Genomic DNA, 110,539 nt, shown 5'->3' with positions numbered 1-110,539 from the left:
GCCGGGGCGCGGGCGTCGCGGCGGCCGCGGCCGCCGGGGGCGCGCCCCCCCCCCGGGGGGGGGGGGGCCCCCCGACCCCGCGGACGCCGAACGGCGACCTGCGCCGAGGTCACCAAGCCCATCTTCCGGAAGGACCCCGCAATGAGTTCCACCGTCGGCGCGGTGCCGCCATCGGCTGCCGCCTCCCCGCCCTCGTCCGTCCCGCAACACCGGCGCCCGTCGTACCGATTCGGCCGGTGGGACATCAAGTACTCCCCGTACCTCTACATCGCTCCGTTCTTCGTCCTCTTCGGGGTCTTCGGCCTCTTCCCGGTCCTCTACACCGTCTACGTCTCGCTCTTCGACTACGAGCTGCTCAGCGGCACCAAGGAGTTCGCGGGACTGGAGAACTACCGCGTCCTGATGGCGGACGCCCAGTTCTGGAACGCGGCCTACAACACCGTCGGCATCTTCGTCCTCAGCACCGTGCCGCAGCTCGTCGTGGCGTTGCTCCTCGCCAACCTGCTGAACCGGCAGATGCGGGCCCGCACCGTGCTGCGGATGGGCATCCTCATCCCCAACATCACCTCGGTGGCGGCGGTCGGGATCATCTTCGCGCTGATCTTCGCCGACCGGTACGGCCTGATCAACTGGCTGCTCGGCACCGTGGGCTTCGACCCGATCGCCTGGCGGGACAACCGCTACGCCTCCTGGTTCGCGATCTCGTTCATGGTCGACTGGCGGTGGACCGGCTACAACGCGCTGATCTACCTCGGCGCCATGCAGGCCATCCCGAAGGACCTGTACGAGTCGGCCGCGCTGGACGGCGCCTCGGCCTGGCGGCAGTTCTGGACGATCACCGTGCCGCTGATCCGGCCGACGATCCTCTTCACGGTCGTCATCTCCACCATCGGTGGCTTCCAGATCTTCACCGAGCCCCTGATGTACGGGTTCGGTCTGGTCCGCGGTGGCGCCGACCACCAGTTCCAGACCCTGGCCATGTACATCTACGAGCAGACCTTCACCGGCAACGCCGAGTACGGGTACGGCTCGGCGATGTCCTGGCTGCTCTTCATGATGATCATCATCTTCGCGCTGATCAACTTCGCGCTGGTACGCCGTTCGGTGAAGGGGGAGAAGAAGTGACCACCGCGCAGACCCTTCCCCGGTCGGTGGCCCCGCCCACACCGGCCCCGCCGCGCCGCCGGCGCGGCCGGGTGCCCGGCGCTCAGCTCTGGCAGGCCAGCCCGCTGACCTACCTCGCGCTGATCATGGGCTCGGTGCTCTCGGTCTTCCCGATCATCTGGTCGTTCATCATCGCCTCGCGGGACAACAGCGCGGTCTACGAGATGCCGCCGGTCCCGGGTGACCAGCTGTTCACCAACATCGACCGGATGCTGGCCAACGAGGACGCCGCGTTCGTCTACGGTCTGGTCAACTCGGCGGTGGTGTCGAGCGTGGTCACCATCTCGGTGATCTTCTTCTCCAGCCTGGCGGGCTTCGCCTTCGCCAAGCTCAAGTTCCGGGGCAGCAACGCGCTGCTGCTGGTCATCATCCTGACCATGATGGTGCCGACCCAGCTCGGCGTCATCCCGCTCTACATGATGATGGTCGAGCTGGAGTGGACCGGCACCCTGCAGGCGGTCATCGTGCCGTTCCTGGTGCAGGGCTTCGGGGTGTTCATGATGCGCCAGTACGCGATGTCCGCGATCAGCGACGAGTTGATCGAGGCGGCCCGGCTCGACGGCTGTTCCACCTGGCGGATCTACTGGAACGTGGTGCTGCCCGGGCTGCGGCCGGCGGCGGCGGTGCTCGGACTGCTGACCTTCATGCAGACCTGGAACGAGTTCCTCTGGCCGTTCATCGTGCTCACCCCGGACACCCCGACGGTGCAGTACTCCCTGAAGATCCTCTCGTCCGGGCCGTACCAGACGGACTACGTGGCCCTGTTCGCCGGCACCGCGCTGGCTACCCTGCCGCTGCTGATCGTGTTCATCATCTTCGGCCGCCAGATCATCGGCGGCATCATGGAAGGCGCCGTCAAGTCGTGAGCAACCCCGCCACCCCACCCGCCCTCGGCGTGCTCGACGAGCGCCCGCCGCTGACCTTCCCGCCCGGCTTCCTCTGGGGCGCCGCCACCGCGGCGTACCAGATCGAGGGCGCGGCGGCCGAGGGCGGCCGGACCCCGTCGATCTGGGACACCTTCAGCCACACGCCGGGGCGGGTGGTCGCCGGGCACACCGGTGACGTGGCCTGCGACCACTACCACCGGCTCGACGCCGACATCGCGCTGATGGCCGAGCTGGGGCTGAAGTCGTACCGGTTCTCGGTCTCCTGGTCGCGGGTGCAGCCCGGCGGGTCCGGCCCGGCCAACGCCGAGGGGCTGGACTTCTACCAGCGGCTGGTCGACCGGCTGCTGGCGCACGGCATCGAGCCGTGGCTCACCCTCTACCACTGGGACCTGCCGCAGCCGCTGGAGGACGCCGGCGGCTGGCCGGCCCGGGACACCGCGGGCCGGTTCGCCGACTACACCCGACTGGTCGCCGACGCCCTCGGCGACCGGGTGCGCTACTGGACCACGCTGAACGAGCCGTGGTGCTCGGCGTTCCTCGGCTACGGCTCCGGCGTGCACGCCCCGGGCCGCTCCAACGGGGCGGACGCGGTCCGGGCCGGGCACCACCTGATGCTCGGCCACGGCCTCGCCGTGCAGGCGCTGCGCGCGGCCCGGCCGTCGGCCGAGGTGGGGGTGACCGTCAACCTCTACCCGGTCACCCCGGCCAGCGACTCGCCCGCCGACGCCGACGCCGCGCGGCGGATCGACGGGTTGGCCAACCGGTTCTTCCTGGACCCGCTGCTGCGCGGGTCGTACCCGGCCGACCTCCTCGCCGACCTGTCCACGGTCACCGACTTCGGGCACGTGCGTGACGGCGACCTGGCGGTGATCTCCAGCCCGCTCGACCTGGTCGGGGTCAACTACTACAGCCGGCACGTGGTGGCCGCGCCGGTCGACGGGGTGGCGCCGGAGAAGTACTGGCGGTCGCCGTCCTGCTGGCCGGGGAGCGAGGACGTCCGGTTCGTCACCCGGGGTGTGCCGGTGACCGACATGGACTGGGAGATCGACGCGCCAGGCCTGGTGGAGACGCTGCGCCGGGTGCACGAGGAGTACACCGACCTGCCGCTCTACGTCACCGAGAACGGCTCGGCGTTCGTCGACGCGGTGGTCGACGGGCGGGTCGACGACACCGAGCGGCTCGCCTACTTCGACGCCCACCTGCGCGCCGCGCACGAGGCGATCAGCGCCGGGGTGCCCCTGCGCGGCTACTTCGCCTGGTCGCTGATGGATAATTTCGAGTGGGCCTGGGGCTACACCAAGCGGTTCGGCATGATCTACGTCGACTACGACAGCCAGGCCCGCATCCCCAAGTCCAGCGCCAGGTGGTACGCCGAGGTGATCCGACGCAACGGTCTGGCCGCACAATAGCGAGGACCAGCCAGCACCGGGCGGTCCCGGCGCCACCTCCCGCGAGGTGCGCCGGGTCCGCCCGACGTCGGAGGAGCAGACCATGACAACGCAGCGCACCCGGTCGCTCGGCCGCCCGACCCTCGACGCCGTCGCCGCCCGCGCCGGCGTCGGCCGCGGGACGGTGTCCCGCGTGGTCAACGGCTCGCCCCAGGTCAGCCCGGAGGCCCGGGCCGCGGTGCAGCAGGCCATCGCCGAGCTGGGGTACGTGCCGAACCGGGCCGCCCGCGCCCTGGTCACCCAGCGCACCGACTCGGTCGCGCTGGTGGTCTCCGAGTCCGGTGACCGGGTCTTCACCGAGCCGTTCTTCGCCGGCATCGTCCGTGGCATCAGCTCCGCGCTGCTGGAGACGCCGATGCAGCTCTGGCTGGCCATGGCGCAGTCCCCGGTGGAGCGGGAGCGGGTCGAGCACCACCTGACCAACCAGCACGTCGACGGGGTGCTGCTGCTGTCGCTGCACGACGCCGACCCGTTGCCCACCCTGCTGGAGGAGCGCGACCTGCCCACCGTGCTGGGCGGCCGCCCGGCCCGGATGCTGCAACCGGGCGCCCAGCCCGCCTGGTACGTCGACGTGGACAACGTCGGCGGCGCCCGCCGGGCCGTGGAGTACCTCGCCGGCAGGGGGCGGCGGCGGATCGCCACCATCGCCGGCCCACAGGACATGGGCGCCGGCCTGGCCCGGTTGACCGGCTACACGGAGGCGGTCCGGGCCGCCGGGGGCGGGGTCAACCCGGACCTGGTGGCGTACGGGGACTTCAGCGAGGAGAGCGGGGCGGCCGGCATGCGGCGGCTGCTGGAGGTCTGCCCCGAGCTGGACGCGGTCTTCGTCGCCTCCGACCTGATGGCGTTCGGCGCGCTGCGGACGCTGCGCGAGGCGGGCCGGCGGGTGCCCGAGGACGTGGCGGTGGTGGGCTTCGACGACGCGCCGGTGGCCCGGCAGGCCGACCCGCCGCTGACCACGGTCTTCCAGCCGGTGGAGGAGATGGGCCGGCAGATGGCCCAGCTGCTGGTCGCCCGGATCCGCGGCGACGAGATCCCCGCCCCCCACATCCTCCTCGACACCCAACTCGTCGAACGCGCCTCCGCCTGACCCTCCGCCCTGCTCCCCGGTGACCATGAAGTTGTTGGCGTGACACGCCGGTGTCGGGCGCAACAACTTCATGATCACCGGCTTGAGGGCCGGGGAGGGGGTTAGGCAGGGGGTGGGGTGTGGCGGCGGAGTTCGCGGCGGGCCAGGGAGGCGCGGTGGACCTCGTCGGGGCCGTCGGCGAGGCGCAGCGTGCGGGCCTGGGCCCAGAGCGCGGCCAGCGGGGTGTCCTGGCTGACGCCGGCGCCGCCGTGCGCCTGGATCGCCTTGTCGATCACCCACTCGGCCATCGCCGGCGTGGCGATCTTGATGGCCTGGATCTCGGTGTGCGCGCCCTTGTTGCCGACCGTGTCCATCAGCCAGGCGGTCTTGAGCACCAGCAGCCGGGCCTGCTCGATGCGCACCCGGGACTCGGCGATCCACTCCCGCACCACGCCCTGCTCGGCCAGCGGCCGGCCGAACGCGACCCGCTCGCCGGCCCGCCGGCAGAGCAGTTCCAGGGCCCGTTCGGCCATCCCGACCAGCCGCATGCAGTGGTGGATGCGGCCGGGGCCGAGCCGGGCCTGGGCGATGGCGAACCCGGCCCCCTCCGCCCCGATCAGGTTCTCCGCCGGCACCCGTACGTCGACGAAGTCGATCTCGGCGTGCCCGCCGTGCGGGGCGTCGCTGTAGCCGAAGACGGTCATGCCCCGGCGGACCGTGACCCCCGGGGTGTCCCGGGGGACCAGCACCATGCTCTGCTGCCGGTGGCGGTCCGCGCCCGGGTCGGTCTTGCCCATCACGATGAAGACCTCGCAGCGCGGGTCCATCGCCCCGGACGACCACCACTTGCGACCGTTGATCACGTAGTGGTCGCCGTCGCGGGTGATCCGGGTGGCGATGTTGGTGGCGTCGGAGGAGGCCACCTCCGGCTCGGTCATGCAGAACGCCGACCGGATCTCGCCCTCGAGCAGCGGCTCCAGCCAGCGCTTGCGCTGCGCCTCCGAGCCGAACTCGGCGAGCAGCTCCATGTTGCCGGTGTCCGGCGCGGCGCAGTTGACCGCCTCCGGCGCCAGGTGCGGGCTGCGCCCGGTCAGCTCGGCGAGCGGGGCGTACTGGAGATTGGTCAGCCCGGCGCCGTAGCGCGGGTCGGGCAGGAAGAGGTTCCACAGGCCGCGCTTGCGCGCCTCGGCCTTCAGCTCGGCCATCACCGGTGGCCGGGCCCACGGGTCGCCGGCGGCGGCCACCTGCTCGGCGTGCACCGGCTCGGCCGGGTAGACGTGCTCGGTCAGGAACGCGGTCAGCTCGCCGCGCAGCTGTTCGGTGCGGGCGTCGTACGCGAAGTCCATCAGCGCTCCCTGGCGGCGGTCAGCCCGTGCGCGACCAGCGGTGCCACCATCTCGCCGATCCGGTCGAAGCCCTCGCCGAGGGTCTGCCCCAGCGTGTGCCGGTAGTGGATGCCCTCGCAGATCACCGCGAGCTTGAAGCAACCGAGCGCGAGGTGCCAGTGCAGCGGGCCGACGTCGACGTCGCCGCGGCCGGCGTAGCGCTCGATCAGCTCGTCGCCGGTGGGGAAGCCGGCGCGCGGGCCGAGCCCGTCGGCAACCGGGTTGCCGGCTGCCGTCTCGCTGCCGCCGAGCACGTCCCAGTAGGTCAGCAGCAGCCCGAGGTCGGCCAGCGGGTCGCCGAGGGTGGCCATCTCCCAGTCCAGCACCGCCCGGACGGCCACCGGGTCGACGGTGGCGAGGAGGTTGTCCAGCCGGTAGTCGCCGTGCACGATCCGGCCCGCGTTGGCGCCCTCGGGAGCGGTGGCGGCGAGCAGGTCGCGCAGCTCCTCGATGCCCGGCAGCGGCCGGCTGCGGGAGCGTTCCAGCTGCCCCGCCCAGCGGCGCACCTGCCGGGCGAGGTAGCCCTCCGGCCGGCCGAAGTCGGCCAGCCCGACCGAGGCGGGCTCGACGGCGTGCAGCGCGGCGAGGGTGTCCATCATCGCCATCGCCAGCTCCCGCCGCTGGTCGGAGGTGAGCGGGTCGGTCTGGGCGCGGGTGCGGAACACCTCGCCGGGCACCCGTTCCATCAGGTAGAACGGCGCGCCGATGACGTCCGGATCCGGGCAGTGCAGCAGGGCCGCGGGCACCGGCACGTCGGTGGGGGCGAGCGCGGAGATCACCCGGAACTCGCGGCCCATGTCGTGCGCGGTGGCCAGCACGTGCCCGAGCGGCGGGCGGCGCAGCACGACCTCGCGCTCCCCGGCGCGCAGCAGGTAGGTCAGGTTGGACTTGCCGCCGGCGATCAGCCGGGCCCGCAGCGGGCCGGTGGCCAGCTCCGGCCGGTGCTCGGCGAGGTAGCCGGCGAGCCGGTCGAGGTCCAGGCCGGCGGGGGACGAGGTGGGGGTGGAACCCCGCTCCGGCGGGGTGGCCGGGGCGGTCCCCGGCCGGAGCGCGTCGACGGCCGGATCGGTCATCCGACTAGTTGATGGCAGCCCGACCGGGTTGTCAAGGTCGGATTTTGCCCCCGGGACATGCCGCGGCAACAGGGACGAAATGGGCACCGGCCAGGCTGGTGCCCAGCCTGCCGGCCGCGCCGCCGGCCCCGCGAGCGGAGGGGTACCCAGATGTTGCTGCGAGTTCGGGTCACGCTGCCGGACCGTCCGGGCACGCTCGGCCAGGTGGCCCGCACCATGGGCGTCTCCGGCGCGGACATCGTCCAGGTGGTGGTGCTGGAACGGCTCGGCGGGCGGGCGGTGGACGACTTCACGGTGGTCTGGCCGGGGGCGGCCCGGGTGGAGCGGCTGCTGGCCGGCCTGGCCGCGATCCCCGGGGTACGGGTGGACGGCGTGTGGCGGGCGATCGGCGCGCCCACCACCACCGGCCAGGACGCCGAGCTGCTGGCCCAGGTGGCGGCGAACCCGGCCGACGGGGTGGCCACCCTGGTCGACGCGGTGCCCGGGCTGCTCGCCGCCGACTGGGCGGTCGCCGCGGTGGTGCCGCTGGACTGGGCCACCCGCGCCGGCGGCGGGGAGCCGACCGTCGGGCACGCCAGTTGGCGGGCGCCGGTCCCGCCGCGGCTGCCCGAGGTGACCCCGCTGCGCGCCCGGGCGGTCAGCGCACCCGACGGCGGTCACTTCGCGGTCGCCCCGTTCGGCCGGGCCGGGCTGGTGCTGGTGGTGGCCCGGGAACGCACCGACCCGCTGGCCGCGCCGGCGTTCCACGGCACCGAGGTGGACCGGTTGGCGCAGCTGGTCCGGGCCGGCGCGGTGATCCTCGGCGACCGGCTGGACCTGGTCGGCGTGCCGCCGGTGGTCGCCGGCCCCTGACCCGGGCCGCCGGGGCCGGGTGTGGCGCAGGTCGCGTACCCGGTTCCGCGGCCGTCACCCCGGGGCAACCGGCCGGCAACAGCCACCCGCGAGGGTCGTACCCGGGGAAGGGAGGCACCCATGACGTTGTGGCGGATCCGAGCCACCGTGGACGACCGGCCGGGCTACCTGTCGGTGCTCACGGCCAGCCTCGCGTTGCGCGGGGTCAACATCCTCACCGTGCAGGTGCACACCACCGAGCGGGGCGCGGTCGACGACTTCCTGGTCGACGCGCCGGACTCACTCGGCGAGGCCGACCTCGTGGCCGCCGTCGAGCGGGGACGGGGCCGGGACTGCTGGGTCGCCCGCAGCGAGGCGCGTGGCCTGGCCGACCAGCCGACCCGGGTGCTCGGGCTGGCCAACCGCCTGGTGCGCGACCCGGACGCGACCGGCGAGGCGCTGCGCTCGCTGCTCGGCGCGGACACGGTCAGCTGGCGGCCGGCGCCGGCCGGCGTCCGCAGCGGCATCACCGCACGCACCATGCTGCTGGCCGACTCGGGCGGCGGGTCGTTCGAGCTGCGCCGGGCCGCCCCGGACTTCACCCCGGCCGAGTACGCCCGGGCGCAGGCCCTGCTCGAGCTGGCCGCGACCGTCGCGCGCCGGGCCGCCGAGCAGGTCACCCTGGTGCTGCCGGACGGCGCCGAGGTGGGCGTACGCCCGGCCGGCGCGGACGACCTGGCCGGCGTGGTCGAGTTGCACGAGGCGTGCTCGGCGCGCAGCCGGTACCGGCGCTACCTGGGTGGGGCGGCGGCCCCGTCGCCGGCCCGGCTGCGCCGGCTGCTGGAACCGGCGCGCGGGCTGACCCTGCTCGCCGCCGCGCCCGCCCGCCCCGGCGCGGGGGAGCCGGTGGTGGCGATGGCGAACCTGCTCGCCGAGGGCGACGAGGCCGAGGCGGCCTTGCTGGTGCGCGACGACTGGCAGCGTCGCGGGCTCGGCTCGGCGCTGCTGCGGCGGCTGGTCGGGCACGCCGAGCGGGCCGGCTACGCGGCGCTGGTGCTGCACGTCCAGGCGGAGAACGCCCCGATGCTGCGCACCCTCCGCCGCCTGCACCGCCCGACCCCCACCGACCGCGACGGCGCCCTGCTCACCCTCACCGTCCCCCTCACCACCCCCGCCCCCGCCCGCCCCCGCTGACCGCCCCGCGCGATCTTGCACTTTCGGCCCCGGCGAACCGGGCACATGCCGCGTTTCACGGGCCGAAAGTGCAAGATCGCGGGATGGGGAGGGGGATGGGGAGGGGAGTGGGGGGTGGGGTCAGGTGGCGGGGTAGCTGCTGTAGTCGGGGAAGTTGCCGTAGAGGCGGGTGTCGCCGCCCTGGGTGACGGCCTGGACCAGGAGGTCGCCGCCGACGAAGGCGCCCTTCCAGGAGGCGCCCCGGCCGCCGAACGGCTCGTCCCGGTCGCCCCGGGAGCGGGGCTTGTTGATGCCCACCTTGAACGCCTGGAGGTCCACCGCGAGCTTGCCGGCCAACTCCTCGTCGTCGCAGGCGAGCGAGGCGACCAGCGCGCCGTTGGAGGCGTTCATCTGGGCCAGCAGCTCGTCGGTGGTGTCCACTACGACGATGGTGTCGACCGGCCCGAACGGCTCGGCGTGCATCAGCCGGGACCGGCCGGGCGGGGCGAGCAGCACCGCCGGCGCCACGTACGCGGAGGTGTCCTGCCCGTCCAGGAACGGCGCGCCGTCCAGCTTGCCCCGGTGCAGCGGCACCGCGCCGCCGCGTACCGCCTCGTCGACCTTGCGGCGCAGCTCGTCGGCCTTGGCGGCGCTGATCAGCGGGCCGAAGTCCAGCTCCGGCAGCGGGTCGCCGGCCCGCCAGGTCTCGTCCACCGCGAGTGGATGCCCGAACCGGACCGAGCGCACCACCGGCAGGTACATGTCGAGGAACTCGTCGACCAGGTCCCGCTGGACCACGAACCGGGGGTACGCGGTGCAGCGCTGCTTGCCGTACTCGAAGCCCTTCTTCAGGTGCCCGGCGAGCAGGTCCCACTGGGAGAAGTTCCAGACGCCCCAGGCGTTGAGCCCCTCCTGCTCGATGAAGTGCCGCTTGTCGGAGTCGAGCAGCGCGGCGGCCACCTTGCCGCCGTTGGACCGGCCGCCGACGAACGCCACCGCGCCGATCTCCGGCGCCCGGACCAGCACCTCGGAGAGCTCCTCGCCGCTGCCGGAGACGAGCGTGGCGGGCAGCCCGGCCCGGCGCATCAGCGCGTGCGCCACGGTGAGGCAGACCGCGCCGCCCTGCGACGGCGTCTTGGCGATGACCGCGTTGCCGGCCAGCAGCTGCACCAGCTCCGCGTGCACCAGCACGCTCATCGGGTAGTTCCAGGACGCGATGTTGCTGACCGGGCCGGGCAGCGGCTCCCGGCCGTCGGCGAGCATCCGGTCGATCTCGTCGACGTACCAGCGCACGCCGTCCAGCGCGCGGTCCACGTCGGCGCAGGCCAACCGCCACGGCTTGCCGATCTCCCAGACCAGCAGCAGGGCGAGCAGGTCGCGGTGCGCGGTGAGCGCGTCGAGCGCGTCGGTGACCCGGGCCTTCCGGTCGGCCAGCGGGGTCGCGGCCCAGCCGCGGTGCGCGGCGGCGGCGTGCGCCACGGCGGCCCGGGCGGTCTCCGCGTCCAACCGGGGCAGGTTGACCAGGACGGTGTTGTCCACCGGGGTGCGGACCGGGGTGGGCGCCCCGACCGCGCGCCAGTCGCCCTCCACGAGGTTGTGCAGGGTGATGACGCCGTCGGCCGGCGCGCCGAACGCCTCCGGGGCGGCGGCCACCGCGCGGGCCAGGGTGTCCGACCAGGCGGTGCCGTCGGCGAGTCGTAGAGCCATCGCGATCTCCTCAGGGGTCGTCCGGAGAGCGGCGGCGTCGATGGCACCGCTTGGTGTCGCGTACTGTCGCGCGCCGCGCGGCGGCCGGGCAACAGTACGTTCGTATGCCGGAACGCGACGCCCGCGCCGCGCCGGCCCCGACCGCAGGTCGCGGCCGGTCCCGATTGGCCTGACCTGGGCGTACGCGGTCAGCGCATCCAGATCTATCGATAATGTGAGCTATCTCCGGGCGCCGTCGACCGGGTTACCCGTCGGTACGGATCTCGGCCCGAGGGGGATCAATTCCGGACCGGATGGACGGCGGCCGGATCGGCCGGGCGACGGCGACGGCCGCGCCGCCGAGTGCGCCGCGGCCGGCGGTGCGAGGCGGACATGCGAACGGCCGCCGGACGGGTGTCCGGCGGCCGTTCGGTGTGCTGCGTCAGATCAGCTGGTGAAGGTGACGTTGTCCCGGCGGCGGCGCAGCACCAGCAGGGTGCCGGCGCCGATCAGGGCCAGGCCGCCCAGCGCGATGCTGGTGGTCGCGACACCGGTCAGCGGCAGGCCGCCGCCGTTGTCGCCGCCGCCGCCCCCGGCGCCGGTGCTCTCCGACGGCGTGACCGAGGTCGACGGCGTGGCCGAGTCCGACGGGGTGACCGACGTGGACGGCGTGACCGACCCGGACGGCGAGGCCGGCGTGGTGGGCGTCGCGGGCGTGGTCGGCGTGGCCGGGGTCGTCGGGGTGGTCGGCGTCGACGGGGTCGGCGTGACCGGGGTGCCGGCGCAGGTGTGGCTCAGGTTGAACCGGTCGGCGTCGCCGTCGACCGTGGCGCTGCCGTCGACCAGCGTCCACCCGGCCGGGGTGAAGACGTAGGCGTGCTTGACCTGCGGGTTCTTGCCGCCCGTCGAGTCGAGGAAGTCGGTGTAGGGGTCCGTGGGGTCGGGCACCTTCACCGTCACCGTGCCGGTGCCGTTCGAGAAGGTCAGCGTGAGGCTCTCGAAGTCGGCGCCCCCGGTGGGCAGCACGAAGTGCCAGCCGTCGTAGCCGTCCGGCAGGTTGTCGAACTTCTCGTCTCCGCACTCCTGCTGGAACTTCGCCGCCGTCGAGCCCTTGTGCGGCTCGTGCAGCGGGATGGTGATGCTGGACGCCCAGGCGGGGGTAGCGATGGCGAGAAGGGCCGTGGCGGCGGCCGTGGAGACGGCCGCGCGCGCCACGCGCCGACGCTGTGGCATGAGGATTCCTCCGGAGTGGATCGAGGGGACAGCACATGATCGCACGGACGGTGACGGCCGTCGACATCAGGTGATCGGTCTGACCTGCGCGGACGTGCCGACGGAAGCGACCCGTTCGGGCAAATCCGCTACTCTCCGCAGGCGTGTCGCTGTAACGGAAAAGCGCGATGTGACGCTGCAGCCAGCTCCGGCCGGTGCGGGCGCGCGTCGGTGCGGGCCGGTCTTCCCAAACCGGCACGGGCGAGATTACATTGCTGATTGTCCATGGGAGCGCTCCCGGACCCGTGGCCCACCCCCCACCACCGCCGCCCGCAGCCCACGCCGGACCCGACGACGTCCCGCCCGGCGGCGTCACCGACAGGAGCACGCCATGTCCCACCCGAGACGGCCCGGACCGGCCGACCAACCCTGGCCGCGCCGCCTGCTGGCCGCCTGCGCCGCCCTCGCCACCGGGCTCGCCCTCGCGGTCGGCGTACCGGCCGCGCCCGCCTCCGCCGCGCCCGCTTTCAACTACGCGGAGGCGTTGCAGAAGTCGCTCCTCTTCTACGAGGCGCAGCAGTCCGGTCGGCTGCCGGACTGGAACCGGGTCTCCTGGCGCGGCGACTCGGCGCTGACCGACGGCGCCGACGCGGGCCTCGACCTCACCGGCGGCTGGTACGACGCCGGCGACCACGTGAAGTTCGGCTTCCCGATGGCGTTCAGCGCCACCATGCTCGCCTGGGGCGCGGTGGAGTACCGGGCCGGCTACGCCGCCACCGGTCAACTGCCGCACCTGCTCAACAACCTGCGCTTCGTCAACGACTACTTCGTCAGGGCGCACCCGGCGCCGAACGTCCTCTACGGACAGGTCGGCAAGGGCGACGACGACCACAAGTGGTGGGGACCGGCCGAGGTGCTGCCGATGGCGCGACCCGCGTACAAGATCGATGCCAGCTGTGGCGGCGCGGACCTGGCCGGCGAGACGGCCGCCGCGATGGCCGCCTCCTCGATGGTGTTCCGCCCCACCGACCCCGCCTACGCCGACACGCTGCTCGGCCACGCCCGGCAGCTCTACACCTTCGCCGACACGGTGCGGAAGAGCTACCACGAGTGCATCACCGACGCGACGAACTTCTACCGCTCCTGGAGCGGCTGGCAGGACGAGCTGGTCTGGGCCGCGATCTGGCTGCACCGGGCCACCGGCGAGGCCGCCTACCTGGCCAAGGCGGAGAGCGAGTACGACCGGCTCGGCACCGAGAACCAGACCACCACCCGGTCCTACAAGTGGACCATCGCCTGGGACAACAAGCAGTTCGGCGCGTACGTGCTGCTGGCCAACCTGACCGGGAAGCAGAAGTACGTCGACGACGCCAACCGGTGGCTCGACTACTGGACCGTGGGCGTCAACGGGCAGCGGGTGCCGTACTCGCCCGGCGGGATGGCGGTGCTCGACTCCTGGGGCGCGCTGCGCTACGCCGCGAACACCTCCTTCGCCGCCCTCGTCTACAGCGACAAGACCACCGACGCCACCCGCAAGGCCCGCTACAAGGACTTCGCCGTCCGGCAGATCAACTACGCGCTCGGCGACAACCCGCGCAACTCCAGCTACGTGATCGGCTTCGGGGCCAACCCGCCGCGCAACCCGCACCACCGCACCGCGCACGGCTCCTGGTGGGACAGCCAGACAGTGCCCACCGAGACCCGGCACACCCTCTACGGCGCGCTGGTCGGCGGCCCCTCCGCGGCCAACGACGCCTACACCGACAACCGCTCCGACTACGTGATGAACGAGGTGGCCACCGACTACAACGCCGGCTTCACCTCGGCGCTGGCCCGGCTCGCCCAGGAGTACGGCGGCACCCCGCTGGCGAACTTCCCCACCCCGGAGACGCCGGACCTGGACGAACTCACCGTGGAGACCACGGTGATGCAGGCCGAGCCGCGGGCCACCGGGCTGAAGGCGATCGTCTACAACCGGTCCGGCTTCCCGGCCCGGGCGCTCACCGACGGCCGGTTCCGGTACTACTTCCGCCCGGACGGCCCCGGCCCGGTGCAGGTCACCCCCGGCTACACCCAGGGCTGCCCGGCGCCGAACGCCGCCCGGCAGCACTCCGGCGACATCTGGTACGTCGAGGTGGACTGCACCGGGCACACCATCGCGCCGGCCGGCCAGTCGCAGCACCGGATGGAGGTGCAGTTCAAGGTCGGCGTGCCGGAGGGCGGTACCTGGGACCCGAGCAACGACCCGTCGTACCAGACCGCCGCCGGCCCGAACCGGAAGGTGCCGCTCTACTCCGGCAGCGCCCGGGTCTGGGGTGAGGAGCCCGGCCCCGCCACGCCGGACACCACCGCGCCGACCGTGCCCGGCACCCCGGTCGCCTCGGCGGTGACGCCGACCGGCCTCACCCTGACCTGGCCCGCCGCCACCGACGCCGGCGGCAGCGGGCTGGCCGGCTACGAGGTCACCCAGGAGCAGGTCGGCAGCGACGCGCTGGTCCTGCTGAACGCCACCACCAACGCCCTCGCGGTGACCGGCCTGACGCCGGAGCGGACGTACCGGTTCTCGGTGCGGGCCCGCGACGGCGCCGGCAACCGCTCCGCCGCCTCCCCGGTGCTGGAGGTGACCACGCCGGTCACCCCGACGCCGACCGCCGGCTGCCGGGTCGGGTACGTCACGAGCGACTGGAGCACCGGGTTCACCGCCAACATCAGCATCACGAACACCGGCACCACCGCCCTGAACGGGTGGAGCCTCGCCTTCACCTTCCCGAGCACCGGGCAGCGGGTCGGGCAGGGCTGGTCGGCGACGTACAGCCAGACCGGGACGGCGGTGACCGCGACGAACGTCTCCTACAACGGCGTGCTGGCGCCGGGGGCGTCCACCAGCTTCGGCTTCAACGGCACCCACACCGGCAGCAACCCGAAACCCACCGCCTTCACCCTCAACGGCGCCCCCTGCACCCTGGCCTGACCACCGCTCCGTCGAGATCTTGGACAGTTACCGTTCCCCGCGAGCGGTAACTGTCCAAGATCTACTGTCTCTAGTGCGAGTGGCGTGGGCCCGCTGTCTGGTCGGCGGTCGTGACCCAGACTCCGGCGCGTGCCGCGGCGAGTGCGGCTTCGGCGGCGCCGCGGGCGTCGGCCTCCGTGAGCGGGGCACCCGTGTTGAGGAGTGCGTAGTACAGGGGGGCGGAGACGGCGCCGATGACGCGATGGGCATCGGTGCCGACAGGGAGTTCGCCGCGATCGATGGCGTCGGTGACACAGCCCGCCCACTCCTCGATGCGCGTGAGGTAGAAGCGGTGGAGTGCCTCGGCCGCCTGCTCGTTGCAGAGTGACGCGGCGATCAGGGCCTTGAACAGCCGTCCCTGCCGCGGGTCGGTGAGCGTCTCGACCACCAGGCGGGCGTTGGCGCGCAGGTCGTCCTCGATGGATCCGGTGTCGGCGCGACGCAGGGACTGGGCCGCCATGTCGTCGAGCAGGTCGGCGGCGAGCGCGCTCGGGGTCCCCCAGCGGCGATAGACGGTGGTCCTGCCCACCCCGGCTCGACGGGCGACCTCGGCCAGGTCCAGGGCCTCGAAGCCCGCCTCGGCCAGGACGTCGGCAGCCGTCCGGAGGACGGTCTCGCGGACGCGAGCGGTGCGGCCACCAGGCCGGACGGTGCCGGGAACAGGGGTGTCAGCCACGGATGGATCTCCTTCGTGCGGAGCTTCACGATGCCACAGGACATGTTATCGGGACGACAGTTCCATTACGGCGTTCCGGGTGGTAGCGTCTGCCGCGTAACGGTACTGCGATCCCGTTAACGATTCCTGGTGTGTCCGGGTCCTGCCACCTCGTCCCCCCGCTCGTTCCGGGTGGACTCGAACGAAACGAAGGTCATGTCCACAACCACTGCCGCGCCGCAGCCCACCGCTCCGCTCGCCGCCACCGCCCCGCACCCGCATCGGCTGACCGGCCGACTCCGGCTGGTCCTCGCCGTCCTGCTGGTCACCCAGTTCATGCTGGCCGTCGACTTCTCGATCCTCAACGTCGCGCTGCCGGCGATCGGCGAGGGTCTCGGCTTCTCCCTGTCCAACCTCCAGTGGATCGCCACCTCGTTCGCGCTGAGCGCGGCCGGGTTCACCCTCCTCTTCGGCCGCATCGGTGACCTGGTCGGCCGTAAGAGGATCTTCCTCGGCAGTCTGGGCCTGCTCGGGGTGGCCTCCCTCGTGGGCGGTCTCACCACCAGCCCCGAGATCCTGATCCTGGCCCGGGTCGCCCAGGGTCTGGCCACCGCGGCCGCCACTCCCGCCGGGCTCTCCCTGCTGACCACCTCCTTCCCCGAAGGGCCGCTGCGGCAGCGGGCCCTGGGCCTCAGCGGCGCGTTGATGTCCGCCGGATTCACCACCGGCGCCATCCTCGGGGGCGTCCTCACGGATCTGCTGTCCTGGCGCTGGGCCTTCTTCATCAACGTGCCCGTCGCCGCCGCCGTCCTGCTGATCGCTCCCTCGGTCATCCAGGAGTCGAGGCCTGCCGGCCGTCCCCACCTGGATCTGCCCGGCGCCCTGTCCGTGACCTTCGGCCTGCTGGGGCTCGTCTACGGCCTGACCCAGGCCGGCGAGCACGGCTGGACCAGCCCGCACGCCGTGACCGGGCTGACCGCCGGTGCCCTGTTGCTGGTGGTGTTCTACCTCGTCGAGCGGAAGGTGGCCCAGCCGCTGGTCCCGCTGGGGGTGCTGCGTCGCCGGAACGTGGCCTGGGGCAACGCGCTGGGCCTGCTCGCCTTCGTCACGGAGACCTCGCTGGTGTACCTGCTCACCCTCTACATGCAGAAGACCCTCGGCTTCTCCGCCCTGGTCGCCGGGATCTCGTTCGGCGTCCTGGGCCTCGGCACGGTGGTCGGCGGCCTGCTGGCCCCGAAGGTGATCGCCCGGACCTCCACGCTGACCGCGCTGGTCGCCGGCGGTCTGATCCAGGCCGTCTTCACCGCCGCCCTGTTCTTCCTGGGCACGGGCACCGCCTCCTCGATGGCGCTGTTGCTGCCCGCCACCTTCCTCGGTGGCGCCGGGAACATGCTGGTCATCGTCGGTTTCATGGTCACCGCCACCAACGGACTGCCCGACCGGGAACAGGGCCTGGCCACCGGCCTGGCCACCATGTCCCAGCAGGTCGGCATCACCATGGGCACCCCGATCATGTCCGCGATCGTGACCGCTGCCGCCGCGGGCGCCGCCACGGCCACGGCAATCCTGGACGGCGTCACCATCGCGATCGCCGTCAACGCCGCCCTGGTGGTGCTCGGTGTCCTGATCGCCGCCGTCTTCCTGCGGGCCAAACCCGCCTGACGCAACCAACCCCCGCGGGCACACCCGGTGCGGAGCGCCGACGTCCACGCTGCGACCCCGGTCGAGATCCCGCCACCGCTGCCAGCAGCTCGTCCGGTACGGGCGATGCCGGTTGGCCCGGCATCCGAGGGGCGGACGACGCCCGCCGCATCCGTCCCTCGGATCCTCCACCACCCGGAAGGAAAGACCATGGATCGTCAGCTCACCGGCACGGTCGTCCTCGTCACCGGTGCCGCCGGCGGCACCGGCCAGGCCACCGCCCACCTGTCGGCGGCCGTAGCCGCAGCACGGCCCGCTGGCTGGCCGGCGGTACGGGTCCCGGCGCGATGGATATCGCCACCCGCGCTCCGGCCACCGGGTGGCGGAGGCGAACCGCCCGACGCCCCGCGGCCAGGGGAGGCGTCAGCCGCCGGGCACGGTGAATGTCCGGGATCCGGGGCAGGATGGGGTGGTGCAGCGGGCGCTGGTGACCGTCGGGCACGGGCCGGCCGACCGGGCCCGGCTCGAAGAGCTGCTGGCCGGGGCGGGGATCGAGCTGGTCGTGGACGTGCGGCGGTTCCCGGCCAGCCGCACCAACCCCGACGTCCGCCGGGAGGAGCTGGAACGCTGGCTGCCGCGGGCCGGGATCGGCTACCGCTGGGAGCCGCGGCTGGGCGGTCGGCGGCACACCCCGGCCGGCACGCCGGAGCCGGACACCTGGTGGACGGTGGCGGCCTTCCGGGCGTACGCGGCGTACACCCGTACCGCCGACTTCCGGGCGGCGCTGGAGGCGGTGCTCGCCGAGGCGGCGGCCCGGACCACGGCGGTGATGTGCAGCGAGAGCGTCTGGTGGCGCTGCCACCGGCGGCTGATCGCCGACGTCGCGGTGCTCGGCCACGACGTGCCGGTGCGCCACCTGATGCCGGACGGCCGGCTCGCCCCGCACCGGCCGGCCGCCGGCGCCCGCCGCGACGGCGACCGCGATCTCGTCTGGGACGGCTGACCGCCGCCCTCCGCGCGGGTGTCGGGACAATCCGCTCCCGTCAGTCGACCAGTTCGTCGGCGAGCAGGTCCATCAGCAACCCGTCGTGCCAGCGCCCGTCCTCGCCGCGCTCGTAGCGGCGCAGCACGCCGACCGGCCGGAAGCCGACCTTGGCGTAGCTGCGGATCGCCGGGGTGTTCGCCGCCGCCGGGTCGATGGTGAACCGGTGGTGCCCGTGCGCCTCGACCAGGTGCCGGACCAGGGTGCGGATGGCGTCCGGGCCGAGGCCCCGACCGTGCACCGACGGGTCGAGGAAGATGTCCAGGCTGGCGTGCCGGTAGTCGGGGTCGTCCTCGGCGTACCACTGGATCGCGCCGACCACCCGGCCGTCGTGCAGCACCGCGTACACCGTCAGGTCGGGGTCGGCCAGGTCGGCCGCGACGGCGGCGGTGAGGTCGTCACCGCCCCGCCACCAGTGGCGCACCTGCGGATCGGCCCGGATCGCGGCGAGCGCCGGCACGTCGGCCGCGCCGGCCGGCCGCAGCGTCACCGCCCGCCCGCGCAGTTCCCCGGTCACCGGCGCCACCGGGACCGGGGCGGCGCGAGCGGCCCGCGGGCGACGAGGGAACCGGGCGTCACGGGGGCCTCAGCCGCGGATCTCGCCGTGCTCGACGCAGACCGCCGCCCAGCCCACCGGCAGCACCTGCACCTTCATCCGGCGCCGGCAGCGCGCGCAGAACCGGGGCGGCTCCAGGGCGCGCGCCGCCACGCACGCCTCGTGCGACCCGGCCGCCGCGGCTTCGCCGCAGCGGTCGCACCAGAGCGGCGCCGTTGTGTTCGGCGCCGCCAGCGGAGCAGCGTCCGTCACCGTCAACCCCTCACAGCGTCGCGGAAAGCGCCTTGACCGGCATCTTCAGGTCGTCCAGCAGGGCCAGGTCCTCGGTGGCCGGCCGGCCCAGGGTGGTCAGGTAGTTGCCGACGATCACCGCGTTGATGCCGCCGAGCAGGCCGTCGCGGGTGCCCAGGTCGCCCAGGGTGATCTCCCGGCCGCCCGCGTACCGCAGGATGGTGCGCGGCATGGCCAGCCGGAACGCGGCGATGGCCCGCAGCGCGTCCTTGCCCTCGACCACCGGCCGGTCGCCGAGCGGGGTGCCCGGACGCGGGTTGAGGAAGTTCAGCGGCACCTCGTGCGGGTCCAGCTCGGCGAGCTGCGCGGCGAACTCGGCCCGCTGCTCCACCGTCTCGCCGAGGCCGAGGATGCCGCCGCAGCAGACCTCCATGCCCGACTCGCGGACCATCCGCAGCGTCTCCCAGCGCTCCTCCCAGGAGTGGGTGGTGACCACGTTCGGGAAGTAGGAGCGGCAGGTCTCCAGGTTGTGGTTGTAGCGGTGCACGCCCATGTCGACCAGCTCGTCGACCTGCTCCTGGGTGAGCATGCCCAGCGAGGCGGCCACCTGGATGTCGACCTCCGCCTTGATGGCGGCGACGCCCTCGCGCATCTGCTTCATCAGCCGGGCGTCCGGGCCGCGGACGGCGGCCACGATGCAGAACTCCGTCGCCCCGGTCGCGGCGGTCTGCTTCGCCGCCTCGACCAGGGACGGGATGTCCAGCCAGACCGAGCGCACCGGCGAGGTGAACAGGCCGGACTGGGAGCAGAAGTGGCAGTCCTCGGGGCAGCCGCCGGTCTTCAGCGAGACGATCCCCTCGACCTCCACCTCCGGGCCGCACCAGCGCATCCGCACCTCGTGGGCGAGCTGGAGGGCGGCGGGCAGGTGCTCGTCGGGCAGGTTCAGCACGGCGAGGACGCCGGCCTCGTCGAGACCGACGCCGTTCTCCAGCACCTGGGTACGGGCCTGGTCGAGGATCTCTGGCATGGCTCGTACCCTACAAGCCCGCCCGATCGACAGGAACGGCCGCGCGGCCCGCGGTGACCGGGCGCCGCCGGCCGGGGTGGAAGCGCCGGGCCGCGGGTCACGGATGGTAATTTCGCCCGGCGGCCGCGCTCGGCGACGGCGGCCGCGACGGCGGTGTGGGGGTGACGGTGGCGGACTGGCTGGCGGCGCTGCACCGCCGCGCCGAGCTGCGGGCGAAGGCGGGGTTGACCCGCCGGCTGCGACCGCGCGCGGCCGGCGACGCCGTGGTCGACCTGGCCGGCAACGACTACCTCGGCCTGGCGACCGACCCCGAGGTCACCGCCGCGGCCGGCCGGGCACTGGCGGCGTACGGGCTGGGGGCCACCGGGTCGCGGCTGGTGCGCGGCTCCACCGACGCCCACCACGCGCTGGAGGACGACCTGGCCGACTGGCTCGGCACCGACCGGGCACTGGTCTTCTCCTCCGGCTACCTGGCCAACCTCGGCGCGGTCCGGGCGCTCGTGCAGCCCCGTACGCTGCTCGTCTCCGACGCGCACAACCACGCCTCGCTGATCGACGGCTGCCGGATCTCGGGCGCGGAGACCATGGTGACCCCGCACAACGACGTGGCCGCGGTGGCCGCCGCGCTGGCCGCCGCGCCCGGCCGGCCGGCGGTGGTGGTCACCGAGTCGGTCTTCTCCGTCGACGGCGACCTCGCTCCGCTGGCCGAGCTGCACGCGGTCGCCCGCCGGCACGGCGCGCTGCTGCTGGTCGACGACGCGCACGCGCTCGGCGTCATCGGCCCGGCCGGGGCCGGCGGGGTGGCCGCCGCCGGGCTCTCCGGCGCGCCGGACGTGGTGGTCACCGCCACCCTGTCCAAGGCCCTCGGCGGCGCCGGCGGGGTGGTCGCCGGACCGGCCGAGTTCGTCCGGCACCTGGTGGAGACCGGGCGCACCTTCATCTTCGACACCGCGCTGCCCCCGGCGGTCGCCGCCGGGGTGCACGCCGCCGTCGTGCTGGCCCGGGCCGGCGACGGGCCGCGCGCCGAGATCGCCGAGCGGGCCGCGCTCGCGGTGCGCCGGCTGCGCGCCGCCGGACTGCACGTCTCCGAGCCCGACGCGGCGGTGGTCTCGGTGACCGCGCCCGGCCCGGAGGCCGCGACGGCCTGGGCGGCGGACTGCCGCGACCGCGGCGTCGCGGTCGGCTGCTTCCGACCGCCGTCGACCCCGGACAGCCGCTCCCGGCTGCGGCTCACCATCGGCGCCGGGGTGCCCCGGGCGGACTTCGAGCGGGCCCTGGAGGTCATCGTGGAGTGTGCGCCGTGAGCGCGAGGAGTGAGCCGGGTTTGCGAGCCCCGCGGTCGCGAACCGAGGTGGGCACATGACCGAGCCGTGGCGGGGGCCGGTGCTGGTGACCGGCACCGACACCGAGGTCGGTAAGACGGTGGTGACCGCGGCGATCGCGGCCGCCGCCCAGGCGGCCGGCCTGCGGGTCGCGGTGGTCAAACCCGGCCAGACCGGTACGGCCACCGGCGAGCCCGGCGACGTGGACCACGTGACCCGGCTGGCGGCCCCGTTGACCGGCCGCACCCTGGCCAGCTTCCCCGACCCGCTGGCCCCGCTGGCCGCGGCCCGGGTGGCCGAGCTGGAGCCGCTGGAGCTGTACACCGCCGTCGACGCGGTCCGCGAGGAGGCCGACAAGCACGACCTGGTGCTGGTCGAGGGCGCGGGCGGGCTGCTGGTGCCGATGGGGCTGCGCCCGTCGGGCGAGCCGTGGACGGTGGCCGACCTGGCCGTCTCGCTGGGCGCGCCGGCGGTGGTGGTGGCCCGGGCCGGGCTGGGCACGCTCAACCACACGGCGCTCACCCTGGAGGCGCTGGACCGGCGGGCGGTGCCGGCGGGCGTGGTCATCGGCGCCTGGCCGGCCGAGCCGGAGCTGGTGCACTGGTCCAACCTGACCGACCTGGTGCCGAACCTGCTCGGCGCGGTGCCCGCCGGTGCCGGCGCGATGGACCCGGGGGTGTTCCGCCGGTCCGCGCCGGGCTGGCTCACCCCGGCGCTCTACGGGGTGCTCGACGACTGGCGGGCCTGGGCCGAGGAGATCAGCTGAACACCTGACTTTCGTCGGTGCCCGCCCAGGTCGGACGTGGGTAGCCTGGCCGCCGTGGAGAGCTGGTGGGCGTCCCGGGTGGCCCGGGTGGCAGGCGGCCGGTGGTCCGGGGCCGACCGGCGACGGTGGGCCGGTGACGCCGCCCTGTGGCTGGTGACCGCCGCTCCGATCGGGTACGCCGGGGTGACCCCGCCGCACTCCGGGCGGGCCACCGTGCTGACGGTCTGCGCGCTGCTCGTGCTCACCGCCGCGGTCGGGGTCAGCCGGCGCTGGCCGGTGGCCGCCCTGGTCATGGCGGTGCTCGGGTCGCTGCTGAACGGCAACTTCCTCTTCGCGATCCCGGTGTTCAGCTACCTGGCCGGGCGGCGCAGCGGCACCGCCGTGCCCGCCGCGGTCGCCTTCGCCGGGCTCGCGGCCGGCGGCACCGTGCTCAACCTGGGGTTGCTCGGCACCGGCGCGGCCACCTGGTTCCTGCTCGCCTCGGTGCTGCTCTTCGCCGGCGTGTTCCCGTGGCTGGTCGGCCGGTACCGGCGCCAGCAGCACGAGCTGGTCGAGGCGGGCCGCTGGCACGCCGAGGCGTTGGTGCGGGAGGAGCGCGGTGCCGCGGAGCGGATCCGGCTGCGGGAGCGGGCCCGGATCGCCCAGGAGATGCACGACTCGCTCGGTCACGACCTCAGCCTGATCGCGTTGCGCGCCGCCGCCCTGGAGGTCGCCGCCGATCTCGAGCCGCGGCACCGGGCCGCCGCCGGGGAGTTGCGGGCCAGCGTCGCCACCGCGACCGAGCGGCTGCACGAGATCATCGGGCTGCTCCGCGAGGAGGGCGGCGCCAGCTCCACCCGGCCGGCCGAGGAGAGCGTGGCGGAACTGGTCGACGGCGCCCGGGAGGCGGGCATGGCGGTACGGCTGGCGGCGACCCCCGACACGGCGGAGTTGCCGGCGCGGGTCCGGCACGCCGCGCACCGGGTGGTGCGCGAGGCGCTGACCAACGCCGCCCGGTACGCCCCCGGCGCCGCTGTCGACGTGCGCCTCACCCGAACCGGCGGCCGGATCGAGGTGGCCGTGGTCAACGCGCCGCCGCCGGCCGGCCCGCTGCCGGGCCCGCCCTCGCACGGCAGCGGGCTGCTCGCGCTCGCCGAGCGGGTACGCCTCGCCGGCGGGTCCCTCGCCGCCGGCCCGCGGCCCGACGGCGGCTTTGCCGTGCGCGCCGGGCTGCCGGTCACCGGTCCCGTCGGGAGCGACGTGACCGGCCCGGCGGACGAACCGGCACGGGTGATCCCGGCGCACGGGTCGCCGGCCGCGGCGTCGCCCGGCGGCGACCGGAGCGGCCCGGCACAGTGGCCGGCCGAGGCGGAGCGGCGGCTGCGCGACGCCCGCCGGCGGGTCCGGCGCAGCCTGCTCGCCGCGCTCGGCGCGCCGGCCGGCCTCGCCCTGGTGCTCTCCCTCGTCTACTACCCGGTGGCGACCGCCGGGACGGTGCTGGATGAGGCCACCTTCGAGGCGATGCGGGTCGGCACGGTCCGCGCGGAGCTGACCGGGCTGCCCCGCCGGCAGCTCGACCGGCCCGATCCCTGGGCCGACCGGGCCGGCTGCGAGTACTACACCGACGGGAACTTCCCATTGGCCCAGCCGACCTGGCGACTCTGCTTCGCCGACGGCCGGCTGGTCAGCAAGGAGCGGATCGACCAGTGAGCACCGACAGCATCCCGACCGGCCCGGTCCGGGTCGTCCTCGCCGACGACGAGGCGATGATCCGGGCCGGCGTCCGGGCCATCCTCGCCGCGGACCCGGAGATCGAGGTGGTCGCCGAGGCCGGTGACGGCCGGGCGGCGGTGGAACTGGTCCGGGCGCACCGGCCGAGCGTGGCGCTGCTGGACATCCGGATGCCGAAGCTGGACGGGCTCAGCGCCGCCGCGGAGATCCGCCGGCTGGTCCCGCAGACCGCCACGGTGATGCTGACCACCTTCGGCGAGGACGACCACGTGGCCCGGGCGCTCGGCCACGGGGCGAGCGGCTTCCTGCTCAAGGCGGGCGACCCGCGCGAGCTGATCGCCGGGGTGCGGGCGGTGGCCGACGGCGGGGCGTACCTGTCGCCGCGGGTGGCCCGCCGGGTGATCGAGCTGGGCGGCGGGCGGCTGGCCCGGCGTCCGGTCGCCCGGGACCGGCTGGCCGGGCTCACCGACCGGGAGCGGGAGGTGCTGGCGCTGGTCGGGGCGGGGCTGTCCAACGCCGAGATCGCCCGCCGGCTGCACCTGGTGGAGGGCACCGTGAAGAGCTACCTGACCAGCATCTTCACCCGGCTGGAGGTGCGCAACCGGGTGCAGGCGGCGATCCTCGCGTACGAGGCGGGGCTGGTCGAGCCGGCCGGCTGACCCGCCCCGCCCGCGCACGTCAGGCGTCCCGGCGGCGCAGCGCGACCCGGCCCAGGGCCAGCGCGGCGGCGGCCCACCCGGCGAGCAGCAGCAACCCGACGGCCGCCGGGTAGGGGTCGGAGTCGCCGGCCAGGAAGTGCGCCCCGGCCACCCCGGGGAAGGCGTCGGCGATCCGGTTCAGCACCGCGATGTCCGGCTCCTGCAACGACAGCGGCACGATCATCAGGGTGGCGACCAGCACGGTCAGCGTGAGCACCGCGCTGCGCAGCGCCGCGGCCAGGCCGAGCGCGAGCACGCCGACCAGCGCCAGGTAGACCGCCACGGCCGCGACGTCGGAGAGCGTCTCCGCGGCCGGCGCGGTGCCCCAGCGGCCCAGCACCGGCCGGGCCACCGCCGCGCCGACCGCGCCGAGCAGCAGGCCGAGCGCGAAGGTCACCGCCCCGGTCACCGCGGCCTTCGCCAGCAGTACGCGCCCGCGCGACGGGGTGCACTGCAGGGTGGTCCGGATGGTGCCGCTGGTGAACTCGCTGGTGATCAGGAGCAGGCCGAGCGCGAGCACGGCGTACTGGGTCAGCTCGACCGAGCCGATCACGATGCTGCCGACGGTGACGACGCCGGCGTCGTCGGCCGGGTCGTCGTTGGTGTTCGCGTTGGCGGCGTAGATGGCGAGCTGGCCGGCGGTCGCGGCGGTGACCAGCAGCCCGGCCAGCATGGTCCACCAGGTGGAGCGCACCGACCACAGCTTGGTCCATTCGGCGGCGATCGTGTTCATCGGTCGGTCCCTCCGGTCGGGGTGCCGGCGTACTCGACGCTGCCGGCGGTCAGCTCCATGAAGGCCTGCTCCAGCGAGGCCCCGTGCGGGCTCAGCTCGTGCAGCCGGACCCCCAGCTCGTACGCCAGGTCACCGATGCGGTCCACGGTGGCGCCGGTGACGGTCAGCTCGTCCGGGCCGGCCGGGGTGACGGTGGCCCCGGTCGCGGTGAGCCGCTCGGCGAGCGCGGCCAGACCGGCCGGGTGCGGGCTGCGCACCCGTACCGCCACCGCGCTGCCCGCGATCACCTCGCCGATCGGCGCGTCGGCGAGCAGCCGCCCCCGGCCGATCACCACCAGCCGGTCGGCGGTCAGTTGCATCTCGCTCATCAGGTGGCTGGAGACGAAGACCGTCCGGCCCTCGTCGGCCAGCGACCGCATCAGCTGCCGGACCCAGCGCACCCCGTCCGGGTCGAGGCCGTTGACCGGCTCGTCGAACATCAGCACCGGCGGGTCGCCGAGCAGGGCGCCGGCGATGCCGAGCCGCTGCGCCATGCCGAGCGAGAGGGTCCGGCCGGGCTTGGCGGCGGCGCGGGCGTCCAGCCCGACGGTGCCGAGCACCTCGTCCACCCGGTGGGTGGGCAGGCCGTTGCTGCGCGCCATCGCCAGCAGGTGGGCCCGGCCGGACCGGGCCGGGTGGATGGCCCGGGCGTCCAGCAGCGCGCCGACCTCGCGCAGCGGTCGCCGCAGCTCCCGGTAGGCCCGGCCGTCGATCAACGCCCGCCCGGCGGTGGGCCGGTCCAGGCCGAGGACCATGCGCATGGTGGTGGACTTGCCCGCGCCGTTGGGGCCGAGGAACCCGGTGACCCGGCCGGGTGCGATGTCGACGGTCAGGTCGTCGACGGCCGTCGTCCGCCCGAACCGCTTGGTCAACCCACGTAATGTGATCATGCCTCGACGCTAGGTGGCCGGCCGGCGCCGCCGCCGCGCCCGAACGGCACCACCCGCACCCCACTTTCGTCAGGTACGCACCACGGGGGGAGCCCTCGCGGGCGGCCTAGCGCCGGCGGATGACGAAGGCGTCCGGCATCCGGAAGGTGAGGTTGTCCGGGCACCAGGGCGCGCGGACCACCGTCGCCCCGGCCAGCAGCGGGGCCGCCTCGGCGACCACCACCGCCGCCTCCATCCGGGCCAGCTGGTCGCCGACGCAGCGGTGCGCGCCCGCCCCGAAGGCCAGGTGCCGGCGCGACCCGCGCTGGCCGGGGCGGAACTCGTCGGGGGCGTCCACGGTGGCCGGGTCCCGGCCGGCCCGGGCCAGCCAGAGCACCATGCTGGTGCCCGCCGGCACCGCCGTCCCGCCCAGCGTGGTGTCGGTGGCGGCCACCCGCCGCCAGGTGACGATCGGCGGCTCCAGCCGCAGTCCCTCCTCGACCACGTCGGCGACCCGCACACTGCCGGCGCGCAGGCCGGCCAGCACCTCCGGCTCGCCGGCCAGCCGGTGCAGCAGCAGGGTGAGGAACTGCGAGGTGGTCTCCTGGCCGGCGACCAGCAGGAAGAACAGCGCACCGACCACCGTGTCGGGCGGGTGGCCGGCGGCCCGCAGGTCGGCCGCCAGCCCACCGCCGGCGGCCGCGAACTCGCGCAGCACCCGGTGGAACCGGCCCACCTCGGCGGCGAGGGTGAGCTGCCGCTCGGCGTCCAGCGGCGCCCAGAACAGCTCCAGCGCGGCCCGGGCGAACGCCTTCACCGCGCCGACCGGCGCGTCCGGCAGGTCCACCAGCCGGGCCAGCACCAGCAGCGGCAGGTCGGCGGCGAGCCGGGCGTAGAGGTCCACCGGCGCCCCGGCGTCCAGCTCGGCGGCGAGCGCCGCGACCCGGCCGCGGACCAGGTCGGTCAGCCAGGGCCGCTGGGCGGCCACCCGGGTCGGGTGCAGCGCGTCGGCGACGATCGCCCGGATCGCCGGGTGGCTGGCGCCGGAGTTGTTGGCCAGTGTCGGCGGCAGCCGGAACCGGTGTCCGGCGAGCACCCGCAGCGCGGCCACCGGCATCGGTGTCACCGCGTCCAGGGCGTTGTCCGGCCGGTAGGTCACCGGGTCGGTGAGCACCTCGCGGACCAGCGCGTGCCGGGTGACCACCAGGTGCTCGACGCCGGTGTGGTCGGCGACCCGGGCCACGTCGGGCCAGGAGGCGTCGGCGGCCTGCGCCCAGCTGCGGAACAGCACGCCGACACGCTAGTCGGCGGCCCCCGGCCGGCCGGGACGCAACTGCCACACCGTGGTGCGCTTCACCCGGACGCTCTCCAGGGCCTCCGGCACCGGGACGTCGTAGCCGGCCAGCTCGTCGAAGCGGTCCCGGGGCAGGAACGCCCGGCCCGGGTCGCCGACCAGCACCCGCGCCCCCGAGCGGGCGGCCCGCAGCAGGAAGCGCAGCATCCGGTTGGCCATCGCCTCGCTGTAGAAGACGTCCCCGGCGAGCACCACCTCGGCGTCCCCGGCGTCGCCGTCGAGGACGTCGCCCAGTTCGGCGTGGACGCGTACCCCGTTGGCCTCGGCGTTGAGCGCGACCGCCGCGACGGCCAGCTCGTCGACCTCCACGGCGCGGACCGCGGCGGCGCCGACCCGGGCCGCGGCGATGGCCACCAGTCCGGAGCCGGCGGCCAGGTCGAGCACCCGGCGGCCGGCGACCAGCTCGGGGTGGTCGGTGACGTACCGGGCCAGCCCCTGCCCGCCGGCCCAGGCGAAGGCCCAGAACGGCGGCGGCTGGGCGCTGCGGAACTCGCCCTCGGTCAGCTCCCAGAGCCCGATCGGCTCGTCCGCCTGGTGCAGCCGCACCTCGGGGACGAAGGCGACCGGCGCGAGGCGGGCGTGCAGCCGGACGAAGGCGGCGGAGAGCTCGGACACCGGGTGATTCTCGCGTGGCCCGCCGACCCGGCGTGTCGCGGGGGAGGGGTGACCGGTTCACCACCCTCAGTGACATCCACCCCCGCACTTGCCGATCGGTGCGAACACACCCGTCTGGCCGGCCGGCCCGCGTGCTCCTAGCGTTGCCGGACAGGAGGCGACCGGGGAGGGCGGAACGGTGACGATGCGGCGGTACGCGCTGCGGGCCGGGGTGGTGCTGGCCTGCCTGAGCGGGATGGCGCTCGGCCCGGCCGCGCCCGCGCGGGCGGCCTTCGCCACCGAGCTGAGTGGCCTGCCCGACGAGTTCACCGCCGGGGACCGGGTGGCGACCGTCTCGGCGGTGGTCTCCCGCACCGACCCCGGGCGGTGCGTCAAGGTGCGCTGGTCGATGGTGCTCACCGTGCGCGGGATCCGGCTGGACCAGGTGAAGGTGGACCGGGTCGAGGAGACCGGTTCGTTCCCGCTGGAGATCCGGACCGAGGGGGACGTGGCCCGGCTGACCGACCGGCAGCTGGACCCGGGCACGCTCTGCCCGGACCGGACCGTCACCGCCCGCTACCGGCTGGCCTTCGCCGAGGACGTCACGCGGGGCCGGGTCACGCTGGCGGCCGAGGCGTACGACGCGAACCTGCGCCTGCTGGCCCGGCAGACGGCGACCCGGTCGGTGGTGGGGCCGGCCGCCCCGACCGAGCCGGCGCCGGAGAGCACCCCACCCGCGCAGCCCATCGAGCCGGCCGAGGAGACCGCGGAGGTCGAGCCGACCGAGGAGCCGGTGGCCGAGGTGCCCCCGGCCGCGGGCCGCCCGGTCGCGCAGTCCGGCGGCTTCGGCGCGGTGCACGCCGCGTTCCTGCTCGGCGGGCTGCTGCTCTTCCTCGGCGTCGGGTTGCTGCTGCGGCTGCGCCACCTGACCCGGACCGCCGGCGGGGACGGCGACCCGGAACCCGTGGACCGGTGGGAGCGGCCCGCCGGGCCACGACGGTGGTGACCGGCCCGCCGGGAACGGGCGGCCGGTGCCCGGGGCCGGCCGGCGCGCGCCGGCCGGCCCCGGGAGGCGTCACTTCGAGAACGCCTGGAACTCGGCGATCCGTACCTGGTCGCGCGCCGGGCTGGCGGTCGCGCAGTCGGTCGTCGTGGCCGGGTCGTCGTCCTGCTCACCGGCGTACGCCGGGCCGCCGGTGCACTGGCTGGCCAGCACCTCCAGCCGCAGGTGGGTGGCGAGCGTGGTCGGCACCCGGAACTCGCGCAGGTTGATGTCCCGCACGTAGGCCCGGTACGCCCCACCCGGGAACGCGTCCGCCGCGCTGGTGTGGATCCGCTGCCAGTTCGCCGGATCGGCGCAGTCGGTGGTCTTCGCGTTGCACGCCGACACCGCGAACGAGCGCAGCGCGCTGAGCGCGTTCTGGCTGCCCGGATCGGCGTCGCCGGCGATCGCCGGGCGCAGCATGGCGCTGACGTTCACCCGCTTCACCACCTGCGGCGCGTCGCCGGGCAGCGCCACGGTGACCTGCCGGCCGGCCACGCCGTCGAGCGAGGCCCAGTTGGTGGCCTCGGTGTCGTCGGCGATCCGGTCCAGGTTGACCCCGTCCCCGGTGACGGTCGCGCCGGACGCGGTGGACGCCAGGTTGCGGCTCATCCGCAGGTCGACGTAGCCCTCCTTGCCGGCCTTGGCGACCACTGTCAGCCGCTGGTGCCCGAAGCCGGGCGCGACGGCCAGCAACTGGTACGTGCCGGGCACCAGCTCGACGGTGTCCGGCAGCGCGGTGGCCGGGTCGGTGTCGGCCACCGGCACCGCCCGCGCCTCGTACGCCCCGACGTACACCCGGATCGGCGCGTCGGCGCTGTCGCCCTTCGGCCGGAGGGTGAGCAGCGCGTTGTCGGCGTTCGGGGCGGCGAAGCTCGGCGTCGGGTCGGTGTCGGAGGCGCCGTTGGTGGCGGCGTCCCGGCCCATCCCGGAGCGGGCGAACTCGGCCCAGATCAGGTCCTGGTTGGCGCCGCCGAAGCGGAGCAGGTCGGCGGTGAGCATGTTGTCCCGCATGTCGAGCATGCTCACCTGGCTGGCGGCCTGGAGCAGGAACGAGTCGAAGACCAGCTGCGACCAGCGCCGGTTGCCCGGGCACTGCTCGACCGGCACCTTGCCGCGCGCGCAGTCGAGCTGCCGCTGCGGGGTGCCGACGCCGTACCGCTTCATCAGCGCGGCCCGGACCCGGAAGTTGGTGGCGCTCCAGATCTCACCGTCCGCGTGCACGGCCGGGCCGCCGGTGTTGTAGCCGACGTCGGAGTAGTTCAGCGGGCTGCGGCTGAAGTCGTGGTTGCGGATGCCGCTGACCAGGTTGCCGGTGACGTACCCGCCGGTGATGTAGGGCGTCTCGCCGGGGGCGCGCAGCCCGTGCTGGAACAGGTACTCGGCGGCGAGCAGGTCGCTCCACGACTCACCCATCGAACCGCCCTGGTGCCCGCCGATCCCGCTGTTCGGGCCGGCGATCATGCGGTTGGTGATGGCGTGGGTGTACTCGTGCCCGATCACCGTCATGTCGTAGTCGCCGTCCACGCACGGCGGGTACGGCCCGCCGGCCTGCGGCTGCCACAGGTACATGTTGGTGGTCGGCGGCAGGCCGTCGCGCGGCGTGCCCTGGTTGGCGTTGTTCCGGTTGCCGCTCAGCGCGCCCTGCTGGGCGCGGCCCTGCTCGGCGTCCCCACCGAGGCCGTCCGGGGTCAGGTTGACCGCCTGGAGGTTCCAGGTCGCCTCGGTGAAGCCGAGGTGCCAGGCCCAGTCGTGCATCCGGTTGTGCATGGCGAAGAGGTTGGCGATGGCCGCGTCGTCGTCGTTGCGCTGCGCCGAGGTGAACACCTCGGGGTTGCACCGGGCCTGGTGCCACTGGTCGGTGAACGGGTACTCGTAGCGGCGTTCCGGGCTCTCCGTGGCCGGCACCACCGGGGTTCCGGCGCCCCAGGAGCGCACCGTGTTGGCCGAGTTGCCCCGCGAGGTGAGGGTCGGCGTGCCGGTGGCCGCGTCGACGTCCCACGGCTGGCCGGTGGCCGGGTCGCGGAACGCCGCCTGGCAGTCCGGCGCCGGGTCGCCGCACCAGCGCACCCGCGGGTCCACGCCGGGGCCGAGGTCGCGGGGCGGGGTGGCCGGGAAGACCGCCCAGCTCGGGTTGTCCGAGTCGTAGTCGACCAGGTCCTCGCGGACCAGCACCTGACCGGTGATGCCGTCGACGTAGGTGGTGTAGGCGGTCGGGTGGTCGGCGTCGGCGCCGATCAGGGTCACCTCGTACGCGTCCCGGGCCCCGTCCAGCGGGGTGGGTACGGCGACCCGGTGCACGGTGTGGCTGCGCACCCCGGCCGGTTCCAGGCCGGCGTCGGCCAGCGCGACCGCGTACGCCTGCTCCTCGGTGAGGGTGGCCGGTGCCGGCGCCGCCGCGTCGCGGGCCAGCGAGGAGCTCACCGACAGCACCGTGCCGTCGGCGACCGCGAGGGTGACCAGGCCGTCGTGCCCGGCCGGCAGGTCACCGAAGCGCTGCCGCAGGGTGACCACCGCGCCGGTGCCGATCGGGCGGACCAGCAGCCGGTCCATCGCCGCCACCTCGGCCGCGTCGAGGCCGAAGAGGTCCTGGTTGCCGGTCAGGTAGGCGCGGGCGGCCGCCTCCGGGTCGGCCGGCAGGCCGGTGGCGAGCGGGGCGCGGCCGGGGCCGAGCGCGTGCGGGGTGCCCAGCCGGTTCCACCGCACGTCCGGGTCGGCCTTGCGGGCCAGCCCGCGCTGGTTGGCGTCCGGGGCGGCGGTGCCGGCGCGGTTGTCCACGTCGGCGTGCTGGTGGCCCTCGGCGAACGGGCCGGAGCGCCGTTCCTCGGTGGCGCCGCCGGCCGGCGCGGCGGCGCCGGGGCCGGCGGGAAGCAGGGCGGCGACCACCGCGGTCGCCGCAAGAACGGGGACGAGCCGGCGTCGGCGCCGGCTCATCCAGGGTGTCCACTCCGGTTGTGCCACGGGTCCTCCTCGTGGGAGCGGGATGGCCGGCCCTCCGCCGGCCGGTGCCGCGTGGTGACGCATGCGCATCTGTGGATACCAGCCGGTCGCGGTGGGGACAAGGTCCGCGACTGTCCGTTTTCGCGGCCAGGTTCTTGACAAAAGCGCTGCTCTTGTAAAGCCGCGGCCCGGGTGTCAGGGTCGAAGACAGTCCCCCGGATCGGAGGTTGACGATGGCGACCGGTGCCCCCGCGACCGTCCCCGCCGACCGCTGGCGCGATCCGCGCCGGCCGTTCTGGCCCCTGGCGCTGCTCGTCCCGGCGCTGCCCTTCCTCGGCTACGCGACCTGGCGGGGCACCGACGCCGGCTGGGCCTGGTGGCTCACCCCGGTGATCGTCTTCGGCCTGATCCCGGTCGTCGACCTGCTGATCGGCGACGACCGGGGCAACCCGCCGGAGGCGGCCGTGCCCGCCCTGGCGGCCGACGGCTACTACCGCTGGCTGACCTACCTCTACCTGCCCGCGCAGTACGCCGCGCTGGTGCTCTGCTGCGCGGTCTGGGTGCGTGGCGGGCTCTCCCCGTTCGGCGCGGCCGGTCTGGCGCTCACCGCGGGGGTGGTCAACGGCATCGCCATCAACACCGCCCACGAGCTGGGCCACAAGCGGGAGCGGCTGGAGCGCTGGCTGTCCAAGGTGGCCCTCGCGCCGACCGGGTACGGGCACTTCCACGTCGAGCACAACCGGGGCCACCACGTGCGGGTGGCCACCCCGGAGGATCCGGCCAGCGCCCGGCTGGGGGAGAGCTTCTGGCGGTTCTGGCCGCGTACCGTCCTCGGCAGCCTGCGTTCGGCCTGGCGGCTGGAGACCGGCCGGTTCCGGCTCCGCGGCCGGTCCCCGTGGACCTGGCGCAACGAGGTGCTCAACGCCTGGGCGATGACGGTGGCGCTGTTCGGGGCGCTGGTCCTCGGGTTCGGCCCCGGTGTGCTGCCGTTCCTGCTGCTCCAGGCGGTGCTCGGGTTCTCCCTGCTGGAGGTGGTCAACTACCTGGAGCACTACGGGCTGGCCCGGTGGCGGACCGCGGCCGGCCGGTACGAGAAGGTCGACCCGCGGCACAGCTGGAACAGCGACCGGGTGGTCACCAACGTCTTCCTCTTCCAGCTCCAGCGGCACAGCGACCACCACGCCAACCCGCTGCGCCGCTACCAGACGCTGCGCAGCTTCGACAGCTCGCCGCAGCTGCCCGCCGGCTACGCGACAATGGTGGTCGCCGCGCTGGTCCCGCCGCTGTGGCGGCGGGTGATGGACCACCGGGTGATCGACCACTACGCCGGCGACATCGAGCGGGCCAACGTCCACCCGCCGGACCTGCCCCGGCTGCGCGAGCGGCACCGCCGGCGCGCCGCCACCCTGGCCGACCGCCAGGCCCACCGGCCGGTCGAGGCGCCGTGAACCGTCCGGCCCGGCGGGGCTCGGCGCCGTGCTAGTCCAGCTCGGCGGGGTCGAGGCCGAGCTCCCGGGCGGTGACCAGGCGCACCCACTCGGTGAACTGCCGGCGGGAGATCACCCGGTCGTGCACCGCCAGCTGCACCGCCAGGCCGTCCATCACCGCGCTGATCCGCCAGGCCGCGCCGGCCGGGTCGGCGCACTCGAAGGTGCCGTCGCGGACCCCGTCGGCGATCACCGTGGCGAGGTCCTCCCGCCAGCGCAGGTCGAGCCGGCGGGAGACCTTCTCCAGCTCGGGGGTACGCAGCGACTCGGCCCAGCCGTCGATCCACATGGCCCAGGAGATGGTCCGCCCGGCCGGGGTGTAGATCTTCAGGATCCGGCGGAGCTTGGTCAGGGGTGGGGCGGTGGACCGGACCACCGCGTCGAGCCGGGCCAGATCCTGCTCGGCGGCGTACGCGAACGCCTGGGCGAGCAGCCGGTCCTTGGTGGCGAAGTGGTAGAAGACCAGTGCCTGGCTCACCCCGGCGGCCTGTGCCACGTCGGCCGTCCGGGTGTTGGCCAGACCGCGTTCCGCGATCACGTCACAGGCGGTGCGCAGCAGGGCATCCAGGCGGATCTCGGCCGCACGTCTCGTCACGCCGTTACCGTAACCCATTCGCCCGAACACGGCCCGTTACCGAAACGGCCTGCCCTGCGTCGAAAGTCAAAAGTCAGACAGTTTCTGACCTGGGAAAACGTGAATCACGAATCGTTGTCGGTCTTTATCTGCCATGATCTACGCCAATCGGCCAGTCGTAGGTTGGGCATCCTCCTAGGAAGCTCTGCGGGGCGTGCGCCCCGACCCGGACGCGCCGAGTTTCCCCCCGAGTTGGCAACCCTTCGTCGGCTCGGCTAAAGTTCTCATCCGTCACCGGGGAATGCCGGGGGCACGCGGACGTAGCGCAGCTGGTAGCGCATCACCTTGCCAAGGTGAGGGTCGCGGGTTCGAATCCCGTCGTCCGCTCGGAGCTGCCGCCACGCATGACGGGGGCAACCTCGGTGGGGTGGCCGAGAGGCGAGGCAACGGCCTGCAAAGCCGTGTACGCGGGTTCAAATCCCGTCCCCACCTCGACACAGACGCGGGCGATTGGCGCAGTGGGAGCGCGCTTCCTTGACACGGAAGAGGTCACTGGTTCAAACCCAGTATCGCCCACCAGAAGTACGCAGCGGGCCCGTCACCGACAGGTGGCGGGCCCGCTGCTTTCGCGGCCTCGGTGACATCGCGTGACCCCTCGTCGGCCCGAGCGGTCGGCCCGCTTCGACGGCGCCGTCCCGCCCGCACCGTTCGGCTGGATTGCGCTGGTTTGTTCGGCAAACCGACGCTGTGCGAGGTCTGGTGGGCCTAGGGTGGAGGCCCGGGCGACCGCCCGCGACACTGTCGCGAGGCGCGCCCCGGTCCAGGGCCGTACACGACCTCGTGTGTCCAGCCGGAAGGCGACGATGTCCGAGACAGGTGCGCGGGGCCGCGTACGGGACGCCGGGCGGCCACTGCTCGGCGGGACGGGCGTTGTCGGCTTCCGCGGTTCCCCGCGGAAAGTGCGCTCCGCGCCGACCGCCCGGGCACACCTCGCCGGCCCCTGCTGAGATGGACTGGGCCGGATGGGCAGTGTTCGGGTTGGTCGCGACGGCCGCACTCACCGCGACGATGATCGCGGCGCAACTGGCCGGGCTCACTCGCCTCGACCTTCCTCTGGTGCTCGGAACCCTGGTCACCGGGGATCCCGACCGGGCCCGGGTGGTCGGCTTCTTCATCCACCTCGTCGCCGGTCAGGGCTTCGCCCTCGGGTACGCGGCCGCGTTCGCCGTGCTGCACAGCGCCACCTGGTGGATCGGTGCGCTGTTCGGTGGGCTGCATGTCGCGATCGCGCTGACCGTGCTCCTGCCGCTGCTCCCGGGCGCCCATCCGCGGATGGCCTCGCTGCGGGCCGGACCCTCCAGCACGGCCGTGCTGGAGCCGCCCGGCCTGTTCGCCCTCAACTACGGCGTCCAGACTCCCGCGGTGGCGGTCGTCGTCCACGTCATCTACGGGGTCGTCCTCGGGCTGCTCCTGCGGGCCCACTGATCCGCGTCGGCCCGCGGGTCGGTACCCGCGGCGGTGATCGTCGGCGGCCCGTGCGCGCCACCGGTGGGGGACCCGAGCGGCCGGTGAGCCGACCGTGACCGCACCCCGGCCGCCGGCCCCGATCAGCGACTACGGGCTGCTGGGCGACACCCGCACCGCCGCCCTCGTCGCCAGTGACGGCGCCATCGACTGGCTCTGCGTACCCCGCTTCGACGGAGAACCCCTCTTCGGCCGACTCGTCGGTGGCCCGCCGGCGGGAACGTTCCGGGTCGGCCCGGCCGCGGCCGCCACGGTCGTCGGGCGGCGGTACCGGCGGCACACCGCCACGCTGGAGACCACCTGGGCGGTGGACGGCTGTCGGCTCACCCTCACCGAGGCCATGGTGGCCGAGGTGTCCGGACGTCTGCTGCCGACGACCCTGCTGGTGCGGCGCCTGTCGGCCGAGGGGGGAGCGGTCGACGCCGCCGTCGAGTTCGACCCCCGCCTCGGCGCGCCGCACCGCCGGCCCCGAGCCCGCCATCGCGGCGGAATCCTGGTGTGCGAGTGGGGCGCGCTGGCCGTGTCCCTGACCGGCACACCCGAACTGGCGGTCGAACCGGGCCGGCCCACCCCGGTCACGGTCCTCCCGGGCCGCCCGCTCACCCTGGTCCTCGCCGTGGCCTACCGCGAACCGCTGATCCACGTCGAGCCGGCGGCGGCGTGGGACCTCGTCGGCGAGGACGAGGCCCGCTGGCGAGCCTGGACGGCCGGTATCCAGGAGTCGCTCCCGTTCCGGGAGCACGTCGTCCGCAGTCTGCTGACCCTGCGCTTGTTGACCTATTCCCCCTCGCAGGCCCCGGTGGCCGCACCGACGACATCCTTGCCCGAGGATCCCGGCGGGGCGCGGAACTGGGACTACCGCTATGTCTGGCCCAGGGACGCCAGTATCGGCGTCAACGCGTTCCTCGGCGTCGGCAAACTCGACCAGGCCCAGGGTTTCCTGGCGTGGCTGCTGCACGCCAGCCGGCTGGAACGGCCACGGCTGCCGGCGCTGTTCACCCTGAACGGCCGCCACGTGCCACCGGAACGGGAGCTGCCGGGATGGCCCGGCTACCACGACAGCGTGCCGGTACGGGTCGGCAACGGCGCCGCCGACCAGCACCAGCTCGACGGCTACGGCTGGGTGGTCGACGCCGCCTGGGTGTTCGTCCAGGCCGGCCACCGCCTCTACTCCGAGACGTGGCGGGCGGTGCGCGGCTTCGCCGACGTTGTCGCCCGCCGCTGGCGGGAGCCCGACGCCGGCGTCTGGGAGGTCCGCGAGCCCGGCCAGCACGTGCATTCCAAGCTCATGGGCTGGCTCGCCCTCGACCGGGCGCTGCGCATCGCCGACACGCACCGGCTGTCCGCGCGGCAACGCCGGCGCTGGCAGAGCGCCCGAGATGCCATCGCCGCCGAGGTCCGCGCCCGCGGCTTCGACCCGGCGCAGGCCAGCTACGTCCGCAGCTACGGCTCCGCCGACCTGGACGCCGCCCTGCTCGTCCTGCCCCTGCTGGGCATGGACAGTACCGAGTCCGCCCGGGTGCACGGCACCATCGACGCCATCCGCGAGCGGCTGTCCGCCGGCGGCCCGCTGCTCTACCGATACCCGCCCGGGCGCGACGGCCTGCCCGGCACCGAAGGGGCGTTCCTGCCCTGCTCGTTCTGGCTCGTCCAGGCCCTCGCCAGCACCGGACGACGCGTCGAGGCGATCGAGCTGTTCCAGGCGTTGCTCGACCACGCCAGCCCGCTCGGCCTGTACGCCGAGGAGATGGATCCCGCGACCGGAGCCCACCTCGGCAACTATCCGCAGACGCTGACCCACGCCGCGCTCGTCCAGGCCGCCCTCGCCATCCGCGACAGCCCTCAGGTCGATCGGTAGCCCACGGACGGGGCCGGGCCGTGCCGCCGGCTCGTCGGGTGACAGCTCGTCACGGTCCATCCGGATCCGGGTCGGATGGCGCGGTCTGCGCGGGCTCGTCGAGGCGCAGGATCGTTTCTTCGATTTCCGTCTTCCGCGCGTTGGCGTACGAGGTCTCCGTGCCGGTGATGGCGAAGCCTGCTTTCCGCAGCACCTTCAGTGATCCCGCGTTGTCACTGGCGGCGCGGGCGAACAGGGGCCGGACGGGAACCGACTCGATCAGCAGGGCGAGCGCTCGGCTGGCGATGCCCTGCCCCCAGTAGGCCCGGTCGATCCAGTAGGTGACCTCGGTGACTCCGTCGATGACGAAGGCGGCGATGCTGCCGACCAGCCGTCCATCGGCGGTGACGGCGTGATTGACGGCCGTGGATGACGCCCTGACCTTCGCCATGTGGGCGTCGAACGCGGTGCGGTCGTCGGGATCCTCGGCGGTGAAGGCGGCCATCCGGACCGACTCGGGATCCCGCATCTGTTCGAACAACGCGTCGACATCGGAGTCGTCGATCGGCCGCAACGCCACGTCAACCACAAGTGCCCCCTAGGCTGGTCCAGCAACCGGTCAGCGCGGGCGAACGTACCAGCGGCGTCGGACATCGGTGAGGAGTCGCCGGCCGGCTGCTGGTCAGGGCGTGACTGGTGCGGTGGGCGTGCTGTCGGCGGGCTGGAACAGTTCGATGAGATTGCCGGCGGGGTCGGCGAGCAGGATCTGGCGTCCGCCCGGGCCGGTGACCACCTCGCTGCGGAAGGTCAGTCCGCCGCCGCGCAGGCGGTCGACCTCGGCATCCAGGTCGTCGACGACGAGGTGGACACGGTTGCGCCCGGCGGTGGCGGCGTCGGCGGGGGTGGCGCGGGCGCCGGAACTGGTCGGTCCGGACAGCAGCAGCCGTAGCGGGCCGCGCACCACGTCGGCGAACGCGGGGGCGGCACTGGTGTGGACGGTGAACCCGAGATGGGTCGTGTAGAAGTCGACGGCGGCCTGGACGTCGTCGACGAGGTAACGCACGCTCGCGTACTGGCTGGGTGCCGTCATGGCGCGGTCTCCTTCGCGGGTCGGGTGGCGGCGAGCAGGGGCAACAGGTGGCTGATGCGGGTGTCGATGTCCGTCGCGGCGCGCTGGAAGGCGGAGTAGTCGGGTTCGCCGGTGTCGCCGGTGGTGGTGGGATCAGCGAGGCTCCAGTGCATCCGCCGAGGCTCGCCCGCGAAGTCGGGGCAGACCTCGCGGGCCCTGTCGCACAAGGTGATCACGTAGTCGTACCGGCGGCCGGTCACCGTGTCGAGGTGGCGGGGCTGCTGTCCGGTGACGTCGATGCCGAAGCTGTCGCGCAACGCCCGTACGGCGTAGGGGTGAAGACGTGGCTTGGGCCGGGTGCCGGCACTGAGCACCCTGACCTGGCGGCCGGCGCGATGGCCCAGCAGGGCCTCGGCGATGGGCGACCGCGCGCTGTTGCCGGTGCACACGAACAGCACGTCGAGACGCGGTGAGCGCCGCGGGTCCACGGGAGGGGGCGCTGTTTCCCGGTGCAGTGCGGGGTGCAGGGCCGCTCCGATGTCGGCCAGTGCCCGCGCGCACCGGTCCAGGTCGAGGTGGTAGTAGCTGTCACGGCCGTCGAAGCTGCTGCGCGAGGCGGTGACCAGCCCGCTGTCACGCAGCAGTCGAAGGTGGTAGGAAACCAGATTCTGTGGCTCGTCCACCAGGCTCACGAGTTCCCGGACGCGGTGGTCGCCCGCCGCGAGCGCGGTCAACAGCCGCCAGCGCAGAGGATGGGCGGCCAGATACAGGAACGCCGGGGCGTCGGGGCTCGATGGCGCCATGGACCGACTTTACATCAAATACGTTTGATGGGTTGCCGGACCGCGTCGGACAGCGCTGACGGGTTGCCGCCGGCGTGGGCGTCAGCGGGCTGAGGCCGGCCGCTTTCCTCTGTCCAGGCCACCTCCGGGCCTGCGCGCGGCGCGGGGGTCTCGACCCGATGGGCGGCGGCATCGGGCCGCTCGCCGCCGGTCTCGGCAACTATCCGCAGACGCTGACCCACGCCGCGCTCGGCCAGGCCGCCCTCGCGATCCGGGACAGCCCCGCGACCTGATCTGCAACTCCCCGTGCGGGACCCGCTGGTCCGCAACCGGCCGACGCAAGCGGACCGGACGGGCTGCCTCGCAACCGGGCTTGACCTTGACGCAGCGTCAACCCCGCATGCTGGCGCCATGTCCACAGATCCCCAGATGACAGCCGAGCGGGTCCGGGGTCCGGTGATCCAGGTGCGCGGCTTGGCGAAGGCGTACAAGGAGCTGCACGTGCTGCGTGGCGTGGACGTCGAGGTGGCGCGGGGCAGCATCTTCGCCCTGCTCGGCTCCAACGGGGCGGGCAAGACCACTGTCGTGCGGATCCTGTCCACGCTGCTCAAGCCGGACGCGGGAACGGCCACGGTCAACGGCTTCGACGTCGTCACGCAGGCGGCGAGGGTGCGGGAGTCGATCAGCCTGACCGGGCAGTTCGCCGCCGTCGACGAGATCCTCAGCGGCCGGGAGAACCTGGTGCTGGTCGCCCGGTTGCGGCATCTGCGGGATCCGGGTGGGATCGCGGACGAGCTGCTGGCCCGCTTCGCACTGACCGACGCGGCCACCCGGAGGGTGTCGACCTACTCGGGCGGCATGCGCCGCCGCCTCGACATCGCGATGAGCCTCATCGGAGACCCACCGGTGATCTTCCTCGACGAGCCGACGACGGGGCTCGATCCACAGGCGCGCCTGGAGGTGTGGCAGGCCGTCCGGGAACTGGCCCGGCAGGGCACCACGGTGCTGCTCACCACCCAGTACCTCGACGAGGCCGAACAGCTCGCCGACCGGATAGCGATCCTGCACCAGGGGCGGATCATCGCCAGCGGCACCCTCCCCGAGCTCAAGCGGCTGCTCCCACCCGCCAAGGTCGAGTACGTCGAGAAGCAGCCCACGCTCGAGGACGTCTTCCTCGCCATCGTCGGTGACGACCGCACCGACAGCACGGCGGGCGCCGCCAGCCCCGCCGGCACGAAGAACCGAGGCCCTCGATGACCAAGCACTTCGTCAGCGACACGTTGGTGCTGCTGGGGCGGTCCCTGCGCCACATCAGCCGCAGCCCGGACACCATCATCACGACCGCGATCATGCCGATCGCCTTCATGCTGCTGTTCGTCTACGTGTTCGGCGGCGCGATCCGGACCGGCTCGGACCGGTACGTGAACTACCTGCTGCCCGGCATCCTGCTCATCACTGTCGCCTCGGGCATCTCCTACACCGCGTTCCGCCTCTTCCTGGACATGAAGGGCGGCATCTTCGAGCGGTTCCAGTCCATGCCGGTCGCACGCTCGTCCGTGCTGTGGGCGCACGTGCTGACCTCGCTGGTCGCCAACCTGATCTCGCTCGTGCTGGTGGTGCTGGTCGCCCTCGGCATGGGCTTCCGCTCGGGCGCCGGCGTCGCGCAATGGTTGGCGGTCGCCGGCATCATGATGCTGTTCACGCTGGCCCTGACGTGGCTGGCCGTCATCCCGGGCCTGACCGCGAAGTCGGTGGACGGCGCGAGCGCGTTCTCCTACCCGCTCATCTTCCTTCCGTTCGTCAGCTCGGCCTTCGTACCCACGGAGAGCATGCCCGGCCCGGTGCGGGCCTTCGCCGAGAACCAGCCGGTGACGTCCATCGCCAACACGATCCGCGACCTGTTCGCGCAGCAGCAGGTCGGTGGCGACATCTGGATCGCGCTCGCCTGGTGTGTCGGCCTCCTCGTCGTCGCCTACGGCGCCGCCATGGCCGTCTACCACCGCCGGACCGGTTGACGACGGGTCTCCTTGGGGCAGGCTGAGGCCATGCTGACGATCGGACGGCTGGCGTCCTACGCCGGGGTGACCATCCGGGCGGTGCGGCACTACCACCAGATCGGACTGCTCCCGGAGCCGGAGCGCGACGCCTCCGGCTACCGGACGTACGACGCGGACGCGGTCGTGCGACTCGTCCGGATCCGGACCCTGGCCGAGGCCGGCGTCCCGCTGGCCCGGGTCCGCGAGTTGCTCGACGCCGACCCGGCGGCGTTCGCCGCCGCGATCAGCGAGATCGACCGGCAGCTGCGGGCGCGGATCCGCACGCTGCGGGAGCATCGGCGGCGGATCGCGCTGCTGGGCTGCGGCGATTCCCTGGCGGTGCCGGCGGAGGTGGTCGACTACCTGGACCGCCTGCGGGCCATCGGAGCGCCGGAAGCCGTCATCGAGGCGGAGCGCGGCGCGTGGATCCTGGTGGCGGCGCGCTGGCCGGAAGCGATCCCGGCGTTCATGGCCGACAAGGTGGCCCAGCTGGCCGACCCGAAGGTCGTCCGGCTCTATCGGCTCGTCAGCCGGCTCGCCGAGAACAGCGCGGACGACGCACTGCTGCGCGAGACGGCGGACGCGATGATCGACCTGTTCGAGCAGGCGGCGGCCCGTGGAGAGCTGGACTGGCAGGACGAGGCCATGCCCGACGCGGCGTTCGTTCGCCTGCTGGACTCGTTCGTCGACGGTGTCCACCCCGCCGTCGGGCGGCTGCGGGAGCTGATCGCCGAGCGGGGCTGGATCGGGTGGAACCGGGTCGAGCGGCGCGCGCCCTGAGGCGTCACGTCGCGCGCGCGAGCGGATCGGGCCCGGGTGGACGTCGGCGTGCCTCGAATTGTTCCTGGGCGTCGAGGATCGCATCGGCGTGCCGGACGGCCCAGGCGCCCATCATCCGCATCGGCTCCAGCAGGGCGGCGCCCGCCTCGGTCAGCGCGTAGTCCACCCGGGGTGGCGCTTCCCGGTACGGCCGGCGTTCCACCAGGCCGTTGTACTCCAGCCGGCGCAGCGCGTCGTTGAGGACCTTCTGACTGATCCCGCCGATGCGGGTGCGCAGCACAGCCGGGCGCATCGGACCGTACGCGGCGATCGTGAAGACCACGACGCTGTCCCAGCGGTTGGCGAGCACCTCGAACGCCACCCGGGCGCGGCAGTCGGAGGTGTAGTCGTCGAGCTGCTCAGCGGCACCACCCATGCGTCCATCCTGCCCGCTCTGTCGCACACCGTTCGGTGTGCATCGGCCTGCCTATCGTCCTGCCCGGCGGTCAACACCGAGGCACCGCGGAGCAGGGAACGGAGTACGACACGTGAAGATCGGCATTCTCGGGACGGGCGGTATGGCGGCGGCGCTCGGCGGCGCGTGGACGGCGACCGGGCACGAGGTGGTGATCGGCGGCCGGAGTCCAGAGCGTGCGGAGCGGACCGCCCGGGAGATCGGTGCCGCCGGGCACGGCAGCCTGGCGGACGCCGCGGCGCACGGCGACGCCGTCCTCGTGGCGGTCCCGGCGGCAGCGGCGCCGCCACTGGTGGGCCGCCTCGCCAGCGGCCTCGCCGGACGGACGGTGATCGACTGCACCAACGCCCTCGTACCGACCGGCGACGGGCTCATGCTCGATACCGGCGGCGCCACGTCCGTGGCGCGGCAACTGGCGGCCGCCGCGCCCGACGCGCGGGTGGTCAAGGCGTTCAACCTCTGCCATGTGAGCATCTGGTCACTGCGTCCGCCGACCTTCGAGGACGTACCGCTGGCCGTGCCCTACTGCGCCGACCACCCGGCGGCGGCCGCGGCGACGGAGACCCTGATCAGCTCGATCGGCTGCACGCCGGCGCCGTGTGGCGGGCTGGCGCGGGCGGCGTACCTCGAGGCGACCGCGGCGCTGGCGATCGGGCTGTGGTGGTCGGGCGGCGAGCCGCGCGCGGTGTTCCCGACCCCGGGGGAGGTGTCGCGTCCCTGAGCCTGCCGCGGCCGGTCCGGGGCCTTCCGGGCCGCTGCGCCCGGCACCCGGAGCGGTGGGCGGCGCCGACCCTCCCCGCCGGTCGGGTCAGCCGGCGGCGGCGAGCAGCGCCTCGGCGACCTCGGTACGGACGGTGAGCAGGGTTCGGCCCTGCCGGTGGGTGGTCACCAGCCCGGCCGCGCGCAGCGCGGTGAGGTGCTGGGACACCCCGGCCGGGGACATCCCGGTCCGCCGGGCCAGTTCGGTGCCGGCGGTCGGCGCGGCCAGCTCGGTCAGCAGCCGGGCCCGCCCCGGCCCGAGCACCGCGGCCAGCGCCCCGGGGGTGCCCGCCGGGCTCTCCCAGAGCGTGCCGACCCCGCGGGCCGGGTAGCTGAGCTGCGGGGCGTCCCCGGCGGCGACGCTGAGCACCGACGGCCACACGAAGACCGAGGGGACCAGCACCAGGGCGCCACCGGCGGGCACGTCGGGGGCGGCGCAGTGTCGCTGGGCGATGCGCAGCGTGCCGTCCTCCCAGCGGACCCAGTCGTGCAGGTCGTTCAGGAGTGTGGCGACGCCGTCCTCGGCCAGCCGGCGGGCCCGGGCGAACACCTCGGCGTCGAGCAGCACCCGGATCCGCGGCCAGTCGGCGGCCACCGCGATCCGCCAGTACGTCTCGATCTCCCCGGCCAGCCGGCGCAGGCCCGCCTCCGGGTCGGCGTGCAGGGCGGCCACCGCGGGCGGCCGGTCGCCGGGGGCGAGGTCGAGCTGCGCGCGTACGGTCGCGGCGGGGGTGGCCCGCAGCACCGCCAGCTCGGCCGCCAGGTCGGGGTTGAGCCCGGCCGGGGGCGGGGTGAGGAAGTCGGGGAAGTAGCCGGGCGCGGCCGGGATCAGCTGCCAGAGCAACCCGTCCGGGCCGAGCAGCCCGGCCTCCGCCAGGCGCGGCCGGACCCGGCGCACCCAGGGCAGGTGGACGGCGTGGCGGCCGGGCTCGCGGAGCACCCGCACGCCGGCGGCCACCTCCCAGAGGCAGGAGACGGCGAAGCGGATCCGGGCGACGCCGGCCGCCGACAGCCCGATCGAGACCACGGCACCCCCGGTGGATTCAGCTGGGACTGAAACGATACTGCCGGCGGCCGGACCGGCCCAGACTGACCGGGTGAGTGATCAACACAGTCGAGCAGAGCTCTTCCGTTCCCTGCACACCGCCGCGTCGCCGCTGGTCCTGGTCAACGCCTGGGACGTGGCCAGCGCCCGGATCGTGGCGGCCGCCGGCGCCCGCGCGGTGGCCACCACCAGCGCCGGTGTGGCCTGGAGCCTCGGCGCTCCGGACGGCGACGCCCTCGGCCGCGAGGCGGCCGTCGACCTGGTGCGCCGGATCGCCGCCGCGGTGCCGGTGCCGGTCTCCGCGGACATCGAGTCCGGTTACGGGGCGAATCCGGCGGAGGTCGGCGAGACCGCGCGGGCGGTGATCGCCGCCGGCGCGGTCGGGGTGAACATCGAGGACGGCCGGTACGACGGCGGGTCGGCGCTGCGCGACGTGGCCGACCAGTGCGCCCGGATCGCCGCGGTGCGGGCGGCCGCCGACGCCGCCGGCGTGCCGATCTTCGTCAACGCCCGCACGGACACCTTCCTGCGGGGCGTGGACGGGGTGACGGGGACCGTGGCGCGGGCCCGGGCGTACCTGGCCGCCGGCGCGGACGGGGTGTTCGTGCCGGGCGTGGTCGATCCGGACACCGTCCGGGCCCTGGTCACCGCGCTGCCCGCACCGGTCAACGTGCTGGCCGGGCCGGGTGCCCCGGCGGTGCCCGAGCTGGCCCGGCTGGGGGTCGCCCGGGTCAGCCTGGGCTCGGCGGTGGCCGAGGCGGCGTACGCGGTGGCCCGGCGGGCCGCCGAGGAGGCGTTCGGCACGGGGACGTACCAGGCGCTCGCCGGCGGGTTCGACTACGGCGCGCTGAACACCCTGATGCGCTGACCCGGCACACGACGACGTGCCGGCCACCCGGTGTGGGGGGTGGTCGGCACGTCGCCGCCGCGACCGTCCAGCTCCATCGGCCGCGCGGGCCGGTCAGAGCGGCGGGGCGATGTCCCGGCGCTCCTCGACCCGGCGGTACTCCACGGGCTCGACGGGCTCGGTGGTGCTGACCACCTGGCGGCGCCGGCCCCAGATGAGGGTGGTCATGATGAGCCCGAGCACGCCGGCCGCCATCAGGATCCAGCCGACCACGTCGAGGTTGATGCCGCCGACGCTCGCGTCCAGCGCGAAGGTGAGGATCGCGCCGACCGCGATCAGGAAGATGCTGGTGCCGATACCCACGACAGCCTCCTTGTCAGGGGATGTGGTGTGCTGTCGAAGGTCTTCAGTACCCCGCGGCTGACCAGCGCAACCATGCCGGTCCCGGGCCGGGCGGCGGGGGCGGGTGGGGCGACCGACCGGGGGATCTTGTCATCGGGTAGAGTTGGCCCGTCGCCGGGGAACGCCGGCGGCACGCGGACGTAGCGCAGCTGGTAGCGCATCACCTTGCCAAGGTGAGGGTCGCGGGTTCGAATCCCGTCGTCCGCTCGCGAGCCACCCCGCGGCTGTGCCGGGTGGTCACCAGGGGCGATTGGCGCAGTGGGAGCGCGCTTCCTTGACACGGAAGAGGTCACTGGTTCAAACCCAGTATCGCCCACCATCATGCCGCCGGTCGCGGCCGGCTCACCGGCGGTCCGCGCCGGTCGCGGCGTAGACGGCGAGCTGCACCCGGTTGGCGCTGCCGGTCTTGGTCATCAGGTTCGCCACGTGGGTCTTCACGGTGGTGACGCCGAGGTGCAGCCGGGCGGCGATCTCGGGGTTGGACAACCCCTGCCCGACCAGGGCGAGCACGTCGCGCTCGCGATCGGTGACGCCCGCCGGCGCCGCGACCGGGGCCCGGTTCGCCTGGGTGTGCACCGCCTGCTCCACCAGGCGGCGCAGCACCGGCTGGCTGAACGGGCTGTCGCCGGCGGCCGCCCGCCGCACCCCGTCCAGCAGCTCGGCCGGGCTGGTGTCCTTGACCAGGAAACCGCAGGCGCCCGCGGCCAACGCCGGGTAGAGGTGGTCGTCGTCGTCGAAGGTGGTCAGCACCACCACCCGGGTGGCCGGCCGGTGGGCCAGGATCCGGGCGGTGGCCGTGGTGCCGTCGACGCCGGGCATCCGCAGGTCCATCAGCACCACGTCCGGGCGGAGCTGCTCGGCGAGCCGGACGGCGGCGGCCCCGTCGGCCGCCTCGCCCACCACCTCCATGTCCGGCACCGAGCCGCACAGCATCCGCAGGCCGGCGCGGACCAGTTGCTGGTCGTCGACGAGCAGCACCCGGATCACGCGGCGACCCCCGTGGGCACCCGCGCGGCCAGCCGCCAGCCGGTGCCCGCCGGGCCGGCGTCGAGCCGGCCGCCGAGGACCTCGACCCGCTCCCGCAGGCCGACCAGCCCGTGCCCGGCCGGCCCGCCGGGGGCCGACCCGGCCGGGCCGCCGCAGTCGCGCAGCTCGAACTCCACCCGGTCGTCGTCGACCTGGATCGACAGTCGGGCCCGGGCCGCCGGGCCGGCGTGCTTGGCCACGTTGGCCAGTCCTTCCTGGGTCAGCCGCAGCACGGCCAGCGCGGTGCGGGAATCCAGCCGGACCACGTCCGGGTCGATGTCCGCCTGCACCTCCAGGCCGATCCGGTGGCTGCGGTCCACCGCGGTACGCAGGGCCACCGGCAGGCCCTCCGGGTCGACGAAGGTGACCTCCCGGGCCGAGCCGGGATCGCGCAGCACGGCCACCAGCCGGCGCAGGTCGGTCAGCGCCCCGGAGCCGGTGGCGTGCACGTCGTCGAGGACCTGCCGGACCCGCGGGTCGTCCAGCGGCAGCACGTTGCGGGCCACCGCGACCCGGAGCACGATCGAGGCCACGTGGTGGGCCACCAGGTCGTGCAGTTCCCGGGCGATGGCGGTGCGTTCCTCGGCGCGTACCCGGGCCACCTCCTGCCGGGCGCGGTCGGCGGCCTGCCGGTTCAGCTCGCCGAGGGCCCGGACGTGCAGGCCGAGCAGCAACGGCGCCACCACCGCGGCGGCCGCGGCGTAGAGGACGGTGAGCGCCACGTCGATCAGCTCGTCGTAGTCGGAGAGCATGCTGCCGGTGACGCCGACCACCAGGCCGGTCCACACCTGCCAGCCGGAGCGGCGCGCGCCCAGCTCGAACATCGCCCAGGCCAGCGCGACCGAGGGGACGGCGTCGTTGTCCGCGCCGAACAGGTAGCCGACCGCGAACGCCGTGGACACTCCACAGACGACGGTGAACGGGGACCAGATCCCGACGAAGCCGAAGAGCAGGACGCCGACCGCGAGCCCCCGGTCGAGCGGGCTCAGGGTGCTGCCGTCCGGGGTCAGGACGAGGTAGCCGACCCCGGTCAGGCTCACCAGGGTGAGCCGGATCGCGGTGTACCGCTCCTCGAACAGCCGCTCCACCCAGAGCATGCCGGCATCCTATGCGGCGGTGCGGGCGGGCAGTAGCGCCGCGGAACGGACGGGCACCAGCCAGGACGCCGCCGCGGCCACGACCGTGGCCAGCACCAGGGCGGCGACCGCGGCGAGGGTGGCGGCGTCCGGCGCGGTGAGCGGCTGGCCGCGCAGCGCCTGCCAGGTCACCAGCACCAGTAGCCCGGTCCAGGCGCCGGCGAAGACGACGACCAGGCGGGTCCGCCGGGCGGCGTCGCGGACCAGCCCGGACAGCAGCATCGCGAAGAGCAGCACCGCCTGCAGGCCGTGGATGCCGACGAAGTGGCCGATCCGCAGGTCGCCGCCGGTGGTGCTCCAGCCGGTCAGCGGCATGCCCGGCCCGCCGTCGGGCACCCCGACCGCGTGCGCGCCCATGGCGGTGCCCAACCCCTGTTCGTCGAGGGCCAGTTGGGCGTCGGTCGGCACCACCATGGTGAGCCCCTGCAACAGGCCGACCAGCAGCACCACCATGCCGAGCCGGACCGCCCAGGTGCCGGCCCGGTCCGGCATGCCGTCGCGCCAGAGCAGGACGGTCAGCACCGCGGTGCCCAGCCAGAGCACGCTGATCAGGCCGCCCATGGCCTGCCACAACGTCTGGTCGAGCGGGTTGGCCTCGTTGAAGTGGCTGGCCCGGCCGCGGGCGGCCTGGGCGACGATGATGCCGACCTCGAGGATGGCGGTGACCACGACGGCGTACGAGGTCCAGCGGGCGATCCGCCGGCCGCGCCGCAGGTGCGCCATCAGCCAGGCCAGGGTCAGCCCGTAGAGCACGAAGGAGGCGGCGAACTTCGCGGGCTTCAACCAGATCGGCTGCCCGCCGAGCGTACGGTCGTCGACGACCAGGCCGACGGCGCTGACCAGCAGCAGGCCGCCCATCAGGGCGGCGAGGAGGGTGAGGGCGGGGCTGCCCCGCCAGGCGGTGCGCAGTGAGGTGGTCATGCCCCGACGATCGTCGCGGCGGATGGCCGGCACCTCCTGCCGCACGGCCGGATCGGGCTCCTGCCACCGGCCGCGCCTCCTCCGACGGCAGGAGGCCGGTGGCAGGAGGCCGGGCCCGTTCTGCCCTCGGCAGATCCGCTCACCGTGAACCGCGGGCCGGGGCGCCCCCGCGAGGCGGCACAGTGGAGCCCATGAGACTGCTGGTGCTGGGTGGTACTGGATTCGTGGGCGGGGCGACCGTGGCCGAGGGGGTCCGCCGGGGCTGGTCGGTGACGGTGTTCAACCGGGGCGTCTCCGGGAGCACCCCGGAGGGCGTACGCCGGCTGCGGGGTGACCGGACCGCGCCCGGCGGGCTGGCCGCGCTGGCCGACGGCGAATGGGACGTGGTGGTGGACACCTGGGACGGCGCGCCGCGGGCGGTGGGGGAGGCGGCGCGGGCGCTGCACGGCCGGGTCGGGCACTACGTCTACGTCTCCAGCGGCTCGGTCTACGCCGACCCGGTGCAACCCGGCTCCGCCGAGGACGCGCCGGTGGTGGCCGCCGACCCGGACGCCACCGACGGCGACTACCCGCAGCTCAAGGCGGGTGCCGAGCGGGCCGTTCGGCAGGTGTACGGCGAGACCGCGCTGATCGCCCGGGCCGGGCTGATCCTCGGGCCGGGCGAGGACATCGGCCGGCTGCCCTGGTGGCTGACACGGATCGCCCGGGGCGGGGAGGTGCTCGCGCCCGGCCCGGCCGACCTGCCCCTGCAGTACGTCGACGCGCGGGACCTGGCCGGCTGGCTGCTCGACCGGGGTGCCGACCGGTTCGGCGGGACGTTCAACGTGGTCAGCCGCACCGGCCACGCCACCATGGGCGAGCTGCTCGACGCCTGCGTGGCGGCCACCGGGGCGGATGCCCGGCTGCGCTGGGTCGACCCGGAACCGATCCTGGCCGCGGGCGTGGTGCCCTGGAACGACCTGCCGATCTGGCTCCCGCCCGGGCACGAGTACCGCTGGTTGCAGGAGCGCGACGTCAGCCGGGCGTACGCGGCGGGGCTGACCTGCCGCCCGGTGACCGAGACGGTCGCCGACACCTGGCGTTGGTTGGGCCAGGTCGGCACGGTGCCGCCGCGGGCGGGGCGGCCGCGGCGGGCGAACGTGGGGCTCGACCCGGCCCGGGAGGCGGCGCTGCTGGCCGGCCCGGCCCCGGCCTGACCGCCGGCCGCCCCCGCCGCCCCGCCGGGTCGGGGCAGCCTCCGGGGGCCGGGTCAGCCCTCTCCGACGCCGGGGCCGGGGCCGGCCCGTCGGGTCACGGGCGGACCGGCAGGTCCAGCACCTCGTCGACGTGGCGGCGGGGCGTCGGTGACCCCGGCTGGCCGTAGCCGATCCGCAGCACCATCTGCGGGGTGCCGAACCGGCCCAGCGAGAGCCGTAGCTGCTCCCGGGCCCCGGCCACCTCGATCGGCTGCGACAGCATCGACGCCGACAGCCCGGAGTCGGTGGCGGTGAGCAGCACCCGTTGCAGCGCCTGCCCGGCGACCACCTGGTCGACCGCCGTGTTGCCGGCGGAGCCCAGCACGGCGACCAGCGGCTCCGGCTCGAAGTCGCGGCCCGGGGCCCGGTCCAGCCCGCCGAAGCCGCGGGACGGCAGCAGGTCCTGCGGCTCGCCGCGCGGCCCACCGGCGGCCGCGGGCACCCCGTCCGGGGCCGCATCGGTACGCACCCAGTCGGCGCGTTCGGCCCGGTAGGCGGGGTCCCGTTCGAGCACCCGGTGGGCGCTGCGGGCGATCTCGGCGAAGGCGTTCACCGCGCTGACCCCGATCAGCAGCTCCAGCCAGCACTGCTCGGCCCGGGCCGCCTCGGCCAGCCGCCACCGGGCGTCGGCCGGCACCGGGTCCGGCCAGAACGGCGCCCGGTTGCTGAACCGGCGGGGGACGGCCGCGTACAGGCTCTGCTCGGCCGGGGTGGCCCGGCGGGGCACGTCGGGCACCAGCCGGGCCACCACGTCCGGCTCGGCCGGGTAGGGGCGCAGCCGCACCCGCGCCGGGGTGCCCGCCACGGCCAGCGCGAGCCGCAGGTTGAACAGGGCCGCCCCGCAGGCGATCCGGACGCCCCAGCCGCTCGGGTCGGTGGCCGGCAGCCGCCGGGACGCGTCGACGAGCACCTCGATGCCGCCGTCGCGCAGGCGGAACCGCCACGGTTGGGTGTTGTGCAGCGACGGCGCGCGTACCGCGTCGGTCACGGCGTTGCGCAGCTGCTCGACGGTGTAGGCGGTGTCCATCTTCGGCTCCTTCGGCCCGCGCCGGGTTCCTTCCCACCGTGCCGCGGCCGGCCACCGGCCGGACAGGGCCGGACGTCCCGTCCGTCCGGGCCCGAGCGCCCCCCGCCGCAGGTCAACGGGCTTGTGACCACCGCCCCGGGGTGCGGGCCGGCCCGGCGCGGCCAACCCCTCGGCCGGCCCGGCGCGGCCAACCCCTCGGCCGGCCCGGCGCGGCCAACCCCTCGGCCGGCCCGGCGCGGCCGGCCCGGCCCCGGTGCGACCACGCCGGTTCCGTCCGGGCGGTTGCCCGTCGGCTGACCGTTCGGCCGCAGGTCATGGCGGTTCGGGACCTTCGGCCCGTGCCGATCCGCCCCGCACCGGGTAGAAACGAGGAATGATCCGGGTGTTCCTCCTCGACGACCACGAGGTCGTCCGTCGTGGCCTTGCCGACCTGCTGACCAGCAGCGGTGACATCGAAGTGGTCGGCGAGTCCGGCTCCGCCCAGGAGGCGGCCCGGCGGATCCCGGCGCTGCGGCCGGACGTGGCCATCCTCGACGCCCGGCTGCCCGACGGCAACGGCATCGACGTGTGCCGGGACGTGCGGGCCATGGACTCCTCGATCAAGGGTCTGATCCTCACCTCGTACGAGGACGACGAGGCGCTGTTCGCCGCGATCATGGCCGGCGCGGCCGGCTACGTGCTCAAGCAGATCCGCGGCACCGACCTGGTCGACGCGGTGCGCCGGGTCGCGGCCGGGCAGTCGCTGCTCGACCCGGCGATCACCACCCGGGTGCTGGAGCGGATCCGCAGCGGCGTCGAGCAGCCCCGGGAGCTGAAGGACCTCACCGACCAGGAGCGGCGGATCCTGGAGTACGTGGCCGAAGGGCTCACCAACCGGGAGATCGCCGGCAAGATGTTCCTGGCCGAGAAGACTGTCAAGAACTACGTCTCCAGCGTGCTGGCCAAGCTGGGCCTGGAACGCCGCACCCAGGCCGCCGTCCTGGCCACCCGCCTCCTCGGCAAAACCTCCTGACCCACCCCTTACCCGCCCGCCGACCCCGGCGCGCACTTCCGGAGAACGAGTGGCCTCGTCGCGCCCGGAGGCCACTCGTTCTCTGTAGGAGCGCCCGATGAGGTCGGGGCCGGGGTAAGGGCGGGGAGGGTCAGTCGCGGAGGGGGACTGACCAGTGGAGTTCGGTGCCGTGGGGGGTGACGGGGCGCACCTCGAAGACGCCGCCGTGCCGTTCGGCGCGTTCGCGCAGGTTGACCAGTCCGCCCCGGGCGGCGGCCGGGTCGCAGCCCACCCCGTCGTCGGTGACGGTGACCGACACCTGCCCGGCGTCGACCCGGACCGCGACCGCCACCCGGTCGGCCTGGGCGTGGCGTACCGCGTTGGACAGCGCCTCGCGGAGCACGGCGGTGAGGTCCGGGCGGACCGCGTCCGGCACGGCGCTGTCGATCGGGCCGGCCAGCTCCAGGCTGGGCCGGTAGCCGAGCGACTCGGCGGCCACCTCCACCGCCTCCCGGATCTCGGTGCGCAACGCCGCGCTCATCGGTGTGCGCAGCTCGAAGATGGTGCGCCGGATGTCCTTGATGGTGGCGTCCAGGTCGTCGACCGCCGCGTTGATCCGCTTGGCGAGCTCCGGCTTCGCCGCCATCGGGGCGGCGCTCTGCAGTTGCAGGCCGGTGGCGAAGAGCCGCTGGATCACCACGTCGTGCAGGTCCCGGGCGATCCGCTCGCGGTCCTCCAGGACGACCAGCAGCTCCCGCTCCTCCTGTCCCCGGGCCCGTTCCATGGCCAGCGCCGCCTGCCCGGCGAAGCTGCCGAGCTGGGCCAGCATCTGGTCCTCGGTGCCCGGCGGCACGTGGTCGGGCCGGTGCGCGATCACCAGCACCCCGTGCAGGGTGTCCGCGGTGGCCAGCGGGGAGACCACCGCCGGCCCGGTGTGCAGCAGGGCCGGCCAGGGCGCGGCGTGCGCCAGGTCGTCGACCACGTCGTGCCGGCCCTCGGCGACGGCGGCGGCGAAGCTGGTCTCGGCGGCCGGCAAGGCCGTCCCGACCAGCGCCGCGGCCTGGTCGCCGGCCCCGTCCACGACCTCGACGGTGAACCGGCCGGCCTCGGGGTCGTAGAGCAGCACCAGCGCCAGCTCGGCCTCGGCCACCTCGCGGGCCCGGCGGGCCACCAGCGCCAGCGCGTCGGTGCGGCGCACCTCGCCGAGGAGCACCGAGGTGATCTCGGCGGTCGCGGCGAGCCAGCGTTCCCGCTGGTGGGCCAGGGCGTACAGGCGGGCGTTCTCGATCGCCACGCCGGCCGCGGCGGCCAGCGCGACCACGATCTCCTCGTCGTCCTCGGTGAACTCGGCGGCGCCCTGCTTCTCGGCCAGGTAGAGGTTGCCGAAGACCTGGTCGCGGATGCGCACCGGCACGCCGAGGAAGCTGTGCATCGGCGGGTGGTGCGGCGGGAAGCCGTACGACTTGGGGTGCCGGGTGATGTCGGGCATCCGCACCGGGCGAGGGTCGTCGATGAGCAGGCCGAGCACGCCCCGCCCGTGCGGCAGGTCACCGATCTTGGCGTGCAGCTCGGGGTCGATGCCGTAGGTGACGAAGTCGTGCAGCATCCGATCGGCGCCGATCACCCCCAGCGCGCCGTAGCGGGCGCCGGCCAGCTCGCACGCCGCCGCGACGATCCGTTGCAGGGTGCTGCGCAGATCCAGGTCGGTGCCGATGCCGACCACCGCGTCCAGCAGCGCCCGCAGCCGCTCGCGGCTGGTGACCACCTCGCCGACCCGGTCGAGCATCTCCTGCAACAGCTCGTCCAGGCGAACCCGGGACAGCGGGCTCAGGCCGAGCGACGGGGTCGCCGGGGGCTCCGGTCGAGGGTTCGGTGCGTTGGCGGCCATCGGCCGATCCTATCGGCCGGCCGGCCGCCGGCCCGAGGGCGTCAGCGCTGGCCGCGTACCGCCGAGGTGTCCACCACCTGCTCCACCGGGAGCCGCGGGGTGTGCGGCGGCCCGGCGTGCGCCGGGTCGGCGATCCCCAGGCGCAGCACGATGTACGGGTGGCCGAGCCCGGCCAGCAGTCCGCGCAGCGCCTGCCGGGTGCGCTCCACCTCCACCACCCCGCTCAGCGGGGTCACCGACACGCCCTGCCGGGTGGCGGTCAGCCACCCCGCGGAGAGCGCCTCGCCGGCGCGCAGCCAGCTGTCCCGCTCGTCCTCGTCGCCGTAGAGCAGCGCGTACACCGCCGCCCGGTCGTGGCCCGGCCCGATCGGCAGGCTGCCGGCGCGGCCGAAGTCGCGACCGGGCACAGTGGTCTGCGGCGCCTGCTCGGGCAGCACCTCCGGGGGCAGCCCGGTGCCGGTGCCGGCCCGGCTGGTCCAGTACTCCAGTTCCTCGCGCAGCAGCGGGTCCTCCGCCTCGACGGTGGCGGCGTGCCCGGCCGCCGCGGCCAACTCCATCACCTGGTCCCGGTCGAGGATCTGCAAGCGGCACCCCTCGGCGGCGACCGCCGAGGTGATCTGCCCCAGCGCGGCGGTGGACACCGGCTCGTCGCTGACCGGCCGCCGGTCGGTGTGCCGCACCTGCATGCACTGGACCATGTGCATCGCGTCCGGGTCGGCCCCGCTCTGGGAGAACCCGGTCAGCCGGGCCAGCAGGTCCACCTCGTCCGGGTCGGGCAGCCGCTCCACCATCGCCGTCCAGCCCTCGGCGGCCAGCGCCAGCCGCGCGTGGTGCAGCGCCGTGCCGCAGCTGATCGCCAGCAGCCGCCCCTCCGGGTCGGTCGCGGTGAGCCGGCGGTCGGGGACGGCGTACAGCTCCAGCGCGTCGGGCAGCACCCGCCACCGCCACGGCTGGGTGTTGTGCACCGACGGGGCGTGACCGGCCATGGCGGCCGCCTCCGCGAGCGCGGTGGTCAGCGGCCGGTCGCTCGCCGGCGTCTCCTGGCTCATCGTCACGACCCTTTCGTCTCTGCCCATCGTGCCGCACCCGGGTGGCGTCGGGGGTGGGGTTGCCGCTCCATCCTGCGACATCCGTCAGGCCACCGCACGGTACCCAGGTCCCGCCGTCGCCGGGTCGTTCGGCCCGCGTGCTGCTCGCCCGGCGGGGGTGGGGGTGCACCCGGACACTGCGGTCAGCGTTCGCGGACCACCGCGACCGGGCAGTGGGCGTGCTGGATGAGCTGCTGGCTGACCGAGCCGAGCAGCATCCCGCGCAGCCCGCCGCGGCCACGGCTGCCGACCACCACCAGCTGCGCGTTGCGGCTGGCCTCGACCAGCAGGGCGGCCGGCGCGGCGGCCGCCACCTCGACGGTCACCTGGACGTCGGGGAAGGCCGGCCGCCAGCGGGCCAGCGCCTCCTCCAGCTCGGCCCGGTCGGTCGCCGCCGCCTCCCGTTCCTCCGGGCCGGACGGCGACCGCTGGCCGGCGGGCGGGTGCGCGGCCCGCAGCACGTGCAGGGGCACCCGCCGGGCCGCCGCCTGCTCGACCGCGAAGCCGAGCGCCACCAGCGAGAACTCCGAGCCGTCCACGCCGACCGCGATGTGCCCGCCGCGCCGGCCCGGTTCGCCGCGGACCACCACCACCGGGCAGTGCGCGTGGCCGGCGACGGCCACCGCCGTCGACCCGGCGAGCAGCCCGGTGAAGCCGCCGTGCCCGCGGCTGCCGAGCACCAGCAGGCCGGCCCGCGCCGACCGTTCCTCCAGCACCAGCGCGGGTGGCCCGTCGAACACCTCGCCGTGCACGGTCACCCCGGGGCTCGTCGTGGCGGCGTCCGCCGTCGCCCTGCGCACCAGGTCCTCGACCTGCCGCCGGGCCGTCTCGTCCGGCCAGACGCCGGGGGCCACGCCGGGGCCGAGCCAGCCGGCCACGGTGAGCCACTCGTAGACGTACGCCAGCCGGACCGGGTGGCCGCTGCGGCCGGCCTCGTCCAGCGCCCACTCCAGCGCCCTGGCGGCCTCGGTGGAACCGTCGTAGCCGACCAGGATCTCCGTACCGCTCACCGGGTCCGCACCTCCGTCCCGCCGGCCCGGCCGCTGCCCGTGGCCACCGCCGCGCCCGGCGCGCTCACTGCCCGCCCCGCAGGCCCGGATCGGTCTCGCGGATCCAGCGCCACTCCGCCACCCGCGGGTCGTCCTCGCCGTAGCGGCGGGTGTAGTCCCGGCAGGACTGGCGGGCGTCGACCATCTCCTGGCGCAGGTGCGCGGCCCGGGCGGCCAGCCCCGGCACCCGGTCGATCACGTCGATGACCAGGTGGAACCGGTCGAGGTCGTTGAGCATCACCATGTCGAACGGCGTGGTGGTGGTGCCCTCCTCCTTGTAGCCGCGCACGTGCAGGTTGTCGTGGTTGGTGCGCCGGTAGGTGAGCCGGTGGATCAGCCACGGGTAGCCGTGGTAGGCGAAGATGACCGGCCGGTTCTGCGTGAAGATCGTGTCGAACTCCTTGTCGGACAGGCCGTGCGGGTGCTCCGAGGCCGGCTGGAGCCGCATCAGGTCCACCACGTTGACCACCCGCACCTTCAGCTCGGGCAGGTGCCGGTGCAGCAGGTCCGCGGCGGCCAGGGTCTCCAGCGTCGGTACGTCCCCGGCGCAGGCGAGCACCACGTCCGGTTCGCTGCCCTGGTCGGTGCTGGCCCAGTCCCAGATGCCGATGCCCCGCCGGGCGTGCTGGATCGCCTCGTCCATCGACAGCCAGTTCGGGGCGGGCTGCTTGCCGGCGACCACCACGTTGATGTAGTGCCGGCTGCGCAGGCAGTGGTCCATGGTCGAGAGCAGCGTGTTCCCGTCCGGCGGCAGGTAGACCCGCACCACCTCGGCCTTCTTGTTCATCACGTGGTCGATGAAGCCCGGGTCCTGGTGCGAGAAGCCGTTGTGGTCCTGCCGCCACACGTGACTGGAGAGCAGGTAGTTCAGCGAGGCCACCGGCTGCCGCCAGGGGATGCCGCGGGTCACCTTCAACCACTTGGCGTGCTGGTTGACCATCGAGTCGACGATGTGGATGAACGCCTCGTAACTGGTGAAGAGGCCGTGCCGGCCGGTCAGCAGGTAGCCCTCCAGCCAGCCCTGGCACAGGTGCTCGGAGAGCACCTCCATCACCCGGCCGTCGGGGGAGAGGTGGTCGTCGCCCGGCACCGTGCCGGCCAGCCAGACCCGGTCGGTGACCTCGAACGCGGCACCGAGCCGGTTCGAGGCGACCTCGTCCGGGGCGAAGAGCCGGAACGTCTCCGGGTTGGCCGCGATCACGTCCCGGATCCAGGGCCCCAGCGCGCCGGTGGCCCCGGCGACCGTCGCACCCGGCCGGGGTACGTCCACCGCGTAGTCGCGGAAGTCCGGCAGGTTCAGCTCGCGCAGCACCACCCCGCCGTTGGTGACCGGGTTGGCGCTCATCCGCCGGTCGCCCCCGGGCGGCAGGTCGAGCAGCTCGGCGACCGGGGCGCCGGTGGCGTCGAAGAGCTCCTCCGGCCGGTAGCTGCGTAGCCAGCGCTCCAGCTCGGCCAGGTGGTCCGGGTTCTTGCGTACCTCGGACAGCGGCACCTGGTGCGAACGGTAGGTGCCCTCGACCTGCTTGCCGTCCACGTCGCGCGGCCCGGTCCAGCCTTTCGGCGTCCGCAGGATGATCATCGGCCAGCGCGGGCGCTCGACGGCGCCACCGGAGCGGGCCGCCCGCTGGATCGCGGCGATCTCGTCCAGCGCCCGGTCCAGGGTCGCGGCGAGCGCCTGGTGCACCTGCGCCGGCTCGTCGCCGGCCACCACGTACGGCTGGTAGCCGAAGCCGCGCATCATCTCCAGCAGGTCGTCGGCCGGGATCCGGTCCAGCACCGTCGGGTTGGCGATCTTGTAGCCGTTCAGGTGCAGGATCGGCAGCACCGCACCGTCGCGGGCCGGGTTGAGGAAGACGTTGGAGAGCCAACTGCCGGCCAGCGGGCCGGTCTCCGCCTCGCCGTCACCGATCACGCAGGCCACCAGCAGGTCCGGATGGTCGAACGCGGCGCCGTAGGCGTGGCTCAGCGCGTACCCCAGCTCGCCGCCCTCGTGGATCGAACCCGGCACCTCCGCCGCCACGTGGCTGGGGATGCCGCCGGGGAAGGAGAACTGGCGGAACAGCCGCGCCATGCCGGCCTCGTCGCGGCCGGTGCCGTGGTACTTCTCGCTCCAGGTGCCCTCCAGCCAGGTGTTCGCCACGATCGCCGGCCCGCCGTGGCCGGGCCCGGTGATGAACATGGCCGACAGGTCACGGTTGACGATCACCCGGTTCAGGTGGGCGTAGAGCAGGTTCAACCCCGGCGACGTGCCCCAGTGGCCCAGCAGCCGCGGCTTGACGTGCTCCGGCGTCAGCGGTTCGCGCAGCAGCGGATTGTCCAGCAGGTAGATCTGCCCGACGGTGAGGTAGTTCGCCGCCCGCCAGTAGGCGTCCAGCCGGCGCAGCTCGTCTTCGGTCAGGGGGCCGTGCAGGTCGAGAGCGGTGTCCATACTGCCTGAGCCTCTCGCGGGTAGGGGAATCCTGCATCTTCACAGCGCGGATCCATCCGGGCCGATCCCAGCTTCGCCGACCGTGCCGGTACGGCTCAGGGCCGTTGGTCCCGCGCCGGCCGGGCGCTAGGCCCCACCCGTCGGGATCCCGGTCAACCCCCGGATCACGATCACCGGCGCCGGTGAGTGGTAGAGCAACGACTGGCTCACCGCGCCGAGCATGCCCCGCGCCGGCTCGTCGCCCCGGGCCGCGACCACGGCCAGCTGGGCCGAGCGCGACTGGTCGACCAGGACGTTGCCCGGGTCGCCACGGATCGCGTGGCACTCGGTGGGCAGGTCCGGGCGGCGGCCCGCGTACCGGGCCACCACCGCTTCGAGCTGGCCGGTGGCGTCCTCGATGGTCTCGTCCGGCTCGACCACCCGTACCGCCAGCAGGCGCGCCTCCCGCCGGGCGGCGCAGTCGACCGCCCACTCCAGCGCGGCCTCGGAGCTGGCGGTGCCGTCCACGCCGACCAGCACCGGGCCCTGTGGCGGCGGCTCCCGGCGGGCCACCAGCACGGGGCAGCCGGCCCGCGCGGCCAACTGCACGGCCGGCGCTTCGGCCGGTACGCAGTCCGCGCAGGCCGCCATGCCGCCGTCGCCCACCACGGCCAGGAACGCCGAGTCCGACCGGCGGACCAGCACGGCCACCGCCGGCCCCTCCACGATCTCCTCGTGCACCGGTAGGTCCGGCGCGACCTCGGCGGCGATCCGGTGTGCCTCGGTGAGCAGTTCCTCGGCGTGGACACGGGGCTGGGCGATCGTCGGCGCCTCGAAGGCGGCGGTCCAGTTGAACGCGTGCAGCAGGTGCAGTTGCCGCTCGTGCGCGGCGGCCTCCTGCGCGGCCAGCCGGACCGCGGGGTAGTTGCGCTCCGAGCCGACACCGACCAGCACCGCTGCGTCGGCGGCTGCGGCCATCCGGCATCACCTCCGCAGGCGTCGCGCCCGGCACGACTGGCTCCCACCCGAGGTTAGTCCCGACCGTACGGGCTCGGGGCGGTATCGCCGGCTCCGGGTCCGGCTCCGGCGGGGGCGTTCCGGGCTGCCCGGTCTCCTCGGGCTGCTTCCAGCGACCGGCTTGATCCCTGGGCCGGGGTCGGCTTGGGGTGCGTGGATGTTGCGGTTGCGGGTGTGGGCGCCGTGACCCGGCGGTCTGGCTTGCTCCCTGGGCCGCGGTCGGCTCGGGGTGCAGGCTGTTGCGGTGTGGCCGGCCGGGACCGGCTTCGGGCGTCAGGCTTGGTTCCTGGCCGGGGTTCGTCTTGCGGTGGGTGGGTGGTTGCGGTTGGGGGTGTGGCCCGCCGTGACCGGCTCCGGGCGGTCAGGCTTGATCCCTGCGCCGGTCACGGCGGGCCACACCCCCGTCGTGGTCCAGGCCGCCCGTGTCGGCGCGGCGGGCCTGTTCTGGTCGCTCGGTCCCGGTTCGTGGTCGGGGTCGCCCCGTGTCGGGGATATTCCGCGCACGGGGCTTGTCGGGTGTGCCGCGGGGTTGGCGCTGTTTCGCCGATGTGGCGGTATCGACCCGGGCGGCCTGCGCCGTTTCGCCGATGTGGCGGTGTCAACTGGGTCGGGATGGCCCCATATCGGCGACATGGAGTCGATCTTCCCGGCGATTGAGGGCCGGCCGTATGAGCCGCCGTGCCGCCTGGGGGGTTTGTCGGGTTCGTGGGTGTGACCGGCGGCATCCAGGTGGCGGAATCGGGCCCGGGTCGGGGGCGTTATACCTCGCGAACGATCGAGCAAGGGCTCGCTGGTATGGCCGGCGAGAGGGTCCCGGGCCTGGCGGAATGATGGCGGGCGGCCGGTCGTTACATCTCCCTGACGATCGCAGGACCGGTCCCGCCGGCACCCGCCGGTTGAGGGTCGTGGCCCCGGAATGACGGCGGCCCGGTGGTCGTTGCATCCCCCCGAACGATCGCCGCACCGGTCCCCACCGGCGCACGCCGGTGAGGGTTGAGGGCCCCGGAATGATGGTGGCCTGGTGGTCGTTACATACAGTCCGGCACCGCGAAGGACACCGTCTCGCAGGTCTGCCGGGCATCCCGGTACCAGGGCATCCCCCGCCCGCGCGTGCCGGATCCCCCGAAGTCTTTCTGAGCGCCCTGGTGGTGCTTGCGCCCCTGTGCCCGTTCCCCCTTTGGGCTGGTGGCGTTGACCCCCGAAGGAGCTTTTGTGATGAACACGATCATGCGTAAGAGCGTTCTGGGTATCGCTGGTCTGGCGTTCGCCGGTGGCGTCGTCGCCGGCCCCACCGCCGCCCACGCTGCTCCGGTTGAGGCGGTCAAGCCGGTCGCCGTGACCGTGCAGGCCGACAAGCCGGACAAGGCGAAGCTGATCCCGCATGGTGTGCAGGGTGAGCAGTCGCGCATCGAGCTGAACGATGAGCAGACCGCGAATGTGAAGGCGATCATCGCGGCGACGAAGAAGTCCGGCATGGACGAGCGGGCCGCCGTGGTGGCCATCGGCACCGCGTTGCAGGAGTCGAAGCTGGAGAACCTGGGTCACCTGGGTGACCGCAACGACCACGACTCGCAGGGCCTGTTCCAGCAGCGCCCGTCCTCGGGTTGGGGCACGGTCGAGCAGATCACCGACCCCGAGTACTCCACCATGGCGTTCCTCAAGGGCCTCAAGCAGGTCGACGGCTGGCAGGACATGCCCCTGACCGTCGCCGCCCAGACGGTGCAGGTGTCGGCCTACCCCGACCACTACGCCCAGTGGGAACAGCAGGCCGCCGACCTCGTCGCCGAGCACTGGAACAACTGACAACCGAACATGAAGGACCGACCGCTGGCCGGCACCGGAACGGGTGCCGGCCAGCGGCGTTTCCGCGTCCGGTTCCGGGCGCGGTAGCCCTTGCCCGGCACACGCCGGTGGGGGGTGAGGGCGCCGCTACACCCGCCTGGCAGGGGTGGGCAGACGTGTCGATCGGGTCGGTGCCGTCAGCGCGTCGGGGCGTGGACGCGGAGGACGGCCGCGGCGTTGTCGTCGCCGCCGGCGGCCAGCGTGGCGTCCAGCAGCGCGCGGACGGCGTCGGCCGGTTGGCGGGTCGACAGAAGGTCCCGCAGCCGGTGGTAGTCGACCTGGTCGCTGACCCCGTCGGTGCAGAGCAGCAGGGTGTCGCCGGGGCGCAGCGTGACGGCGAGCAGGTCCGCCTCGGGTCCGTCCGGGTGGCCGGCGTACCGGGTGAGCTGGTAGCGGGCCCGGGCGGCGGCGGGGGAGTCGGCCGGGTACCAGCCGTGCACGACGCCGAGCCAGGCCACCGTGTGGTCCACGGTGAGCAGTTCCAGCAGGCCGCCGCGGAGTCGGTAGGCGCGCGAGTCGCCCAGTTGGGCCAGCCAGCCCTGGCCGCCGTCCGGCTCCACGAGCAGGGCGGTGAGCGTACAGCCGGTCAGCTCGGGACGGCCCGCGCCGGCGGCGCGTACGGCTGCCTGCGCCCGGGCCACCGCGGCGCGCAACGGGCGGGGGCCGGTCGCCGGCCACCCGGCCCGGACCTGCTCGACCAGCGTGCCCATCGCCGGCCGGCCCGCCGGCTGCCCTCGCCGTCGCCCATCCCGTCGGCCACCGCCGCGAACGGCAACGCCGGGTCGACGTGCAACACGTCGTAGTTCGCCCGGTAGCGGTTGCCGACGACGCTGCCGCCGGTGAGTTCCAGCGTGAACCCGCCGGCCGACCAGCGGTGCGTCCCGGTGGGAGGAGGGTCGCCGACCACGGTGCTCACCGGCGGACGGGAAGGGCTGCGGCGGACACGCGCGGACCGTAGCACCGGCCGAGGGCGGCTCGCGTGTCAACAAGGGTTGACAACTCCGCCTGTGTCAACGTAAGTTGACGGCATGAGTCAGGCGACGGAACTCGCGGCGGCCGCGGGCAGCACCGACCCCCGGGTCGGCCTGCGCGCCGTCCGCGCGCTGCGCCGGCTGCTCGAGCGGCTCGAGGTGGTCCAGGTGGACAACGCCCGTCGACAGGGCTGGTCCTGGCAGGAGATCGCCGACGCGCTCGAGGTCAGCCGGCAGGCGGTCCACAAGAAGCACGCCGGTCGACCGGCGGTCGGACAATCCTGGGAGGCGTGATGTTCGAGCGGTTCACCGACCGCGCCCGCACCGTGGTGCGGCAGGCCCGCGAGGAGGCCCGCAGCGAGGGCCAGCGGCCGGTCGGCACCGAGCACCTGCTCCTTGCACTGCTCGCCGACGGCGACAGCCTCGCCGCGCGGGTGCTCGCCGAGGCCGGCGTCCGCGGCGACGACCTGCGGGAGCGGATCCACCGGCACACCGCGCACGGGGCCACCGGCCTCGCCGACGCCGATGCCGCGGCGCTGCGGGAGATCGGCATCGACCTGGCCGCCATCGTGGCCCGGATCGAGGAGTCGTTCGGCCCGGACGCGCTCCGCGAGGCGGCGCCGGCCCCGCGCCGCTGGTGGCGCCGGCGGTACGCGGGCGGCCCGTTCTCGCCCCGCGCCAAGAAGGTGCTGGAGCTGTCCCTGCGCGAGGCGATCCGGCTGCGGCACAACCACATCGGCACCGAGCACATCCTGCTCGGGCTGCTGCGCGAGGGGCACGGGCTGGCCGCGCTGGTGCTCACCGAGGCCGGGCTCGACCTCGCCGACCTGCGCCGCCGGGTGGAGGTCGCGCTCCGTACCGCGGCCTGACCCGCCGCTCGGCCGAGCCGCGGCCCGCCGGTCGGCGGGCCGCGCCGGCAAACCTGTCTGTGGCACTGCCAACGGGCGGTCGCCGTGGGCTCGCTGAACGCCCCCCGGTGCTGCACACTGACGCCGTGGATGCTGGACAGGAGAGCCGACCGGCGGGCGCCGGCGGGCCGCGCTCCGCCGTGGTGGTCAACCCGGTCAAGGTGGCCGACCTCGACGAGCTGCGGAGCACCGTCAACGACGCGCTCGCCGCGGCCGGCTGGCCGGAGCCGCTGTGGTACGAGACCACCGTCGAGGACCCGGGCCGGGGCCAGACCGAGCAGGCGGTCAAGGCCGGTGTCGAGGTGGTCTTCGCCTGCGGCGGCGACGGCACCGTGATGTCCTGCGTCCGCGGGCTGGTCGGCACCGACGTGGCGCTGGCGGTGCTGCCCCAGGGCACCGGCAACCTGCTCGCCGCCAACCTCGGCCTCTCCACCGACCTGGCCGCCGGCATCGAGGTGGCCGTCGAGCGCGGCCGGCGGCTGCTCGACGTCGGCGCGGTCGAGGACCACTACTTCACCGTGATGGCGGGGATGGGCTTCGACGCCCAGATGCTCGCCGCGACCAGCGAGACCACCAAGGCGCGGATCGGCTGGCCGGCGTACGTGGTGGGGGCCGCCCGGCACCTGCGGGACCGGCCGATGCGGGTCTCGATCAGCCTCGACGACCAGCCGCCGCTGCGCCGGCGGGCCCGGTCGGTGCTGGTCGCCAACGTCGGCCGGCTCCAGGGCGGGCTGACCCTGCTGACCGAGGCCGAGCCGGACGACGGCTACCTCGACGTCGCCGTGCTCACCCCGCGTACCCTGCGGCACTGGCTCGCGCTCGGCTGGGCCGTGCTGCGCCGGCAGGACCGGGTACCCCGGATGGAGGTCTTCCGCTGCCGGCGGGTGGAGATCACCAGCAACCGGGCCCAGCCCCGGGAACTCGACGGCGACCTGATCGCCCCCGGCCGCACGCTGAAGGCGGAGATCCGCCGCCGGGCGCTCTGGCTGTGCGTACCGCAGCCGGAGCGGGCACGCGACCTGACGGTGGACGTCGACGCCGCGGCCGAGCGGGGCGAGCAGCTCATCGAGGAGGCCCGCCGTGAGTAGCACCCGGATGGTGCCGGAGACCCGGCTGATGGCCGACGAGGAGCTCTCCGCCGACGACGCCTGGCACACCCTGCGCCGGGAGGGTGGCTGGCACCTGCTGCGGGACGCCTTCATCCGGTTCCGCTACGGCGACGGGTTCAGCCACTCGCGCGCCTTCGCGCTGCAACTCTGCCTCGCCGTGGTGCCGTTCATGATCGCTTTGACCGGCCTGATCAGCGAACTCGGCGTGGAGGAGGGCGGGCAGGTCGTCGCGGACACCGTCCTGGCGCTCACCCCGGGCGCCAGCGAGCCGATGGTGGCCGAACTGCTGGGCGAGCGGGAGAGCACCGAACGCGCCGGTGAGCTGGCGCTCAGCCTCGGTCTGCTGACCGGCCTGGTGGCGCTGACCAGCACCATGGCCCAGATCGAGCGGGGCGCCAACCGGATCTACGGCGTGGAGCGGGACCGCCCGGCGCTGTGGAAGTACGTGCGCGCCGCCGTCCTCGCGCTGACCGCCGGCGTGCCGGCGCTCACCGGCTTCCTGATCCTGGTCGGCGGCGGTCCGATGGGCGACTCCGTGCAGCGGCACTACGAGTGGGGCGAGTTCGTCCACGGCTTCTGGGACGTGATCCGCTGGCCGCTGAGCCTCGGCCTGACCGTGCTGGCCGTCGCCGTGCTGTTCCGGCACGCGCCCCGGCGCAAGCAGCCGGGACTGTCCTGGCTGATCTTCGGCGCCGCCATCGCCACCGCGCTGTGGTGGCTGGCCAGCCTGCTGCTCGCCGCCTACGTGGCGTACAGCGACGGGTTCGGCCAGACGTACGGCGCGCTGACCGGGATGATGGCCCTGCTGCTCTGGGCCAACCTCACCGGGATGGCGCTCTTCGGCGGGCTGGCCTTCGCCGCCCAGCTCGAGGCGGTGCGGATCGGGGTGCAGGAGCCGGCCCAGCCCGACCTGTGGGAGCCCGAGTCCGAGCGGGACGAGGTCTTCGACACCGGCGAGATGACCTCGCTCTAGCGGGCCCCGGCCCGGCCCGGTGTACGAGAATCGCCGATCGGGTACAAGCGGCACGCCGAAGGCGAAAGGGAGGCTGCCGTGACCACGGTCCGAGAGGCGTTGCGACGACCCCTGGGTCATTTCACCGAACGCACCCTCGCCGGCCTGGCGCTGGTGCTCGGGGCCGGGGTCGGCTTCGGGATCCTGCTGGTCCTGGTCCGGGTGCGGTGGACGCCGCTCTACGACGTCGACCACGGCGTGGCCGCCTGGCTCAACGACCTGGTCGCCCCGCACGGGCCGCTGGTCACCGTGCTCAACGCGCTCACCGACCTCGGTGGCCGGGCGGTCATCATCTGGCTGGTGTCGGTCGCCGTGATCGGCCTGCTGATCCGCCGGCAGGGCCGGCTCGCGGTCTTCCTGATCGTCACCGGCCTCGGCGCGCTGATCCTCGACCCGGCGCTGAAGACGCTGGTCGACCGGCTGCGCCCCGAGGTGGAGGTGCCGATCGGCAGCTACGCCGGGGACAGCTTCCCCAGCGGGCACGCGCTCGGCTCGATGGTCGCCTACGGGGCGCTGCTGCTGGTCTTCCTGCCCGCCATGTCGCGCCGCTGGCGCAAGCCGGCGATCGCCCTGGTCGCCGCCGTGGTGATCCTGATCGGCCTGACCCGGATCGCGCTCGGCGTGCACTTCGTCTCCGACGTGCTGGGCGCCTGGCTGCTCGGCGCCGCCTGGCTCGGCGTCACCGCGTACGCCTTCCGGTTGTGGCGGCTGGAGCGCGGCCGGCCGGTGCCGCCGATCACCGAGGGGCTGGAGCCGGAGGCCGCGCACGACGTGGCCCCCGCCCCGGACGAGGCGCACCTGCTGCCGCACCCCCGGGCCGCCGTGTTCGAGCTGATCGTCGGCTGGGTGCTGGTGCTCGGCGCCCTCTACGGCTTCGGCATGTTCGTCAGCTACCACGCCGGCGGGACCTTCTTCGCCACCCTGGACACCGACGTGCCGCGGTGGTTCGCCGAGCACCGCACGCCGGGCCGGGACGACGTCAGCTGGTGGTGGAGCAAGGCCGGCGACACCCACGCCATCCTGCTCATCTCGCTGGTCTTCTGCCCGCTGGTGCTGGCCGTGTGGCGGCGCTGGCGACCGGTGCTGTTCGTGGCGCTGACCATGTTCGGCGAGCTGAGCCTCTTCCTCGCCGCGGCCGCCGCGGTGGACCGGCCGCGCCCGCCGGTGGGGAACCTGGACGGGCCGATGCCCACCTCGTCCTTCCCGTCCGGGCACATCGCGGCCACGCTCTGCGTCTGGATCGCGATCACGCTGATCGTCTTCCCGCGTACCGACCGCTGGTGGCGGTGGATCTTCGTGGCGCTGGCGGTGGTCATGCCGGTCGGGGTGGCGGTCTCCCGGATGTACCGGGGCATGCACCACCCGACCGACTTCATGGGCGCGATCATGCTCACCACACTCTGGATCGGGCTGCTGTACTGGGTCGTCCGGCCGAACGAGGACCTGCGCGAGGGCAACCGGCCGAGCATCGAGTCCGAGGACGTGCGCACCCTCGACGACGAGCTGGCCAAGGCCGCCCGGGTGGAGTGAGCGGCCCGTGCTGCGGGTGATGACCTGGAACATCCGCACCGGCGGCCGGGACCGGGGCGGCCCCGACCGGCGGGACCAGGTGTCGCGGGTGGTCGCCGGGCAGCGGCCGGACGTCCTCGCGGTGCAGGAGCTGCGCGGTTTCGACGGCGGGGCGCTGGCCGGGTTCGCCGCCCGGCTCGGGATGCGCGGCCACCTGGCCCGCTCCTGCTTCGGGCAGCCGGTCGCGGTGCTGGTCCGCCCGCCGTGGCGGGTGGTGGGCGCCGGTCCGCTGCGCCGGCCGTTCCACCACGCCGCCCAGCGGGTGGTGCTGGCCACCGGAGCCGGCCCGCTCACCGTGCTGAGCACCCACCTGCATCCGTACTCGGGCACCCGGCGGCTGGTCGAGGCGGGCTGGGCGGCGACCGCGCTGCGCCGGGCGCCGGGCGAGCTGGCACTGCTGGCCGGCGACCTGAACACCCTCGACCCGGTCACCGACCACACCGACCGGCTCGCCCGGCTCGCCCCGCCGTACCGCCGCCGGCACCTGCGCCGGGACGGGCGGACGGTGGACAGTCGGGCGGTGGCCCGGCTGCTGGAAGCGGGTCTGGTCGACCTGTACCCGGCCGGGACGCCGGACGAGGGGCTGACCGTGCCCACCCGGCACGGCGGCGGCGAGTTCTCCGGGATGCGGCTGGACTACCTGCTCGGCACGCCGGCGCTGGCCGCCCGGGTGCGGGACTGCCGGGTGCTCCGCGGCGGCGAGACGGAGTACGCCTCCGACCACTACCCGCTCGTCGCCGAGGTGGACCTGACCCCGGGCTGACCGGTCCGCGAAATCGACCGCGCGGGCGTGCAACCCTTTCCGCTCCGGCGCTCATCGGTACGGGTGAAGTCGCGCGGACCGGAGCGGGGAGTGGCCGATGCAGGCGACACAGCGGCAGGAGTACGTCGAGTTCGTCACCGGGGCCACCCCGAAGCTGCGGCGCACCGCGTACCTGCTGACCGGCGACGGCGACCGCGCCGACGACGTGGTGCAGCAGACGCTCGTCCAGCTCTACGTGAAGTGGCACCGGGTGCGGGACGCCGACGACCTGGGCGCCTACGTGCACCGGATGCTGGTGAACGCCTTCCGGCAGGAGCGCCGGTCCCGGTGGCTCGGGGTCTACCTGTTCGACCGCGCGCCGGAACCACCGGCGGGGACCGGGCTGCGCGACGAGGGGGACACGGTCGCGGACGGCATGGCGGTGCCCCGGCTGGCTACGGTGATCCGGTGATCGACCCCGCACCGCCCCGGCCGCCGGCCCGACCCGATGCCCCCGCACCGCCCCGGCCGCCGGTCCCGTCCGACACCCCGGCACCGCCACCGCCGCCGGTCCGGTCCGACGCGCCCCCGCCGCTGGTGGCCGCCGTCGCCCGCGCGATCGCGCTGGTCGTGGTGCTGCCGGTCCGGCTGGCCTGGGAACTGGTCACCGTCGTCGGGGCCGCGCTGCACCGGTGGCTGCTCGCCCCGGTCGGCCGCTTCGTCGACCGGTGGCTGCTGCGCCCGCTGCGGTGGCTGTTGCACCACGTGCTCTGGCTGCCGCTGCTCTGGCTGTTCCGCAACCTCATCTGGCTGCCGCTGGTGTGGCTGGGTCGGGGACTGGCCTGGCTGGCCCGGATCCTGGTCTGGGTGCCGCTGGTCTGGTTGGGGCGCGGGCTCGCCTGGCTGGCGCGCACGGTGGTCTGGCTGCCGCTGGCCTGGTTGGCGTACCACCTGGTGTGGCTGCCGGCGGCGTGGCTGGCCCGCCGGCTCGCGCCGCTCGGCCGGTGGCTGCTGGCCGGGCTGACCGCCGTCGGCCGGTGGCTGCTGCGCGGCGCGGCGGCCGTCGCCCGGGTGCTGCTCGGCGCGCTCCGCTGGGCCTGGTGGGCGGCCGGCCGGCTGCTCTGGTGGGGGTACGTCGTGACGCTGCGGCCGTTCGTGCGCGGGGCGGGCTGGTTGTGGCGGCACGCCGTGGTGCCGGTGGGCCGGGCGTTCGCCGCCGCCTGGCGGGCCACCGTCACCCCGGCCGCCCGCTGGCTCCGTCACACAGTGCTCGACCCGATCCGCACCACCACCCGCGAGGTGCTGACCGCCCTCGGCCTCCGCCACTGACCCCCGCACCCGCTGTCGGCCCGATCCCCCCGCACGCGCAGAGCGGCTCGGATCTTGGTACGAAACGGCCCCAACAGGGGCCATTTTCTACCAAGATCGCCCGGTGGGCCGCGCCCCGGTGGGGCGCGGGGCGGGGTTCAGAAGAGGAGGTTGAGCCCGACGGTCAGGACGATCGAGGCGACCAGCGAGAAGAGGATCATCAGCAGGCAGCCGACGCCGCCGCCGAGCGGGCGGATCTCCACGTTTCCGAAGCGCATCGGGTCACCTCTCCGTCGTCGAGGGGTCGAGGAAGGCGCGGATCGCGGCGGCGACCTGCGCCGGGGCCGTGGTGGCGACATTGTGCGCGGCGCCGGGCACCACCACCTCCCGGGCGTCCGGGACGAGCCGGGCCAGCTCGCTGCGCCAGGGCGGTGGCACCACCGGGTCCCGGGCGCCGGTGACCACCAGGGTCGGGGCGGTTATCCGGACCAGGTCGGCCTCCACCGCGTTGCGCACCGAGTGGGTCAGCGTGGCGGAGACCCGCCAGGGGCGGGCGTCCCAGACGTCGCGCAGCAGGATCGGCGCCTGCAACGGCGCCTCCCGGAGGGTGTCGACCAGCCACCGTCCGAACTGGGCACGCCGGGAGCGCGAGGTCGGATCGGTGGTCGGCCCGGCCAGCACCACCGCGCGGACCGCGTCGGGGTGCCGGGCGGCGACCGCCGCGGCGACCTCCGCGCCGAAGGAGTGCCCGACCAGGCAGACCGGCGGCAGCCGGTACGCGGCCAGCCAGGCGGCGAGGTGCGCCGCGTGCCCGGGCACGTCGTACGCGGTGTCGGGGTGGGCGGAGAGCCCGAAGCCGGGCAGGTCCGGTACGTACACCGGATGGCTGGCGGCCAGCGCCAGGGCCAGCGGGGTGAGGTAGCGGTGCGACACGGCCAGCCCGTGCACCAGCACCACCGGCGGTGCGCCGGTGCCCGGGTCGCCGCCCCGGCGGGTGTGCGTCCGCAGCCCGGCGACCAGCCGCCACTCGCTGGTCAGCCCGGCGGCCGGGCGTGGCGCGGCGAACGCCAGGCGGAGGTCCGCCGGCCCGAACCGCCCGGGCGGCATGCTCGCCGGCCGGCGGAGCAGCTCGGTGACCGGATCCGGCGTGGTGGGCCGCCGCGGTGGGTCGACCGCCCGCGTCGCCGGCCCGGACGGTTCGCCGCCGGCAGGTGAGCCGGTCGCGCTCCCGGCGGGGCGTCGGGCCGGCCCGGGCGGTTCGTGACCACCGGGTGAGCCGGTCGCGCTCCCGGCCGGGCGTCGGGCGGGCCTCACAGGTCGCGCAGCCGCGGGAGCAGCTGCTCCTGCGCCCAGTCCAGGAACATCGGCTGGCTGTCGCCGCCCACCTGCACGATCGCCACGTGGGTGAAGCCGGCGTCGACGAACTTCTTGAACGCCTCGACGTGCCGGTCCACGTCCGGCCCGCAGGAGATGCCCTCGGCGACATCCTCCTCGCGGACGAACTGGGTGGCCGCGGCGAACCCCTCCGGCCCGGGCAGCTCGGCGTTGACCTTCCAGCCCAGCCCGAACCAGCGGAACTGGTCGTGCACGATCTTGCGGCACTCGGCCTCGTCGGGGCCGTAGCAGATGGCCACCTGCCCGTACCGGGGCTGGCCGGCGCCGCCGGCGTCCTCGAACAGTTCGACGATGTGCGGGTCCGGTTCGGTGGCGATGACGCCGTTGCCGTACTCGGCGGCGAGGGTGGCCGACTGCCGGCCCGAGGCGGCGATCGCCATCGGCACCGGGGTGTCCGGCCGGTCCCAGACGTAGGCGTCCGGCACGTCGTAGTGGTTGCCGGAGAAGGTCAGCGTCTCGCCGTTCAGCAGCGGCCGGATGATCTGCAGCGCCTCCTCGAACATCTCGTGCCGCTGCTGCACGTGCGGCCAGCCGCCCACCACGTGCTCGTTGAGGTTCTCCCCGGCGCCCAGGCCGAGGGTGAACCGGCCGTCCGAGAGCACCCCGACGGTGCTCGCCTTCTGCGCCACCACGGCCGGGTGGTAGCGGCGGATCGGGCAGGTGACGAAAGACATCAGCTCCGCCCGGGAGGTGGCGTGCGCGACCGCGCCGAGCACCGACCAGGCGTACGGGGAGTGCCCCTGGGAGTCCAGCCAGGGGTAGTAGTGGTCGGAGACGACGAGCTGGTCGAAGCCGGCCGCCTCGGCCCGTACCGCATGGTCGACCAGTTGCTTGGGACCGGCCTGCTCGCACATCAGGGTGTAGCCCACGCTGACCATGACGCCTCTCCTTCCGACCCGGGCGGAACATCCCCGGATACCCCGGCGGCCGTCGGTCAACCCTCCCGTCCGGTTCGTGGGCCGCCCCGACGGGCGGACCTTAACCGGTTCATTGCGTTCCCGAACCCATCGGCCTACGCTGATCCCTGCGCCGGGATCCGGGCGGCGGCCGTCGGGCTGCGGCCGCCTTCCCCTGTCAGTTCCCTCCCCACCGGGCAGTGGGGGTCCTCCCGTTGAGGAAGGCCATGAAGACACGACTCACCGCCGCCGGCGCGGCCCTGCTCGCCCTCCTGGCCGCCGTGCTGGCGTTCGGGCCACCGGCGCGGGCCGCGGCCGGCTTCACCGTCGCCAACGGCAAGCTCTACGACGCCAACGGCGCCGAGTTCGTCATGCGCGGCGTCAACCACGCGCACACCTGGTACCCGCAGCAGACCAGCTCGTTCGCCAACGTCAAGGCGCTCGGCGCGAACACCGTCCGGGTGGTGCTGGCCAGCGGCCAGCGCTGGACCCGCAACACCGACGCCGACGTCGCCAACGTCGTCTCGCTGTGCAAGGCCAACCGGCTGATCTGCGTGCTGGAGGTGCACGACACCACCGGCTACGGCGAGCAGAGCGGCGCGGCCAGCCTCGACCAGGCCGTCGACTACTGGATCAGCCTCGCCGACGTGCTCACCGGCGAGGAGGAGTACGTCATCGTCAACATCGGCAACGAGCCGTACGGCAACCAGGGCTACGCGGCCTGGACCACCGACACCAGCAACGCGATCAAACGGCTGCGTGCCGCCGGCTTCGACCACACGATCATGGTGGACGCCCCGAACTGGGGTCAGGACTGGGCGTTCACCATGCGCGACAACGCCGCGTCGGTGTTCGCCGCCGACCCGGACCGCAACACCGTCTTCTCCGTCCACATGTACGGCGTCTTCGACACCGCCGCCGAGATCAGCGACTACCTCGGCCGGTTCCGCAGCGCCGGACTGCCCATCGTGGTCGGGGAGTTCGGCCACAACCACTCCGACGGCGACCCGGACGAGGAGGCGATCTTCGCCTACACCCAGGCCAACGGGATCGGCTGGCTCGGCTGGTCGTGGAGCGGCAACGGCGGCGGGGTCGAGTACCTCGACATGGCCACCAACTTCAACCCGGCCAGCCTGACCAGCTGGGGGCAGCGGATCTTCAACGGCGCCAACGGCATCCGGCAGACCGCCCGGGAGGCGACCGTCTTCGGCACCCCGCCGACCACCCCGCCCCCGACCACGCCGCCGCCCACCACGCCGCCGCCGACCACCCCGCCGCCGGGCGGGTGCACGTCCAGCTACGCGGTGGTCAACCAGTGGCCCGGCGGCTTCCAGGGCGAGGTGAAGGTGACCGCCGGGTCGGCCGCGATCACCGGCTGGACGACGACCTGGACGTTCGCCAACGGCCAGGCGGTCAACCAGTCCTGGAACACCCGGCTGACCAGCAGCGGGTCGGCGGTCACCGCGCGCAACGTCGACTGGAACGGCCGGCTCGGCGCCGGCGCGAGCACCAGCTTCGGCTTCATCGCCAGCTGGAACGGCGCCAACGCGGTGCCGGCGGTGAGCTGCGCCGCCGGCTGACCGGCGAGCACCACCGGTGGCCGGGTCCGCGCGGGCCCGGCCACCCCGCCGACCGGTCGCCGCCGGGCCGGTCAGGACGGGGCGGCGCCCTCGGCCGTGGCGATCCTGGCCGCGCGCATGGTGAGGTAACGCTGCTCGGGCAGGCTGGTGGTGAGCCCGGCGGCCACCCGGTAGTGGTGCACCGCGCGGTCCCGGTCACCGGCCATCTCGTACAGGTGGGCGCGGGCCGCGTGCAGCCGGTGGTGCCCGGCCAGCCGTGGATCGTCGGCCAGGGCGGCGAGGGCGTCCAGCCCGGCGGCCGGGCCGTGCACCATGGCGGTGGCCACCGCCCGGTTCAGCGCCACCACCGGGCTGGCGGAGTGCCGCTCCAGCACCTGGTACAGGGCGAGGATCTGCGGCCAGTCGGTCTGCTCAGCGGTGGGCGCCTCGTCGTGCAGCGCCGCGATGGCCGCCTGGAGCTGGTACGGCCCGACCGGCCCGCGCGGCAGCGCCCGGGTGACCAGCGCGACGCCCTCGGCGATCAGCGCCGCGTCCCAGCGGCTCCGGTCCTGCTCGGCCAGGGAGATCAGCTCGCCGGCCGGCCCGGTCCGGGCCGCGCTGCGGGCGTCGGTGAGCAGCATCAGCGCCAGCAGCCCGGCGACCTCGCTGTCGTCGGGCAGCAGCCGGTGGATCGCCCGGGCCAGCCGGATGGCCTCCTCGGCCAGGTCCACCCGGCGCAGTTCCGCGCCCAGGCTGGCGGTGTGCCCCTCGGTGAAGATCAGGTAGAGCACGTGCAGCACCGCGGCCAGCCGTCGCTCCCGGTCCCGCTCGTCGGGCATCCGGAACGGCAGGCCGGAGCTGCGGATGCGCTGCTTGGCCCGGCTGATCCGTTGCGCCATGGTGGCCTCGGGCACGAGGAAGGCGCGGGCGATCTCGGCGGTGCTGAGCCCGCCCACCGCGCGCAGGGTCAGCGCGATCTGCGAGGCCGGCGAGAGCGCCGGGTGGCAGCAGAGGAAGAGCAGCACCAGCGTGTCGTCGCGGTCGGCGGTCAGCTGCTCGTCCACCGCCGGCACGACCTGGCGGTCGTCCGGCTCGCGGCGGGCGACGAGATCCTCCCGGCGTCGCCGGGCCGCCTCGCCGCGGACCAGTTCGACCATCCGGCGGTACGCGACCTGGATGAGCCAGCCGCGCGGGTTGTCCGGCGTACCCCCGGCCGGCCACTGGGTCGCCGCCGCCAGCAGCGCCTCCTGCACCGCGTCCTCGGCGGTGGCGAAGTCACCGAACCGGCGCGCGAGCACGCCGAGGACCTGCGGCGCCAGCTCGCGCAGCAGGTCCTCGACACCTCGGTCAGGGGCGGACAGTCGTCACATCTCCTGCGGTGGCGCGGACATCACCGGATGCACCTCGATCGGCATGTTCAGCGGCCGGCCACCCGGGCCGGGCGCGGTGGAGATGTGCGCGGCGATCTCGACGGCCCGCTCCGGGCTGTCGGTGTCGACGATCCACCAGCCGGCGAGGAACTCCTTGGTCTCGGCGAACGGGCCCTCGGTGACCACCGGCGCCCCGTCCGCGCCCGCCCGGACGATCTTCGCCTGCGCCGGCCCGGCGAGCCCCTCGCCCTGGACCCACTCCCCGTCGGCGACCAGCTTCGCGTTCACGTCCCCCATGAAGGCGATGTGCGCCTGGATCTCCTCGGGCGTCCACGTCTCGATCGAGGGGAAGTCCGTGCCCGCCGAGCTGAACTGCATCAGCAACATGTACTTCACGTCTCGCTCCTCACGTCTGCGCACCATCATCGGTGCTCTCACCCTGAGGTAGAAGCAGGCGCACCCGTTCTCGACATCCGCGTCGGAGAAATTTCCGGCGGATTCTCGGGCCGGCCCGACGCGGCTCAGTCCAGCGCGGTGACCTCCAGCAGCAGCGCCTGCTCCGGGTGCAGCGCGGGCAGTTGCAACCCCGCCGTGCCCAGTGCCGCGCCGGTCAGCGTCGCGCCGGCGGCCAGCCACGGCGGCGGCACCCGGTCCAGGGTCGCCGGCCCGGGTACGCCGCGCGCCGGCCGGACGGTGTAGCGCCGCCGCCGGTCCAGGCCGGGCAGCCGGACCGGGCCGGGCACCTGGGCCACCGAGGTGGCCAGCCGGGCCACCGCGTACACCGCCTGCGAGCGGTCGTGCGCGACCACGCCGTGCGCCCAGACGGCCGGGTCGGGGTGGTCCACCCGGACCACCCGCCCGGCGTGCAGCAGCGGGCGGAGCCGCTTGTGCAGCGCCACCCAGGCGGCCAGTTCGGCCCGCTCGCCCGCGTCGACCGAGCCGATGTCCCACTCGATGCCGTAGTGGCCGAAGAGCGCGGTGGTGGCGCGGAAGCTGAGGTCGTGCACCCGGTGGGTGGTGTGCGAGCGCTCCGGCCCGATGTGGCTGCCGACCAGCTCGGGCGGGAGCAGCAGCCCGGTCCAGCGCTGGATCGCCAGCCGCTCCAGGGCGTCGTTGCAGTCGCTGGCCCAGACCCGGTCGGTGCGGGCGAGGATCTCCAGGTCGACCCGGGCGCCGCCGGAGGCGCAGCTCTCGATCTCCACCGCCGGGTGGCGGCGGCGCAGCTCGTCGAGGAGCCGGTAGACCGCGAGGGTCTGCTCGTGCACCCCGGGCCGGCCGTGGTGGCCGGCGTCGGTGAGGTCCCGGTTGTGGTCCCACTTGAGGTAGCCGATCCCGGGATGCTCGGTGAGCAGCGCGTCCAGCCGGTCGAGCAGGTAGCCGTACGCCTCGGGGTGGGCCAGGTCGAGCACCTGCTGGTTGCGCCACGTCGGGGGCAGCCGGCCGGGCACCGCGAGCACCCAGTCGGGGTGGGCGCGGAACAGGTCGGAGTCGGGGTTGACCATCTCCGGCTCGACCCAGAGCCCGAACTGCAGGCCGCGCGCGGTGACGTGCTCGATCAGCGGGTGCAGCCCGGCCGGCCAGACGTCGTGGTCGACGTACCAGTCGCCGAGCCCGGCGGTGTCGTCGCGCCGGCCGCGGAACCAGCCGTCGTCGAGCACGAACCGTTCCACGCCGACCTCGGCGGCGTGGTCGGCGAGGGCCCGCAGCCGGTCCAGGTCGTGGTCGAAGTAGACCGCCTCCCAGACGTTCAGGGTGACCGGGCGGGGGCCGCGCGGGTGCCGGGGCCGGGCCCGCAGGTGGCGGTGCAGCACGTCGCTCAGCCCGTCCAGCCCGGCGTCCGACCAGGCCGCGTAGAGCAGGGGAGTGGCGTACTCCGCGCCGGGGGCGAGCAGCACCTCGCCGGGGGCGAGCAGTTCGCCGCCGCCGAGGGTGGACTCGCCGGTCGGCCGGCGCTCGGCGACGGTGACGTGGTCGCCGCTCCACGCGGTGTGCACCGCCCACACCTCGCCGTGGCCGAACCCGAACCCGGCAGTGCCGGCGACCAGCAGCAGCGTGGCGTCGTGCCCGGTACGCCCGTGCCGCCCTTCCCGGACCCAGGCGCCCATCGGCCACGGGTGCCGCTGCGGCGAGCGTTCCCGGCACCACCGCCCGGTCAGGTCGAGCAGTTCGGTGGCGACCGGTGGCACCGGCAGCACCGGGGTCAGCTCGCGCAGCTCGTAGGCGGTGGCGCCGGTGTTGCGCAACCGGTGGCGCAGCAGCAGCAGGCCGGTGGGGTCCAGTTCCAGCTCGACGGCCAGCGCCAGCCCGGCCCCGGCGTCGACCGCCCGTACGGTGACCCGCGCGGCGGAGGCCGGGTCGTCGTCGGAGACCTCGACCGCGTCGAGCCGGAACGCGGTCGACCAGGCGGCGCGCTCCCGGTGCCCGGCCAGGGCGGGGCGGCCGCTCCAGCCGGCGCTCGCCTCGGGCAGCAGGGACAGCACGGTGGGCGCGTCGAAGGCGCTCGGCACCACCGGCGCGACGCTGGCCGCCGCGAGCTGCCGCAGGCCGTCGGCGTCGAGCGGGCCGAGGTCGCCGCCCCAGTGCACGACCCGGGGCAGGCCCGGGCCGCGCGCGTCGAGCACCAGGTGGGTCCCGCCGCGGCGCAGGTGGACGATCGTCATCCCTTGGAAGCTCCCAGCGTCAGCCCCCGGACGAACTGCTTCTGCAACAGGAAGAAGATCACCAGGGTGGGGATCGCGACCAGCACGGAGCCGGCCGAGACCAGGTTGTTGTCGGTGAAGAACTCGCCGCGCAGGTTGTTCAGCGAGCTGGTCACCGGGAACTTGTCCCCGGTGCGCATCAGCACGGTGGCCCAGAAGAACTCGTTGTAGATCCAGGTCACCTCCAGGGTGGCCAGCGCCGCCAGGGCGGGCCGGCACAGCGGCATGGTGACCTGCCAGTACTGCCGCCAGACGCTGGCCCCGTCGACCATCGCCGCCTCGTACAGGTCGCGCGGCAGCGCCTTCATGTAGTTGCTCAGCACGAAGACGCAGAAGCCGCACTGGAAGGCGACGTTGACCAGGATCAGGCCCCAGTAACTGTCGTAGAGCAGTTCCGAGTCGCTCAGGAACGCCGGCAGCGGCACCTGGGTGAAGAGCCGGAACAGCGGGATCAGCAGGGCCTGCTGCGGCAGCAGGTTCGCCGCGGTGAACAGGCCGAGCAGGACGATGTTGACCTTCCAGCTGAACCGGGCGATGACGAACGCCACGCAGGAGGCGAGGAAGAGGGTCAGCAGCACCGCCGGCACGGTGATGTAGACGGAGTTGAGGAAGTGCTGGCCGAACTCGGCGGTGCGCCAGGCGGTGACGTAGTTGTCCAGGGTCCAGCCGCCGAAGGAGACATAGCCGTTGGCGGCGGTGTACTCGTAGGAGCGCAGCGAGGTCAGCACGGCCCAGAGGATCGGGAAGAGCCAGCCGAGCGCCACCGCGGTGAGGAAGACGTGCAGCACCACCCGCTGCGGGCGCAGCGGGCGGCGCTGCCGGCGGGGGGCGTCCGCCAGGTCGGTCGGGCGGGTCGTCGTCGCGGTGCTCATCGGCGCCCCTCCCGCATCACGGTGGCCAGGTAGATGGTGATGAAGACCAGCGAGACGACGAGCATGATGGTCGCCAGCGCCGAGCCGAAGCCGATTCGGCTGGCCTCGCCGACCACGTTCTGGGTGACCAGCGCGGAGAGCAGCTCCAGCCCGTTGCGGCCCTTGTTGACCACCCAGACCAGGTCGAACGCGCGCAGCGACTCGATCACCGTCACCACCAGCACGATGATGTTGATCGGGCGGAGCACCGGGAACACCACCCGGAAGAAGGTGTTGACCTCCGAGGCGCCGTCCACCGCCGCCGCCTCGCGCAGCGACGGGTCGACGCCCTTCAGCCCGGCCAGGTACAGCAGCATGATGTAGCCGACGTGCCGCCAGGCCGAGGCGACCAGCACGGCCCAGATGTTGACGTCCGGGTCGCCGTACCAGTCGACGTCGGTGCCGAACACCCCGTTGATCAGGCCCTGGTCGCGGGAGTAGAGCAGCTGCCAGACGAAGCCGATCAGCGCCAGCGAGAGCACCACCGGCAGGTAGAGCGCGGTCTGGTAGAACCGGCTGCCGCGCAGCTCCTTGTCGAGCAGCACGGCCAGGAACATCCCCAGCGGGGTGGCCACCACGAACAGCGCGGCCAGCCAGAGCAGGTTGTTCTGCACGGCCGGGACGAACGGCGGGTAGATCTGTACGACGTCGGCGTAGTTGCGGCCGCCGACCCACTCGATCTCGCTCAACGGGCCGATGCCGTCCCAGTCGGTGCCGGAGAGCGCCACCGTGGCCAGCGCCGGCAGCCAGACCAGGCCGACGACGAGCAGCAGCGGTACGAGCACCATCAGCGCGATCACCACGCGGTCGGTGCGGGACAGGAGCCGTAGCCGGCGGCCACGGCCACCCGTGGGGGTGGCCGCGGCCGGCGACGGCACGGCGCGATCCGCTTGGATCAGGGGCAGGTCGGACACGGTGGTCCTCCCCCTCTCGCCGTCAGTCGGTGAAGATCGACTTCTTCTGGTTCTCGATGCTGGTCAGCAGGCCGCTGATGTCCTTCGGGTCCTTGATGAACTGCTGGAAGGCCGGGATGATCACCGTCGAGGCGAAGTCCGGCCGGGTGTCCCGGTCCAGGAACTGGGCGATCTCGGTGGCCGAGCCGACCAGCTCCGCGGCCTTTTTCTGCAGCGCGGTGTAGCCGCTGGTGTCGGCCTGGCCGTTGGCGACCAGGGTGCTCGGGTCGTTCTTCACGGTGATGTCCGCGGCCGCCTTGGAGCCGAGGTACTCCAGCAGCTTCTTGGCGTTCTCCTCCGCCTTCGGCCGGCGGGCCAGCATGTAGCCGTCGATCGGCGCGTCCAGGGCCTTGGCCCCGATCGCCGGGTCGATCTCCGGGAAGGTGAAGAAGTCCAGGTCGTCCTGCTCGTCGTTGTTGAACTGCTGGCCGACGAAGAGCCCGAGCAGGTACATGCCGGACTTCTTCTGCTGCAACGACTGGGCCGCCTCCTGCCAGGTGCGCCCGAGGCTGTCCGGCTGGTGCAGCGGCAGCAGACCCGCCCAGGTGTCGAAGACCTTCTTCACCTTGTCGGAGGTCCACGCCTCCTTGCCGGCCATCAGGTCCACGTGGAACTGGTAGCCGTTGATCCGCAGGTTGAGGATGTCGAAGGTGCCCATCGCCGGCCAGCCGTCCTTGTCGGCGAAGGCGATCGGGATCAGGCCGTCCTTCTTCATCTGACCGGCGAGGTTGGTCAGGTCGTCGAGCGTCTTCGGCACCTGGTAGCCGTACTGCTGCCAGACCGACTTGCGGTAGAACATCGCCCACGGGTAGTACGACGCCGGCACGAAGTACTGCTTGCCGTCGTCACCGGTCGACGCCTTCTTGAACGCGTCGGAGTAGCCGGAGAGTTTGCCCCACACGTCGCTGAGGTCGCCGGCCAGCCCACGGGCGGCGAAGAAGCGCATCCGGTAGCCGGCGAACCAGGTGAACACGTCGTCCGGCTTGCCCTGGAGATAGTTGTTGATGTTCTCCTGGAACGTGTTGTGATCCACCGTGTTGATCGAGACCTGCACGCCGGACGAGGTCTGGAAGCCCGCCATGACCTTGGCGATGACGTCCTTGGGCTTGGGGTCGGACTGGTTGGAGCCCAGGGTGACCGTCTTGGCGTCCGACCCGCCGGAGTCGGAACCACCGCAGCCGGCGAGCAGGCCGGTGCCGAGCAGCGCACCGGCGCCGGCCGTGCCGGCCAGCAGGGACCGCCGGTTCAGGCCGGCGACGGAGGGCGGTACGAGACGGGCCAGGTACTCGGCGTGGGATCGGGGACGGGACATGGTGCCTCCTGCGGATGAGAAGGTGCACTGCGCCCGAGGGCCGTCAGTGGTGGCGGGGCCGGCCGGTCGTGATCCCACATCCGGATCCACCGTGAATCCACATTGGCGAACACGAACTGCCAGTGGCGCCTCAAGCTACTCGTCGTTCCGGCGCTGTCAAGGGGTTGGTGAGGGGCCGATAACCCAGTCGTGACAAGCCCGTTACGAGGTAAACGTTGGAAATGTTGTCGATGTTGGAAACTGTTGACTTGCCGACGCCGTCGGGGCACGCTCTGCTGCCATGCGGCGATGGCAGGGCGACCACATCTACTTCGGCGCCGACTACAACCCTGAGCAGTGGCCCGAGCAGACCTGGGCCGAGGACGTCGAGCTGATGCGCCGCGCCGGGGTCAACCTGGTCTCGGTCGGCATCTTCTCCTGGGCCCTGCTGGAACCGGAGCCGGGCCGCTTCGAGTTCGGCTGGCTGGACCGGGCGCTGGAGGTGCTGCACGGCGGGGGCATCCAGGTCGACCTGGCCACCGCCACCGCGAGCTCGCCACCGTGGCTCGCCCACCGGCACCCGGAGACACTGCCGCGGCGGGCCGACGGCGCGGTGCTCTGGCCGGGCGGCCGGCAGGCGTACTGCCCCAGCTCGCCGGTGTTCCGCGAGCGCTCGCTCGCGCTGGTCGAGGCGGTCGCCACCCGGTACGCCGAGCACCCGGCGGTGGTGATGTGGCACGTCTCCAACGAGCTGGGCTGCCACAACGTGCACTGCTACTGCGACGTCAGCGCCGAGGCGTTCCGCCGCTGGCTGCGCGGACGCTACGGCGACCTGGACCGGCTCAACGACGCCTGGGGCACCGCCTTCTGGAGCCAGCGCTACGGCGACTGGGCCGAGGTGAACCCGCCGCGCGTCGCGCCCACCTTCGCCAACCCCACCCAGCAGCTGGACTTCCTGCGCTTCTCCTCCGACGAGCAGCGCGCCCAGTTGCGGGCCGAGCGCGAGGTGCTGGGCCGGCTGGTGCGGCAACCGGTCACCACCAACTTCATGATCGGCACCGGCATCAAGTACCTCGACTACCACTCCTGGGCGTCGGATGTGGACCTGGTCGCCAACGACCACTACCTCACCGCCGCCGACCCGGAGGCGCACATCGGGCTGGCGCTGTCGGCCGACCACACCCGCGGCGTCGCCGGCGGCGCGCCGTGGCTGCTCATGGAGCACTCCACCAGCGCTGTCAACTGGCAGCCGCGCAACGTGGCGAAGACCCCCGGGCAGCTGCGCCGCAACAGCCTGGCGCACGTCGCCCGCGGCGCCGACGGCGTGCTGTTCTTCCAGTGGCGGGCGTCCCGGGCCGGCGCGGAGAAGTTCCACTCCGCGCTGGTCCCGCACGCCGGGCCGGAGACCAAGGTGTTCCGCGAGGTGTGCCGGCTCGGCGCCGACCTGGCCAACCTGGCCGAGGTACGCGGCAGCCGGGTGGACGCCCAGGTGGCCATCCTGTTCGACTACGAGGCGTGGTGGGGTGCCGAGCTGGACTCCCACCCCAGCGTCGACGTCACCTACGGCGACCGGCTCCGGGCGCTCTACGACGCGCTCTGGCGGCAGGGGATCACCGCCGACATCGTGCACCCGTCGGCCGACCTCTCCGGCTACCGGCTGGTGCTGGCGCCCACGCTCTACCTGGTCCGCGACGCGCACGCCGCGGCGCTGCGCGCCTTCGTCGAAGCCGGCGGCACCGCCCTGGTCACCTACTTCAGCGGCATCGTCGACGAGCACGACCACATCCGGCTCGGCGGCTACCCCGGCGCGTTCCGGGACCTGCTCGGCGTCCGCACCGAGGAGTTCTTCCCGCTGCGCCAGGGGGAGCGGGTCCGCCTCGACGACGGCTCGACCGCCGACGTGTGGACCGAGTGGCTGCACACCGAGGGCGCGCGGGTGCTCGCCGCGTACGCCGACGGGCCGCTGCCGGGGGTGCCGGCGCTGACCCGGCACCCGGTCGGCGCCGGCGCCGCCTGGTACCTGGGCACCCGGCTGGACCAGCCGGCCACCGACCGGCTGGTGGCCCGGCTGGTGGCCGAGTCCGGCGTCCGCCCGGCGGCGTCGGCCCCGCCCGGCGTGGAGGTGGTGCGCCGCCGCGACGGCGAGCGCAGCTGGCTCTTCGTGGTCAACCACACCGACGCGCCCGCCCGGATCGAGGCCACCGGCACCGAGCTGTTGACCGGCGGCCGGTGCCCCGGTGAGCTGGTCGTACCCGCCGGAGAGGTGGCGGTGGTCCGCGAGGACCGGGCCGCCGGGCCGGCGTGAGGCCCGTACAGTGACGGCCGCGAAGGAGGTTACCCAGATGCTGGCCCAGCAGCGGCAGACCGCCATCCTCGAGCTGATCCGCCAGCGCGGCGGGGTACGGGTCAGTCACCTGGTGAGCCGCTTCGGCGTCTCGGACATGACCATCCGGCGCGACCTGGAGGTGCTCGCCGAGCGGGGTCTGGTCGACAAGGTGCACGGCGGGGCGACGCTGGCCGGCCCCGGTTCGGCCGAGGAGCCCGGCTTCGCCGCCAAGTCGATCCGCCAGCAGGCCGAGAAGCGGGCCATCGCCGAGCGGGCCGCCCGGCTGGTCGAGCCCGGCATGGCGATCGCGCTCTCCGCCGGCACCACCACTGCCGCGCTGGCCACCCTGCTCGCCGACGTACGCGGGCTGACCGTGGTGACCAACTCGATCCCGGTCGCCGACGCGCTCTACCAGAACCCCCGCGCCGACCAGACGGTGGTGCTCACCGGCGGCATCCGCACCCCGTCCGACGCGCTGACCGGGCCGGTGGCCGAGGCGGCGATCGGCGCGCTCAACGTCGACCTGCTCTTCCTCGGCGTGCACGGGATGAGCCCGCGCACCGGCTTCACCACCCCCAACCTGCTGGAGGCGGGGGTCAACCGGTGCCTGATCAACGCCTCGCGCCGGCTGGTGGTGCTGGCCGACCACACCAAGTGGGAGACCATCGGCATCGCCACCATCGCCCCGCTGGAGGACGCCGACGTGCTGATCACCGACGGCGGGCTGCCGGCGGAAGCCCGGGCCGCGATCGGTGAACAGGTGGGTGAGCTGATCGTCGTCGAGGTGGAGTGAGCCCGTCGCGCCTCCCAGGCACCTCACAGCGGCGGCGGCTAGGGTGCCGGGTGAGCGTCCCGTTCCAGGGTGGAGCGGGACCGGCGGCACGGGAGTTCGCATGGTCTTCAAGAAGATGTTGAGCGCGCTCGGCGTGGGCGGTCCCAGCGTGGACACCGTCCTGACGAACCCGAACACCCGCCCGGGCCTGACGCTCGAGGGCCAGGTCAACCTGCTCGGCGGGGACGCGCCGGCCAACATCGAGCAGGTGGTGCTCGGGCTGGTCACCCGGGTCGAGATCGAGGGCGGCGACACCGAGTACGCCGGCATCATGGAGTTCCACCGGATGGTGGTCAGCGGGCCGCTCCAGCTGGCCCCGAAGCAGCAGCTCGCCATCCCGTTCCAACTGCCGGTGCCGTGGGAGACCCCGATCACCGACGTCTACGGCCAGCGGCTGCGCGGCATGACGATGGGGCTGCGCACCGAGCTGGCGGTGGCCCGGGCGGTGGACAAGAGCGACCTGGACCAGGTCAACGTGCACCCGCTGCCGGTGCACGAGCGGATCCTGGAGGCGTTCCAGCGGCTCGGCTTCCGGTTCAAGCACGCCGACCTGGAGCGCGGCCGGATCCACGGGGTGCAGCAGACGCTCCCCTTCTACCAGGAGATCGAGTTCTTCGCCGCGCCGCAGTACGCGCAGACCGTCGCCGAGGTGGAGCTGACCTTCGTCACCAGCCGGGACGGCGTGGACGTGATCCTGGAGTGCGACAAGCGCGGCGGCTTCCTCAGCGCCGGGCACGACGTCTTCGGCCGCTACCGGGTCCCGCACACCGACGCCGACCGGGTCGACTGGGCGCAGGTGGTCGACGGCTGGCTGCGGGAGACCACCTCCCGCTACGGCAGCCTGCGCGCCCAGGGCTTCGGCGTGCCGCACGCCCGCGGCCGGGGCCACGGCATGGGCGGCATGGTCGCCGGCGCCGCGCTCGGGGTGGCCGGCGGCATGATCGCCGGCGAGATGGTCGAGGACGCCTTCGAGGGCGACTTCGGCGAGGACTTCGGCGGGTTCGAGGAGTAGTACCAACACGACGATGGCCTCCGGGACTTGCTCCCGGAGGCCATTCGTGCTGCGGCGCGCGGTACGCGGTCAGTGCCGGGCCTTGCGCTCCTCACCGCTGCGCCAGTTGCTGCCGGCCTTGGCCAGACCACGGCTACCGAGGTATCCGATGGTCAGTAGCGTGACCATGAACCAGGCGTTGTCGGCCCGGAAGATGTCCACCCCGGTCGAGTTCCGCCCGACCAGCTGCGAGGCGGCCAGCACGCCGATCACGGCGGCGATGTAGACCCAGAACTCGGTGGTACGCAGCGACGGCTTGGTCTCCGTGCCGGGCGCCTGCATGGCCTCACGACGCCCGTCGTTCACCATCGGCATCGGACGGGTGGGCGTCTCCCGGATGGCCCGGTCCTGCATGGTGCGGTCGGGCGCGTCCTGCGCGGGCCGGTTGATCGGCCTGGTGGATGCAGCCTGCGTGCTCATCTTGTCCTCCTCGGATGCGATGAGTCGTTCCCTGCACTCCCTCGCCCCGCTACCGCGTTTCGGCCACGGCACGGTTCGCGTTCATGGCGGGGGCACCCCCCGACTACCCGACCCCCCCAGGGCAGTAACACCGGGTCACAGCCGAATATCCGCCGATCCGCCGGTGGCACCGGGACCGGGTGCCACCGGCGGGGCACGTCAGCGCAGGCCGTTGCGGATCGCCACGCTGACCAGCAGATCCGGGTCGTCGGTGATGATGCCGTCCACGCCGAGGTCGATCACCCGTTGCATCACCCGGGCGTCGTTGACGGTGTACGGCACCACCTTCAGGCCGTACCGGGCCTGCAGGGTGCGCACGTCCGGTCCGTGGAAGTATGCCGGGTCCTCCCGCAGGTACCAGTCGGCGTCCGGCACGGTGCCCTGCGCCGGGTCGTGCACCTGCCAGTTCGCCGACACCGTCCCGGCGCCCGCGGCCCGGGTCAGCCGGCCCAGGTCCCGGTGCTTCCACCAGTCCAGCCCGCCGGTCCACGGGCTGCGCACGGTCGGGTCGCCGTACACCGCCCGCAGTGAGCACTCGTCGGCGAGGCTGGCACACTCGGCCGGACCGTACTGCCAGACCAGCGCGACAGTGCCGATCCGCTTGTCCAGATCCTTCGCGTAGCGGATGGTGCGCCAGTCGAACGACTGGATGGTCACCCGGTCGGTGAACCGGGCCCGCTCGATCGCGGTGACCAGCTTGCGGGTGAAGCTCCGGTACGGCTCGGTGTCGTCCGCCAACGGGCTGAGCTTGGTCTCGATGTTCAGCCGGACGTCCGCCCGGGCGCTGCGCCGCACCAGCGCGAAGACCTCGTCCAGGGTCGGGATCCGGGCGCCCGGGGCGGGCACCTGCGCGGGCAGCTCCGGCAGCGTCCGGGTGCCGCAGTCGATCGTCCTGAGCTGCGCCAGGGTCAGCTCGTGCACCGGCTTGCCCACGTACGGGAACTCCGGGTCACCGGGTCGGGCCGGGGCGGTGTCGACGCAGTGCGAGCCGTTGATCGTCCGGTCGTGCAGCACCACCAGCGTGCCGTCCTCGGTCACCCCGGTGTCCAGCTCCAGGGTGGAGATCGCCGGGTTCTCCAGCGCGTGCGCGAAGGCGGGCAGGGTGTTCTCCGGGCGGGTGGCCCGGCCGCCCCGGTGCGCCTGCACGTCGAACGGGGAGGCGTACGCCGTCGGCGGCCGGTGGCCGCGCTGCGCGAGCAGGCCGCGCAGCCGGTCCGGGTAGTCGGTGATGATGCCGTCCACGCCGTCGTCGATCAGCTTCGCCATCGTCGGCACGTCGTCCACCGTCCACGGGACGACCTTGAGTCCGTGGCGGTGCGCCCGCGCCACCATCTCCCGGGTGACGTACGGCCGGTAGTCGGGGTCGGTGACCTTTCCGTTCTGCGGGAAGCCGTGCACCGGCGAGAAGGCGTCGGCGCCGAAGCTGCGCACGGCCCGGACCGGGTCGCCGTCGAAGTCGTCGATGTCCAGGCCACCCAGCCACGGCGAGGCGCCCGGCCGGCCGGTCTGCAGGAAGTCGTAGTTGGTCAGCGCGACCAGCGGCAGCCGGGGCTCGACCTGGCGCATCCGCATCAGCGCGCCCCAGTCGAAGCTCTGCACGGTCACCTGCCGCAGCAGCCCGGCGCGCCGGATCTCGGCCGCGGTGACCTGCACGAACTGCTCCCGCGGGGCGGTCTCGGTCGGGGCGCCGGCCTCCACCTTGGTCTCCACGTTGAGCGTCACGTCGTCCGCCCGGTAGCGCTTGACCAGCGCGAAGACCTCGCGCAGCAGCGGCATCCGGGCACCCGGCACGGCGAGCTGGCCGGGCTTGTCGGCCAGCGTCCGCGACCCGCAGTCCAGGGTGCGCACCTGGGCCAGGGTCAGCGTGTTGACGTACCTGCCGACGTACGGGAACTCCGGGTCGCCCGGCGTCACCGGGGCGGTGTCCACGCACTTGGCGCCGCTGACCCTGCGGTCGTGGGTGACCACGGCCTGGCCGTCCTCGGTGATCTGCACGTCCAGTTCCAGGGTGCTCACCCCGAGCTGGAGGGCGTTGCCGAAGGCGGCCAGGGTGTTCTCCACCCGCAGCCCCAGGCCGCCGCGGTGGGCCTGCACGTCGAATGTCCGGTCCGGTAGCGGTTTCGCCTCCGCGGGCACCGCGAGACCGGTCGTCACGGTCGCCGCCGCCAGGGCCGCGACGGCGGTACGGCGTACTGCGCGCACGCTGTCCTCTCTCCCTCCGGCGGGGATCTCCCGCCGGTCCGCGGGTCAGCATGGGCAGCCCGGACGGCCGGCAGGCGAGCGGCGAACGACACCCCGGTGAACCGGCGGTGCGGGTTTGGCCGGCCAGTCGTCGGGCACGCACAGAGACCGACCCTTTTCTGCGAGGTGATGGATCGTGCGTGAGGACGACATGCGACAGGACGCCGCCCGGCGGGCGGAGAACCGGATCGCCGGCGGTGTGTACGGCGAGGGCGCCCTGGACGAGGTGACCGTGCCCCGCACGGACGTGGAGCGGGTGCGCCAGGAGGAGGACCCGGACGACCCGGCGCACGTGTCGGTCGACCCCACCGTGCTGCGCGACGGCGGCCCGACCCGGGGTCAGGGCGCGGTCACCACGACCGGTGGCACCGCCGGCCCGGCGAGCGTGCGGCGGCTGGCCCGCCAGCCGGAGCGGCACCCCGGCAAGGTCGCCCCGACCACCACCGGCGACGCCACCACCGGTGGCCTGAGCACCCCCACCGGCGGCTCCACCAGCGACCAGTCCACCATCGCCACCGGCCCCGGCAACACCACCACCGAGTAGTGACCCCCGTTGATCATGAGGTTGGCGGCAGTGGAGGAGATCCACATCGCCGCCAACCTCATGATCGACCTCGAGACCCCCTGGGTCAGTGGGTGGGGTGGAGGGTGGTTAGGCGTTGGGTGGCGCGGGTGAGGGCGACGTAGAGGTCGCTGCGGCCGCGGGGGGACTCGGCCACGATGCGGTCGGGGTCGACCACCACGACCGAGTCGAACTCCAGGCCCTTGGCCTGGGCGACGGTGAGCACCACGACCCGGCTCTCCAGCTCCGGGTGCTCGCCGACGGCCGCCTCGGGCAGCGCGCCGGTGACCGCGGCCCCGAGTTCGGCCACCCGGCCGGCCGGCACGATCACGCCGAGCCGGCCGTCGGCCAGCCCGGCCGCCTCCCCGGTCACCACGTCGACCAGCTCGGCCGCCAGCCGCGCCGCCGGCACCGAGCGCTCCCGGGGCGGGAACCCGCTCTCGCGCACCGAGCGGGGTGGGCGCAGCGCCGGGTCGATCCCGGCCAGCACCTCGGCGGCGACCGCCATGATCTCGGCGGGGGTGCGGTAGCTGACCGTCAACTCCTCCAGCCGCCAGCGCTGCGCCACGTACGGCTCCAGCGCGTCCGCCCAGGACGGCGTGCCGGCCAGCGCGCCGGTCTGCGCCACGTCCCCGACGATGGTCATCGACCGGCTCGGGCAGCGGCGCATCAGCAGCCGCCACGCCATCGGCGACAACTCCTGCGCCTCGTCCACGATCACGTGGCCGAACGCCCAGCTCCGGTCGGCCGCGGCGCGCTGCGCGGTGGTCAGCCGGTCGACCTCCTCCTGCCGCTCCAGCAGCCGGTCGGCGTCGAGCAGGTCGGTCACGCCGAGGATCTCACCGCCCTCGGCCTCGTCCTCCACGTCGATCGACCGGGAACCCCGGGCGATCTCCAGCACGCCTTCGGCGTACTCGCGTTGCAGCGCCCGGATCCGCTCCCGGCGGGCCGTCGCGGCCCGGTCGTCCTCGCCGAGCAGCTCGGCCGCCTCGTCCAGCAGCGGCACGTCCGCCGGGGTCCAGCCGCCGGGCTCCCGGTGCAGCAGCGCCCGCTCGGCCGCGGTGAGCATCGGCGCGGCGGTGGCGATCCGCTCGGGCGAGGCGTACAGGTCGGCGAGCAGGCGCTGCGGGGTGAGCACCGGCCAGAGCTCGTCGAGCACGGCCCGTACCTCCGGCTCCTCGCGCAGCTCGCGCCGGATCTCGGCGACGTCGGCCTCGTCGAGCAGGTTCTCCCCGCCCAGCGGGTCCGCGCCGATCCGGTCGGCGACCTGCGCGGCGAGCGCGTGCACGATCTCGATGTCGAACAGCGCGCGGGCGAGGTTGTGCGGCCGGCCGGAGCGGCGGGCCCGGTCCCGGGCGGCGCGGACGGTGTCCGGGTCGAGCCGGAGGACCTCCTGCTGCGGAAGCTCGATCTCCAGCGGTTCGTCGGGCACCCACTGCCGGTCCCGTACCGCCTCGGCGAGCACCTCGGTCATCACCAGCCGCCCCTTCAGCGCGGCCGCCTCGGCGCTCTCGGTGCGCCGGGCGCTCACCCCGGGGAAGAGGTCGCCCTGGGTACGCAGCAGCACACCGGTCTCGGCCAGCGCCGGCAGCACCTGGGAGATGTAGCGCAGGAACGTCGCGTTCGGGCCGACCAGCAGCACGCCGCGGGTGGCGAGCTCCCGGCGGTGGGTGTAGAGCAGGTACGCGGCCCGGTGCAGCGCGACGGCCGTCTTGCCGGTGCCCGGCCCGCCCTGGACCACCAGCACGCCCGGCAGGTCGGCCCGGATGACCCGGTCCTGCTCGGCCTGGATGGTCTCCACGATGTCGCGCATCCGCCCGGTCCGGCCGGCGTTGAGCGCGGCGAGCAGCGACGCCTCCCCGGTCAGCTCCTCGTGGGCGGTGGGGGAGGCGGTGGCCAGGTCGAGCACCTCGTCGTTGAGCGCGGTCACCTTGCGCTCCCGGGTCCGCAGGTGCCGGCGCCGGCGCACGCCCTGCGGGTTGGCGGCGGTGGCGAGGTAGAAGGCACGGGCCGCCGGCGCCCGCCAGTCGATCAGCAGCGGGTCGTAGTCGCCGCTGGTGTCGAAGATGCCGATCCGGCCGATGTAGTGTCGGCCGCCGTCGTCGGTGTCCAGCCGGCCGAAGCAGAGGCCGCTCTCCACCGCGGAGAACTGCTCGACCTGTTCGGCGTACATCCCGACCGCGCTGTCGCGCTGGGAACGGGCCTGCAACGTGCCGCCGGTGTTGCGCAGTTCCTCGGCCAGCCGCCGGGAGGCCTGCTCACGCAGCCCGTCCAGCCGGCGGTAGAGCATCGAGACGTACTCCTGCTCGCGACCGATCTCGTCGTCGGGCTGCAATTCACCGGAATCGCCGGAGTGCCTTGACAAGCCGTCTCCCAATTGGTTAGTATCTTTCCCGGAACGGCTATTCGGCCGTTCTTTTTTGTTGCCTGAACTGAGAAAGATACCGCGCGCCGATCCGCCGGACCAAGCGCCGCGGGCCGGCGTCACCCGCCGGCCCGCACCCCCGAAACGCGCCGGCCGGGAGGGTGCGCGCCCGCACACCTCCCGACCGCCACCGAAGGTCAGCCCTTCGCCACCTCGCAGAGCCGCTCCGGGGTGACCGCGCCGGCGAGCAGCCGGCCGTCGTCGGTGAGCAGCGCGCTGAACAGCTTCCCGGTCAGCAACCGCCCGCTGCCCCAGTCGCCGCTGACCTTCGGCAGCGCGTCCAGCACGCCGGCGACCTCGGCCGGCGGGGCCTGCGCCGGCTCACCGGCGCCGCCGGTGGCCGGGCCGTCGAGCCGCGCGACCACCACCGTCGTCCAGCCCTCGCCGACCGTACGCACCTGGGGCCGGTCGCCCGCGGGCCGCTCGGCCCGGTGCGCGCCCGCCGGCCGGTCCACCGACTCCTCGGTGATCGTCACGCCGGGCGGCGGGTTGAACGCGAACTGATCGGCGGCGGGCCGGGCGTAGTCCACCTGGGTGAAGGCCATCTCGAAGGCCGGCTGGTCGCTGCCGTCGGCGAAGACCTCGAAGCGCAGCGGCACGTGCTCCTCGGCGTCGATGGCGATCCGCACCTGGTGCACCAGCGACGCGGCGTCGCGTGGCGCGAGCACCAGCTCGTACGCGTGCCGGCCGGCCACCGTGGCGGAGCGGCCGACGCTCACCTCGGTGCTCGGGTCGATCGCGGCGAGGGCCTGGTCGGCCGCCTGCTGCGGGGTCGCCGGCAGGTCCGGCGCGGCCGGCTCGCCGCTCTCGGTGGGCAGCGTGCGGTGGGTGGCGGTGTTGGTCCGGCTGTCCCAGGTCCAGACGTCCCGGCCGTTGCGGATGACATCCTTCTCGCCGAGGGTGTCCAGCAGCGCGATCCGCTGCCGGTCCGGGCCGGAGTGCCAGACCCGCAGCGTGTGCGTGCCGGTCAGCAGGCTGCCCAGCTCGCCGCCGGCCAGCCCGGCGAGCGGCGGCAGGCCCAGGTCGGCGCGCTGCACGACCGTGCCGGAGAGCCCCTCCAGCCGCGAGGTCTGCAGGTCGACCAGGAGTTCGGCGGCGGTGCGCGGCGGCAGGCTCGGCTCGGCCTGGGCGGCGAACGTGCCGAGCGCGGCACCGCCGCCGATGACGGTGGCGGCGGCGGTCACCGGGACCAGCCAGCGCAGGACGGGACGGCTCTTCAGGACGGACATGTGTGGCACCTCCTGGTCACATCCTGCCCAATCGAGGCTGAGAGGGCGCTGAGGACGCCGCCGCGGCCCCTCGTCCGGGGGTGGCACCCTTGACCCGTGCGGTTGCTGGTGGTGGAGGACGAGTCGCGGCTGGCGGCGGCCCTGCAACGGGGCCTGCAGGCCGAGGGCTTCGCGGTGGACGTGGCGGCGACCGGCCCGGCCGGGCTGGACGCGGCCCGGCACGGCGGCTACGACGCCATGATCCTCGACGTCATGCTGCCCGGCCTCTCCGGTTACGAGGTGGTCCGCCGGCTGCGCGCCGAGGAGCACTGGCTGCCGGTGCTCATGCTCTCGGCCAAGGACGGCGAGTACGACCAGGCCGACGGGCTGGACTGCGGCGCCGACGACTACCTCACCAAGCCCTTCTCGTACGTGGTGCTGCTGGCCCGGCTGCGGGCGCTGCTGCGCCGGGGCGCGCCGGAACGCCCGACGGTGCTCGCGGTCGGCGACCTCACCCTCGACCCGGCCCGGCGCCGGGTGACCCGGGCCGACGCCGAGGTGGACCTGACCGCCCGGGAGTTCGCGCTGCTGAACTACCTGATGCGCCGCCCCGGCGAGGTGGTCTCCAAGACCGAACTGCTCGACCACGTCTGGGACGCCGGGATGGACACCGCGCCGAACGTGGTCGAGGTCTACGTCGGCTACCTGCGGCGCAAGATCGGCCGGGAGCGGCTGGAGACCGTCCGCGGGGCGGGTTACCGGCTGGCGACGTGAGCGGACGGTGGGGGCGGCTGCGGGCCGCGTTCGGGCTGCGCGGCCGGCTCATGGTGCTCGGGGTGCTCGGCCTCTCCGTGGGGCTGGCGGTCGGCGGGCTGGTCCTGCTCGGGGTGCTCCGCTTCGTGCTGCAACGCAGCGTGGACGCCGAGGCGTTCCGCACCGCCGACGCGGTCGCGCTGCTCGCCGCGGAGGACGCGCTGCCCGACCCGCTGCCGGTGGCCGCGGGCCAGACCAGGGTGCAGGTGGTCGACGCCGAAGGGCGGGTGCGGGCCGCCTCGATCGACGCCGACCGGCTGGTGCCGATGCTGCGGCCGGAGCAGATCGACCGGGACGCCCGGCAGCGGGTGACGGTGTCGGGGGAGCGGGTGGGGCTGCCCGGACCGGTCCGGGTGGTGGCCGTGCCGGCCGGCACCGGGGCCGACCCGCGGACTGTGCTGGTCGCCCGGTCGATGGCCGACGTGCGGCACAGCACGCACGTGGTGGGCACCATCCTGCTGGTCGCCTTCCCGCTGCTGGTGGGCGTGCTCGCGGTGGTGGCCTGGCGGGTGGTCGGGGCGACGCTGCGGCCGGTGGAGGAGCTGCGCCGCGGGGCCGAGGAGATCACCGGACGCGACGGCGGCGGCCGGCTGCCGGTGCCCGCGTCCCGGGACGAGATCCACCGGCTGGCGGTCACCCTCAACGGCATGCTCGGCCGGCTGGAGTCGGCCCGGAACCGGCAGCGGGCCTTCGTCGCGGACGCGGCGCACGAGCTGCGCAGCCCGCTGACCAACATCCGCACCGAGCTGGAGGTGGCGCAGCGACTGGCCGGGCGGACCGACTGGACGGCGGTGTCGGCGAACCTGCTCGCTGACACCGAGCGGCTCAGCCGGCTCGTCGACGACCTGCTGCTGCTGGCCCGGCTGGACGAGGCGCCGCCGACCCGGGCCACCGGCCCGGTGGAGCTGGGCGGGCTGCTGGCCGCCGTGGCCACCCGGTACCCGTTGCCGCCGGTACGGGTGCTCGCGCCGGCCGCGCCGGCCTGGACGGTGGGCGACGCCGACGAACTGCACCGGATCCTGGCCAACCTGGTGGACAACGCGGTCCGGCACGCCCGCGGCGAGGTGGTGCTGACCGCCGTGCCGGCGCCGAGCGCCGATTGGCCCGGCCCGGCCGCCCCGGCGTCGCGCGGTGCCGGGCCGGGCGGGTACCACCTGGTGACGGTGACCGACGACGGGCCGGGCATCCCGGTCGCGGACCGGGCGCGGGTCTTCGACCGGTTCACCCGGCTCGACGACGCGCGGGCCCGGGACGCCGGCGGCACCGGGCTGGGGCTGGCCATCGTCCGGGAACTGGTCCGCCGGGCGGGCGGCACTGTCGAGCTGGCCGACGCCGAGCCCGGTCCCGGGCTGTGCGTGCGGCTGCGGCTGCCGGCCCTTCCCGACGAGCCGGCCTGAGCCGGCCCGGATCGGTCCGCCGGCACTGCCGAACTCTCGACGCCGAACCGGGGCCGGTGGGCGCGGCGGAAGGCTTCGACGGCGGGGCCGGCCCGGATCGGCCCGGCCCGCCACCGACTCGCGGCCGCGCCCGCCGGGTGTCAGCGGCGGCGGGTGCAGACCTGCTCCGCGCGGGCGACGGTGTCGGCGGACCAGACCACGGCGACCGTGAAGCAGTAGTCAGTGCTGCGGTTCAGGCCGTAGACGACGAAGCTGCTGGTGCCGGCGGGCAGGTCGGCGAAGGCGGTCTGGGCCTGGCCCGCCCGGCCACCGGAGATCACCACCGGCCCCTCGCCACCGGCCGGGTAGGTCCAGCTCAGCGCCACGTTGTCCCGGTTGTCCCGCAGGGTCACCGCGCCGGGCGGGGTGCCGGGTGGGGCGGCCGCGACGCCGGTCGGCGAGGGGGCGGCCGGTGCGGCGGCGCTCGGCGCGGCGGAGGTGGCCGGCCCGCCGCTGGCGGCCGGTTCCGCGTCGCCGTCCATCCGGGACACCCCGGCGATGACCGCCGCGGTGCCGAGCAGCACCACGGCCACGCCCGCCACGACGAGCAGCAGCAGCCGGTTGGTGGGCCGGCCCGGCGGCCGGTCCACCGGCACGGGCAGCAGCGGCGACGGCGGGTACGGCGGTTCGTCGTGCCGGGGCACCCGGCGCACCCCGTCCGCCTCGTCGACCGGTCCGTCGGCCAGGGTGACCACCGACGGGGGCACCGCGCTGCCCGGCCCGTCGTCCGGGCCCTGCTCCGGGGGCCACCAGCCCTGCTCCGGCGCGGTGGTCGGGCCGTCCACCGGCTGCCGGGGCGTCGGCACCGGGGGATCGGCGGCGTCGGCCGGCCCGGTCTCCCCGCCCTCCGGCCAGCCGAACGGGTGGTAGCCGCCCGAGGGGTGGTAGCCCTCCGGCGGGTGCTCGCCGGTCGAGGGGTGCCACCCCTCGGACGGGTGCCAGTCCTCCGACCGGTGCCAGTCCTCCGGCGGGTGCTCCGCGGACCGGGGCCGGTCCTCCGGCGCCGGCCCGTCGCCGGGGGGCGGGGTGCGCGCCGCCGGCACGACCGGGCCGTCCCGGCTCACCGGGGCGGTCTCGGCGCAGACGTGGTCCGGGTTCGCCGCGGCCCGGGCCAGCGTGGCCACCTGCGCGGTCAGCGGGTCGTCCGCGGGCAGGTGCTGCCGGCACAGCTCCCGGGCCAGCGCCAGGTTGTCGTGCGCCTCGGCGAACTGCCCGCAGTCGCGCTGCATCGCGCCCAGCCGGGCGAGCATCTTGATGCCGCTGGGATGGCCGTCGCCGTAGACCTCGCGGTGCAGCTCCCAGGCGTCCTGGAGCCGGTCCCGGGCCACCTGGCACTGGCCGCGCGCGTACTCCACGGTGGCCAGGTCGGCGTGCGCGGCGAGCACCCGCAGCGACTCCGGTCCGTCCAGGGCGGTCAGCTCGATGATGACCTCCTGGTAGAGCCGGGCGGCGCGGGACCAGCTGCCGACCCGGTGCAGCACCGCCGCCAGGGTGGCCGCGGCGGCGACCGTGCGCTGGTCGGAGCGGCCATGCAGCCGGGTGGTGGCCGCGTACGCGAAGGCGGCCCAGCCGCGGGCGGAGTGTGGTTCGCCGAGGGCGACCAGCACCCGGGCCTGGAGGCTGGCCGCCTCGGCTAGCTCGGGGGTGGCGTTGGCCGGTCGCGGGTCGGCCTCGGTCAGCGCGTCGGCGAGCAGCCGCTGGGCGCCGGCGAGGTCGCCGGCGGACACCAGGTGGTGCGCCTGGTCAGTCAGTTCACCGAAGCCGGAGGGCACGCCCCATCGTGCTCAACCGACGACGGTAAGTACAAGTCCCGCGCCAAAGCGGTTCGGTCAGGAAGCGGTCAGGTGGTCGGCCAGCGTCTCGCTGATCCGGCGCAGCTGGTCGACCTGGGCCGGGGTCAGCGCGTCGAACAGGTGCCGGCGCACCCCCTCGACGTGCCCGGGCGCGGCGGCGGCGAGGGTGGCGTACCCCGCCTCGGTGAGCAGCGCGATCTGCCCGCGCCGGTCGGTCGGGCACTCCTCGCGGCGCACCCACCCGGCCGCCTCCATCCGGGACACCGCGTGCGAGAGCCGGCTGCGCGAGGCGCCGCTCGCCTCGGCCAGCTCGCTCATCCGCAGCCGGCGCCCCGGCGCCTCGGAGAGCCGGACCAGGATCTCGTAGTACGCGTGCGGCATCCCGGCGTCGCGTTGCAGCTCGCGGTCGAGCGTCTCCATCAGCGCCCGGGAGGCGGTCAGGAACGCCCGCCAGGTGCGCTGCTCGTCCGGGTCCAGCCAGCGGGTCATGGCGCCCATCATAGCCCAGTTAGTTGAAGGCTCAACTAAATCGCGCTAGCGTCGGGGGCATGGGAATCCACCGCCTGAACCACGCCGTCCTCTACGTCAGTGACCTCGCCCGCAGCGTCGCCTTCTACCGGGACGTGCTGGGCTTCCGCCCGGTGGCGATGACCCCGGACGGCTTCCGGGGCGCCACCTTCCTCCAGGCGCCCGACTCCACCAACGACCACGACCTCGGCCTGTTCGAGATCGGCGCCGGCGCCGGCCGCTCCGCCGCCGGCCGGGGCACCGTCGGCCTCTACCACCTGGCCTGGGAGGTGGACACGCTGGACGAACTGGCCGCCACCGCCCAGCGGCTGGCCGCCGCCGGCGCCCTGGTCGGCACCTCCGACCACGGCACCACCAAGAGCCTCTACGGCCAGGACCCGGACGGCCTGGAGTTCGAGATCGTCTGGCTGGTACCGGCCGACCGGCTCGACGACGCCGCGCTGGCCGCGCGGAAGCGGATCGGCCGGCTCGACCTGGACGCCGAGCGGCGGCGCTACGGCGGCCAGACCCGCGGCGGGGTGGGCATCTCCATCCCCGCCTGAGCCGGCGATGTCACGGCTGCCCCCCGCCCGGGCCCGCGGCGGGTGTCCGCCGCGGGCCCGGGCGGGGCCGGGCCGCCCGCCGGCCGCTCCGGTGCGGTAGAACGGCAGCATGCCGACCGACGCCGTACTCCGCGAGCTGCTCGTCCGACACCTGGAGCACTGGTTGCCGGGGGCGCTGCACCGTGCCCGCCGGGCCACCGTGGCCTGCGCGTACGCGGAGGGCGACGCGGGCGGGGCCGAGGCCGCGCTGCGGGTGGTCGCCGAGTACGCCGACCGGCTGCGCGGCCGCCGGCTGACCGTCCTGGTGCTGGCCGAGGGGAGCGAGGACCTGCCGGCCCGGCTCGGCCCCATCGAGGCGGAGCTGCCCGCCGAGGTGGCCGTGCACGTGGTGCCCGGCCGACCCGCCCGGCTGCCGGTCGCGCTGAAGGCGGCCGGGGCGGCCGGCGCCCCCGCGCTGTCGTTCGTGGACGACCCCGCTCCGCCGGACCCGGCCGTGCTCGCCGCCGCGGCCTCCGGCCGCCCGGCCGAGCTGCTGCTGCTGACCGCCGTCGACGTGCCGACCCGGGCCGCGCTGGGGGCCGCCGGGTTCCCGCTGGTGACCGAGGTCGACCTGGTGCCCGCCGACGGCTCACCGGCGCGGCGGCTGGCCTTCGCCACCGGGTCGGACAGGAGCCTGGAGGCGTTCAAGGAGGCGCTCTGGGCGGTCGACGAGTACGCCGGGGTCCGCTACCGCGACCCGGCGGACCCGGCCGGGCGGCTGCTGGACATCGCACTGGACCCCGAGCCCGGGCCGCTGCGCCGGGAACTGCTGGCCGAACTGCACCGCGCCGGCCCGCGTACGGTCACCGAGCTGCGCCGGCACGCGCTCACCTCGACCGTCTACCGCTCCGCCGACGCCGTCCGGGCGCTGACCGGGCTGCTGCACTCCGGGGCGGTGCGCCGCGACCCGGAACACGGCCGGCTCGGCGGCGACGTCGTCGTCACCGCCGTCGAGCCACCGGCCTGACGCCTGTGCACCCCGCGCCCTGACCCCCCGAGTCGCGGGCCGGACGCCGCGGAAGGGGCGCCGGCCCCGGCCGCGGCCCGTCGTCCGAGCGGTCACGGGCCCGGACACCGAGCGGGGTGCCGGTGAGCCACCGACACCCCGCGCGACGTCCGGGACGTCAGGTCCGGGACTTGTCCTGCTTCCACGAGAGCGGGCCGGGCAGGTCGACGCGGTGCGCCCGAGCCCGGGAGTTCCAGGACCAGCGACCGATCTTGATGCTCCAGGACGAGAAACCGTTCTCGGTGAAGTTCAGGATGATCGGCCCGTACTTCTTGCGCTTGCGGAACATCAGACCCATCGCGGGGCTCCCTTCGTCACCATTCCCTGCCGTGTCCAAACCGAACATTGCCCGGGAGCGCGATTCGCGAAACCCGATCCAGCCGGAGGCGGTGGCGGCCAGCAATTCCTATCCACCAGATAGGTGTTGCGGATGGATAAACGCTGGTAGCGACGGGTTGTAACAAAGGCAGCGACGCGAGTCTCATCTTTCGGAAGGGCGTTGACCGGGTCGTCCGGGCGCCGGCAGCATGTGGTCATGTCGCAGCGGGACGAGCTTCTCCTCACCGCTCGCGTGCACGTCGACCTGGTCCGGCACGCGAGCGCGCTCTGTTGAGCTGACCGGCGCCTTCGCCTCGGTCCACCTCGCCGCCCTCTCACCGCACCCCCGCTCATCGCCGAGCGGTGTGCCGTCGCGCCCTCCTCCGGGCCCCTCCCACCGACTGTGGACAGATCAGGAGACCTCATGTCCCCACCCCGTCGTGCCCGCACCCGTACCCTCGCCGCCACCGCCGCGCTGGTCGTCCTCGCTGCCACCGGATGCGGTGGGCGGGCCACCGCCGGCGGCGAGCAGGTGACCGAACTGCGCTACCAGGGTTCGGTCGGGCAGGTCACCCTGCCCGAACTCGCCGAGGACCTCGGCTACCTCGGCGACGTCCGACTCGACTGGATCGGCAACGTCACCGGCGGCCCGCAGGACGTCCAGGCCACCGCCACCGGGCAGAGCGACTTCGGCGGCGCGTTCAACGGCGCCATCGTCAAGCTCGCCTCGGCCGGCGCGCCGATCACCGCTGTGGTCAGCTACTACGGCTCCGACGCGCAGAGCTTCCAGGGCTACTACGTGCTCGACGACAGCCCGATCCGCGGCCCGCGCGACCTGATCGGCCGCAAGGTCGCGATGAACACCCTGGGCGCGCACGCCGAGGCGGTGCTCAAGACCTGGCTGGCCGGCGGCGGGCTCAGCCCGGCCGAGATCCGGCAGGTCGAACTGGTCGCGCTGCCGCCGGTCAACATCGAACAGTCGCTGCGCCAGCGGCAGATCGACGTCGCCGTGCTCGGCGGGGTGATCCGCGACAAGGCCGTCGCGAACGGCGGCATCCGCACCGTCTTCACCGACTACGAGCTGCTCGGCGCGTTCAGCGCCGGCGCGTACGTGTTCCGCGACGACTTCATCAGGCGCAACCCGGAGACGGTGAAGACCTTCGTCACCGGCGTCGGCAAGGCCATCGAGTGGGCCCGCACCCAGCCCCGGGAGACGGTGGTGGCCCGGTTCGAGGCGATCATCGCCAAGCGCGGCCGCAACGAGGACCCCTCGCTGGTGCGGTACTGGAAGAGCAGCGGGGTGGCCGGCCGGGGCGGCGTGATCACCGACCAGGAGTTCGCCACCTGGATCGACTGGCTGGCCGCCGAGGGCGAACTCAAGGGCGACAAACCCGCGCCCGGCGAGGTCTACACCAACCGGTACAACCCGTTCGCCGACGGGGGTGGCGCGTGACCACCGACAAGATCTACTTCGACCGGGTGACGAAGACCTTCCCGGCCGGTGCCGCCCGCCGGGCCACCGGCGGCGCGGTCACCGCCGTGGACCGGCTGACCCTGGGCGTACGCGCCGGCGAGTTCCTGGTCGTCGTGGGCCCCAGCGGCTGCGGCAAGTCCACCCTGCTCGACCTGCTCGGCGGCCTGTCGAAGCCGACCGCCGGGCAGATCCTGGTCGACGGCCGCCCGGTCACCGGACCGGGCCTGGACCGCGGCATCGTCTTCCAGCAGTACGCGCTGCTGCCGTGGCGCACCGCCGCCGGCAACGTCGCGTTCGGGCTGGAGGCCAAGGGCGTGCCCCGGGCCGACCGGGCCGAACTGGTCGCGCGCCACCTCGACCTGGTCGGGTTGCGCGGCTTCGCCGAGCGCTACCCGCACGAGCTGTCCGGCGGCATGAAGCAGCGGGTGGCCATCGCCCGCAGCCTCGCCTACGACCCGGACATCCTGCTCATGGACGAGCCGTTCGCCGCGCTCGACGCGCAGACCCGCGACTCGTTGCAGGACGAGCTGGTACGCATCTGGGAACGCACCGGCAAGACGATCGTCTTCATCACGCACGGCATCGACGAGGCCGTCCACCTCGGCCAGCGGGTCGCGGTGATGACCTCCCGCCCGGGGCGGGTCAAGCAGGTCATCGAGATCGACCTCGGCGACCGGTCAGCGGTGGCGGACGTCCGCTCCAGCGACGCCTTCCGGCACCACCGGCACCAGATCTGGTCCCTGCTGCGGGACGAGGTGCGCGCGGCCCAGGCGGCCGAACGGCCGTCGACCACCCGTACCGAGGAAGCCCCCGCCGGGCGCGGGACGTCCGCACCGGTCCGCGCCGAGGAGGCCCGCGTTGGTTGACATCGCCGAACGACCCACCCGACTGGCGGCCGCCGCCGCACCTCCGGCGCCGGTCGACGCGCCCGCACCGGCCAGCCGGCTGCTCGGCCTCGGCGGTCGCGCGCTGCACCGTACCGCCGCGCTGCTCGCGCTGGCCGCCGTCTGGGAGACCGCGCCCCGCGCCGGCCTGGTCGACCGGGTCTTCCTGCCGCCGCTGTCGGAGGTGCTCGGGGCCTGGGGGCAGCTGCTGCGCAGCGGCCAGCTCGCCGACCACGTCGGGGCCAGCCTGACCCGGTCACTGACCGGGCTCGGTCTGGCGGTGCTCACCGCCATCCCGCTGGGGCTGCTGATCGGCTGGTACCGGCCACTGGCGGAGCTGCTCAGCCCGCTGCTGGAGGTGTTCCGCAACACCGCCGCGCTGGCCCTGCTGCCGGTCTTCGTGCTGATCCTCGGCCTGGGCGAGACGTCGAAGATCGCCCTGGTGCTCTACGCCTGCTCCTGGCCGATCCTGCTGAACACCGTCGCCGGCGTGAAGGGGGTCGACCCCCTGCTGGTCCGCTCCGCCCGCTCGATGGGGCTGGACCACCTGCGGCTGTTCCAGAAGGTGATCCTGCCCGGCGCGGTGCCGACCATCTTCACCGGCGTCCGGCTGGCCGGGGCGTACTCGATCCTGGTGCTGGTCGCCGCCGAGATGGTGGGCGCCAAGGCCGGGCTCGGCTACCTCATCAACTACGCGCAGTACAACTTCGCGATCCCCGACATGTACGCCGGGATCATCACCATCTCCGCCATCGGTCTCGTCGTCAACCAGCTCCTCGTCGCCGTCGAGCGCCGCTTCTCCACCTGGCGCGTCGACGTCACCGCCTGAGAGGAACCGCCATGTCCCGCACCCTGCACCTGAACGCGTTCCTGATGGGCGTCGGCCACCACGAGGCCGCCTGGCGCCATCCCCGCACCGACCCCCGACGGATCGCCGACGTCCGGCACTTCCAGGAACTGGCCCGGATCGCCGAACGCGGCACCCTCGACTCCGTCTTCCTCGCCGACGGGCTGGCCGTCGGGCCCGCCGTGCGGCACAACATCCAGGCCGTCTTCGAACCGCTCACCCTGCTCGCCGCGCTGGCCACCGCCACCGAGCACATCGGCCTGATCGCCACCGCCTCCACCACCTACAACGAGCCGTACAACCTGGCCCGCAAGTTCGCCTCGCTGGACCACCTCAGCGGCGGGCGGGCCGGCTGGAACATCGTCACCTCCGCCCAGCCGCGGGAGGCGTGGAACTTCAACCTCGACGAGCACCCGGCCCATGCCGACCGCTACCGGCGGGCCGCCGAGTTCGTCGACGTGGCGATCAAGCTCTGGGACAGCTGGGAGGACGACGCCCTGGTCCTGGACCCCGCCGCCGGGATCTTCGCCGACACCGACCGGGTGCACGAGGTGGCCCACGCCGGCGAGACGTTCACGGTCCGGGGGCCGTTGAACACGCCCCGCCCGCCGCAGGGCCGGCCGCTGCTGGTCCAGGCCGGCTCCTCCGCCGACGGCATCGCCTTCGCCGCCCGGTACGCCGAGGCGGTCTTCACCGCCCAGCAGACCCTCGCCGACGGGCAGGCGTTCTACGCCGAGCTGAAGCGGGCCACCGCCGCCGCCGGCCGCGACCCCGACCTGGTCACCGTGCTGCCCGGCATCGCCCCGGTGATCGGCGGTACGGAGGCCGAGGCGCACGCCCTGGCCGCCGAACTGGAGGCGCTGATCGTCCCCGAGCACGCCCTCGCCCAGCTGTCCGGCATGACCGGCATCGACCTCAGCGGGTACCCGCTGGACGGCCCGCTGCCCGACCTGCCCGAGGCGCACACCGTGCAGGCGCACCAGAGCCGCTACCAGCTCGTCGTCGAGCTGGCCCGGCGGGAACGGCTCACCCTGCGGCAGCTGATCGGCCGCCTCGGCGGGGGCCGGGGCCACCGGGTGGTGGCCGGCACCCCGGAGCAGATCGCCGACCAGATCGAGCTGTGGTTCACCCAGGGCGCCGCGGACGGCTTCAACGTCATGCCGCCGCTGCTGCCCAGCGGCCTGACCGACTTCGTCGACCAGGTGGTGCCGCTGCTGCGCGCCCGCGGCCTCTTCCGCCACGAGTACACCGGACGCACGCTGCGCGAGCACTACGGGCTGCCCCGCCCGGCCAGCTCGTACGCCCCGTCCGCCCTGGTGCCGGCGTGACCACCGTGGAGCAGCGCCCCCGGGCGGCGGGCGCCGAGCTGCTGCCGGCGGACCGGGACCTGTTCCGGGCCCTGCTGCGCCGGCAGGCCGCCACGGTCACCGTGGTCACCGCCGTGGCCCGGCAGACCGAGGCGGCGTGCCTCGGCGGGTTGGCGGCGCCGCTGCGCGCCGGGTTCACCGCGACCTCGTTCACCTCGGTGTCGCTGGACCCGCCGCTGGTCTCGTTCTGCCTGGGCCTGGCGTCGTCCAGCTGGCCGGTGCTGGCGCGCGCCGACCACGTCGCCGTGCACCTGCTCGGCGCCGGGCAGCGGGAGGCGGCCCGGGTCTTCGCCACCAGCGGGATCGACCGGTTCGCCGCGTACCCGCGGTGGACGGCCGGGCCGTTCGGGGTGCCGCTGCTGGACGGGGTGCTGGCCCGGCTGCTCTGCCAGGTGGTGGAGCGGGTGCCCGCCGGCGACCACGCCGTGGTGATCGCCGAACCGATCGCCCTGGACGGTGGGGAGGACGGCGGACCGTTGGTCTACCACCGTGGCGGCTACACCACCGCCGGGTCGGTGGTGCCGGCGTGACCCTCGCGTCGGCGCCGCCCGGTGACCTGCTCGCCCTGGACCGGGCCGCCCAGGACCTGCTCTTCCGGGCGGCCCGGACGGCGAACACGTTCACCGCCGAGCCGGTCACCGAGGCGCAGGTCGCCGCCATCCACGACCTGGTGCGGTACGGCCCGACCGCGCTCAACGGCCAGCCGCTGCGGATTCTGCTGCTCCGCTCACCGGCGGCCCGGACCCGATTGCTGCCGTACCTGTCCGGCGGCAACCGGGCCAAGACGGCAGCCGCACCGCTGGTCGCGGTGCTCGCCGCCGACGTCGACTTCCACCAGCGGCTGCCCGAGCTGTTCCCGCACCGCCCGCGGGCCGGCGACTGGCTCGGCGACCGGGCCGAGCGCGCCGCCCAGGCCCGGTTCAACGCCACCCTCCAGATCGGCTACCTGGTGGTCGGCGTCCGGGCGGCGGGGCTGGCGGCCGGTCCGATGTCCGGCTTCGACGCCGCCGGCGTACGGCGGGAGTTCTTTCCGGACGGCCGGCACGAGGTGCTGTTGCTGATGAACATCGGCCACCCGGGGCCGGACGCGTGGCACGACCGGCTGCCCCGCCTCGACGCCGGGGAGGTGATCAGCACGATCTGAGCCCCGCCGGCCGGGCCGGTCCGGGGCGCCGGCGGGATCAGGCCCGGTCGACGGCGAGGACCCGGGTGACGCTGCCGTCGTCCTCGACGATGTCCCGCTCGTGGGCGAAGCCGAGCTTGCCCAGCAGCGCCAGGGAGGCGCGGTTGGCGTCGGCGACCGTCGCGTACACCCGGGGCAGGTCGAGGGTGTCGAAGCCGTACCGGACCAGGGCCCGGGCCAGCTCGGTGCCGAGGCCGCCGCCCCACGCCGGCTTGGCCAGCGCGTAGATGATCTCGTGGCCGGCCACCTGGTCGGTCCGCTTGATCTCGGCGTGCCCGACGTACCGGCCGTCGCGGCGCACCGCCCAGACGTCGAACAGGTCGGCCGCGTAGACCTTGGTGAAGACCCGGCCGAAGAGCGCGCCGGCCTCCTCGGCGGTGAGCGGGCCGTCGCCCATGAACCGCCCGACCTCCGGGTCGGTGAAGAGGGTGACGAAGTCCTCGGCGTCGCCCGGCCGGTAGGGCTCCAGCAGCAGCCGGTCGGTGTGCAGGGTGGGGGTGGGCATCAGCGCGGCTCCCAGGCGTCGGGCAGGGCGGTCAACCTACGCACGTGCGCGGGGAGCCGGCCACTGATTATCTCGGCTAGGCTGACCTCGTCGACCACCCGGCGCACCGCCGCGCGCACCGCGACCCAGAGCCCCGGCAGGTGCTCGGCGGCGCCGTCGTAGCGGGTCTGCTCCGGTCGTACGCCGCGCACCCCGGCCAGCGGTCCGTCCACCGCGCGCAGCACCGCGCCGACCGTCACCTCGCGCGGCGGCCGGGCCAGGGTGTAGCCGCCCTCGGCACCGCGCTGCGCCTGGACGATCCCGGCCCGCCGCAGGTCGGCCAGGACCGCCTCGAGGAACTTGCGCGGCATGTCCTGCTCGGCGGCGACGGTCTGGGTGGAGAGCAGCCGGGGGTACGCGGCGGCGAGGCTCAACGCCGCCCGGACCGCGTAGTCGCCGCGCGCCGAGATCTGCACCGGGCCATCATGCCGGGCCGGCGCCGGTGAGCGGGTCGGCGGGCCGGCGGGGACGGACGACCGGCCCCGCGACGGGCTGCTCGCGGGCGGCCCGGAACGCGCCCGGGCTCACCCCGACCTCGCGGGTGAAGAACCGGCCGAAGTTGGTCGGCTCGGAGAAGCCGAGGCGGCGACCGATCCGGGCGATCGGCTCGTCGGTGGCCGCCAGCAGCCGGCAGGCCTGGAGGGCGACCCGCTCGTCGACCACCTGCTTGGCGCTGCGCCCGGTGACCGCGAGACAGGCCCGGGTGAGGGTCCGGACCGAGCAGCCCAGCCGGTCGGCGTAGTCCTCGACCCGGCGGGTGTGCTGGTAGCCGCGCTCGATCTCCCGGCAGAGCCGGTGGAAGGTCGCAGTCTCGGCGCGCGGCGCCGGCCGGTCGGCCGGCAGCAGCGCCAGCCGGATCAGCAGCACGGCGAGTTGGTGCCGGAGCAGGGCGCCGGCGGCCGGCGTGCCGCGGTGCCGCTGGCAGTCCACCGAGAGTTGGCTGACCTCGGTGATCACCGCGTCCTCGTCCTCGCCGGCCAGTTGCAGCCAGGTCGGCGCCGCGTCCGGGTCGACGTCCAGCCCGCGCAGCGCGTCGGCCGGCCAGCGCACCACCGTGGCGTCGAGGTGCGCCCCGGCGCAGCGCAGCACCTGCCCGGCGCGCACCCGCAGCAGCGTGCCGGGCCGGCAGGGCAGTGCGCGAAAGTCCACTTCGGCGGTGCCGTGTCCGCCTGTGGTCAGCACGAGCAGTTCCCGCTCCAGCAGCAGCGGACGGCGCCAGCCGGGGCCCGGAGCGAGCTCACCCAGGGTGAGGGTGTCGATCTCGGCGGGGCAGGGCGCACCGGTGGGGTACGACGCCGGAGAGAGCTGACCGGAAGAGACCATCGCCTGCGACGGTAGCCCGCGGCGCCGGCCGGCGCACCTCGACAGCCTCGCCGTGGCCCGGCCCGTCGGGTGCCCGACACACCCCGTCCCGGCGGACAGCGCCCCACGGGCCCGTTCGCGCAGAACGGCACTCCTGCGGAGAAAGCGGGCGGTCGCGGCGGCGGGTGGGGGTTGTCCGGGACCTGGGGGAGAGTTAGGTTACCGAGCGGTAGCGGCGACGGGCGATGGGATGGGCATGACGGATCTGTTCTCGGTCGACGGCAAGACGGTCCTGGTCACCGGCGGCTCCCGGGGGATCGGCCTGATGATCGCCCAGGGCTTCGTCAGGGCCGGCGCGCGGGTGATCATCTCGTCCCGCAAGGCCGACGTCTGCGAGCGGGTGGCCAAGGAGTTGTCGGCCGAGGGACGCTGCGAGGCGATCCCGGCCGACCTGGGCCACGACGCCTGCGCCGAGGGCCTCGCGGCGGCCGTCCGGGAGCGGGTCGACCGGCTCGACGTGCTGGTCAACAACGCCGGTGCGACCTGGGGCGCGCCGCTGGAGGCGTACCCGGAGAGCGCGTTCGACAAGCTCTGGGCGGTCAACGTGAAGGCCGTCTTCCGGCTCACCACCGCGCTGCTGCCCGCGCTGCGGGCGGCGGCCAGCGCCGACGACCCGGCCCGGGTGATCAACATCGGCTCGATCGACGGCATCCGGGTGCCCTGGATGGAGGTGTACGCGTACTCGGCCACCAAGGCGGCCGTGCACATGCTCACCCGCAGCCTGGCCCACCAGCTCGCCGGCGAGCAGATCACCGTGAACGCGATCGCGCCGGGGCCGTTCGAGAGCAAGATGATGGCGTTCGCGCTGGACGACCCGGAGTCCCGGGCCGCCATCGAGTCGCAGGTGCCGCTGGGCCGCATCGGCCGGCCCGAGGACATGGCGGGCACCGCCATCTACCTGTCGTCGCGGGCCGGGGCGTACCTGACCGGCGCGGTGATCCCGGTCGACGGGGGCATCACCACCCACGGCTGAGCCCGGCGCGCGGCGGGAGGCTGCCCGCGTACCACCGGGTGAGCCGGAGCCGCGCGGACTCGGCAGGTCCGCGCGGCCCCGACTGACCGATTGTTCCGGTTTTAGCGACCGGCGAGCAGCCGGTTCACCGCGGTGTCGACGTCCAGGTGCTCGGCCTCCCGGCCGCGCGGGACGACGACGTAGGTCCGCCGCAGGAAGCGCACCAGGACGCTGCGCGGCACCTCGAAGAGGGCGTTGCCGTCGGGCGACGACAGCGCCAGCGCGACGAAGTCCCCGCGCGGGGTGGCCCAGGGCCAGACCCGCACGTCGCCGATGCCGGCCGGCTCGTCGAGACCGGTGACCAGCAGTTCGCGGGCGAAGGACCAGCTCACCGCCTCGCCGCCGGCCGATTCGGCGTGGAACAGGACATGGACCGCATACGGGTCAGCAGGGTCGTAGCGCAGGCTGGCACGCACCGGCAAGGCGGTGGCGTCAGGCGCGACGAGCCTTAGCGACGTCTCGACCTCTACGGTCGTCGGTCGGATGACACTCATGGACGTTCTCCCCCCGGCACCGCTGCGGAACGCGCGTGTCCCGCTTTTCCCATACTCAGGTGCTACTCCTGGCTACGCTCCGCCATACGCTGACTTCACCCAGTGGTGGGAAGGGGGTCGGAAGAGCCGCCAGAATGTGAAAATTCATGTAGCATTTCCGGTTCTGCCCAGTGCGTGATCCCGCCCGGCATCGGGTGGTTCAGTCGTCGACTTACTCCGGTAACGTCCAGTCGTCGGAAGGGGTGACGGTTCCGCGCGACACTGGGGGTGGAAATGGGCACGAAACGATCCTCAGTGGATCCGATGGCCGCGTCGCGGCCGCCGAACGTCGCGGCCCGAGCAGCCGAAAAGCGGGGGTACGGGGTGCCGATGGAACAGCACGACCGGCACGGCCAGCCGGAGGCCGGGCGCGGGGCGCCCGGGCGCGCCGGCGGCACCGCCGTGGCCGACCGGCGGCCCCGGCCGCGCTGGCGGCAGCGGGTCAGCATGACGCTGGACCTGATCCGCGCCAACCCGACCGGCCGGGTCGCCCTCAAGATCTTCATCGCCATCGCCGGCGCCCTCGTGGTGACCATCGGCGTCGCCCTCATCCCGCTGCCCGGGCCGGGCTGGCTGCTGGTGATCGCCGGGCTGGGCATCTGGGCGGTGGAGTTCCACTGGGCCCGCCGGCTGCTCGGCTTCACCCGCCGGCACGTGCACGGCTGGACGCAGTGGGTGAAGGGAAGATCACTCGGCGTACGGTTCGTGCTGGGGTCCGTCGGGCTGCTCTTCGTGGCCACGGTGGTCTGGCTGTCGCTCAAGTACAGCCTCGGCATCGACGTGGTCGCCCGGGCGCTGCACTACCTCGCGACGCACTGACCCCCGGATTCGCAGGGACGGCAGCCGATCAGGTACAGTCATCCGCGCTGAGGGCGATTAGCTCAGCGGGAGAGCGCTTCGTTCACACCGAAGAGGTCACTGGTTCGATCCCAGTATCGCCCACCGTAAATATTTGCAGGTAGCGAGCCCGTCGCCGGAACCACCGGTAACGGGCTTTCGCGTTGCTGCCCCTTAACTTGGGAGCAGATTGGGAGCACAGCGCCCGGGTTCTGGCGTCCGACTGCCCAGGCCTCCCGGCAACTGCACCCGGTGCCCGGTTTGGACCCGGCCCGCCGACTGATCGAGAGCTCGATGTACCGCCATCGACACCGAGTGACGAGAGGACGTCGCGGCTATGGCCAACCGGCCTGACCGATAGCCGTCGCTGCGAACGGTGCGTCATGAGATTCAGATGAACGCGACGCTAATCAACCGACAGCGGTGCGAGCTGTTCACCGCTTCCGGGTTCGAGGTCGGGATCAGCATCGACGGACCGGGCGCGGGCAGCTGCCAGGCGGCGCGTTCGCGCACCCAAAGCACAGCCGCTTCGGGCGAGCTGGTCCGGGCAGCTCGACCGGCCCGAGCGCCTGCGCTACCAGGAGGTGGAGCCGGTAGTGGTGGCGGAAATTTGACGTCGACGCCGCGTACGAGCACCACCGCAAGCGGCACCCGGTCCGGCACTTGCGCCCACGGCTGGACCTGTCCGTCTACGACGTGCCGCTGCTGCTCGACCACGGCGGCCGCCGAGCGGTCGTCGCAGCTCAGGCGCCGCCGCTTGTGGGCGTCAGCTCTAGACCCGAGTGCGGTCCAGTTCGTCGCGTCGGTAGTAGGTCGGCGACTTCGGGCAAAGCTGCAGGCGAGAACCAGCGGTTGACCGGCAGGTCCTGGCGGCTTCTCGCCGCAGCACAGGAGCAGGTTCTTTACCTCGGGCGCGTCGCCCTGAGCGATGACTGTTCCGTATCGGCGCTCGCAGGCCCGTTCACCCGTCCGGTCACGGCGTGGGGCGCTGCCGTTCTCGGCCAGCTCCACGGTCCCGCCCGCTCGGCGACGACGTCCTTGTGGGCGTCGGCCGTGATCCAGGTGACGCGGTCGCGGTACCGGTACGGTAGCCAGGACCCGTGCAGGATGCCCTCCAGCAGGTGGTCCAGGTGAGGGCGCGGACCGCACGGGAATGCGGGGGTGCTCGGGGTGGCCGGCATGGCGGTGGCGTCACAGCGGGTCGTGGCGGCCTTCTGGCGGCTGTAGCTGCGGGGGTTGAACGTCGGGTAGAGGTGCAAGCGGCCGCATGGTACGGCCTTGCGGGTGACCGGGCAGCGGCTCGTTCCGGTCCAGAGGTCCGCCCACCCGCACCCTCTGCGTCTCGAACATGATGGCGCCCGCGCCGATCTCTAGCCGGGGCTCAGTCAGGTAGAGGCGATGGTCGCTGAGAGCGGGCACTGACAGGTGCGGCACCGGGCGCAGGAAAGTGATGTCGTCGGCGCCGCGGTCGGTGGTCCACACCACGCGGTCGCCAGCCTTGTGGAGCGCCCGCTGTCGGGCCCGGATGGTCCGCGGGGTCTCCTTGGAGTGCTGGATCTCGCCAGCCACGGTCAGCACTGGGCCGACGGCCACGACGTCCGGACGGCGGCGGGCGCGTGGACGCCACACCTCGACCTCTACGGTGCCGCCGACGGACATCCACGTGCGGGCCTTGCGCTCCTTGAGCGCCTTGTGCGTATCGCTCTCCGGCTGGTGTTCCGGGTGCGGCGAGCGCCCGTCCTCGTGCCGGAACGTCGGGCCGTACCACCCCTCCACGAAGGTCAGCCAGACCGGGGCCCGGGGGAGTCCTTTCTGGGCTTGATGACGCATGCAGAGCAGGCAGAGAAGCTTTCACCGCCATGCCGTGGGGACGATCATTGACCAAGCGGTCACGCAGGTCAGGCTCGTCGGGATGCCCCCAGTCGGGCAGCCGTGGCTGCAACTCGACCTTGGCGGGCACGTAGAACACCCCGTCGTTGTAGGTGACCGGGTCGAGCTGTTGCCAGACAGTTTGGGTCACTGGTCCCCCAGGGCTGCGGTTCTGGTGCTCAGCCATCCGAATCGGCAAACTTCCATGCGCCGTCTTCCGAGGGTATCGGCCAGAGCCCTGAGCGTCGAAGATCACGAAGGCGGACGACAGTGGCAGGTCGAGCACTCGATCCAACCTACGGCAGTAGCTGGCCCTGGTTTGAGTACTCAGGGTGGGCCGCCCGCAGACGCTACCGCGCCTTGCGCGGCTAAACGGATGGTTGACACCATCGGGGCGATGAGCTGTCTCCGTCGCGTTCGCCAAGATCGCGCAGGTCGACGAGGAGTTGTACAGCGGTGTCGTACTCGCGGGGTTTCTTCGTGGCGATGAGTACGGCGACCCGCTGCCATGCGACGGGTTGGTCAACTGCGAGAGTGTCGAGGTGCCGTTGCCGGGCGGCTGCTGCGGACCGATCCCGGCGAATCCGGGCGCGTTCACGCTGCTCGGCGTCCCGTCGTTCTCGCTGGGCGCGCAGGTCCGCGGCGGCGGCGGATAGTTGCCCGGCGGTGCGGGCGGCAGCCGGGGTGGGCTTTTCGGTGGGGTGTGCGTCGCGGTAGCGGCGCAGCAGTTGGCTGCGTAGGTGGGGCTGGCGCGTCTGCTCATTACCTCAGACGCTCCGTCGCGAGGACGGCGTCAGGCACTTGCCCATGCTGATGTCGTCGACGTAGGTGCCGTCGATCAGGAACTCGTTGACGTGTCGGCCTTCGACGGTGTAGCCGTGCTGTTCGTAGAGCCGTATGGCGCCGGTGTTGGTGGCCAGGACGCGCAGTCCGACTTTCTTCGCGCCTTGTGAGCCGGCACGGCGTTCGGCGGCT

Annotated in this window: 103 protein-coding genes and 6 tRNA genes; 57 read left to right on the top strand and 52 right to left on the bottom strand. The window is 74.0% G+C overall.

Annotated features, from left to right (window positions below; translation table 11 throughout):
* Positions 1-141 precede the first annotated feature (141 nt).
* The 4 genes from SM577_RS29880 (at position 142) to SM577_RS29865 (ending at position 4,589) form a co-directional block, all read left to right on the top strand.
* On the top strand, positions 142-1,125 hold the full coding sequence (locus tag SM577_RS29880) for a carbohydrate ABC transporter permease (protein ID WP_302917507.1): 984 nt from the start codon (positions 142-144) through the stop codon (positions 1,123-1,125).
* Between the two features lie 125 nt (positions 1,126-1,250).
* On the top strand, positions 1,251-2,030 hold the full coding sequence (locus SM577_RS29875; RefSeq protein WP_302918696.1) for a carbohydrate ABC transporter permease: 780 nt from the start codon (positions 1,251-1,253) through the stop codon (positions 2,028-2,030).
* Positions 2,027-3,460, top strand: coding sequence for a GH1 family beta-glucosidase (locus SM577_RS29870; protein ID WP_474588546.1), 1,434 nt, complete (start codon positions 2,027-2,029; stop codon positions 3,458-3,460). Before SM577_RS29875 ends, SM577_RS29870 begins: the two co-directional genes overlap by 4 nt.
* An 82-nt stretch (positions 3,461-3,542) precedes the next feature.
* Positions 3,543-4,589 carry a LacI family DNA-binding transcriptional regulator gene (locus SM577_RS29865; RefSeq protein WP_302917505.1) on the top strand — a complete coding sequence of 349 codons (1,047 nt, stop codon included), beginning with the start codon at positions 3,543-3,545 and terminating at the stop codon, positions 4,587-4,589.
* A gap of 101 nt (positions 4,590-4,690) precedes the next feature.
* On the opposite strand, the gene SM577_RS29860 is transcribed toward SM577_RS29865, so the two are convergent.
* Both SM577_RS29860 and SM577_RS29855 read right to left on the bottom strand, forming a co-directional pair.
* Positions 4,691-5,914 carry an acyl-CoA dehydrogenase family protein gene (locus tag SM577_RS29860; RefSeq protein WP_302917504.1) on the bottom strand — a complete coding sequence of 408 codons (1,224 nt, stop codon included), beginning with the start codon at positions 5,912-5,914 and terminating at the stop codon, positions 4,691-4,693.
* The gene (locus tag SM577_RS29855; protein WP_474588545.1) at positions 5,914-7,026 is read right to left on the bottom strand and encodes a phosphotransferase family protein; all 1,113 of its coding nucleotides are present in this window, start codon (positions 7,024-7,026) and stop codon (positions 5,914-5,916) included. The genes SM577_RS29860 and SM577_RS29855 overlap by 1 nt, the downstream gene beginning before the upstream one ends.
* Before the next feature lie 150 nt (positions 7,027-7,176).
* Between SM577_RS29855 and SM577_RS29850 the strand changes: the two genes are divergently transcribed.
* Complete coding sequence (locus tag SM577_RS29850; RefSeq protein WP_474582798.1) at positions 7,177-7,878, top strand: ACT domain-containing protein; 702 nt, start codon at positions 7,177-7,179, stop codon at positions 7,876-7,878.
* A gap of 120 nt (positions 7,879-7,998) precedes the next feature.
* On the top strand, positions 7,999-9,051 hold the full coding sequence (locus SM577_RS29845; protein ID WP_474588544.1) for a GNAT family N-acetyltransferase: 1,053 nt from the start codon (positions 7,999-8,001) through the stop codon (positions 9,049-9,051).
* A gap of 120 nt (positions 9,052-9,171) precedes the next feature.
* Here the strand turns inward: SM577_RS29845 and SM577_RS29840 are convergent, their stop codons facing one another.
* Positions 9,172-10,737 carry an aldehyde dehydrogenase family protein gene (locus SM577_RS29840; protein WP_474581650.1) on the bottom strand — a complete coding sequence of 522 codons (1,566 nt, stop codon included), beginning with the start codon at positions 10,735-10,737 and terminating at the stop codon, positions 9,172-9,174.
* Positions 10,738-11,163: 426 nt separating this feature from the next.
* Positions 11,164-11,931: an LPXTG cell wall anchor domain-containing protein gene (locus SM577_RS29835; RefSeq protein ID WP_474581649.1), complete on the bottom strand. Its 768-nt coding sequence runs from the start codon at positions 11,929-11,931 to the stop codon at positions 11,164-11,166.
* Between the two features lie 388 nt (positions 11,932-12,319).
* On the opposite strand from SM577_RS29835, the gene SM577_RS29830 reads away from it, so the two are divergent.
* A complete protein-coding gene (locus SM577_RS29830; RefSeq protein WP_474588543.1) occupies positions 12,320-14,899 on the top strand; it encodes a glycoside hydrolase family 9 protein in 2,580 nt (859 codons plus the stop codon).
* A 70-nt stretch (positions 14,900-14,969) separates the two neighbouring features.
* Here the strand turns inward: SM577_RS29830 and SM577_RS29825 are convergent, their stop codons facing one another.
* Positions 14,970-15,614 carry a TetR/AcrR family transcriptional regulator gene (locus SM577_RS29825; RefSeq protein WP_474588542.1) on the bottom strand — a complete coding sequence of 215 codons (645 nt, stop codon included), beginning with the start codon at positions 15,612-15,614 and terminating at the stop codon, positions 14,970-14,972.
* A gap of 195 nt (positions 15,615-15,809) precedes the next feature.
* Between SM577_RS29825 and SM577_RS29820 the strand changes: the two genes are divergently transcribed.
* Both SM577_RS29820 and SM577_RS29815 read left to right on the top strand, forming a co-directional pair.
* Complete coding sequence (locus tag SM577_RS29820) at positions 15,810-17,255, top strand: MFS transporter (protein WP_474588541.1); 1,446 nt, start codon at positions 15,810-15,812, stop codon at positions 17,253-17,255.
* Between the two features lie 451 nt (positions 17,256-17,706).
* A complete protein-coding gene (locus tag SM577_RS29815; RefSeq protein ID WP_474588540.1) occupies positions 17,707-18,237 on the top strand; it encodes a DUF488 domain-containing protein in 531 nt (176 codons plus the stop codon).
* 40 nt (positions 18,238-18,277) lie between these two features.
* Here the strand turns inward: SM577_RS29815 and SM577_RS29810 are convergent, their stop codons facing one another.
* From SM577_RS29810 to bioB, 3 genes are all read right to left on the bottom strand, one after another.
* A complete protein-coding gene (locus tag SM577_RS29810) occupies positions 18,278-18,793 on the bottom strand; it encodes a GNAT family N-acetyltransferase (RefSeq protein ID WP_474588539.1) in 516 nt (171 codons plus the stop codon).
* A gap of 69 nt (positions 18,794-18,862) precedes the next feature.
* Positions 18,863-19,084, bottom strand: coding sequence for a biotin synthase auxiliary protein BsaP (gene bsaP, locus SM577_RS29805; RefSeq protein WP_474588538.1), 222 nt, complete (start codon positions 19,082-19,084; stop codon positions 18,863-18,865).
* Positions 19,085-19,094: 10 nt separating this feature from the next.
* A complete protein-coding gene (gene bioB, locus SM577_RS29800) occupies positions 19,095-20,090 on the bottom strand; it encodes a biotin synthase BioB (protein WP_302917493.1) in 996 nt (331 codons plus the stop codon).
* A 167-nt stretch (positions 20,091-20,257) separates the two neighbouring features.
* Here bioB and SM577_RS29795 point away from each other — a divergent pair, with 167 nt between their 5' ends.
* From SM577_RS29795 to SM577_RS29780, 4 genes are read left to right on the top strand one after another with little or no spacing between them, the layout of a single operon-like run.
* Complete coding sequence (locus SM577_RS29795) at positions 20,258-21,394, top strand: 8-amino-7-oxononanoate synthase (protein WP_474588551.1); 1,137 nt, start codon at positions 20,258-20,260, stop codon at positions 21,392-21,394.
* A 55-nt stretch (positions 21,395-21,449) separates the two neighbouring features.
* The gene (bioD, locus tag SM577_RS29790; protein WP_474581644.1) at positions 21,450-22,178 is read left to right on the top strand and encodes a dethiobiotin synthase; all 729 of its coding nucleotides are present in this window, start codon (positions 21,450-21,452) and stop codon (positions 22,176-22,178) included.
* Between the two features lie 54 nt (positions 22,179-22,232).
* Entirely contained in the window at positions 22,233-23,867 is a 1,635-nt protein-coding gene (locus SM577_RS29785; RefSeq protein WP_302917491.1) for a sensor histidine kinase, read from the top strand.
* A complete protein-coding gene (locus SM577_RS29780; protein ID WP_302917490.1) occupies positions 23,864-24,547 on the top strand; it encodes a response regulator in 684 nt (227 codons plus the stop codon). Before SM577_RS29785 ends, SM577_RS29780 begins: the two co-directional genes overlap by 4 nt.
* Before the next feature lie 19 nt (positions 24,548-24,566).
* Here the strand turns inward: SM577_RS29780 and SM577_RS29775 are convergent, their stop codons facing one another.
* The 4 genes from SM577_RS29775 to SM577_RS29760 form a co-directional block, all read right to left on the bottom strand.
* The gene (locus tag SM577_RS29775) at positions 24,567-25,319 is read right to left on the bottom strand and encodes an ABC transporter permease subunit (protein ID WP_302917489.1); all 753 of its coding nucleotides are present in this window, start codon (positions 25,317-25,319) and stop codon (positions 24,567-24,569) included.
* Positions 25,316-26,248, bottom strand: a complete 933-nt coding sequence (locus SM577_RS29770) for an ATP-binding cassette domain-containing protein (protein ID WP_302917488.1) — start codon at positions 26,246-26,248, stop codon at positions 25,316-25,318. The genes SM577_RS29775 and SM577_RS29770 overlap by 4 nt, the downstream gene beginning before the upstream one ends.
* Positions 26,249-26,354: 106 nt before the next feature.
* Positions 26,355-27,518 (bottom strand): cytochrome P450, encoded by a 1,164-nt coding sequence (locus SM577_RS29765; protein WP_474588537.1) that lies wholly within the window; start codon positions 27,516-27,518, stop codon positions 26,355-26,357.
* 9 nt (positions 27,519-27,527) lie between these two features.
* Positions 27,528-28,196: a class I SAM-dependent methyltransferase gene (locus tag SM577_RS29760; protein ID WP_302917486.1), complete on the bottom strand. Its 669-nt coding sequence runs from the start codon at positions 28,194-28,196 to the stop codon at positions 27,528-27,530.
* Between the two features lie 184 nt (positions 28,197-28,380).
* Here SM577_RS29760 and SM577_RS29755 point away from each other — a divergent pair, with 184 nt between their 5' ends.
* Positions 28,381-29,181 carry a hypothetical protein gene (locus SM577_RS29755; RefSeq protein ID WP_474588550.1) on the top strand — a complete coding sequence of 267 codons (801 nt, stop codon included), beginning with the start codon at positions 28,381-28,383 and terminating at the stop codon, positions 29,179-29,181.
* Between the two features lie 69 nt (positions 29,182-29,250).
* Here SM577_RS29755 and SM577_RS29750 read toward each other — a convergent pair whose 3' ends face one another.
* Positions 29,251-32,178 (bottom strand): M36 family metallopeptidase, encoded by a 2,928-nt coding sequence (locus tag SM577_RS29750; protein WP_474588536.1) that lies wholly within the window; start codon positions 32,176-32,178, stop codon positions 29,251-29,253.
* 212 nt (positions 32,179-32,390) lie between these two features.
* On the opposite strand from SM577_RS29750, the gene SM577_RS29745 reads away from it, so the two are divergent.
* Positions 32,391-33,605 (top strand): alkane 1-monooxygenase, encoded by a 1,215-nt coding sequence (locus SM577_RS29745; protein WP_474588535.1) that lies wholly within the window; start codon positions 32,391-32,393, stop codon positions 33,603-33,605.
* 31 nt (positions 33,606-33,636) lie between these two features.
* Here the strand turns inward: SM577_RS29745 and SM577_RS29740 are convergent, their stop codons facing one another.
* Positions 33,637-34,239: a TetR/AcrR family transcriptional regulator gene (locus SM577_RS29740; protein ID WP_302917483.1), complete on the bottom strand. Its 603-nt coding sequence runs from the start codon at positions 34,237-34,239 to the stop codon at positions 33,637-33,639.
* A gap of 293 nt (positions 34,240-34,532) precedes the next feature.
* Here SM577_RS29740 and SM577_RS29735 point away from each other — a divergent pair.
* The 5 genes from SM577_RS29735 to SM577_RS29715 all read left to right on the top strand — a co-directional run bounded on the left by SM577_RS29735 (position 34,533) and on the right by SM577_RS29715 (position 37,600).
* A tRNA-Gly gene (locus tag SM577_RS29735) sits at positions 34,533-34,605 on the top strand.
* A gap of 34 nt (positions 34,606-34,639) precedes the next feature.
* Positions 34,640-34,710: transfer RNA gene (locus SM577_RS29730), tRNA-Cys, on the top strand.
* A gap of 12 nt (positions 34,711-34,722) precedes the next feature.
* Positions 34,723-34,797 (top strand) — tRNA-Val (locus tag SM577_RS29725).
* Positions 34,798-35,247: 450 nt separating this feature from the next.
* Positions 35,248-35,703 carry a hypothetical protein gene (locus tag SM577_RS29720; RefSeq protein ID WP_302917482.1) on the top strand — a complete coding sequence of 152 codons (456 nt, stop codon included), beginning with the start codon at positions 35,248-35,250 and terminating at the stop codon, positions 35,701-35,703.
* Between the two features lie 94 nt (positions 35,704-35,797).
* On the top strand, positions 35,798-37,600 hold the full coding sequence (locus tag SM577_RS29715) for a glycoside hydrolase family 15 protein (protein WP_474588534.1): 1,803 nt from the start codon (positions 35,798-35,800) through the stop codon (positions 37,598-37,600).
* 49 nt (positions 37,601-37,649) lie between these two features.
* On the opposite strand, the gene SM577_RS29710 is transcribed toward SM577_RS29715, so the two are convergent.
* From SM577_RS29710 to SM577_RS29700, 3 genes are all read right to left on the bottom strand, one after another.
* Complete coding sequence (locus SM577_RS29710; RefSeq protein ID WP_474588533.1) at positions 37,650-38,168, bottom strand: GNAT family N-acetyltransferase; 519 nt, start codon at positions 38,166-38,168, stop codon at positions 37,650-37,652.
* A 93-nt stretch (positions 38,169-38,261) separates the two neighbouring features.
* Positions 38,262-38,669: a VOC family protein gene (locus SM577_RS29705; RefSeq protein ID WP_302917479.1), complete on the bottom strand. Its 408-nt coding sequence runs from the start codon at positions 38,667-38,669 to the stop codon at positions 38,262-38,264.
* Positions 38,666-39,451, bottom strand: a complete 786-nt coding sequence (locus tag SM577_RS29700) for an arsenate reductase/protein-tyrosine-phosphatase family protein (protein ID WP_302917478.1) — start codon at positions 39,449-39,451, stop codon at positions 38,666-38,668. Before SM577_RS29700 ends, SM577_RS29705 begins: the two co-directional genes overlap by 4 nt.
* A gap of 390 nt (positions 39,452-39,841) precedes the next feature.
* Between SM577_RS29700 and SM577_RS29695 the strand changes: the two genes are divergently transcribed.
* From SM577_RS29695 to SM577_RS29685, 3 genes are read left to right on the top strand one after another with little or no spacing between them, the layout of a single operon-like run.
* A complete protein-coding gene (locus SM577_RS29695; protein ID WP_474588532.1) occupies positions 39,842-40,687 on the top strand; it encodes an ABC transporter ATP-binding protein in 846 nt (281 codons plus the stop codon).
* Complete coding sequence (locus SM577_RS29690; protein WP_302917476.1) at positions 40,684-41,445, top strand: ABC transporter permease; 762 nt, start codon at positions 40,684-40,686, stop codon at positions 41,443-41,445. Before SM577_RS29695 ends, SM577_RS29690 begins: the two co-directional genes overlap by 4 nt.
* A 30-nt stretch (positions 41,446-41,475) precedes the next feature.
* Positions 41,476-42,246: a MerR family transcriptional regulator gene (locus SM577_RS29685; RefSeq protein ID WP_474588531.1), complete on the top strand. Its 771-nt coding sequence runs from the start codon at positions 41,476-41,478 to the stop codon at positions 42,244-42,246.
* Between the two features lie 4 nt (positions 42,247-42,250).
* Here the strand turns inward: SM577_RS29685 and SM577_RS29680 are convergent, their stop codons facing one another.
* A complete protein-coding gene (locus SM577_RS29680) occupies positions 42,251-42,661 on the bottom strand; it encodes a winged helix-turn-helix transcriptional regulator (protein WP_474588530.1) in 411 nt (136 codons plus the stop codon).
* A gap of 112 nt (positions 42,662-42,773) precedes the next feature.
* Here SM577_RS29680 and SM577_RS29675 point away from each other — a divergent pair, with 112 nt between their 5' ends.
* Positions 42,774-43,421 (top strand): NADPH-dependent F420 reductase, encoded by a 648-nt coding sequence (locus SM577_RS29675; protein ID WP_474588529.1) that lies wholly within the window; start codon positions 42,774-42,776, stop codon positions 43,419-43,421.
* A gap of 87 nt (positions 43,422-43,508) precedes the next feature.
* On the opposite strand, the gene SM577_RS29670 is transcribed toward SM577_RS29675, so the two are convergent.
* Entirely contained in the window at positions 43,509-44,486 is a 978-nt protein-coding gene (locus SM577_RS29670) for an ArsR/SmtB family transcription factor (protein WP_474588528.1), read from the bottom strand.
* A 70-nt stretch (positions 44,487-44,556) separates the two neighbouring features.
* On the opposite strand from SM577_RS29670, the gene SM577_RS29665 reads away from it, so the two are divergent.
* Positions 44,557-45,372 carry an isocitrate lyase/PEP mutase family protein gene (locus tag SM577_RS29665; RefSeq protein WP_474588527.1) on the top strand — a complete coding sequence of 272 codons (816 nt, stop codon included), beginning with the start codon at positions 44,557-44,559 and terminating at the stop codon, positions 45,370-45,372.
* Between the two features lie 93 nt (positions 45,373-45,465).
* Here SM577_RS29665 and SM577_RS29660 read toward each other — a convergent pair whose 3' ends face one another.
* A complete protein-coding gene (locus tag SM577_RS29660; protein WP_302917470.1) occupies positions 45,466-45,714 on the bottom strand; it encodes a DUF6458 family protein in 249 nt (82 codons plus the stop codon).
* Between the two features lie 173 nt (positions 45,715-45,887).
* Here SM577_RS29660 and SM577_RS29655 point away from each other — a divergent pair.
* Positions 45,888-45,960 (top strand) — tRNA-Gly (locus SM577_RS29655).
* A gap of 37 nt (positions 45,961-45,997) precedes the next feature.
* Positions 45,998-46,072: transfer RNA gene (locus tag SM577_RS29650), tRNA-Val, on the top strand.
* Positions 46,073-46,095: 23 nt separating this feature from the next.
* Here the strand turns inward: SM577_RS29650 and SM577_RS29645 are convergent.
* The 3 genes from SM577_RS29645 to SM577_RS29635 are packed head-to-tail and all read right to left on the bottom strand — an operon-like array spanning position 46,096 to position 48,836.
* The gene (locus SM577_RS29645; RefSeq protein WP_474588526.1) at positions 46,096-46,740 is read right to left on the bottom strand and encodes a response regulator; all 645 of its coding nucleotides are present in this window, start codon (positions 46,738-46,740) and stop codon (positions 46,096-46,098) included.
* Positions 46,737-47,876 (bottom strand): sensor histidine kinase, encoded by a 1,140-nt coding sequence (locus SM577_RS29640; RefSeq protein ID WP_302917468.1) that lies wholly within the window; start codon positions 47,874-47,876, stop codon positions 46,737-46,739. The genes SM577_RS29645 and SM577_RS29640 overlap by 4 nt, the downstream gene beginning before the upstream one ends.
* Before the next feature lie 9 nt (positions 47,877-47,885).
* Positions 47,886-48,836, bottom strand: coding sequence for a hypothetical protein (locus tag SM577_RS29635; protein ID WP_474588525.1), 951 nt, complete (start codon positions 48,834-48,836; stop codon positions 47,886-47,888).
* Positions 48,837-49,027: 191 nt separating this feature from the next.
* On the opposite strand from SM577_RS29635, the gene SM577_RS29630 reads away from it, so the two are divergent.
* Positions 49,028-50,032 (top strand): NAD-dependent epimerase/dehydratase family protein, encoded by a 1,005-nt coding sequence (locus tag SM577_RS29630; RefSeq protein ID WP_474581630.1) that lies wholly within the window; start codon positions 49,028-49,030, stop codon positions 50,030-50,032.
* 94 nt (positions 50,033-50,126) lie between these two features.
* Here SM577_RS29630 and SM577_RS29625 read toward each other — a convergent pair whose 3' ends face one another.
* Positions 50,127-51,098, bottom strand: coding sequence for an Acg family FMN-binding oxidoreductase (locus SM577_RS29625; RefSeq protein ID WP_474581629.1), 972 nt, complete (start codon positions 51,096-51,098; stop codon positions 50,127-50,129).
* 373 nt (positions 51,099-51,471) lie between these two features.
* On the opposite strand from SM577_RS29625, the gene SM577_RS29620 reads away from it, so the two are divergent.
* Entirely contained in the window at positions 51,472-52,110 is a 639-nt protein-coding gene (locus SM577_RS29620) for a response regulator (protein WP_474588524.1), read from the top strand.
* A gap of 130 nt (positions 52,111-52,240) precedes the next feature.
* Here the strand turns inward: SM577_RS29620 and SM577_RS29615 are convergent, their stop codons facing one another.
* The 5 genes from SM577_RS29615 to SM577_RS29595 form a co-directional block, all read right to left on the bottom strand.
* Positions 52,241-53,977, bottom strand: coding sequence for a sensor histidine kinase (locus tag SM577_RS29615; RefSeq protein ID WP_474588523.1), 1,737 nt, complete (start codon positions 53,975-53,977; stop codon positions 52,241-52,243).
* Positions 53,978-54,018: 41 nt separating this feature from the next.
* A complete protein-coding gene (locus SM577_RS29610; protein WP_302917462.1) occupies positions 54,019-55,026 on the bottom strand; it encodes an Acg family FMN-binding oxidoreductase in 1,008 nt (335 codons plus the stop codon).
* A 182-nt stretch (positions 55,027-55,208) separates the two neighbouring features.
* Positions 55,209-56,075: a universal stress protein gene (locus SM577_RS29605; RefSeq protein ID WP_302917461.1), complete on the bottom strand. Its 867-nt coding sequence runs from the start codon at positions 56,073-56,075 to the stop codon at positions 55,209-55,211.
* A 64-nt stretch (positions 56,076-56,139) separates the two neighbouring features.
* Complete coding sequence (locus tag SM577_RS29600) at positions 56,140-58,542, bottom strand: phosphoketolase family protein (protein WP_302917460.1); 2,403 nt, start codon at positions 58,540-58,542, stop codon at positions 56,140-56,142.
* 126 nt (positions 58,543-58,668) lie between these two features.
* Entirely contained in the window at positions 58,669-59,499 is an 831-nt protein-coding gene (locus SM577_RS29595) for a universal stress protein (RefSeq protein WP_474581626.1), read from the bottom strand.
* A 1,254-nt stretch (positions 59,500-60,753) separates the two neighbouring features.
* Between SM577_RS29595 and SM577_RS29590 the strand changes: the two genes are divergently transcribed.
* Positions 60,754-61,341 carry a hypothetical protein gene (locus SM577_RS29590; RefSeq protein WP_474588522.1) on the top strand — a complete coding sequence of 196 codons (588 nt, stop codon included), beginning with the start codon at positions 60,754-60,756 and terminating at the stop codon, positions 61,339-61,341.
* Positions 61,342-61,517: 176 nt separating this feature from the next.
* Here the strand turns inward: SM577_RS29590 and SM577_RS29585 are convergent, their stop codons facing one another.
* On the bottom strand, positions 61,518-62,090 hold the full coding sequence (locus SM577_RS29585; RefSeq protein ID WP_474588521.1) for a PP2C family protein-serine/threonine phosphatase: 573 nt from the start codon (positions 62,088-62,090) through the stop codon (positions 61,518-61,520).
* Between the two features lie 318 nt (positions 62,091-62,408).
* Here SM577_RS29585 and SM577_RS29580 point away from each other — a divergent pair, with 318 nt between their 5' ends.
* The 8 genes from SM577_RS29580 (at position 62,409) to SM577_RS29545 (ending at position 69,020) form a co-directional block, all read left to right on the top strand.
* Positions 62,409-62,645: an HTH domain-containing protein gene (locus tag SM577_RS29580; RefSeq protein ID WP_088995221.1), complete on the top strand. Its 237-nt coding sequence runs from the start codon at positions 62,409-62,411 to the stop codon at positions 62,643-62,645.
* Positions 62,645-63,220 (top strand): Clp protease N-terminal domain-containing protein, encoded by a 576-nt coding sequence (locus tag SM577_RS29575; RefSeq protein WP_302917456.1) that lies wholly within the window; start codon positions 62,645-62,647, stop codon positions 63,218-63,220. Before SM577_RS29580 ends, SM577_RS29575 begins: the two co-directional genes overlap by 1 nt.
* 125 nt (positions 63,221-63,345) lie before the next feature.
* On the top strand, positions 63,346-64,347 hold the full coding sequence (locus SM577_RS29570; protein ID WP_302917455.1) for a diacylglycerol/lipid kinase family protein: 1,002 nt from the start codon (positions 63,346-63,348) through the stop codon (positions 64,345-64,347).
* Positions 64,340-65,341, top strand: coding sequence for a YihY/virulence factor BrkB family protein (locus tag SM577_RS29565; protein ID WP_302917454.1), 1,002 nt, complete (start codon positions 64,340-64,342; stop codon positions 65,339-65,341). Before SM577_RS29570 ends, SM577_RS29565 begins: the two co-directional genes overlap by 8 nt.
* 78 nt (positions 65,342-65,419) lie before the next feature.
* The gene (locus SM577_RS29560; protein ID WP_474588520.1) at positions 65,420-66,910 is read left to right on the top strand and encodes a phosphatase PAP2 family protein; all 1,491 of its coding nucleotides are present in this window, start codon (positions 65,420-65,422) and stop codon (positions 66,908-66,910) included.
* Between the two features lie 7 nt (positions 66,911-66,917).
* Positions 66,918-67,712, top strand: a complete 795-nt coding sequence (locus SM577_RS29555; protein WP_474588519.1) for an endonuclease/exonuclease/phosphatase family protein — start codon at positions 66,918-66,920, stop codon at positions 67,710-67,712.
* Between the two features lie 97 nt (positions 67,713-67,809).
* A complete protein-coding gene (locus tag SM577_RS29550; protein WP_474588518.1) occupies positions 67,810-68,163 on the top strand; it encodes a sigma factor in 354 nt (117 codons plus the stop codon).
* A complete protein-coding gene (locus SM577_RS29545) occupies positions 68,160-69,020 on the top strand; it encodes a hypothetical protein (protein ID WP_474581620.1) in 861 nt (286 codons plus the stop codon). The genes SM577_RS29550 and SM577_RS29545 overlap by 4 nt, the downstream gene beginning before the upstream one ends.
* Positions 69,021-69,281: 261 nt before the next feature.
* On the opposite strand, the gene SM577_RS29540 is transcribed toward SM577_RS29545, so the two are convergent.
* Positions 69,282-70,106 (bottom strand): alpha/beta fold hydrolase, encoded by an 825-nt coding sequence (locus SM577_RS29540; protein WP_474581619.1) that lies wholly within the window; start codon positions 70,104-70,106, stop codon positions 69,282-69,284.
* Positions 70,107-70,309: 203 nt separating this feature from the next.
* Positions 70,310-71,272, bottom strand: coding sequence for a TIGR03557 family F420-dependent LLM class oxidoreductase (locus tag SM577_RS29535; protein ID WP_474581618.1), 963 nt, complete (start codon positions 71,270-71,272; stop codon positions 70,310-70,312).
* Between the two features lie 245 nt (positions 71,273-71,517).
* Between SM577_RS29535 and SM577_RS29530 the strand changes: the two genes are divergently transcribed.
* Positions 71,518-72,870: a cellulase family glycosylhydrolase gene (locus SM577_RS29530; RefSeq protein ID WP_474588517.1), complete on the top strand. Its 1,353-nt coding sequence runs from the start codon at positions 71,518-71,520 to the stop codon at positions 72,868-72,870.
* 71 nt (positions 72,871-72,941) lie between these two features.
* Here the strand turns inward: SM577_RS29530 and SM577_RS29525 are convergent, their stop codons facing one another.
* The 6 genes from SM577_RS29525 to SM577_RS29500 form a co-directional block, all read right to left on the bottom strand.
* Positions 72,942-74,210, bottom strand: a complete 1,269-nt coding sequence (locus SM577_RS29525; protein WP_474588549.1) for an RNA polymerase sigma factor — start codon at positions 74,208-74,210, stop codon at positions 72,942-72,944.
* Positions 74,211-74,213: 3 nt separating this feature from the next.
* On the bottom strand, positions 74,214-74,606 hold the full coding sequence (locus SM577_RS29520) for a YciI family protein (protein WP_302918692.1): 393 nt from the start codon (positions 74,604-74,606) through the stop codon (positions 74,214-74,216).
* A gap of 134 nt (positions 74,607-74,740) precedes the next feature.
* Positions 74,741-76,879 (bottom strand): alpha-galactosidase, encoded by a 2,139-nt coding sequence (locus tag SM577_RS29515; protein WP_474588516.1) that lies wholly within the window; start codon positions 76,877-76,879, stop codon positions 74,741-74,743.
* Complete coding sequence (locus SM577_RS29510; protein ID WP_302917444.1) at positions 76,876-77,790, bottom strand: carbohydrate ABC transporter permease; 915 nt, start codon at positions 77,788-77,790, stop codon at positions 76,876-76,878. Before SM577_RS29510 ends, SM577_RS29515 begins: the two co-directional genes overlap by 4 nt.
* Complete coding sequence (locus SM577_RS29505; RefSeq protein ID WP_302917443.1) at positions 77,787-78,743, bottom strand: carbohydrate ABC transporter permease; 957 nt, start codon at positions 78,741-78,743, stop codon at positions 77,787-77,789. The genes SM577_RS29510 and SM577_RS29505 overlap by 4 nt, the downstream gene beginning before the upstream one ends.
* A gap of 22 nt (positions 78,744-78,765) precedes the next feature.
* Positions 78,766-80,094: an ABC transporter substrate-binding protein gene (locus SM577_RS29500; RefSeq protein WP_474588515.1), complete on the bottom strand. Its 1,329-nt coding sequence runs from the start codon at positions 80,092-80,094 to the stop codon at positions 78,766-78,768.
* 280 nt (positions 80,095-80,374) lie between these two features.
* Here SM577_RS29500 and SM577_RS29495 point away from each other — a divergent pair, with 280 nt between their 5' ends.
* The 3 genes from SM577_RS29495 to SM577_RS29485 all read left to right on the top strand — a co-directional run bounded on the left by SM577_RS29495 (position 80,375) and on the right by SM577_RS29485 (position 84,243).
* Positions 80,375-82,378 carry a beta-galactosidase gene (locus SM577_RS29495; RefSeq protein WP_474588514.1) on the top strand — a complete coding sequence of 668 codons (2,004 nt, stop codon included), beginning with the start codon at positions 80,375-80,377 and terminating at the stop codon, positions 82,376-82,378.
* 37 nt (positions 82,379-82,415) lie between these two features.
* Positions 82,416-83,192: a DeoR/GlpR family DNA-binding transcription regulator gene (locus SM577_RS29490; RefSeq protein WP_302917440.1), complete on the top strand. Its 777-nt coding sequence runs from the start codon at positions 82,416-82,418 to the stop codon at positions 83,190-83,192.
* Between the two features lie 100 nt (positions 83,193-83,292).
* The gene (locus tag SM577_RS29485) at positions 83,293-84,243 is read left to right on the top strand and encodes a sporulation protein (RefSeq protein WP_474588513.1); all 951 of its coding nucleotides are present in this window, start codon (positions 83,293-83,295) and stop codon (positions 84,241-84,243) included.
* 69 nt (positions 84,244-84,312) lie between these two features.
* Here the strand turns inward: SM577_RS29485 and SM577_RS29480 are convergent, their stop codons facing one another.
* Together SM577_RS29480 and SM577_RS29475 are read right to left on the bottom strand one after the other, a co-directional pair.
* Positions 84,313-84,702, bottom strand: coding sequence for a hypothetical protein (locus tag SM577_RS29480; RefSeq protein WP_302917438.1), 390 nt, complete (start codon positions 84,700-84,702; stop codon positions 84,313-84,315).
* Between the two features lie 198 nt (positions 84,703-84,900).
* Positions 84,901-86,943 carry a glycerophosphodiester phosphodiesterase family protein gene (locus SM577_RS29475; RefSeq protein ID WP_474588512.1) on the bottom strand — a complete coding sequence of 681 codons (2,043 nt, stop codon included), beginning with the start codon at positions 86,941-86,943 and terminating at the stop codon, positions 84,901-84,903.
* A gap of 175 nt (positions 86,944-87,118) precedes the next feature.
* Between SM577_RS29475 and SM577_RS29470 the strand changes: the two genes are divergently transcribed.
* A complete protein-coding gene (locus SM577_RS29470; RefSeq protein WP_302917436.1) occupies positions 87,119-87,526 on the top strand; it encodes a hypothetical protein in 408 nt (135 codons plus the stop codon).
* Between the two features lie 85 nt (positions 87,527-87,611).
* Here the strand turns inward: SM577_RS29470 and SM577_RS29465 are convergent, their stop codons facing one another.
* Positions 87,612-89,834: a HelD family protein gene (locus SM577_RS29465; RefSeq protein ID WP_474588548.1), complete on the bottom strand. Its 2,223-nt coding sequence runs from the start codon at positions 89,832-89,834 to the stop codon at positions 87,612-87,614.
* A gap of 272 nt (positions 89,835-90,106) precedes the next feature.
* On the bottom strand, positions 90,107-91,198 hold the full coding sequence (locus SM577_RS29460) for a LolA family protein (protein WP_474588511.1): 1,092 nt from the start codon (positions 91,196-91,198) through the stop codon (positions 90,107-90,109).
* 96 nt (positions 91,199-91,294) lie between these two features.
* Here SM577_RS29460 and SM577_RS29455 point away from each other — a divergent pair, with 96 nt between their 5' ends.
* Both SM577_RS29455 and SM577_RS29450 read left to right on the top strand, forming a co-directional pair.
* Positions 91,295-91,951: a response regulator transcription factor gene (locus tag SM577_RS29455; protein WP_474588510.1), complete on the top strand. Its 657-nt coding sequence runs from the start codon at positions 91,295-91,297 to the stop codon at positions 91,949-91,951.
* A gap of 50 nt (positions 91,952-92,001) precedes the next feature.
* Positions 92,002-93,387, top strand: coding sequence for a sensor histidine kinase (locus tag SM577_RS29450; protein WP_474588547.1), 1,386 nt, complete (start codon positions 92,002-92,004; stop codon positions 93,385-93,387).
* A 140-nt stretch (positions 93,388-93,527) separates the two neighbouring features.
* Here the strand turns inward: SM577_RS29450 and SM577_RS29445 are convergent, their stop codons facing one another.
* Together SM577_RS29445 and SM577_RS29440 are read right to left on the bottom strand one after the other, a co-directional pair.
* Positions 93,528-95,198, bottom strand: coding sequence for a fibronectin type III domain-containing protein (locus tag SM577_RS29445; protein ID WP_474588509.1), 1,671 nt, complete (start codon positions 95,196-95,198; stop codon positions 93,528-93,530).
* Between the two features lie 57 nt (positions 95,199-95,255).
* Entirely contained in the window at positions 95,256-95,717 is a 462-nt protein-coding gene (locus SM577_RS29440; protein WP_474588508.1) for a MarR family winged helix-turn-helix transcriptional regulator, read from the bottom strand.
* A gap of 50 nt (positions 95,718-95,767) precedes the next feature.
* On the opposite strand from SM577_RS29440, the gene SM577_RS29435 reads away from it, so the two are divergent.
* Together SM577_RS29435 and SM577_RS29430 are read left to right on the top strand one after the other, a co-directional pair.
* The gene (locus tag SM577_RS29435; protein ID WP_474581608.1) at positions 95,768-96,289 is read left to right on the top strand and encodes a VOC family protein; all 522 of its coding nucleotides are present in this window, start codon (positions 95,768-95,770) and stop codon (positions 96,287-96,289) included.
* Between the two features lie 109 nt (positions 96,290-96,398).
* Positions 96,399-97,295 carry a hypothetical protein gene (locus SM577_RS29430; protein ID WP_474588507.1) on the top strand — a complete coding sequence of 299 codons (897 nt, stop codon included), beginning with the start codon at positions 96,399-96,401 and terminating at the stop codon, positions 97,293-97,295.
* Between the two features lie 157 nt (positions 97,296-97,452).
* On the opposite strand, the gene SM577_RS29425 is transcribed toward SM577_RS29430, so the two are convergent.
* Positions 97,453-97,632, bottom strand: coding sequence for a DUF4236 domain-containing protein (locus SM577_RS29425; RefSeq protein ID WP_155333237.1), 180 nt, complete (start codon positions 97,630-97,632; stop codon positions 97,453-97,455).
* Between the two features lie 237 nt (positions 97,633-97,869).
* Between SM577_RS29425 and SM577_RS29420 the strand changes: the two genes are divergently transcribed.
* The 7 genes from SM577_RS29420 to SM577_RS29390 all read left to right on the top strand — a co-directional run bounded on the left by SM577_RS29420 (position 97,870) and on the right by SM577_RS29390 (position 103,368).
* Positions 97,870-97,947: a putative leader peptide gene (locus SM577_RS29420; protein WP_349881247.1), complete on the top strand. Its 78-nt coding sequence runs from the start codon at positions 97,870-97,872 to the stop codon at positions 97,945-97,947.
* Positions 97,948-98,076: 129 nt separating this feature from the next.
* Entirely contained in the window at positions 98,077-99,105 is a 1,029-nt protein-coding gene (locus SM577_RS29415) for an ABC transporter substrate-binding protein (protein WP_302917429.1), read from the top strand.
* A complete protein-coding gene (locus tag SM577_RS29410) occupies positions 99,102-99,992 on the top strand; it encodes an ABC transporter ATP-binding protein (RefSeq protein ID WP_302917428.1) in 891 nt (296 codons plus the stop codon). The genes SM577_RS29415 and SM577_RS29410 overlap by 4 nt, the downstream gene beginning before the upstream one ends.
* Positions 99,985-100,839: an ABC transporter permease gene (locus SM577_RS29405; protein ID WP_302917427.1), complete on the top strand. Its 855-nt coding sequence runs from the start codon at positions 99,985-99,987 to the stop codon at positions 100,837-100,839. The genes SM577_RS29410 and SM577_RS29405 overlap by 8 nt, the downstream gene beginning before the upstream one ends.
* Positions 100,840-100,850: 11 nt before the next feature.
* Positions 100,851-102,185, top strand: a complete 1,335-nt coding sequence (locus SM577_RS29400; RefSeq protein WP_302917426.1) for an LLM class flavin-dependent oxidoreductase — start codon at positions 100,851-100,853, stop codon at positions 102,183-102,185.
* On the top strand, positions 102,182-102,754 hold the full coding sequence (locus SM577_RS29395) for a flavin reductase family protein (RefSeq protein ID WP_302917425.1): 573 nt from the start codon (positions 102,182-102,184) through the stop codon (positions 102,752-102,754). The genes SM577_RS29400 and SM577_RS29395 overlap by 4 nt, the downstream gene beginning before the upstream one ends.
* On the top strand, positions 102,751-103,368 hold the full coding sequence (locus SM577_RS29390; protein WP_474588506.1) for a malonic semialdehyde reductase: 618 nt from the start codon (positions 102,751-102,753) through the stop codon (positions 103,366-103,368). The genes SM577_RS29395 and SM577_RS29390 overlap by 4 nt, the downstream gene beginning before the upstream one ends.
* Before the next feature lie 37 nt (positions 103,369-103,405).
* Here SM577_RS29390 and SM577_RS29385 read toward each other — a convergent pair whose 3' ends face one another.
* From SM577_RS29385 to SM577_RS29375, 3 genes are read right to left on the bottom strand one after another with little or no spacing between them, the layout of a single operon-like run.
* On the bottom strand, positions 103,406-103,912 hold the full coding sequence (locus SM577_RS29385; protein ID WP_302917423.1) for a GNAT family N-acetyltransferase: 507 nt from the start codon (positions 103,910-103,912) through the stop codon (positions 103,406-103,408).
* Entirely contained in the window at positions 103,912-104,367 is a 456-nt protein-coding gene (locus SM577_RS29380; RefSeq protein ID WP_302917422.1) for an RrF2 family transcriptional regulator, read from the bottom strand. The genes SM577_RS29385 and SM577_RS29380 overlap by 1 nt, the downstream gene beginning before the upstream one ends.
* Positions 104,368-104,374: 7 nt before the next feature.
* Complete coding sequence (locus SM577_RS29375; RefSeq protein ID WP_302917421.1) at positions 104,375-105,274, bottom strand: helix-turn-helix domain-containing protein; 900 nt, start codon at positions 105,272-105,274, stop codon at positions 104,375-104,377.
* A 235-nt stretch (positions 105,275-105,509) separates the two neighbouring features.
* On the opposite strand from SM577_RS29375, the gene SM577_RS29370 reads away from it, so the two are divergent.
* Positions 105,510-106,286 (top strand): glucose 1-dehydrogenase, encoded by a 777-nt coding sequence (locus tag SM577_RS29370; protein ID WP_474588505.1) that lies wholly within the window; start codon positions 105,510-105,512, stop codon positions 106,284-106,286.
* A gap of 101 nt (positions 106,287-106,387) precedes the next feature.
* On the opposite strand, the gene SM577_RS29365 is transcribed toward SM577_RS29370, so the two are convergent.
* Entirely contained in the window at positions 106,388-106,819 is a 432-nt protein-coding gene (locus SM577_RS29365; protein WP_007457244.1) for an SsgA family sporulation/cell division regulator, read from the bottom strand.
* Positions 106,820-107,092: 273 nt separating this feature from the next.
* Here SM577_RS29365 and SM577_RS29360 point away from each other — a divergent pair, with 273 nt between their 5' ends.
* Both SM577_RS29360 and SM577_RS29355 read left to right on the top strand, forming a co-directional pair.
* A complete protein-coding gene (locus SM577_RS29360) occupies positions 107,093-107,677 on the top strand; it encodes a PGPGW domain-containing protein (protein ID WP_474588504.1) in 585 nt (194 codons plus the stop codon).
* Between the two features lie 51 nt (positions 107,678-107,728).
* Positions 107,729-107,800: transfer RNA gene (locus SM577_RS29355), tRNA-Val, on the top strand.
* 285 nt (positions 107,801-108,085) lie between these two features.
* On the opposite strand, the gene SM577_RS29350 is transcribed toward SM577_RS29355, so the two are convergent.
* The 3 genes from SM577_RS29350 to SM577_RS29340 all read right to left on the bottom strand — a co-directional run.
* A complete protein-coding gene (locus tag SM577_RS29350; protein ID WP_474588552.1) occupies positions 108,086-108,706 on the bottom strand; it encodes a hypothetical protein in 621 nt (206 codons plus the stop codon).
* Between the two features lie 180 nt (positions 108,707-108,886).
* Positions 108,887-109,525 carry a competence protein CoiA family protein gene (locus SM577_RS29345; RefSeq protein WP_474588503.1) on the bottom strand — a complete coding sequence of 213 codons (639 nt, stop codon included), beginning with the start codon at positions 109,523-109,525 and terminating at the stop codon, positions 108,887-108,889.
* Between the two features lie 806 nt (positions 109,526-110,331).
* The coding region (locus SM577_RS29340; RefSeq protein ID WP_474588502.1) for an N-acetyltransferase family protein at positions 110,332-110,539 on the bottom strand (208 nt) is incomplete at its 5' end.

The organism is Micromonospora desertarenae (genome assembly GCF_056150265.1).
Note: the sequence above shows the minus strand (reverse complement) of the source record. Positions and strands in the feature narration are given on the sequence as shown.

What these genes read in the sequence shown, in the direction of transcription:
- SM577_RS29880 (WP_302917507.1), top strand. Translation starts at nt 142, where the DNA reads ATGAGTTCCACCGTCGGCGCGGTGCCGCCATCGGCTGCCGCCTCCCCG.
- SM577_RS29875 (WP_302918696.1), top strand. Translation starts at nt 1,251, where the DNA reads ATGGGCTCGGTGCTCTCGGTCTTCCCGATCATCTGGTCGTTCATCATC.
- SM577_RS29865 (WP_302917505.1), top strand. Translation starts at nt 3,543, where the DNA reads ATGACAACGCAGCGCACCCGGTCGCTCGGCCGCCCGACCCTCGACGCC.
- SM577_RS29860 (WP_302917504.1), bottom strand. Translation starts at nt 5,914, where the DNA reads ATGGACTTCGCGTACGACGCCCGCACCGAACAGCTGCGCGGCGAGCTG.
- SM577_RS29855 (WP_474588545.1), bottom strand. Translation starts at nt 7,026, where the DNA reads ATGACCGATCCGGCCGTCGACGCGCTCCGGCCGGGGACCGCCCCGGCC.
- SM577_RS29850 (WP_474582798.1), top strand. Translation starts at nt 7,177, where the DNA reads ATGTTGCTGCGAGTTCGGGTCACGCTGCCGGACCGTCCGGGCACGCTC.
- SM577_RS29845 (WP_474588544.1), top strand. Translation starts at nt 7,999, where the DNA reads ATGACGTTGTGGCGGATCCGAGCCACCGTGGACGACCGGCCGGGCTAC.
- SM577_RS29840 (WP_474581650.1), bottom strand. Translation starts at nt 10,737, where the DNA reads ATGGCTCTACGACTCGCCGACGGCACCGCCTGGTCGGACACCCTGGCC.
- SM577_RS29830 (WP_474588543.1), top strand. Translation starts at nt 12,320, where the DNA reads ATGTCCCACCCGAGACGGCCCGGACCGGCCGACCAACCCTGGCCGCGC.
- SM577_RS29820 (WP_474588541.1), top strand. Translation starts at nt 15,810, where the DNA reads ATGTCCACAACCACTGCCGCGCCGCAGCCCACCGCTCCGCTCGCCGCC.
- bioB (WP_302917493.1), bottom strand. Translation starts at nt 20,090, where the DNA reads ATGCCAGAGATCCTCGACCAGGCCCGTACCCAGGTGCTGGAGAACGGC.
- bioD (WP_474581644.1), top strand. Translation starts at nt 21,450, where the DNA reads ATGACCGAGCCGTGGCGGGGGCCGGTGCTGGTGACCGGCACCGACACC.
- SM577_RS29775 (WP_302917489.1), bottom strand. Translation starts at nt 25,319, where the DNA reads ATGAACACGATCGCCGCCGAATGGACCAAGCTGTGGTCGGTGCGCTCC.
- SM577_RS29770 (WP_302917488.1), bottom strand. Translation starts at nt 26,248, where the DNA reads ATGATCACATTACGTGGGTTGACCAAGCGGTTCGGGCGGACGACGGCC.
- SM577_RS29755 (WP_474588550.1), top strand. Translation starts at nt 28,381, where the DNA reads ATGCGGCGGTACGCGCTGCGGGCCGGGGTGGTGCTGGCCTGCCTGAGC.
- SM577_RS29745 (WP_474588535.1), top strand. Translation starts at nt 32,391, where the DNA reads ATGGCGACCGGTGCCCCCGCGACCGTCCCCGCCGACCGCTGGCGCGAT.
- SM577_RS29705 (WP_302917479.1), bottom strand. Translation starts at nt 38,669, where the DNA reads ATGACGGCACCCAGCCAGTACGCGAGCGTGCGTTACCTCGTCGACGAC.
- SM577_RS29700 (WP_302917478.1), bottom strand. Translation starts at nt 39,451, where the DNA reads ATGGCGCCATCGAGCCCCGACGCCCCGGCGTTCCTGTATCTGGCCGCC.
- SM577_RS29695 (WP_474588532.1), top strand. Translation starts at nt 39,842, where the DNA reads ATGTCCACAGATCCCCAGATGACAGCCGAGCGGGTCCGGGGTCCGGTG.
- SM577_RS29690 (WP_302917476.1), top strand. Translation starts at nt 40,684, where the DNA reads ATGACCAAGCACTTCGTCAGCGACACGTTGGTGCTGCTGGGGCGGTCC.
- SM577_RS29685 (WP_474588531.1), top strand. Translation starts at nt 41,476, where the DNA reads ATGCTGACGATCGGACGGCTGGCGTCCTACGCCGGGGTGACCATCCGG.
- SM577_RS29680 (WP_474588530.1), bottom strand. Translation starts at nt 42,661, where the DNA reads ATGGGTGGTGCCGCTGAGCAGCTCGACGACTACACCTCCGACTGCCGC.
- SM577_RS29640 (WP_302917468.1), bottom strand. Translation starts at nt 47,876, where the DNA reads ATGCTCTGGGTGGAGCGGCTGTTCGAGGAGCGGTACACCGCGATCCGG.
- SM577_RS29635 (WP_474588525.1), bottom strand. Translation starts at nt 48,836, where the DNA reads ATGACCACCTCACTGCGCACCGCCTGGCGGGGCAGCCCCGCCCTCACC.
- SM577_RS29630 (WP_474581630.1), top strand. Translation starts at nt 49,028, where the DNA reads ATGAGACTGCTGGTGCTGGGTGGTACTGGATTCGTGGGCGGGGCGACC.
- SM577_RS29625 (WP_474581629.1), bottom strand. Translation starts at nt 51,098, where the DNA reads ATGGACACCGCCTACACCGTCGAGCAGCTGCGCAACGCCGTGACCGAC.
- SM577_RS29620 (WP_474588524.1), top strand. Translation starts at nt 51,472, where the DNA reads ATGATCCGGGTGTTCCTCCTCGACGACCACGAGGTCGTCCGTCGTGGC.
- SM577_RS29615 (WP_474588523.1), bottom strand. Translation starts at nt 53,977, where the DNA reads ATGGCCGCCAACGCACCGAACCCTCGACCGGAGCCCCCGGCGACCCCG.
- SM577_RS29610 (WP_302917462.1), bottom strand. Translation starts at nt 55,026, where the DNA reads ATGAGCCAGGAGACGCCGGCGAGCGACCGGCCGCTGACCACCGCGCTC.
- SM577_RS29600 (WP_302917460.1), bottom strand. Translation starts at nt 58,542, where the DNA reads ATGGACACCGCTCTCGACCTGCACGGCCCCCTGACCGAAGACGAGCTG.
- SM577_RS29595 (WP_474581626.1), bottom strand. Translation starts at nt 59,499, where the DNA reads ATGGCCGCAGCCGCCGACGCAGCGGTGCTGGTCGGTGTCGGCTCGGAG.
- SM577_RS29590 (WP_474588522.1), top strand. Translation starts at nt 60,754, where the DNA reads ATGAACACGATCATGCGTAAGAGCGTTCTGGGTATCGCTGGTCTGGCG.
- SM577_RS29585 (WP_474588521.1), bottom strand. Translation starts at nt 62,090, where the DNA reads ATGGGCACGCTGGTCGAGCAGGTCCGGGCCGGGTGGCCGGCGACCGGC.
- SM577_RS29580 (WP_088995221.1), top strand. Translation starts at nt 62,409, where the DNA reads ATGAGTCAGGCGACGGAACTCGCGGCGGCCGCGGGCAGCACCGACCCC.
- SM577_RS29575 (WP_302917456.1), top strand. Translation starts at nt 62,645, where the DNA reads ATGTTCGAGCGGTTCACCGACCGCGCCCGCACCGTGGTGCGGCAGGCC.
- SM577_RS29550 (WP_474588518.1), top strand. Translation starts at nt 67,810, where the DNA reads ATGCAGGCGACACAGCGGCAGGAGTACGTCGAGTTCGTCACCGGGGCC.
- SM577_RS29540 (WP_474581619.1), bottom strand. Translation starts at nt 70,106, where the DNA reads ATGCCGCCCGGGCGGTTCGGGCCGGCGGACCTCCGCCTGGCGTTCGCC.
- SM577_RS29535 (WP_474581618.1), bottom strand. Translation starts at nt 71,272, where the DNA reads ATGGTCAGCGTGGGCTACACCCTGATGTGCGAGCAGGCCGGTCCCAAG.
- SM577_RS29530 (WP_474588517.1), top strand. Translation starts at nt 71,518, where the DNA reads ATGAAGACACGACTCACCGCCGCCGGCGCGGCCCTGCTCGCCCTCCTG.
- SM577_RS29520 (WP_302918692.1), bottom strand. Translation starts at nt 74,606, where the DNA reads ATGTTGCTGATGCAGTTCAGCTCGGCGGGCACGGACTTCCCCTCGATC.
- SM577_RS29515 (WP_474588516.1), bottom strand. Translation starts at nt 76,879, where the DNA reads ATGACGATCGTCCACCTGCGCCGCGGCGGGACCCACCTGGTGCTCGAC.
- SM577_RS29510 (WP_302917444.1), bottom strand. Translation starts at nt 77,790, where the DNA reads ATGAGCACCGCGACGACGACCCGCCCGACCGACCTGGCGGACGCCCCC.
- SM577_RS29500 (WP_474588515.1), bottom strand. Translation starts at nt 80,094, where the DNA reads ATGTCCCGTCCCCGATCCCACGCCGAGTACCTGGCCCGTCTCGTACCG.
- SM577_RS29495 (WP_474588514.1), top strand. Translation starts at nt 80,375, where the DNA reads ATGCGGCGATGGCAGGGCGACCACATCTACTTCGGCGCCGACTACAAC.
- SM577_RS29490 (WP_302917440.1), top strand. Translation starts at nt 82,416, where the DNA reads ATGCTGGCCCAGCAGCGGCAGACCGCCATCCTCGAGCTGATCCGCCAG.
- SM577_RS29485 (WP_474588513.1), top strand. Translation starts at nt 83,293, where the DNA reads ATGGTCTTCAAGAAGATGTTGAGCGCGCTCGGCGTGGGCGGTCCCAGC.
- SM577_RS29480 (WP_302917438.1), bottom strand. Translation starts at nt 84,702, where the DNA reads ATGAGCACGCAGGCTGCATCCACCAGGCCGATCAACCGGCCCGCGCAG.
- SM577_RS29465 (WP_474588548.1), bottom strand. Translation starts at nt 89,834, where the DNA reads ATGCTCTACCGCCGGCTGGACGGGCTGCGTGAGCAGGCCTCCCGGCGG.
- SM577_RS29460 (WP_474588511.1), bottom strand. Translation starts at nt 91,198, where the DNA reads ATGTCCGTCCTGAAGAGCCGTCCCGTCCTGCGCTGGCTGGTCCCGGTG.
- SM577_RS29450 (WP_474588547.1), top strand. Translation starts at nt 92,002, where the DNA reads ATGGTGCTCGGGGTGCTCGGCCTCTCCGTGGGGCTGGCGGTCGGCGGG.
- SM577_RS29440 (WP_474588508.1), bottom strand. Translation starts at nt 95,717, where the DNA reads ATGGGCGCCATGACCCGCTGGCTGGACCCGGACGAGCAGCGCACCTGG.
- SM577_RS29435 (WP_474581608.1), top strand. Translation starts at nt 95,768, where the DNA reads ATGGGAATCCACCGCCTGAACCACGCCGTCCTCTACGTCAGTGACCTC.
- SM577_RS29430 (WP_474588507.1), top strand. Translation starts at nt 96,399, where the DNA reads ATGCCGACCGACGCCGTACTCCGCGAGCTGCTCGTCCGACACCTGGAG.
- SM577_RS29425 (WP_155333237.1), bottom strand. Translation starts at nt 97,632, where the DNA reads ATGGGTCTGATGTTCCGCAAGCGCAAGAAGTACGGGCCGATCATCCTG.
- SM577_RS29420 (WP_349881247.1), top strand. Translation starts at nt 97,870, where the DNA reads ATGTCGCAGCGGGACGAGCTTCTCCTCACCGCTCGCGTGCACGTCGAC.
- SM577_RS29415 (WP_302917429.1), top strand. Translation starts at nt 98,077, where the DNA reads ATGTCCCCACCCCGTCGTGCCCGCACCCGTACCCTCGCCGCCACCGCC.
- SM577_RS29400 (WP_302917426.1), top strand. Translation starts at nt 100,851, where the DNA reads ATGTCCCGCACCCTGCACCTGAACGCGTTCCTGATGGGCGTCGGCCAC.
- SM577_RS29385 (WP_302917423.1), bottom strand. Translation starts at nt 103,912, where the DNA reads ATGCCCACCCCCACCCTGCACACCGACCGGCTGCTGCTGGAGCCCTAC.
- SM577_RS29375 (WP_302917421.1), bottom strand. Translation starts at nt 105,274, where the DNA reads ATGGTCTCTTCCGGTCAGCTCTCTCCGGCGTCGTACCCCACCGGTGCG.
- SM577_RS29370 (WP_474588505.1), top strand. Translation starts at nt 105,510, where the DNA reads ATGACGGATCTGTTCTCGGTCGACGGCAAGACGGTCCTGGTCACCGGC.
- SM577_RS29365 (WP_007457244.1), bottom strand. Translation starts at nt 106,819, where the DNA reads ATGAGTGTCATCCGACCGACGACCGTAGAGGTCGAGACGTCGCTAAGG.
- SM577_RS29360 (WP_474588504.1), top strand. Translation starts at nt 107,093, where the DNA reads ATGGGCACGAAACGATCCTCAGTGGATCCGATGGCCGCGTCGCGGCCG.
- SM577_RS29345 (WP_474588503.1), bottom strand. Translation starts at nt 109,525, where the DNA reads ATGCGTCATCAAGCCCAGAAAGGACTCCCCCGGGCCCCGGTCTGGCTG.